Source organism: Sulfurimonas gotlandica GD1, assembly GCF_000242915.1.
GTDB classification, from domain to species: Bacteria; Campylobacterota; Campylobacteria; order Campylobacterales; family Sulfurimonadaceae; genus Sulfurimonas; species Sulfurimonas gotlandica.
In genome coordinates, this window is sequence record NZ_AFRZ01000001.1 from 1,496,565 (window position 1) to 1,611,907 (window position 115,343).

The window sequence follows — 115,343 nt, forward strand, 5'->3', positions numbered from 1 at the left end:
AAACAATCATCTATCAGAACCTGATGCAATTAGAGAGTTAGCAAAACATACGCATGCTATCATTCAAAAATTTTCAGAGTTTGCTATATCTTACAACATTAATATCATCTCAGGTAGTATGCCTGAGATAAAAGATGGGCATTTATATAATGTCGGATATTTGTGCAGAAGAGACGGCACAATAGACCGTTATGAGAAAATACATGTAACGCCTGATGAGGCAAAAGTATGGGGAATGCAAGGTGGACATGGAATAAAAACATTTGATACGGACTGCGGAAAAATAGGAATTCTTATCTGTTATGATTCTGAATTCCCAGAACTCAGTAGACTGCTTGCAGAAGATGGAATGGATATTTTATTTGTTCCATTTTTAACAGACACTCAAAACGGATATTCAAGAGTAAGACATTGCTCTCAAGCAAGAGCGATTGAGAACGAATGTTATGTTGCCATTGCAGGAAGTGTAGGCAATCTTCCAAATGTTCACAACATGGATATGCAGTTTGCACAGTCTATGGTATTTACACCTTGTGATTTTGCTTTCCCGACAAATGGAATAAAAGCAGAAGCAACACCAAATACAGAAATGGTTTTAATAGCTGATGTTGACATAGACCTCTTAACTGAACTACATGAATTTGGTAGTGTTAAAAACTTAAAAGACAGAAGAAAAGATATATTTGAAGTAAAGAGAACAACTAAATAACTTTAGTTTCTAAGCTATTCTTCTGTTCTCAATTTTTTAGAGGAAGACAAATTAATAGGGAAGATTGTTGATTACTTCTTGAAGTTGCTTATAGGGTATATCCCTGAGCATAAACTTCTTTTGTTATCTAACAAATTAAATATCTTGAATAGCTTATGCATATCTGCATCATCAAATGTTTTTCTGTTTGAAAGGGTATTGTTTGTATGTGAATTTATGATGTAATGAAAATTTCCGTAAGTATAGTGAGTAAGGGGATTGTGTAAAAAAGGTGGTGGACCCTCAGAGATTCGAATTCAATCCTTGTAGTTTTATTAAATTCTGCACAAAGCACCTAATATAGAGGTTTAGTCCATGAAATATGGACTTTCAAGAGATAATATTTGTTCAATTTATGCTCCTTGGTCTGCATAATAAATACTTAATACATAGCTATTGCATAGTAATGAACGTACAAATAACGTACAAGATTTAAACTTAAGTGATGTTGTTTTATTCTATATAAGTAGCTTAAATAGCATGATAGAAGAAAGTAAAAGATATCGCAAATATAACCGCCATCTTATGTCTAGTAATTAAATTATTAATATCTATGACTCCCTATATTACGTGTATTGTTACTAGTATATTAACGCCAATCAACTCGCCATTTATTTATGATATAATGATAGTTAAATAAAACAAGGAGGATCATATGAACTTTACACCAACAGCACCAACTGATATAAAAGGTAATATAGATTCGTCTCTTTTGCAAAAAGCAGATAAGTTATTATTAGAAGCTGCTAAACTTGAAGGTTCCCATACTCCTCAGATACTCCAAGCCGTTAAAAATCTTTTATATACAGTTAATAGCTACTACTCAAATAAGATAGAGTCTGAAGGTACTCATATTATTGATATAGAAAGAGCAATGCAACAGGAATATTCCCAAGATACTAAAAAAAGAAACTTACAGATACTATCACTTACTCATATAGCAGTTCAAAAAGAGTGTGAAGAATATTTTAAAACAAATCCATCTGCATCAGCATATGACAAAGAATTTATACTAGGTACCCATAAGAGTTTTTATTCTAAAGAGGGTATGGAGCCTTTTTTAGATGTTACTCATGATGGTATGCAAGATAGGATAGCCCCTGGTGCTATTAGAAAAAGAGATGTTAAAGTAGGAAATTATATAGCACCAAGTGCAGATAAACTTGATAGCATGATGAATGAGTTTGAACACCTTTATAATAAATCTTTAGTCTCCAATGATGCAGTGAAACTTATTCATATATTAGCATCTCACCATAGGTTGATGTGGATACACCCTTTTTTAGATGGAAATGGAAGAACGGCTAGGTTGGCATTAGATGGAGCGTTTGCTAGTATTAAAATGAGTGGATATGGTTTATGGAATATTTCTCGTGGACTTGCAAGAAATTCTACTGAATATAAAGATAACCTTTCCTATGCTGATATGCCACGACAAGGTGAGAGAGATGGAAGAGGTGCTTTATCTTCCAATGCGTTGGCACAATATGTAAACTTTATGTTAGATATCTCGTTAGATCAAGTAGCGTATATGAATAAGCACCTAAAATTAAATGCTCTTACATCAAAAATAGAGCTATATGTACAAAGGGTAAATGACGGTTTGCTTGATATTGAACCTTTACCCAAGCACAGTGAAAAGATATTTAAATATTTACTACTTAGTGGTGAGTGTGCAAGAGGAAAAATTCCTGAGATTATAGGAATGAAAGAAAGAACAGCTTCAAGGTTGATATCAGAACTCTTAAAAAGAAACTTTATAGAGTCTGATACTAAAGCAGGAGCAATAAGACTTAAAATAGGTGCGTCTATGGCATCGTATCTATTTCCGATGCTTGTACCTGAGAAGGATTGAATTTTAACTCTGGAATGTCCCTCTCTTCGGTGACTCTTTTTATCCAATTTCGGAGTGAATCTGGATGGATACCAATCTTTCTGCTGTATGATTGATGCTGTAACCATTGTTCAACCCTATTAAATCTCATAATGTATTGACATTATTTTATCTAAATTACTGAATTAAAGTTTGTCTAGTTTATAGGGGACATTCCACTTCCACTTTATATTCGATGACATAAAAAGTACAAAAAAAAGAATGGAAATTCTTTGCACTATTTAGCCCCAATATTAAAATCAACACCATACATAGAACTTTGAGGCATTTGTCTGTATCCCCACTTTTTATCTGTTCTGTCTGGTAAAGTCTCTTCTACATAATCATTAAGTTCATTAATAGTTATTTTTTTATCATCTTTATAACCCTTACCTTTAAGTGCTTCAATCAATGTATATGTAAATACTCCATGACCTTCATAACCCTCAAGTGCAACTTGACTTTTACTACTTGCACTTATAGTTGCTCTTCCTGTTGCACGAGCAAGTCTATTGGTTGTAGTCTTTTGCATATTAGCTTCTACGAATGAGCCTGAGTTACATGTATCTAAGAGAACAAGTGACTTTAGAGCGGTTATATTTGATAGTCCAAGCATTAAATCTTTTTGACCTACGCCTTGAACCTGTACTGCTGATGTATTATCTTTATCTTCAAAGTCATAAGGAATATAGTAATAGTTACCATTATATTCATCTGTTATACCATGCCCTGCAATATAAAGCAAGAATACATCTTCACGAGTTGACTTGATATCTTTAAAGGCTTGTTTAATATTTTCTTTAGTCACTTCTTTATCTAAGAGTTTATATGTATGCACTTTGTTAAAAAGAGGTTTAGCTACATCTTGAATAGTCTTTAACATCTCTGTAGCATCATTAATCGAGTACTTTAGTGCTAAGTCTTTATCTTTGTATTCATTGACAGCTATGGCTAGTATATGTAAATCATTTACATTCTGAGAACCTGAGATTTGTTCAAGTTTGCTTCTTACTTTCTTTTTTAGGTTTGTGTCATCAAATGTTACTTCTAAATAGTCAGGTTTAGATTCTATATTTCCAGCTTTATTAGTAGCACGAAAGCCAATTGTGTTTTTACCACCTGCTAAAGAGATAGTCTGATCATAGATAAAACAATCATCTCGTTGAGATTTCTTTTTTAGTTTTAACGCACGAGATGTATCTATTACTGATACTGGCATATCGTTTATGAGCAGAGTAAGATTATCGTAACCACCTTTTGCTTTTGGACATACTTGAACTTTTAAATCCATATCTTGTTTATCAGTCTTTGTAGCACTTGAGAGAATATGTACTTCTGGTGCTAGACCATCTTCTAAAAGTTTTTGGATGTTGATATTTTTAGCATACTTTTCTAGACTTTCACCTGCTAAGGCTTTTTGGATAAGGTCTGGTCTGTAGAATGTTGAGTAAAGTGCATCCACTGTTACATATTCTGCTTCTTTATTTGGTCCATGATTAATATGATAACCTATGTATTGTCCACCATTTTTTGAAGCGGTGAAGAAACCTTCGTTTGTGTAGGCTATGTATTCGTTGTCTTTTGAGATAAAAAGGGTTAGTGTTGGGTAAATTTTTTGTATTTTTGGTTTTAAGTAAATATTGGTATCATTTAACTTTTTAGCCTGTACTAAAACATTCTCTTTTGATATTTTATACTTATTCATAATAATAGATATATATTCTTCATTAATTTTTAATTCTCTACTACTATCTTTTATTTCAGACAAATCCCAAATTTTTATTGTTTGGTCTGTTCCTGCACTTATAAGCCTATCTCTATCTAAGGCTAAAGATAATATATCACCAGTGTGACCATGGAGAGAAGCTATTCTATAACCATTTATATTGTAAATATTTAAGGCTCCTCCCCCTCCACCACTAATAACATAATTTTTATACCATCCATAACTTTTATGTACAAAACCATCTACTTCTGTTTTTAAAATATACCCAACTTCTTTATTGTCTTTTTTAATTATCAGTTTTGCACCTATTACATCTTTTACCTTGCCTACATCACCGCTTGTTAATTGTAAAGAATAAATACCATTGTCAACTTTAATGGTATTAAAATCATCACTCTTTAATAAACTTCTTTTAATTTTATATTTTTCAATATCTATACTTTTTTCAAGTTTTTTACAATTTACAATTTTACAATCACTATTTCCCCATGCAATTTTATTTGATTTAATTCCTAGACTGAAAATTGGTTGCCCATCTCCGATTATCTTATTAATTATCTTACCTGTATTTATATTCCATATATAAATTTCATTTTTTTCAGCCCCGACAGTAATTGCAGTTTCATCATCAAGGAATCCTACATTCACAACTGCATTATAGTGATGATTATAAGATTTTTTCTTTATGTAGCGTGCTTTTGCTTTATAAATATTTACTTCTATTGGAAAATTAAAACATCCAGATATTAAATATTTTCCATTTTTTGAATAGGCAAGTTTGGTAGGTTGAGTTTTAGTGACTATATTTTTTACAAGATTTAACTTGTAGTCATATATCATTATTCCATTTTTACCATTTGTTGCTGCTATATGTTCATCAGAAGCTGCTAGTCCAAATATCCAAGCCTCCGTTTTAACACTATTTATGACTTTTCTTTGATTTAAACTATACATGGCTATTTGCTCATCATCACTGCCTGATACAACTAAATAATCACCATTGTTTTTTACTATTTTAACTGCTCTAACTGGATTTAGATGAAATGCGATAGTATCTTCTAATATGAAATTGTCTTTTATGTTCCATATTTTAGTTGTTTTATCACCAGAAGCAGAAACTAAATATTTCCCATCAGGGCTAAAGTCCAATGATAAAACAACATCTTTATGTGATTTAAGTAATGTTAAGAGTTTACCTGTTTGATAATCATAGATTCGTATATTACCAACTCCAGCAGTCCCTTTTTCTGACATATATCCACCAACCGCTAGATATCTTTCATCATAACTTAACGCTATCGTATATACTCTACCTTCTATTACGGTATCAATTTGTCCCAATATTTTTTTTTTTAACTTTCCATTTGAATCCCAAACCCTAATTGTTGTGTCTTTTGAAGCAGTAATAATGTCTTTATCTTTAGTAATGATGATATCTTTAAGTTCACTTGTATGCGCTTTTGTATCTAATTCAAATATAACATCGCTATAAGCAAATAGATCTCCAAAAAAGAAAAATAAAAGTAAAAGTAATTTCATTTTATAGTTTGCATGTTTTCCAAAGTTTATCTATGATTTCTTGACTAAATAAACCACTATCTTTAGTTTGTTCTGCCCAGAAAAGAGCTTCTTTTAAATTTTTATCTGTACCTAAACCAAAACAATATGACATTGTTAACTTATATTGAGCTTTTGCACTACCTTGATCTGCTGCTTTTTTTAATAACTTAAATCCTTCATTAAAATAGTATCCATCGTTATACATAATTGCAAGTTCAACCTGTGCTTCAATAACATCCTGTTTCGCAGCTTTATAAAATAATCTAAAAGCTTCTGATAAATCTTTATTAGTTCCTTCTCCTGACTTGTATAATAAACCTAATGCATATTGTGATTCAGCTAGACCAGCTTCAGCAGCCATGCTGTACCATTTAAAAGCTTCATAATCATTAGCAGTTATACCTTGTCCTTTTAAAGACATAGTTCCTATATTGTGCATTGCTCTGATTTCTCTTTTCTCAGCATATGGCAACCATAGTTCATAGGCCTTCTTATAATTACCATTGTCATATGCAAGATTTGCTTCTTGCATATTATCCGCATGTAAAGTTAAACTAAAAAAAATCCCAAGTATTAATAAATATATTTTCATTATAAGCCCCTTATTCATATTTCGAGAGTTGATATTCATTCCAAATATTATCAACGTTAAATCCATTCTTACGGCTAATTTTTGCCCAATAAGCACACTTTTTTAAATCTTGTTTTCTTCCAATGGGATAGCAATAACTAAGCATTGTATTGTTTACAGATTCTTCTTGACCTGCTTCGGCTGCTTTTTCCCACCATATTGCTGCCATACTATCATTTTGAGCTACACCAAGACCATTGTAATAAACAGTTCCAAGATCTGTCATAGCTTGTACATTTCCCTCATCAGCAGCAATAGTGTACCAATCAATTGCTTTATGAATATTCTTCTCAACACCAGTGCCAACTTGATACATATATCCTAACTCTCTATGAGCTGATGAATTACCAAGCGAAGCTGATTTTTTCATCCATTCAACAGCTTTTAGATTATCCTTTTGTACATATTGACCTTCCTGATACATATAAGACACATTCTTTTGTGCTGTACTATCACCCTCATCTGCAAGCTTTTTCCAAATATCAAAGGCTGATTTGAAATCACCTTTATTATAGTAATCTAAACCCTTGTTTAGGTCATTTGCCAACAAAAATCCTGATAAGATGACTGTTAATAAAATTAACTTTTTCATATATGGTTCCTTTTATAATTTATTTCAGTGTTTAATAATAACTATACTTTAGAACAACTTACCATTCTCTTAACAAAATAAAATATACTCATTATGTTGTTCTTTTTGGAATATGTTCCAAAATTCAACTCTATTTTGAACAATTTTTCTATTTTACTTTCACCAAAGGAAACCCCTGACCTAACGGAGACACAAACGGATATTGAGCACGTTTAAACTCTTTCTCTGCAATCTCTGGAACTGTGTCTTCTACGAAGTTTGCGATTTCAAGTGTTTTTATATAGCCATCTCTGTCACTGTCTGCATTACCTTTTAGTCCCTCTGCAAGAACATATGTAAGTAATCCATGACCTTTATAACCTTCTAGTGCTTCTTGAGAAGAAGATGAAGCTGAGATGATTGTACTTCCAACTGCACGGCTTAGTACTTTCATAGCTGTTGTCTCATTCAGTCCACGAGTTAAAAGTGCAACTTCTATAGCTTGACCTAAAGCACCTGAGTTACAAGTATCAAGAACAATAAACTTTTTAGTAGTTGGGATATTAGCAATCATATCTCTTAGAGCATTTTGAGAGATAGCTTCTTTTTCTATACCTCTACTTGAGAGGGCTCCTACATTTGAAGTTATCATATGGTATTTTGCATCTTCAACCATTCCGTGACTTGCTACAAAGAATATAAACAAATCATTTGGAGATATGTTCTCTAATGCTTTTAGAGTTTTAGTTATGTTCTCTTTTGAAGTCTGATCTTTGGAAGTAAGCAGTTCTACTTTGACATTACTATAAAGACCTTTAGTTTTATCTTTTATAGTTTGTGCGAAAAGCTCCGCATCTGCCACTGCATATTTTAAAGATATGCTTGGGTTTTTGTACTCATTTATTCCAACAACTACTGCATAGATATTTGGTTTAGTTATCGGGTTAAAAGTTGAAACTACAGCTAAAATATCTTCACGTGAAGCCATAGTATTTTCTTCGTTATAGACTATAGCTTTTACAGTGTGTTCACCTTTTGGAAGTTTAAGCGTGTATGTTTTTAAAACTACATTTTTATCTTGTTTCTTTTGAAGTCCACGGTCTCCATCTGTTTTTACAAGAACACCATCAAGATAAAGTCTTATTTGACCGATTCCTCCTGAGCTTGGAGTTATTTTCAGAGTTACTTGTAGTTCTTCTGAATCAATAGATTTTTTAGTGTCGATTATGGCTACTTCTGGAGCTGGTTTGACCTCGCTTAATTTTAGCGTTGGTTTAGCTGTTGCATATTGAATGTTTTTATCTTCACTCATAACTGATGCTACTATATCTGGTCTGAAGAATGTTTCATAGTATTGGTCTATTGAGCTTACTTTCATTGGTCCTATTAGGATGTTTAGGTGTTTGGCTGCGTTTGGTGAAGCGTTGAAATAGCCTTCTGGAGTCATTGAAATCCATTCGCCATCGTCAAATGATGTCAATGACAAGAGTTCTTTTTCTGATGCAATATCAAAAACTTTAACAGCTCCGCGCTTCAGTGCTATGATTTTTTTATCATCATCACTGAAGCTAACATGACTAATTTGTGTATCTGACACATTTATTTTATGAATAAAATTATTATTTTTCACATCATAAATTTCAACATTTCCATCACTTGTTAATGCAATAATAGTGTTGTCATGATTTAAAAATACATGGGTAGCCCTTTTTATTCCAAAAGTTTTACCATCATATAAGCTAGGTGAAAAACTCAATTTTTGTGTCTGATTAGATTCCAAATCAATTAATATTGAATTATCTCCATAGATAAGAAGCTTCTTTGAATCTTGACTTACGGATTTAAGGAACTCTTGATTATTTATATGAATGATTTTTTCTTTAAAATTATTACTGGTATTGTAAATTTTAATATCTGTCCCTTCAGGTTGCCGTTGTGTTTCCATAGCAATACTATCTGAATAAAGACGTACATAATTTAATATTTTTTTTTGTAGTACTTTGGATTTTTTGATATCCCATGATGTTAGTATATATTTATGATTTTTACGCGTACGCGAGACAAGTGTTAGAACATTACTTTTACCTTTAGTGTAACTTATCTCTTTAATTTCCCCTTCTACATTCAATGGTAATATTTTATTCTTACCTTCTAAATCCCAAAGGATTATATCGTTCTTAGAATGAGTCATTAATTGTTTTTTATCAGGGCTTAACTCTAAGCCATCAGACTTGTTTTTTACATAACTTATTCTCTTTCCTTCATCAAGATTCCAAAGCTCAAAACTTTCCTGATTTTGTTTAACTACTAGTTTTTTATTAATAAAAAATGAGTACCTAGGTACTGTTTCAATTGTTCTTTGTAATTTTTCCTCTTTAAATGTTTTTAGAGCATATTTTTTAATGATACTTGCCTCATCAATAAGAAAAAAATCTTTATCGGGGATAAGTTTTATTGTAGATGTATATTTCGATACCTTAAGTGTTTTTATTAATTTTTCTGTACGTATATCCCAAAATAGAATTTTTCCATAGCCAAGTACAGCAAAAATATTATTTGTCAAGTCACAACTCAAATCTCTAAAAGCAACTATAGAACCTTTAAATTTAAAAGTTTTAAAAAATTTATTATTTTCCAAATCATACATACTTATAGTGTTACTTTCATCAAAAAAAGCATATTGGAGATTTTCGCTTAATCCCAAAAAGCTTCCTACCCCTATTTTTTTTTCTTTTATTTCTTTTTTTCCGTCACTGACTGTAATTTCTGTAAAAATTCCTGCATCTTGACCAAATTGAAGTAAATGATCATTATCTTTAAAAATCATATTCCTTTGAAAGTCTGAAGGGCATTTTGCATCTAAAACGTTAATTACCTTTTCTTGTTTTATATCAAATATTTCAATTGCATCTTGTCTATCATTTCCATAATTCCAAAGGCATGTAGCTATTAGTTCATTATTTTTACTCATAGCTATTGAGCGTATGTCACCAATTTGCTTTGTCTTATGATTTATTATTTTTCCCGTACTTAAATTAATAAGATTTATTCCTTTATATCCATTTGAAGTAATTAACCAATCTCCATCACTTGAGATGATATGGTCGCCATTAGAGTTTATTGGTAATGTCTTGATAAGCCTTAATGTATTGGCATCCCATAACTTCATTGATCTATCTTGTGCTCCAGTTATATATATATTGTGCAGTTTACTGAATGAGCTATAAATTATGCTATTAGCATGCTGTGATTGCACAAAGGGTTTTCCAATTTGATTTTCATCAGCAATTACATCACCAACCATAAAACTCAAAACAAAAACTAAACTAACGAGAAATTTAAACATCTTGTATTCCTTATTTATTCATAGTAGCAAAACTCATAACATCTTCACTGAGCAAAACCTACTCCGCTTATGTCCGCACTTATGGCATGTGGAAATATCAATCCACATGCCAAGAAAATAATTTTTAATTTTAATTTTCTCATCAATACACCTCAAAGAGTTATTATTATTATTATTATGCGATATAGTAGCTGAATTGATTTTTAGAATGTCCCTTTATAAACTAGGCAGTTCCAAAACCTGTAGGTTTTGGAGTTTTTAGCTCATTTTAAAGAAAGCTTAAAAAGTTGTTCCAAATATAAGAGTTATTAACGCGATTTATTAAGTGTTTTGAAAATAATAACATTATTATTTATAATTAATATTATGATATCATATGTCCAAATAATAATGAGGGTAGTGTATGTTTTTTTCCAATAACAAGCAATTAGAAGCAGAGTTACAAACACAAACTGAAGAGATTAAAGCTTTAAAGCAAGAGATACAAGACTTAACTCATAAAAATTCTGAATTAGAAAAACAAGCAAGATATGCTGATTCTAATAAAATAATGAATGAGTTAATAAAATCACTAACACATGGTTTAACAGATGGTTGTGATAGAGATTTGAAAATAATTCAAACTGATTTAGAATCTAACCTAGAGGCACTTGAAGATGTTGATTCTAAAAACACAGAAAATAATGAACATACAAATGATTGTTCGAATGAAATAAATATACTCTCGACTACGATGGGTACACTACTCGAACATATTACTAGTACATATGAGCAAGTTGAAACACTTAATGATAATGTATCTAGTATTGCTGATGTAATTACACTCATTAAAGATATTTCAGACCAAACAAATTTACTTGCACTAAATGCTGCAATTGAAGCAGCAAGAGCTGGGGAACATGGTAGAGGTTTTGCAGTTGTTGCTGATGAAGTAAGAAAACTAGCAGAAAGAACTCAAAAAGCCACAAGTGAAGTTGAAATATCCGTATCATCTTTAAAACAAAATACACAAGAAGTACATGAACATTCACAAGCTATGGAAAAATTATCTCAAAGCTCAAATGAGCAAATGGATATTTTCCAAGATAAAATGCAAGTCTTAACAAGTAACTCACTTATAATTTCAGAAGAAAATAAAGATGTTACATATGCAATCTTTATGGTTCTAAGCAAGTTAGACCATCTGTTATTTAAAGCAAATGGATATAAAACAGTATTTACTGGTGAAGCTACTGGGCATTTCGCTTCTGATAATGAGTGTAGACTTGGTAAATGGTACTTTGAGGGAACTGGTAAAGAGAAGTTTGGTAAATGTACAAGTTACTCTAAAATGTCCACTCCACATAAACTAGTACATGATAGCATCAAAAAAGCTGTTGATTGTGTTCAAAAAGGGACTTGTACAGAGGAGTCTCAAAATGTTATGACTTATTTTAATGATGCAGAAAAAGCTTCTATACAAGTAATTGAGAGTCTCAATGCTATGCTTAATGAAGAAAAACAGCTTAGACACAAATAGCTTAATTAGGGGATATAGAAAAGATAGAGTTTAAAACGATAGTGTTCAAGAACCAGTACCTTTTGGAGTATGTTCAAATATTCAACTCTATTTGGAACAATCTTTCAGTTACTAAAAACTGTTCCAAATGTAAGAGGTTATGAGGTTTAAGTTTAGTGTGGCTTCGGATACACTGCAGCTAACTTAACATACTAAATAATACCATATTTTAGAAGTTTTCAAAGTCAATAGCAAGAAAAATAATCTTCTTTAATAGTAATAAATAGCACCGAAAATATAATTCATATCTAATAAGTTAATTGATTTTTACCATTTGTTTTTGATTTATATAAAAGCCTATCTACTCTTGTGAAAATTTCATTCTCTGTATCATTTTGCATAACTTCAGAGACACCTATACTTACAGTAATGGTTTTACTTTTTATAGTTTTTAACTCTGCTTCAACACTTTGCCTAATTTTTTCACTAACTATTATAGCTTCATGTATTGATGTTTGTGCAAATAGTATTACAAACTCTTCGCCACCAATTCTATATAAAAAGTCATTTTGTCTAATCTCTGATTTTATGAGTAGCACTATGTTGATTAATACATTATCGCCTACCCTATGTCCATACTCATCATTTATTTTTTTAAAATCATCTATATCTAACATAGCTATTGAAAAAACTGTATTGTATCTGGAATATAAAGACAATAATTCTTCAATTTTTATGTTGTATGCTCTTCTGTTCATGGAATTCGTAAGTGAATCAATATATGTCATATCTTCTATTTGATGAGTTTTATTATCTATTTCTATCTCTAATGATTTTCTCGTATGTAGCCATTTTGTTTTTACACTCAAATAAAAAATTATACTAAGTAGCCCAGCTAATGCTAGAATTCCTATGACTATATACAAGTATATATCATTATGATAAAGCGCAACTAAGATTTCTTCATGATGATTATGTTTATAAATAAATTTATCTAAATCAATATCCTTATCAATTAAACCCATTACTTTATAAACATTGATTATATTTTGCAGTCTATTTTTATCTAAACAACCTATATTAGTGCTTCCTTCATGATATGCTAAATTTCGTAAAATTTCACCTTCTGCTACTAAATGGACAAGTGATTTATTTTGCGAGTTATATTTATTGTGTATTATTTCTGCACTTCTACCTATATTATTAAAGGCATACTCCCAACCTTTTATTGTAGCATCATAAAATGCTTCACTAAGTTTTTCATTGTCTGCAATAAAAGATGAAGAAGTAAAGAGTATGTCACTATAAAAATCAAATCCATTATCTTTTGGATGTAATATTTTATAATCAATATTTTTGCTTTGTAATCTTATAGGTTCATTTGATGTATAAGAAGCCATAGCATCAGTTTTTTTATTAATGAGATCATCTAAATTAAAACTATGCTCTTGTATTTTGATATCTTCTAACTTTAAATCATTAGCATTTAGCATTGCTACTATCGATGCAGTATCTTTCGCATCATCAGTAATCATAACTCTTTTATTTTTAAGATCTTTTACTTTAGATATACCGCTATCACTACGAACTAATAACATTAATGGAGAGTGTTGAAACATCGCTCCAAGAGCTACTATATCTTTGCCTTGTGCTCTATCAATTAGTATTGATGACCTTCCTATTGCAAAGTCTGCTTCTTTATTTTTTATAGTGCTATATAAATCAGTACCATATTCAAACTCTTTGATGTTTAAATCTATACCAGCTTCTTTATAATACCCTAACTCTTTGGCCATATAATATCCAGCAAAAGCGAATTGGTGTTTCCAGCTTAGTTGTAAATTAATTGTTTGTTCAGATTGTGCAAATAAATTAGAGCACATTAAAGACAGTATTAAAATTATATGTTTCATTGTGCACCTACATATTTAATATTATCGTAAAACAAACATCACACCCAAAAGTTTGATGCATTAAATTCATACGGATTTTCTTTTGGTCGTGTTCTTTAGCAACTTGCAACCTTAATTTTATCGGTATGCGCATGCATTACCAGAGAAGCAGAAACATCAGCAATAGTTGCAATTGAATCCACTATACCCTGCCAATTCTCATATATACTTGGAGATACATCTGGTTTATCGGTTCCTATGTTATAAGTATAATCCAAAGTTTTCTCCATAATTTTTTGTTACGCTAGTTTATAGAACCTATGCATAAATTAGAATTAAGAAATATAACTAATTATTATATAAATTTAATATATTTTGGATACAATCTCAGAACAAATAAGATTTAAAACTATATAAGACCATAAACAATGACTTTCTAGCTATTGGAATGTCCCCTATAAACTAGACAATTACTAAACCTGTACTTTGTGGAGCAAGTATAATTGTTCAAAAATACATATAACGACAGATACAATTGTAAATAATAGAGAAATGTTATAATTCATCTGAATTTTTTTATAGGAATTTACATGACATATGGCGAGTATCACTATCAAGTTAAGTATGACATGAAATTAAAAGATGGTGTATGGAAGGCTAATAAGCCAAATATAAAGATACCAATTAGAATGTCTAGAGAAGAGGCCGATAAATATTACACACTTAAATTTAGAGAGTATTGGAAGAAGTTTGACATATAAATACAATATTTATATTCTTCTAGCCTGTACCTTGTGGAGCAAACCTACCCTTTACAATTCTTCATAATATATGCGATAAATAGTAAGTTCAATAAAAAGGATTTATTATGTATGTAGGTTATGCAAGAGTTTCAACTTCCAGCCAAAATCTTGAGAATCAAATTGATCAACTTAAAGATGCTGGCTGTGTAAAGATTTTCTCTGAAAAAAAATCTGGTAAAAATAAAGCTGATCGTCAACAGTTTAATGTCATGATGGATTTCGTTCGAGAGGGAGATATCCTATTTATTACAAAGCTTGATAGATTAGCAAGGTCTGTAATAGACCTTCAGAATATTGCTAAGTTTTTAGAAGATAAAAATGTTAATCTCAAAGTCATTCAACAGAACATTGATACTACAACACCAGCAGGAAGATTATTATTTACCATGTTAGGTGCTATTGCAGAGTTTGAACGTGATTTAATAAATGAACGTGTTAAAGAAGGTATTGAGGCTGCAAAAAGAAAAGGTGTTCAGTTTGGAAGAAGAGCTATTTTATCTTTCAAGGATAAAAAGGTCATATGCAAACAGCACGAAAAAGGAAAGTCTGTTGCATGGCTTTCAAAGTTTTTTCATGTTGCTCGTAATACGATTTATAGAGCTATTAAAGATGTAGCTAAAAAGAAGTAGCCCATAAAATATTGTTCCAAAATTCAACTCTATTTGGAACAATATTTCCGTTACTAAAATTTGCTCCAAAACTTAGAGGTTTTTATTGATTTTTCAGTAATGCAATAAACTCATCTTCTGTAACAGCCTTAGAAAAATAATATCCTTGATAATATTGACAGTTCTTGCTTTGTAAGTATCTTAACTGATAACCTTCTTCTATACCTTCTGCAATTACGTCTAACCCTAATGTCTGCCCCATTGCTATTATTGTATTTAAAAGTATTCTTTCATTATTTGAATTATCCTTTATATCATCGACAAAGCTTTTATCTATTTTCAATGAATCAATAGGAAAAAGTTTAAGGTATGACAAAGAGGAATAACCTGTTCCGAAATCATCCATACAAATTTTAACATTTAGCTTTTTAATCTTATGGAGTTTTTCAATAGTATCTTCAACATTATCCACCAAAAGACTTTCAGTGATTTCAAGAGCAAGTTGTTTTCCTTTAACCATATGCACTTTTAAAGCTGAATTAACTTGATTATAAATATCTGAATGTTGAAACTGTCTGTTAGAGATATTAATAGATACGTGAATATTATCATATCCATGCAGGTTAAGTTTTGAGATATACTTTATCCCTTCATTAATAACAAATTCACCAATTTTTAATATGAAACCTGTGTTTTCTGCAAAAGGAATAAATTCATTTGGTGGAATAATTCCTTTTGATGGGTGTTCCCATCTAATTAATCCCTCTGCTCCAATAATCTTGCCACTTATAGCATCAACTTTTGGTTGGTAATATAATTTAAACTCATTATTATCGAGAGCTTTTTGTAAATCATTTATAATTTCAACTTCATAGTGTATATCTACGTCTAATTTTGGTTTGAAAAAATTAAAGTTATCTCTACCTTGTTCTTTTGCCTTATACATAGCAATATCCGAAAATTTCATTAACTCAATAAAGTTTATGGAATCATCAGGATAAATTGAAATACCTAGACTAGCTGATAATCTTAGAGTATTTCCAGAAACAATAATATCTTCTCTAAAAATATTTAGAATATTTTTAACTATTTCAAGAATATCATTTTCACTCATAATATCAACAGCGATTATTATAAATTCATCGCCACCAATACGGCTTACAATATCATTCTCCCTTACTGATGATGTTAATTTTTTCGCAACTGCTTTAAGTAGTTCATCCCCAACATCATGACCAAGTGTATCATTGATATTTTTAAAGTAGTCTAAGTCTAAAAATATTACAGCAAATTTTGTTTTGTGCCTATTAGCATTAGATGTAATATATTCTATTTTTGTATTTAAACTATGTCTGTTTGGAAGATTTGTTAAGGTGTCGTGCATTGAGATGTATTCTAAGTCTTTTTTTGTAGTTATTAAATCAACTGTATGCTTAACCTGCTTCTTAACAATATAACCTAAAACAATCAATTCAAAAATTACAAAAACACCATGTAGAATTACAATATCATAACTACACCCATAGTTAAAAATCATAATAGGAGTGTCAAATATACTTACATTATTTGTTTGCAAATAGTTATAAAAGAAGTGATGTATTATTGTAGTTATAGCTCCTATTGTAATTGGAATAATATCTTTATAGATAGTTAATATAGCTAAACCAATAAATACATGAAAATGCATCTCGATACGACCAAGGTGCTGTTGAATAAAAATTAGTGAAAACAGCATCATGGCGATACTAGAGAGTATCATCATTGTGTGTCTGCCTTTATAGTATTTATAAGTAATAAACATCATTAGTGTAACTAATCCACCGCTTATAAAACCATATAGATATGTGTCATATAATATCGATGTAATAAATGTTGCTATAAACCATTGAAAAACAAATACTCGAAGCATTAATTTGTCAGCTTCAATGTTATAATCCATAAATTCAGCAATAGCAGTATCTGGTATTTTTGGAAAATTCAAAAAACGCTTGAAAGTTTTAAGCAACTTAACCCCTCGTTTGGTGCAATATGACTTCAGTATAATTGATATTTAAATATTTTTTAAAAAAAACTATTCTCTTCTTTATTATTGTATCTAATAATGAATTTAAATGATACATGTGTGAATTAATTAAGTATTTGGATGTAAAGTTCAACAAGTTGTAGGTTTTGCAACAGTCATTCGCCAAGAGTTGATCTAAAAAGTCCAAGTCAAAAGTGCGACCAATTTCACCATAAAACTACAATACACTGATAACGTAGACCGGCGAGTCAAGCTTATTCAGTATCCACCCATAAAAAGCCCTTATCATCGAATTATCAGCAAAAATAGCAAGTCAAATCTGCGACTAAAATTGTTATAAAAGCAAAAAAATATTGAAAAAGTTGATTAATGGTATAAAGTGAATAATATAAGAATTAATTATGAAAAATCTCTGTTAGTATCGTAAATAAGGAGATTGTATAAATAGGTGGTGGACCCTCAGAGATTCGAACTCTGGGAGGTATAACCCTCGCCGGTTTTCAAGACCGGTGCATTCGACCAACTCTGCCAAAGATCCACGTTTGTATTTGTAAGTATTATAAATTGGAGGTGCCACCCAGATTTGAACTGGGGATAGCAGCTTTGCAGGCTGCGGCCTTACCACTTGGCGATGGCACCAGTCAATCAATTTTCCATGGTGCCCGGGGCCGGACTTGAACCGGCACAGTATTGCTACCGGGGGATTTTAAGTCCCCTGTGTCTACCGATTTCACCACCCGGGCAACGGGTGTTTTTCAACAATTTATAAATGGAGCGGGAAACGAGGTTCGAACTCGCGACCCCAACCTTGGCAAGGTTGTGCTCTACCACTGAGCTATTCCCGCATTAAAGAACACACTTATTTTTTTAAGTGAGCGGAATTATAGCCATTTAATTTTTGTTTGTAAAGAGTTTTCAGAAAAAATTTCAAATAAAATGGTATAATCGCATTTATATTAAAGTAGTATCATTAAACTAACAACTAGACAGAAGGATTATTATGAGAAGTGACATTATAAAAAAGGGTTTTGACAAAGCACCTCACAGATCACTACTAAGAGCAACTGGTCTTAAAGATGAAGATTTCGACAAACCGTTCATTGGAATAGCAAACAGTTATATAGACATTATTCCAGGACACTTTTTCCTACATGAATATGGAGAAATTGTAAAAGAGGCTATACGTGAAGCTGGTGGTGTACCATTTGTTTTCAATACTATTGGTGTTGATGACGGCATCGCAATGGGTCACGAAGGTATGCTTTATTCTCTTCCCTCACGTGAGATTATTGCAGACTCTATAGAAACTGTTATGAATGCTCATCAGCTAGATGCAATGATTTGTATTCCTAACTGTGACAAAATCGTTCCGGGTATGATTATAGGAGCACTTCGTGTTAATGTTCCTACCATTTTTGTTTCAGGTGGGCCGATGGCAGCTGGACATAAAAAAGATGGTACTCCTATTGACCTTGCAACTGCGTTTGAAGCTGTTGGGCAACATGCTGAAGGTAAAATGAGTGATGAAGAGCTTTATGACATTGAGTGCAATGCTTGTCCAAGTGGTGGAAGTTGTTCAGGAATGTTTACAGCTAACTCTATGAATACTCTTTGTGAAGCTATGGGTATTGCACTTCCAGGAAACGGAACTGTTTTAGCTATGACTCCTGAGAGAATTGCTATGGTTAAAAAAGCTGCAAAACGTATAGTTGAGTTGGCAATAGAAGATAATCCAGCAAAAAATAATCTTCGTAATATTTTAAATGAAAAAGCTGTTCATAATGCATTTGTTGTAGATATGGCAATGGGTGGAAGTTCAAATACAGTTCTTCACATGTTAGCTATCGCTAAAGAAGCTGAAGTTGATTTCCCAATAGAGAAAATCAATGAAATCGCTGACAACGTAGCACACATTGCTAAAATCTCCCCATCATTAACAACTGTTCATATGGATGATATTGATAAGGCTGGTGGCGTTAACGCAGTAATGAAAGAGGTAAGCCGTAGAGGTGGACTTCTTTATCTTGATAATCCTACAGTGACCGGTGAAACCCTTGGTGAGAGAATAGCAGATGCTAAGATTTTAAATGAAGATGTAATTCATACAAATGAAAATGCTTACTCTCAAGTTGGTGGACTTTCAATTCTTTTTGGAAACCTTGCTTTAGAAGGTGCTGTTGTAAAAACTGCAGGAATCGATCCGACAATGAGACAGTTCAAAGGAACTGCGATTTGTTTTGACTCTCAACCAAAAGCTATTGCTGGGATAATGAGTCACAAAGTTAAAGCCGGTGATGTTGTAGTTATTCGTTACGAGGGTCCAAAAGGTGGTCCTGGTATGCAAGAGATGCTAGCTCCGACTGCTCTTATCCAAGGAATGGGTCTTGGTTCAAGTGTTGCACTTATAACCGATGGTCGCTTTAGTGGTGCAACAAAGGGTGCATCAATAGGTCACGTTTCTCCAGAAGCTGCAGAAGGTGGTATGATCGCTTTAATCGAAGACGGAGATGAGATAGAACTAGATACAGACAAGCATTTACTACAATTAAATGTAAGTGAAGAGATTTTGGCTGAGAGAAAAGCTGCATGGAAACCTCATAAAAATGAAGTTAAATCGAAATGGCTTAAAAGATATCAGTTACTAGTTTCAAACGCTTCAAGCGGTGCTGTTTTAAAAACTGAATTATAAAAAAGGAAAATTATAAGTGAATGCAATTGCAATAAAACATAATGGCGAGATTATTGATTTACAAACTGCTAAAGAGCTTGGGTTTGAAGGTGAACAGATTCATCTAGATAACTCTAGCGACTCTTTAGAAGTTCTTCGTCACTCAACAGCTCACTTAATGGCGCAGGCTGTAAAGTCACTTTACCCAGATGCAAAGTTTTATGTAGGACCAACAGTTAAAGAAGGTTTTTACTACGATTTTAAAACTGAATCAGAAGTGGGTGAAGGTGATTTAAAAAATATTGAGAAGCAGATGCTTTCCTTTGCTAAGAAAAAATATGAGATTGAAAAATACGAGATCTCTATGGATGAAGCAAAAGAAAAGTTTAAAGATGATCATCTGAAACTTTCAGTAATGGAAAGAATACCAGGAGATAGAGTAACCATCTATAAGCAAGGTGAGTTTGAAGATCTTTGTCGTGGACCTCACTTACCAAATATTGGTCTTATCAGATACTTTAAACTGCTAAAGATTGCCGGTGCATATCTTGGTGGAGATTCTAAAAATGAAGTGCTAACTCGTATATATGGTATAGCCTTCGCAGATAAAGAGTCTTTAAGTGCACATATGACGATGCTTGCAGAAGCTGAAAAACGTGACCATAGAAAAATCGGTAATGAGATGAACCTTTTCACTTTCCGTGAAGAAGTTGGTGCGGGTTTTCCTATCTGGCTTCCAGCCGGTGGTAGACTTCGCGCAAGACTTGAAAGCTTACTTTATAAAGCTCACCGTAAACGTGGTTATGAGCCTGTTCGTGGTCCAGAGATGCTACGTTCAGATCTTTGGAAGACGTCTGGTCACTACCAAAACTATGGTGAAAACATGTATTTCACTAAGATTGATGACATAGAGTTCGGTGTAAAACCAATGAACTGTGTTGGTCATATTAAAGTATATGAAGATGAATTACGTTCTTACCGTGATCTTCCTATTAAATATTTTGAGTATGGAGTAGTTCACCGTCACGAATTTACTGGTGCACTTCATGGACTTTTCCGTGTTCGTGAGTTTACACAAGATGATGCCCACATATTCTGTACATCAGAACAAATAGAAGAGCAAATTATTGAAGTTGTTGATTTTGTAGATAAGATCATGTCAACATTTGAGTTTGATTATAAGATGATGGTTTCTACTAAACCTGAAAAAGCTGTTGGAAGTGATGAGGTATGGGAAGTTTCTACACAGGCACTTAAAAATGCAATGGACAAAAATAATTTGCCATATGAAATCGATGAAGGTGGTGGTGCATTTTACGGACCGAAGATTGATATTAAGATAACCGATGCCATTGGTCGTGAGTGGCAATGTGGAACAATTCAACTTGATTTTAATCTTCCAGAGCGTTTTGAGCTTGAATATAATGGTGAAAATAACGAGAAAATACAACCAGTTATGATTCATAGAGCAATTTTAGGTTCGTTTGAGCGTTTTATTGGTATATTAACGGAGCATTATGCTGGAGAGTTTCCAATGTTTATCGCTCCAACGCAAGTTGCCATCGTTCCAATCGCTGATACACATCACGGTTATGCGAAGGAATTAGCTGATAAACTTATCGACATAAATGCCGATAGTGAAATATACTCTAAGAATGATTCTTTAAATAAAAGAATCAGAACAGCAGAAAAGACAAGAGTTCCTATGCTTGTTATCATAGGTGATGAAGAGGTTGAAGGTAGGACTGTTGCAATTCGTGACAGAAGAACTAGAGAACAATATAATTTAAGCGAAGATGAATTCTTGAAGCTTATACAAACTAAAATAAATGAGGTAAATTTTTGAGTAAAAAAGACCGTGTCATAATGAATGACGATATCCGTGTAGCAGAGTTAAGATGTAGTATAGACGGAGGGGAGTCACTAGGAATTATTTCTACTGATGAAGCTATGAGTAAAGCAAATGAGTTAGGAATGGACTTAGTTCTAATTGCTCCAACTGCAAAACCACCAGTTGCTAAAATCATGGACTACGGTAAATACAGATACCAAGAAGAGAAAAAACTCAAAGAGCAAAGAAAAAATCAGGTAAAAATCGTTGTAAAAGAGATTAAGCTATCTGTAAAAATTGCTGAAAATGACATTGCTTATAAAGTTAAGCATGCTCGCGAGTTCTTGGAAAAAGGATTTCATGTAAAATTTCGTGTATTCTTAAGAGGTCGTGAAATGGCACATCCAGAAGCAGGTAAAGAAGTTCTACTAAGAGTCTGGCCAATGGTTGAAGATCTTGGTATAATGGAAAAACCACCTAAGTTCGAAGGACGCTACTTTAATATGTACGTTACTCCTCAGAAATAGTATTATACTTTTCTGTAGTCAATTCCCTCTTCACATGTAAAGATGAGATTTTGTATAATCTCGTCTTCGCCTGTTTTGCCTTCCCCAAATTTATCTAAAAAGCCTATTTCAATCTTTTTCTCTTTTTGAGTACCGATCTCCTCATAACTTAATAGATATTCAATATATAAGTCATTCATATTCTCCATCCTTGTGTAGAAAAATATAAAAATAAAGTGTAAAAATAATGTAAATATATTTAAAAAAAAGAGGAAGAAGGGAAAGCTAAAATCTTATAAAGAGATTTTAGCTTTTAAGTCGTTTTCATTTATTGCATCTGCTACATATTTTACTACAACTAAGTTTTCTGTTTCGTTTACATACCACTCAGCAATATGTTCATGCTCAAGTTCGCTTAGTTTGGCCGTGTCTACAAGATCTTGTGAAAGAAATAAATGTGAGTGCTTAGTAGGATTTTGTAATTTAAGCGTCCATAATAGCCAGATAGTCGCAAGGACTGCGACAGAGATGCCGATAGTTCCTCTGTCACTAATATCAAGCATAAGACCAGCAAGTGTACCACCAATAAATGTAGCAAAATATGCTACAGAGTTAGAAATACCAAGTGCAGCACCTTTCTGGTGAACTTTAGCAAACTTTGTTATCATGGACTGTACAAGTGGCTCCATCATATTAAATGCGATAAAGAACATCGACACACCAACAATAAAGAGAGTGCTAGACACAGTAAGCCCCATAAGCAGAAATGAGCCAATAAAAAGAACGATAGATATTAAAAATATCTGTTTAGGTTTGTTATGCTTTTCTCCAAATACTGCAGCAGGCCCCATAGCAATAAGTCCAAGTATCATAGCTGGAAGATAAGCCATATAAAGATCACTCTTCTCCCAAGCAAATGCATCACTTGTCAAGATAATCGGGATTAGAACAAAAGCAACGGTCATAAGACCTTTTTGCATTGCATTGATAATTATCATGTTTAAAAGATTTGAATCTTTTAAAATATCAGAAGTTTTTGCATTTTCGTGATAAGTGTGTTTGATTCTTGGGGGAGTAGGGACTTTTGTAAACAGCAGTATCATTGCAAGTATCGCAAGAACTCCTGTTATAATGAAAAGAGTGTCAACACCATAAGAAGCACCTATTACTGGCCCAAGACCCATTGCAATAGCAAAACTTATGGCAATAGTCGCACCCATGATTGCCATCGCTTTACCTCTAACTTCTTCTTCTACTAGATCAGAAATCATAGCAGTAACAACTGAACCAATTGCTCCAGCACCCTGAAGGAAACGTCCTATCATTAGTGTATAGATATCAGTTGCAAATGCCGCAATTAAAGAACCTATTAAGAAAATAATAAGACCGATAAGAATAGTTGGTTTTCTTCCTATTCTGTCACTCATTATTCCAAATGGTACTTGGAAAATAGCTTGTGTAAGTGCATAACCACCAACAATAATACCAACTAAAAGAAGGTTGTCTGTCATAGAAGCCGCATAGATAGAGATAACAGGTAAAACTAAAAATAGACCTAAGAATCTAAGTGAAAGGATAGCTGAGAGAGGGAAAACTTTTTTAAACATGAATTGCCTTAATAATTTGAGTATAATTTCGAGATTATATATAAATTATTATTACATACACTATAAGGAATAAAATTTGAAATTAGTTTTAGCTACATCTAATAAAGGCAAAGTTCGAGAGATACAAGCACTATGTGAAGATTATGAAGTTATTCCATATAGTGAACTAATTCAAGAGTTTGAAATAGTAGAAGATGGTAGCAGTTTTAAAGAAAACGCTCTTATAAAAGCAAGAGCTGTTTATAAAGCTTTAAATAATGAAGATGTAATTGTTTTAGCAGATGATAGTGGTATAAGTGTTGATGTACTTGATGGTAAGCCTGGTATCTATAGTGCACGACATGCAGGTTCAGATGCTAATGATAAAGACAATTTATATAAGTTAATAGAAGATATAAAAGCTGAAAATGTAGAATCTTCGCCTGCTCACTATACTGCAGCAATAGCAATAGTTACAAAGAACGGTGAATATAGTGTTCATGGATGGATGCATGGAACTGCCTTAGCTAAAGCAATTGGTGATGGTGGATTTGGGTATGACCCTATGTTTATTCCACTTGGATATGATAAAACATTGGGAGAGTTAAATGATGAGATTAAGAAGAAGTTGTCTCATAGAGCGAAAGCACTGAGCTTAGCGAAGAAAATTCTTCAAAGTATTTAAAATCCATCCTTGGATATTTCTAAGGTCATAAATCGATGATTCATCCGTTGATCATTTATTAATTTAGACTCGTCTGTAACGTTGTTTATAATATTTTTTGACTTAGAATATAAAAAGAAATTTCCAGTCTTTCCATAAAACTATGTAAGTGGTCGTTGTATCTGCTTATTGTTTGCATAATACCTCCTTTAACAATGTCAAAGGAGACAAAGCAAATACTATTCCTTTTTAATTAAATAGAATTAGAAGTAATACACCAAAGATTATTCTATAGATGCCAAAAGCAACAAAAGTGAATTTTTCCAAAAATACCAAAAAGAGTTTTATAGTCAAATATGCAACAAAAAATGAGACTACAAAACCAACTGCTAAAGTCATCAAGTTTGCATCGCTAAATTCATGATAATGTTTTAATAAATCATAAGCAGTAACAGCGCTCATAACAGGAAAAGCGAGTAGGAAGCTAAACTCTGCACTGGCTTTTCTGCTCAGTCCAACTAGTAATGCACCAATGATTGTCGAACCTGCTCTACTTGTTCCAGGAATAAGTGCAAATATTTGAGCAAAACCAATAATGAGAGATTGTTTTAAAGTTACTTCTTCGACATCATTAATCAACTTTGTCTCATTTGGTATAAAAAATTTCTCAACAATTAAAAATATCACACCGCCAATGATAAACATGATAGCTACAATCTCAATTGAAAAGAGTGCTTTTATTTGTGAAGAAAATATAAAACCAACTACACCAATAGGAAGAAAAGCTAGAAAAACTTTACTCCATAAATCTATTTTTTTGATAGTGAATTTATCTTTGTAGTTGAAAATAACAGCTAGAATTGCAGCGAATTGAATGATGACTTCGTAAGCTTTTGTTACACTTGTCTGGTTTATCCCTAAGAACTCACTGGCAACAATCAGATGCCCTGTAGATGAGATTGGTAAGAACTCCGTAAAGCCCTCTATTACACCTAGAATTATCGAATCAAATATTGTCACAAAACACCTTTATAAAGAAAAATTTTATTTTACTATGATAGACTTATTCGAACGAAATTTTAGCATATTAAAGAGAAGATATGAATGTATTGATTGTAGATGACAGTAAAATAGTAAGGCGTGTTTTATCAAATACAGTACGTCGCTATTTTAAAGCACCAGAATGGAATGAACTGAATCTGTTTGAAGCAGAAGATGGATTAGAAGCTATGGCGCAGATGAAAAAAGAGAAAGTAGATATCATGCTACTAGATTGGAATATGCCAAATATGACTGGAGAAGAAGTTGTAGAAGCAGTTCGAGCGAATAAAGATTGGAATAAAACTCGTATAGTAATGGCTACAACAGAGGGTGCAAAAGCAAATGTTTTAAAGATGATAAAAAAAGGTGCTAATGGCTATATGGTTAAGCCATTTCAAGAAGAAAATATTTTTAAAACACTAGCTAATATTACTGCGCGGATGCCTAAATAATCCAAAATTTAAGTTATTTCGATACAATACGAGGTTTTAAATTATAAATATAATCTCGTAGGAATTTTTACATGCTACTTTTTACGCCTGGACCAACACCAGTACCTCAGAATGTTCGAAATGCAATGAGTGATGAGACAATGCATCACCGTACCCCAGAATTTGAAGCAATTTTTGAAAAAACAAGAAAGCATCTTTTTAATCTTTTCAATACTGATGAAGTGATTATGCTTGCATCTAGTGGAACTGGTGCAATGGAAGCAGCGGTAATCAACCTCTGCCATAACACACTTTTAAATGTAAACTCTGGAAAATTCGGAGAGAGATTTGGAAAAATAGCAGTTGCTAATGGACTAAAAAACGTAGAAATAAAAAATGAGTGGGATATACCAGTAAGTATTGAAGCAATTGTAGAGGCTGTAAAAGAAAATAGTAACATTGATGCTATTGCAGTTCAGATAAGTGAATCAGCCGGTGGACTTCGTCATCCAGTTGAAGAATTAGCTAAAGCAGTGAAAGAGATAAACCCTGATATTATGATTATTGCCGATGGTATTACTGCTGTTGGTGTTGAGAAGATTGACGTTACTAACATCGATTGTCTTATTGCAGGGAGTCAAAAAGCGCTTATGCTTCCTCCTGGTCTTTCAATTCTTGGACTAAGTACTGCTGCAATTACTAAGATTGGAGCTGGGAAAGGTTACTATTTTAACCTTGCATCTGAGATAAAAAATCAGAAAAAAAACACAACTGCTTATACGGCGGCAACTACACTCATAATCGGTCTTTTAGAAGTTCTAGAGACTATAGAAAATGATGGTGGAGTAGAGAAACTTTACAGTGACACTGAACTTAGAGCTACAGCTGTACAAGCTTCACTTGAAGCGATTGGATTACATGTTTATCCGAGTACTCCTGCTAAATCAATGACAACAATTGATGATGAGAATGCGTCCGAGATTAGAAAACTTTTAAAAGTTGAATTTTCAGTTAATGTAGCTGGTGGACAAGATCACTTAAATGGAAAAATTTTCCGTATAAATCAGATGGGACTTATCCCAGTTTATGAGATGGCTTGGGTTGTAAATGCAGTTGAGCTAACTCTTTCTAAGCTTGGCCGTAGAGAATATGATGGAACGGCTAACAAAGTATTTAATGAAATACTATTTCAAAAATAAAGAGACTATAGATGATACTTGAGCACGAAATTCCAAATGGTTCTAAACTTTACTTCGGTAAAAGTGCCAAAGCTAAGCGAGATATAGAGAATATTGCAAGTGATATATTAGATGCTAATGGGTTTGAAGAAATAGTTACTCCACTATTTTCTTATCATCAGCATCTAAGTATTGCAGATGAAAAAAAGTTGATAAAAGTAAATGATGCAAAAAATAACTCTATTTCTATTCGTGCAGACTCAACAATAGATGTTGTTCGTATCATCGAGAAAAGACTTGGCAGAAATACACAACACAGAAAGTGGTTTTACATACAACCGGTTTTTACTTACCCTACAACAGAGCAGAACCAAATAGGTGCTGAGTTTATGGGTGAGAAAAAACTATCGTCTGTTATGAATATTGCAAATGAAATTTTGAGTAAATTGGATGTAAAACCTTTAGTTCAAATATCAAACATAAAAATTCCTAAGATTCTAGTAGGGATGTTTGATGAGTTGACTCTTGATGATTTTAGACATATAAATATTGAGAAATTTTTAAATCTAAAAGTTGAGTGGTTTGAAAAGCTTATATATCTTCAGTATGTTGAACAGATTGATGAATTATTAGAGATTGTCCCAGAATCTATAAAGATTGAATTACTTAAAATGAAAGAATTGAGTGTTGAGACAGCATACGACAATACGGTCTTAGCACCTATGTACTATGCAAAAATGCTTTACTATGATGAGTTGTATTTCAGAGTAATAGATAAAAATGAAGTGTACGCTAGAGGTGGAAGATATAAAAATGAAGATCTGACTTCAGTTGGATTTGCAATTTATACAGATGCACTTTGTGAAACATTAACTAAATAAATATTAGAAAGAAAGAGGAAGATTTATGAAAGCAGATTTAATTGTCGGTATTCAGTGGGGTGACGAAGGAAAAGGTAAAATAGTTGACAGACTAGCTAAAGAGTATGACATGGTTTGTAGAAGCCAAGGTGGTCATAATGCCGGTCATACTATCTGGGTTGATGGTGTTAAATTTGCACTTCACCTAATTCCTTCAGGTGTACTAAACCCTCAAGCTATAAATGTTGTTGGCAATGGTGTTGTTTTATCGCCAGAGTCAATCATCAAAGAAATGGTTCAGTTCGAAGGGCTAGAAGGTCGTCTTTATATCTCAGATAAAGCACACTTAAATCTACCTTACCACGCTCTGATAGATCAAGCAAAAGAGAGATTAAAGGGCGATAAAGCTATCGGTACAACAGGTAAAGGAATCGGGCCTGCTTATTCTGATAAAATAAATCGTACAGGTTTTAGAGTTGGTGAACTTTTAAATCCTGCAAAACTTTGTGCATCTATCATAGAGTACTTTGAGCAAAATAGAGCTATTTTTGATATATATGAAATTCCGACTCCAACTGAGTCTGAACTTCTTGCAGAATTAGAAAGTTACAAAGCTAAACTTGCTCCATTTATCACTGATACTACTCAGATGGTATGGAATGCTTTAGACGCAGATAAAAGAATCCTATTAGAGGGTGCTCAGGGAACTATGCTAGATATAGATCATGGGACATATCCATATGTTACTTCATCTGCAACTGTTAGTGCTGGTGCTTGTACAGGTCTTGGAATTAACCCTAAAGATATTGGTAAAGTTATAGGAATTGTTAAAGCTTACTGTACTCGTGTTGGTAACGGGCCATTCCCAAGTGAAGACTTAGGTGAAGCTGGTAAAAGACTAGGTAAGCAAGGTCATGAGTTTGGAACAACAACTGGTCGTGCTAGAAGATGTGGCTGGTTTGATGCGGTAGCAACTAGATATGCAAGTCGTTTAAACGGTTGTGATGAACTAGCTCTAATGAAGCTAGATGTACTTGACGGTTTTGATGAAGTTAAAGTTTGTATCGCATATGAGCTTGACGGAAAAGAAATAGATTACCTTCCATCAAACTTAGAAGATGTTACACCAATTTATAAAACTTTCAAAGGTTGGGATAACTCTGTAGGAGCTAGAACTTTTGATGAGCTTCCTGCATCTGCACAAGATTATGTTAAAATTATTGAAGAAATTTCAAAAACAAAAGTAGGAATTATTTCTACTTCTCCTGAGAGAGATGACACAATAATTTTATAAGGAAACAGCTGTGAAAACTCGCTTTAGTTCATTGGTTAAACTTAAAAAAAGTACAATGGATAAGAGTGAGCGAATCGTTCAAAAAGCCAATGCAGACCTTAATAGTGCCGCCATGGCACTAGAAATAGCATACCAATCAATCCAAGATATAACACCTCCACAAAGCGGCAATATGAAAGAGTTTATAGCAAACAGAACTCTTCTCTCATCTGGACGCGGTATGATAGATCACAACAAAGAATGGGTGGGATTTGCTAAAAATCAGGTAAATCAAGCAAAAGAAAAACTAAAACTTGATATGATTGAGCATGAAAAGTTTAAGCATTTAGAACTTCAAGAGATTGAAAAAGAGATAAAAAAGATAAAACTAAAAGAGATGAAAGACTTAGACGAAGTTGCTCTAATGACTCACGCTTACAAGGGAAATATTTGAGACTATTTATATTAGTTATTTTTACTTTTACATCTCTTATGGCACTTCAAACTAGTGATAAGCTTTTTGAATGTACTGAGATATTTAAAGAGAGAAAGAGCGAGCTTTTAGTTGAACTAGAACGAATAGATGAACAAAAACAAGCTCTAAGTGCTTTAAAAACTGCCACAGAAGAATTGTTAAAAAAGAAAGAAACTAGGCTAAGTCAAAAAGAAGAAGTAGTAGACAAAAAGCTAAATGAGATTACTACAAAAGAAGACTCAATCAAAAAAATGCTTAACAGAAATGAAGAAGTCTTAAAAGAAACAAAAAGCATAAAGATGGATAAAATTGCTCAAACATTTGCTAAAATGAAAGATGCATCTGCTGCCAATATTCTCTCTGATATGGATCCTAAAGAAGCCGCGTCTATATTGAGTTCTCTTAAACCAAAAACAGTTGGAAAAATATTGACAAAAATGGATCCAAAAAAAGCATCTGAGCTGACACTACTTTTAGCTAATTGATACAAGGCATAATCAAACTCTAATCATAATTACTGTAAAATGCATAAATTATTTTAACAACTAGGGTCTATCGATGAAAATATCACTAAAAGCTGTACCTCATATATCTAATAAAATCGCAATTGATTTAAATAAGAGTGGTGTTGTTACGATGACAAAAGGGCTAGAAGCTGTCGCACATGAGGCTGAAAAAATACTTATTCACAATGTGAAACAAGAGATGGCACTAGAAGATAAAGCTGGTGAAATCTGTGATGATAATGAAGAAGAGATAGAGTTTATGCTTGCTGATGAGAGACAGCTTTTCTTTATGATAAAGAAAAAACTTGCTCCTGAATTTGGTGTAATACTAAACTATGAAGAGAGATACTCAGATATTTCTCATAAAATTTTAGATGAACTTTATGAAGAAGATCTGATTCATTTTGAAGTTACAGAAAATAGAATTAAAAATATTATCTACGGTGCAATAACATCTTTTATAGCAGATGCTTCTGAGCTAGACGAAGCAGTTATGAATAAGATAAGATCATATAAAAAGAGATATATTCCGGGAACTGACGAGTTTGAAATTTTATATGAAAAAATTTATAGAGAAGAGTTAATAAAAAGAGGTATGGAGTAAATGCAAATGAGTGAAGTGTCAAAAAAAGTATATGTTTATCTTGAAAATGGAACCTTTTTAGAAGCAAATAGTTTTGGTGCTGATGATACAGTAGTCGGTGAAATAGTTTTTAATACATCTATGAGTGGTTACCAAGAGATTATGTCTGATCCATCTTATGCAGGTCAGTTCGTTACGTTTACAATGCCAGAGATTGGTAACGTTGGTGTAAATGATCAAGATATGGAGAGCTCAAAAGCACACGCTAAAGGCATGATAGTTAGAAAATATCAAGCAAGGTATTCTAACTTTAGAGCAGAGGAATCATTAAACGCTTTTTTAATTAAGCATAACATTATGGGTATATGCGACATTGATACGAGATTCTTAACAAAGATGATTAGAAACGAAGGTGCTATGATGATGGTAGCTTCTACAAGTATCAGCGATAAAGATGAACTAAAGAAAATTTTAGAAAACTCTCCTCGTATTGAAGATGTCAACTACATAGAGCAGGTAAGTACAAAAAAAGCCTATAAACATGAAACTTCAACTTACTCTTATCGTGAATTTGAATATGAAGCAGCTCCAACTGCAAAAGCAAATATAGCAGTAATAGATTTTGGTGTTAAGCGTAATATTTTAAATGAAATAGTTAGTGCAGGCATTGGTGTTGAAGTTATACCAAATGACTTTAGTGCAGATGACTTAATTGCTAAATATAACGATAAATCAATTGATGGTGTCTTCTTATCAAATGGTCCAGGTGATCCTCTTGTTTTAAAAAAAGAGCAAGAACAAATCAAAAAACTAATAGTTGCTAAAATTCCTATGTTTGGTATCTGTTTAGGTCATCAACTGCTTTCAATCTCTCACGGTTATGACACGTTTAAGCTTAAGTTCGGTCATCACGGTGGAAATCACCCTGTAAAGAATATAAAAACAGGTTTAGTTGAAATTACAGCTCAGAATCATAATTATAATGTACCTGATAATATTGTAGAAATCGCAGAAGTTACACACACTAATCTTTTCGATAATACTATAGAAGGTTTAAGATATAATGATTCACCAATCTTCTCAGTTCAACACCATCCAGAGGCTAGTCCTGGGCCAAAAGAGAGTAAATATATTTTCTCAGAGTTTCTATCTCTAATCAAAAGATAATATAGATGCCTCTTGGCATCTATTAGTACACAAAACAATACATCTTTCTAAAACACTTTCTTAAAGTTATATAAAATTACAAAAGTAAACAAAAAACTAATAAAAAAACGAATTTGTCACGAAATAGTCACTTTTTAAGATACTTTAAACTTTTCTATGGCTATAGTAGCACTGTTAATTAGTCTAATTATTTAATTTTATTTAATTAGTCTTAATTGCTTTGAATCTTTAAGGAGGCTATATATGGAGAATCGTCCATTAGAGTACGACTATACGGTTGCAAAGATGTTCATGTTCACAACAATTATTTTAGGAATTGTTGGTATGCTCATCGGTGTAATTCTAGCTTTTCAACTTGCTTATCCAGGACTAAATACAGTTCTAGGTGAAGGTTTAGCTGAATACACTAACTTTAGTCGTCTTCGTCCATTGCATACAGATGCAATAATATTTGGTTTTACACTAAGTGGTATTTTTTCTACTTGGTATTATGTTGGTCAGCGTGTTCTAAAAGTATCAATGGCAGAGTCAAAACTGTTGATGGTTTTAGGTAAATTACACTTTTGGTTATATTTAGTAGGTGTTGCAGCTGTTGTTGTTTCACTGTTTGCTGGTGTAACAACTTCAAAAGAGTATGCTGAATTTGAGTGGCCAATCGATATCGCTATCGTTATCGTATGGGTAATATGGGGTATGGGTGTATTCGGTCTTATTGGTATTCGCCGTGAAAAATCACTTTATATTTCAATTTGGTACTATATTGCTACTTTCTTAGGTATAGCAATGCTTTATCTTTTCAACAACATGGAGATACCTACAATTTTAGGTGCTGCTGCTGATGGAACAAGTGGACATGGTGCATGGTATCATTCAGTATCTATGTATGCTGGTACAAATGATGCACTAGTTGAGTGGTGGTATGGTCACAATGCAGTTGCATTTGGTTTTACTGTTCCTATTGTTGCTATGATTTATTACTTTTTACCAAAAGAGTCTGGTCAAGCAATCTATTCATATAAGTTATCATTACTTTCTTTTTGGGGATTAATGTTCGTATATCTATGGGCTGGTGGTCACCACTTATTATACTCAACTGTTCCAGATTGGATGCAGACTATGGGTTCAATATTCTCAGTAATTCTGATTCTTCCTTCATGGGGTTCAGCGATTAATATGCTTCTTACAATGAAGGGTGAGTGGCAGCAAGTTGCAGCTTCTCCATTGATTAAGTTTATGGTTCTTGGTTCAACATTCTATATGTTCTCAACATTAGAAGGTCCTATTCAAGCAATTAAATCTGTTAATGCTATTGCACACTTTACTGACTGGATTGTTGGTCACGTTCATGATGGTACACTTGGTTGGGTTGGCTTTATGATTATGGCTGCACTTTTCCATATGGCTCCTCGTGTATTCAAGCGTGAGATATATTCTAAGTCTTTAATGGCTACACAATTCTGGATTCAAACTTTAGGTATCGTTTTATACTTTACTTCTATGTGGATCGGTGGAATTACTCAAGGTATGATGTGGCGTGCTCACGATGAATTTGGTAACTTAGCTTACTCATTCATTGATACAGTTACTGTTTTACATCCTTACTACACTATTCGTGGTGTCGGTGGATTATTATACTTAGTTGGTTTCTTGATGTTTGCTTATAACATTTATAAAACTATGTCTGCTCGCCCTGTTGAAGAGTCTGAGCTACAAAATGCTACGCCTATGGGCGCATAATAGAAAGGATTTAATATGTTTCATTGGTTAGAAAAACATCCGTTCTTTTTTGCGGTAGGTGTGTTTTTAGTGATTTCGTTTGCGGGTTTAGTTGAAATTCTTCCAAACTTTGCTCAAGCATCTCGTCCAGTAATCGGTACTACTCCATACTCTACTTTAGAGTTAGCAGGTCGTCACGTTTACATTAAGAACAGCTGTAATGCATGTCATTCACAACTTGTTCGTCCATTTAAATCAGAAACTGACCGTTACGGTCACTACTCTTTAAGTGGTGAGTATGCATATGATCGTCCATTCCTATGGGGTTCAAAAAGAACTGGTCCAGATTTAATGCGTGTAGGTAACTACCGTACTACTGACTGGCACGAGAATCATATGAAAGATCCAGCTGGTGTTGTTCCAGGTTCTATTATGCCTGCATACCGTTGGATGTTTACTAATGCTGCTGATATTGACACTGCTTTTGCAGAACAATTAACAATAGCACAGTTCTTTTCAGTTCCTTATAACAAACCAGTTCCTATGAAAGATGGGTCTACTGCGGTTGTTAAAATGGGTTCTAGTGTTGCAGAAGCAAATGCTTTAGCTTTAGCTGAAGCAAAAGTAATTGCAGCAGACATGAAAGATCAAGATGTTAAAGATGCAGTAGCTAATGGTAAAATACCTGAAATAGTTGCTTTAATTGCATATTTAAACTGTCTTAAATAGTAAAGGATTATAGTGGATATTGCACAATTACAGGCTTATGGTTATTTTACGCTAGTACTTTTACTGGTAGTTGGACTCTATGGTTATATTTACCATCTGTACACTAAAAGAAAAGATGCTGATGGTATTGACTATGAGAAGTATAGCAATATGGCACTACACGATGATATAGATGATACTCCGGTACTGTCTAAATCAGATGATAAAGAGAAATAGGAGAGATATATGAATAAGCTTTATCTTGGGGGAATTATCTTTGCTGCTTTAATGCTACTATTGACTTACTTGTCTATAGCTGGTTCTGAGGGTGGTTTAAATGGTGATATCGTCAATATGCTTGCAGTTACAGGGGCGGTTGCACTTGTAATAATTACAGTTTTTGTAGTTATCAAGTATGTTCGTCAAATGCAAACTGATACTGCTGATGGTCAGCTTGCTGATGAGCAGTGGGATGGCATTGGTGAGTATTTAAATGAGTTGCCTATGGGTTGGGCAATTATGTTCTTTTTACTTATTGTTTGGGGTATGTGGTATATGATAGCTGGTTATCCTGTAAATTCATATTCACAAATCGGTGAGTATAATGAAGATACGGCAGCACATAATGCTAAATTTGAAACACAGTATGGTTCTATTACTGGTGACAGATTAGTTGAAATGGGTGAGTCAGTATTTATTGCAGAGTGTAAAATCTGTCACGGTCTTAAGGCTGATGGTATTGATGGTAAAGCTGCAAATCTTAATAAAAGAATTGAAGCTAAGGTAGTTAAATTTGCTGTAGAAAATGGTTCGAATAATCATTTACTAGGTTCTGAAATGCCAATGCCTGATCGTAATGGTCTTTTCAATGGTAACACAGGCGCTTTAATTACTGATGCTGAGATCGATGCAGTTTCTGCTTATGTTGCAAATGGTATGACTGGCGCTGGCGCTGACATATTTGTTGGAACTTGTGCAGCTTGTCACGGTGAAGATGGTAAGGGTATGGAATACGTAGCACCAAGTATCGCTACATTTACTCCAGCACTTGTTACTAACGTTCTTAACCATGGTAAAAAAGGTGTTATCGGTAAAATGCCAGCATTTGATAGATTAAATGCTAAGCAAAAAGAAGCTGTTGGTGCATACATCACTAGCTTAAGTAAATAAGGAGTCAGGTATGAATGAAAATAGAAGCGTATTTGCTCTTGACGGTATAACTGGTATGTTAATTGCAACAGTATTATTGCTAACTATCCTTGTTACTCTAACAGTGCTTGGTCTTGGTGTGCAGAATGCTAATGCTGCTAATTATTACGAAGTTAAAAATGAAAATACAATAAAAATGTTCGGTTCTTCAAGAGCCGATCATATTGTTGATGTAAAGTAAGGGAGTAAATTATGGATAAATTAATTACAATTGGCCTAATTATTTCGGCTATTTATACTGCGTTTGCTGTACTTACACCAAATCATCTATACATAGGTTAGGAATTTTTTTGAAATTTCTAAGTAGAGGGCTTTATGCCCTCGTCCTCACAATATTTTTTCAAACGTCACTAACTGCAGAATATTTATATAAAGACGAAGTAATATTTAATCCGGCATTTAATGCTGAAGTAAATAAACTTGGATCAGAGCTTTATGAAAAAACAGGAATCGCTGTAAGACTTGTTATGCTTAAAGAATTACCGCATGGCACTAATATAGTTCAGTATGAACAAGAGTTATTGAAGAACTTTTCTACACCGACTATACTTCTTACTTTTTCTGAAATGGATTCAAAAGTAGATATACTTGCTTATCCAACTTCTTTATATGAGTATTTTGACAAGAAACAGATACTTAGCCCAATATCTTCACCTGTTCAAGCATTTGTTATAGCTCTTCTAAATTTTGATTTTAGTGACATGACAAGTGGTGGAACTATCTTACCTCTTCTTGCAGGTAAAGCAAAGAAAGGTGAAGTCTTAGGTAAGTACTCAGCATCTATGTTTAACGGTTATGCAGATATAGCAGAACAGATAGCGAATTCTAAAGGCGTCGTTTTAGAAAACGCTGTAGGAAGTGCTAATCAAAACAGTATCTTGGCTGTGAAAGTGTTATTTTACGGTTTCATTGTTTATGGTATATTCCTTTATACAAAAAGAAGATTATATGCAAGAAGGCAGAGACTTGAAGAAAAATAAAGGCTTGATTTGGCCATACGCAATTGGTACATCGATAGTATTAGTTTTTGGTGCTTGTGTGGCTACCGTTATAATTACATCTACGCTTCCGGTTGAGAAGAGTGATACATATATGATGGGTTATCATGAAGCAGATGCAAAAGCTAATGAACTCATTGAAGCTCGTATAGCATTTGATAAAAAATATAAAATTGAATATGTAACAGATGGTCTAAGTTTAGATAGTAGTGTTGTAAAATATAAGGTTAGTGATTTAAACTCACAAGCTGTTGCGAATGCTAAGATAGAAGTTGTAGTTACAAGACCAAATAACCACAAGCATGATCAGACTTTAAAATCTTCAAATTATGAAAATGGCGTATATACATTTCCTGCAATTAAGTTACCAGTTGAAGGCAGATGGGATATTATGGCTAAAGTTAATGTTGGAGATGTTCAAAGATTCTACAATGTAAAAGCTGATACAAGAGCAAAAGGCGCTTACGAATACTAATCCAAATTATGCAATAATACACGCATGAATGAAACTACAATAATACTTCCATCAGCGCGTGCTATTAGGCATGAGCAACTCAAAATAGAGCACTCGACTCTATTCTTGCCAAATCATATAACTATGAGTGAGTTTATTTCTAAACTCTGCATAGTTGAAGATTTTAAAATGATAGATGAAGACAGTAGAGTTTTACTTCTTCTTGAGGCTTCTGATTTTAACTCATTTTCTTCTTTGCAAATCCAGAGAAACTTTTTTACTTTTACTAAAAATTCATCATATATATTTAAATTTTTTGAAGAGTTAGCGCACGAGTTATATGATATTAATGATTTAGATACTTCAGATATATATGCTGAGTACGAAGAGCATATAACAATACTTCAGGAGTTGTATAGAAGATATGAGACACTTTGTAGTGAAAGAAAAATCCTCGATAAGATATTTTTGCCAAAGCTTTATACATTTAATAAGGAGTATGCATCTTCGCATAAAGATATTGACCTTTATGCAGTTGGGCATCTGACAAACTTTGAGTTTGAACTTTTAGAAAAGTGTAGTGAGTTTTGCAGTGTTAATATCATCTTTGAGACTTCCAAATTCAACACCAAGATGCAGAGTAAGTTTGCAGAGCTATTGGGCTTTGAGCTTGAATCAGGTTACAGGTATAAAATCTCTTTAAACACTAAAGAAGTATTAGTAAAAGAGAGCAGGGATAAAAACACAAACATTAGTTGTGAGTCATTTAGTGAGACAATGCTTCAAGTGGCGTTTGTGAAGAAAAAAGTCTATGATTACATAGAGAGTGGATATAAGCCTGAGAGAATAGCTGTAATACTTCCCGATGAAAAGTTTGCTACACTCCTTAAGACCTTTGATAACAAGTCAAACTTCAACTTTGCTATGGGTGAGCCATACTCAAAAACTAATATATATGAGAAATTAAACTCTTCGTGTAAAGCAATAGAACAACTTTCACAAGAAAACAGTGCAAGACTGGAGAGAGTCGGTGATGAGATATATAAAGAGCTTTATAGCATCTACTACAAAAAAGTAGAAGAAGTTGACATTATAAAATATTTGTATAGTTTTTTAGAAAAAAGTGAAGTTACAAAAGTAGAAAAAAAAATATTTAATGAACAAGTATATACTCTAAAAAACATACTGCTAAGTATGAAAGAGATGAGTGTGAAATCTCTTATATCTCTTTTCCTACAACGTCTTGCATCTGCGACTATTGATGATGTCAGAGGTGGTAAGGTTACAGTTATGGGAGTGCTTGAGACTCGTGCTATTGATTTTGATGCTGTAGTTATAGTTGATTTTAATGATGGCAATGTTCCAAGACGAAGTGACAAAGATATGTTTTTAAATACAAACATAAGAGAAATGGCAAATCTACCGACTATGAGCGATAGAGAAAACCTACAAAAGCACTACTATGAGATGCTGATAAACTCTTCTAAAGAAGTGGCAATCTCTTTTGTAGAATCCCAGCAGAGCAGTGCTTCGAGGTTTTTAAAGCATCTAGGTATCAAGGCTAAAAATGAGCATGAAGAGTTAGATTATGCTGGGGTACTTTTTGATAAGTCTGCGCCTGCTTTAAAAGAAGAAAAAAAGATAGCAATGGAGTATAGTTTCAAAGATGTAAAACTATCAGCCACAAAACTAAAAACATTTTTGACATGTAAGAGAAAGTATTATCATAAATATATAGAACATATAAACTCTCATGAGATTCCAAAAGATATGCCTGCAGAGTACGAAGTTGGAACAGCTGTTCATGAAGCACTAAAAGAGCTATACACTAAGAGAAACTCTTACTTATCTGTAGATGACTTAAAAAGAGATCTCAACAATGAACTCGATGATGTTTGTGGTGCTAGTGAGCTAGACAAATATCTTATAGAGATGCAAAAGAGAAGACTAGATACATTTTGTGAAAAAGAGGTAGAACGTTTTGCAGATGGTTGGCAAGTAAAAGAGTGTGAAAAAAGTCTGAGTTGTGACTTTGCTGGTATGCAACTAAGTGGTGTTATAGATAGAGTCGATGTCAAAGATGGAGATATGTTTGTACTTGACTATAAAACAGGTTCATACCCTCTCTACACTGCAAAGACATTCCCGGACGCTACAGACTTCCAGTTGGAGTTTTATTATCTGTTAGCATCTACGTTAGGAAAAGTAAGTGCATGTGGGTACTACGACTTGAAAGATTCTAAAATAGTTCCTGAATCTTTTTTAGAAGAGAAACTCGAAATACTACAGTCAAATATAAAAGACTTGTTGATGATAGAAGATGTAAACTTTGAAAAGACGGAAGATGCTAAGAACTGCCTCTTTTGTGAGTATAAGATTATGTGTGGGAGAGGGTAATGTTTAAAAACAATCTAGCCTACGAAGCGAGTGCGGGAAGTGGTAAGACATTTATGCTTGTTGTGCGTTATCTATCTCTTTTGTTTAAGGGTGCAACTCCTAATAAAATCTTGGCCCTTACCTTTACAAACAAAGCAGCTTTTGAGATGCAAGAGAGAATTGTTCTTACACTAGAAGAGTTGGAGCATCGTGGTGAGCTTGATGAGATAGTTAAAGTTACAGGCTTTTCTCGTGAGTTTTTGCTACATGAGAGAAAAAGAATCTTAGATGAGTTTTTAAATTCAAACTCTAAAATAATGACTATTGATAAGTTCTTTGCTCAGATACTTCGTAAGTTTTCACTTTACGCATCTCTGATGCCAGACTTTACTACTATGAGTTCTCAGCACGAGTTGAAACTGCTTTCACGCTTTTTAAAAGAAGTAAGTGTAGCTGGTAAAAAAAATACTCTTATCACTCTTTCACTTCAGTCAAAAAAGAGACTTGGTGATATCTTTACTCTACTTGATGAGTTTTACATAAAGCATCAGGAGCTCTCGCATCTAAAGTTTGAAAAACAAGAGTTTCTACATTTTGAGCAAGAAGCTATGGAGAATCTAGGTTACCTACGTGATATCATAAATAGATGCGAGGGTGCATCTGCAACGGTTAAAAAAGCTGTAGAAGCTGATGACTTTGAAGAACTTGCTCTCAAGAGTTGGATAGGAAGAGAGAGTTTAGACTATAGAACTTTTTCAAAGTGTTTTACTCCAGATATGAACTCTCTACTTACTCGAATCCAAGATGCGGTTAAAAACCAAAACAGAGCAAAAGAACAAAACTTTTTTTATGCTTTGAGTGAATTAACCGGCATCTACCAAAAAGCAAAAAAAGCACTATACACAGAAGATAGTGAACTTAGTTTTAACGATGTAACAGTTTTGGTATACCACATCTTAAAAGAGCGAATAGACAGTGAGTTTTTATACTTTAGACTTGACTCGGCTATAGAGCATATACTCCTTGATGAGTTTCAAGATACGAGCATCTTACAGTATGAGATTTTAAAACCGCTAATAGATGAAATACTATCAGGTAGCGGTGTTAGTGAAGATGGAAGTTTTTTCTTCGTTGGAGATGTTAAGCAGTCTATTTATAGGTTTAGAGGTGGGGTCAGTGCTCTTTTTGGAGCTGTAAAAGAGGAATGCAATACTGAGGTCGAAGCACTTCTCACAAACTATCGCTCTCAAAGAGAGGTCATAGAGTTTGTAAACAGAACTTTTATAGACAAGATAAACAACTACGCACCACAACACGTAAGAGAAGAAGCAGATGCAGGATATGTTGAAGTCATCAGTAGTGAAGAGATACTAGAAGAGAGTATCAGCCAAGTAAAAAGACTGCTACAGCTTGGTGCAGATATCAATGAAGTAGCAATCCTTTGTGCGACAAACGGTGATGGTGAAGTTATCAAGCAGATGCTACAAGAGGAAAATATTGAAGTTGTTACAGAGACGACTACAAAACTTATAAACCAAAAGAGTGTTAAGGCTGTTTTGGAATACTTGAAGTATCTATATTTTGGCCAAGAGATATATAAACACAATTTTTTCGCTCTTATCAATCAAGAAGTAAGAGATATATCAAGAGTTAATTTGACTAAGACAAAGCTACTAAGAGTTATTAAAAATTCCATAGCTGAGTATAGACTATTTAGTGATGACTTTCATCTTATACGTTTTTTAGATGTTGTAGGAAAGTATGAAGATATAGAAGCACTTTTGTTTGAGTATGAAAGGCTAGATGCAAGTGGTGCTGCATCTGATCTTAACGGTGTTAGGGTTTTAACTATCCACAAGTCAAAAGGTCTGGAATATGAGCATGTCATAGTTATGGACAGACTTAAAAAAGCTCCTCCTGCAAGAGATGCCATCATTTATGAATATGACGGAATTAAGCTAGAGGATGTATATCTTCGTATAAAAGGTCGAGATGCTATAGATGCTGAGTATGAAGAGGCGCTTGCAAAAGAGAAATATTTAGCAAAAGAAGATTCATTAAATGCACTTTATGTAGCCTTTACAAGAGCAAGAGAAAACTTGTTCGTAATTCTAAAACCTAAAGATTCAACTTTTGATATGTTAAACCTTGAGCCAAAGAGTAGTGGAGAGCTTATCTGTAAAAATACAAATGCACAGATAAAGGCAGTAGCTCCTTCTAAAGAATTAAACTACAAAGATTTATACTATGGAACGCAAAGTGATATTTTAAAACTTGAAGATAGCAGTGACGAAGATTTAAAAGCCATAAACTTTGGTTTGGCTCTTCACTATATGCTTGAGATGCTTGGTGATTTTTCTATTAAAAGTGTTCAAAACGCAAAATATATGATGATAAATAAATATGGCTACTCTTTACAAAATTCTGAGATAGAAGACATAGAACGAAGAGTTGTAAGAGTCCTAGAAAATACGGAGTTTATATCTCTAGCATCTGGAGAGCGTTACAAAGAAAAAGCACTACGATATAAAGATAATCTACGTTATATTGATTTACTTGTAAAACAAGATGACGGCTCATGGGTTGTGATTGATTATAAGAGTTCTATGAGTTATTCTGATAAGCATGTACAACAAGTAAACTACTACGTAAAAGCTATCAAAGAGATAACAGGAGCAGAGGTAAAAGGCTATATAGCCTATATGCTTGAAGACTCTGTAAAGATTACTAAAGTTTAGATACCATATAGGAATTACAAACAAAGGAAATATCATGGCCAAGAAATATATATGTGAAGTATGTGACTGGATTTATGATCCTGTAGTTGGTGACCCAGATGGTGATATAGCACCTGGAACTGCATTTGAAGACATTCCTGATGATTGGGTTTGTCCTGATTGTGGAACGACTAAAGATGATTTTATAGAATATGAAGAGGATTAAATAAATATAAGATGTTAGAGATGTTAGTAGATTGATTTTATCATTTACAGAAGGCTTTTTATTAGGTCTTGGCGCGGCTGTGCCGTTGGGACCTATAAATATTCTTATTATGAATGAGGCTGTTAAAAAATACAAAAATGGTGTTATGATAGGACTTGGAGCGATGAGCTCTGACATTATGTATCTGTTTTTAATCATATTTGGACTGATAGCTTTTTTTAATCAGCCATATATTTTAAACTCACTTTCACTTTTTGGTGGAGCTTTTTTAATATATCTTGCATACGCTATTTTTAAAAATAGAGATACAAAGATTGGTGCACCAAAAGAAGAAGTAAAAGAGAGTAGTTGTGTAAAACTCTATGCAAAAGGTTTTATATTAACAGCTATAAATCCATACACTATAGGTTTTTGGCTAAGTGTGTCAGGTTATATAGCAGGCAAAGAGTTAAACCCTTATATAGCACTACTTGGAATGCTTAGTGCAATTTTACTATGGATAACATTAATGCCTTATCTGGTACATAGGACTAAGCATAAAATATCTCGCAGGGTATCACACTGGATCAGCATAGCATCTGCTGTGATTTTGTTTGGTTTTGGTTCAGTGATGATCATAAAACTTATTTCGTAAATTTAAAAAGAGAGGTAAAGATGAAAAAAATAGTAGCAGTTCTTTTACTAAGTTTAGTATGGGCAAATGCAAATGAGATAAAAGAAATCTCAAGTACACAAAAGAGTAAAAAAATAGAACTTAAAAAAGAAATAAAAGCAGAAAAAAAATCTGAATCTAGAGAAGCTCGTAAAGCTAGAGAAGCAAGAAAAGATAAAAAGAGAGAAGTAAGAGAAACTAGAAAAGAAGATAAAACAGAAAACAGATACGAAAGATGGACTCAGAGCCAAGAAAAAAAGAAAGAGAGAAAACTTAAACAAGAAGAAAACAAACAAGAGAAATGGAGTGAGAGTAAAAAGAGTAGAGAAGCAAGAAAAAAAGCTAAAATATAAACCTTAAAAGAACCATAAATTAAGCTATTTATAAGTTTATGCGGTTATACTTCCGTCACTAAATTAAAACGAAAGGTTCTTGATATGAAATTTACAAAAATTGCAACTTCAGAACAAATCGATCAAAAATGGATTTTGATTGATGCAGAAGGTAAGACATTTGGTCGTATGATTACAGAAGTAGCTACTATACTTCGTGGTAAGAATAAGACTTGTTGGACACCGAACATTGACTGTGGTGACTACGTAGTTATCATCAACGCTTCTAAGGCTAAATTTAACGGTCTTGGTAAAATAGCTAACAAAGAATATTTTTCTTACTCAGGATACTTTGGTAGTACAAAGAGTACTAAAATGACTGAGCTTTTAGCGAAAAATCCAGAGAAACTATACAAATTAGCTACTCGTGGTATGCTTCCTAAAACTAAGCTTGGTGCTAAAATGATTAAAAAATTAAAAATTTATGCAGGTGCTGAGCATCCTCACACTGCACAACTTGCTAAGTAAGGATTGACATATGGCAAAAATATACGCAACAGGTCGTCGTAAAGCTTCAATAGCAAAAGTGTGGTTAACACCAGGTACAGGTAACATTACAATCAATGGTCTTTCTTTAGACGCATGGTTAGGTGGACTTGAAGCTAAAAAACTTCGTGTTAAGCAACCACTTGCTTTAACTAAACAAGATACTTCAGTTGATATCGTTGCTAACACTTTAGGTGGTGGTTTCGGTGGTCAAGCTGATGCTCTTCGTCATGGTATTTCTCGTGCACTAGTTGCTTTTAACCCAGAGTTAAAAGCTATACTAAAGCCAGAAGGTATGATGACTCGTGATTCACGTGTTGTTGAACGTAAGAAGCCAGGTAAGCGTAAAGCTCGTCGTTCTCGTCAGTTCTCTAAACGTTAATCAATTTATACATTTTTATCAATGCTTCGGCATTGGTAAAATCCTCCCTCTATTTTCACAAAAAACAATCTATTAAACTTATTTTATATATAATGCCCTTAATTAATAACAAGGCACATTTATGAAAAAAATTCTCATTGCTCTCATAGTAATCGTTGGAGTAATAGCACTTCTTCCAATAGTAGGTAATAAAGTTGCAGATGAGGTTTTAAATGAGAGAGTATCACTTTTAACTTCTAATGGACTGGAGTTAAAAAACGACGTTACAGAGTCTTCATATCTTAGTACTAAAAAACACTATGAGTTTTTACTCTCAGATGCTCCTAAATTTATAGAGTATCTAAATCAATACTCAGATGCTCAAATACCTCCATACATAGAAGCAATGATATCTGGTGTAGTTGTTGGTGTAGATATCGAGCACAGTAACTTCCCTCTTAGCTCTAAACTGTTAGTAGATATATATCCTTTAACACTTCCTACAACTATTACAGATGAACTAAAACAAGAAAATCTTGATTTCTATAACTACATAGATAAGCTACTCCAAGGAAAAGGAGTTTTATACCATATGAACTACTATATAGCTGATGGACTTTTTGACGGTTATATTAAAAACATAGATGCAGAGTATACTTTTGATAATGGCAGTAAGATGATTTTTCAACTATTAGATGCTACTTATTATGGAGATGGCACTTTAATCGCTCCAAAAAATTTACAGACTAGCATCTCAAAAATTCTTATTAGAGCTGATGAGTCTGGGAAAGGTATAACTTTTGAGATTAATGATCTGACATCTGCTTCCACTTTTGAATCACAAAGTACTTATGCGTCTAGTGCTGCAATGAAGAGTATGTCAATTGTTGTTCAAGACGCTAAGAGTTCTAAAGTGGAAGCTGCTATTGAAGATATAAAAGTAAATATATCTTCAAATACTCAGGGTAAAAAAGCAGAGTTTTATGTAAAAAGCTCACTAGCAAAGATGAAAATAAATTCAAAAGATGCAAACATAGTAGCATCTGGCTTTAATTATGATCTGTCTTTAAATGGTGTAGATAAAGATTCATATGAAGAGTTTAGAATATTAACTTCTCATGTAAATGCAAATTACTCTCCTGATTTTGAGCAGAAGATTCAAGCTTCAGTCACTAAGTTATTATCAAAAGGTTTATCACTTAGTGTCGCTGATTTGTCAATGAAGAAGATATTGATAGAGAACAAAAAAACAATTGATGGGTTTAGTATTATGGCAAGAATAGTTTTAAAAGAAGATTCTGATTTAGCTAAAAAGTTAAAATCTTCTCCGATGAGTATAGCTAACAATCTTAACATAGCATCTACTATCAAGTTCTCAAAAGATTTTTACGCTCTTGTAAACAAGGAAGCACCAATCACTAGTTTGGCTGGTGGATTAGCACGAGAAGATGGCAATAACCTTGTTTTTGAGATTAAACTCAATAACGGGAAATTGACTGTTAATGAAAAAGCTATAAATTAAGAGTTTGATAGTGAAGTATATATTACTGCTCTTTTTATCTATAAACCTGTTTGCCTCAACATTGCATCTTGCAACGTCGGCAAACCCATCTAGGCTAAACCCACTTTTAGCAACTGATTCTAGTTCATCTGAGATAGCAGGATTTTTATTTAACGGACTTGTTAAGTTTGATAAAGACTCTTCGACGATTATTGGTGATTTGGCAAAAGAGTTTTACTATGAAAATGATACGACACTAATTTTTAAACTTCATGAAAATGTTACTTGGCACGATGGAGCTAAGTTCAGTGCTAAAGATGTTCTTTTCACATATCAGACTTTAATATCACCACAAGTAGTTTCGCCATACAGTTCAGAGTTTAGATTTGTTAAAAGTGTTGAAGTGATAGATTTATATACTCTAAGGGTAACATATAAGCATCCCTACTTTAAAGCTTTAGAAACATGGATGATGGGAATCTTGCCTGAACATATTTTAAAAGATGAAAAAAACTTGATGAATGCAAAGTTTAATATAGACCCAATAGGTACAGGGCCATATAAACTTCATCAACTAGAACACTCAAAAAATATAGTGCTTGTTGCCTTTGATGACTACTTTAAAGGAAGAACGAAGATAGATAGAATCTCTTTTCATGTGATAGCCGACCCTATGACTCGCTTTTTGATGTTAAAGTCATCAGCCTTAGATGTCGGCGGTATTGAACCGATGCAGTATGAGAGACAATTGGACCCAGACTTTTTTGATAAGTTCAATATTTATGAAGAAATTAGCCATTCATATACGTATCTAGGCTTTAATCTTAGACGTGAAAAATTTCAAAATCCAAAGGTTAGAGAAGCACTTTCACTTGCAATAGATAGACAAGAGATAGTAAATATTCTATTTTTTAAACATGCAAAGGTTTGTACCGGGCCATTTCTTCCTAGAACTAAAGCGTTCAATCCGGACGTAAAAGCACCTATTCAAAATATACAAATGGCTAAAAAGCTTTTAAGTGAAGCTGGCTACGGCGAGAAAAATCCATTTACATTTGAGATAGTTACATCAAACTCTAGTGCAGTTAGGCCATATGCTGCACAAATACTTCAACATCAGCTCAAACAAGCAGGAGTCATTGTAACATTAAGAGTAATGGAGTGGCAGGCATTTTTAAACATGGTAGTATTTCCAAATAAGTTTGACAGTGTCCTTTTGGGCTGGGGACTCTCATCAACGCCTGATCCATATCTATTTTGGCATAGTGATAATGACAAGCAAGGTGGCTTTAATCTCATAGGATATAAAAATCCAAAAATAGACAAGATGATAGAAGAATCACAGAGTATAATAGACAGAGAAAAGTTATCACAACTTTGGCAGGATATGTTTAAGATGATTGTTGAAGATAACCCATATCTGTTCTTGTACATTCCTAACTCAATAACAACTGTAAATAAAAATATAAAAAATGTAGAGCCGAGCCTGAGTGGCATCTGGCATAACTATATAAAATGGGAGAAAGAGTAGCATGATTTTAAAATATATTAACATATTTATTATCTCTATATTTGTCAGTTTGATTTTTACAGGGTGTGTATCTAAGTTTAAGACATTAGCTAAAGATGGAAATATTGATACTATCCATAATGAGTTAAAAAGTATAGAAGATAAACAGGAACTTCTTGCTTGGTCCGCATATTATGGAAAATTTGATAAAGTGAAGTATCTGCTTGAAAACGGGGCAGATATTAACTATAACAAAGGGGGTACTTATGATTTACCTCCAGCAATTATTATGGCGACTGCAGGTAACAATCTAGATATGGTTAAATATTTAGTAAAAAATGGTGCGGATGTTAATAAACAAACTGGGTATGGTAGGAATGCAGTTCTTGCGGCAGCTTTACAAGGGCGTTTAAATATTGTGCAATATTTAGCAGAACAAGGTGCAGAATTATATGTTGCTGACAATTTATTCGGTAAAAACACTATTACGCAATTACAAGAGAGTGGATATGGGTATTTTATACCTGTAATTTTAAATATACAAAAAGAGAGAAAAGCAAAACTTGAAAAACAGCAACTTCCTCTCAAGACACAAATAGCATCTTCAGAAGATAAAAACAGTGGATTAGATGATATATCATCACTGTTGAAAAAATCAGAAATTCAAAAAATTGATAATACAAAATGGCTCTTTATAATTGCTATAGAAAACTATGAATATACAAGCCCGGTAGTATACTCAGCAAATAGTGCTTCACAGTTTAAAACTGTAATGCAAAAGAGACTTGGAATATCAGAGAAAAATACAAGAACACTAATCAATCAAGGTGCAACAAGTGCTAAGATAGATTATAATTTAAAAGATATGCTTCGTCGTGTTAAAGAAGGAGATACAATTTATTTTTACTATAGTGGTCACGGTATTCCAGTTGCATCTCAAAACAATGCTCCTTATATGCTTGCACAAGATATGAATCCGGCTTACATAACAGATGAAAGGTTTAAACTTCAAAATATTTATAAATCACTTAGCGATTCAAAAGCTGCAAAAGTTGTAGCCTTTATGGATAGTTGCTTCAGTGGTGGTACAGATAACGAACACCTTATTAAAGGTGTAGCTGCTGCAAGGATGGTACCTAAAAAAGTAACATTTGATAAAAGTAAAATGATAGTAATTAGTGCTGGAAGTGGAACTCAATATTCAAATAAATATGATGACAAAGCTAACAGACTATTTTCTTATTATCTGATGAGAGGACTCATTAAAAATAATAATGATGTTCAAAGACTTTATGATTATATAAAATCAAATGTACAAGATAAGTCTTATGAGATGGGAGCTTCTTATGAGCAGGTTCCTGTTTATGATGGAAATATTGGATTAGAGTTTTGATAATACTTTTTGATTTAGACGGAACTTTAATTGATTCTACAGAGGCAATACTAGAGACTTTTCACCATTCTTTTAAAGCACATGACTATCCACATCCAAAAGATGAAGATATAACTGCCCTAATAGGTTACCCTCTGGATGTTATGTATAGAGAGTTGGGGGTTGATGAAGAGTATGTTTGGGACTATGTAGCTACCTATAAAGAGTATTATCGTGTAATATCTACACAAAGAACTACTCTATTACTTAATGCTAAGGAAGCAGTGATTAAAGCTAAGGAATTTGCAATATTAGGGATAGTCACAACAAAAACAGGAAAGTATTCTAAGGTTTTAATGGAGCATTTTGATTTGATGAAATATTTTGAAGTATTAATCGGTCGAGAAGATGTTGAAAAACCAAAGCCAGATGCAGAGCCTATAAATAAAGCATTAAGGGCATTGGACGCTACTAATAGAGAAATATGGATGATAGGTGATACAAAATTAGACCTGATTTCAGCAAAAAATGCAGGGGTAAATTCCATAGGTGTTTTGAGTGGATATGATAATTATGATATTTTAAAACAACACACAGATGTGATATTTAGTGATGTGCTTGAAGCTGTAAAATATCTCCAAAAGAGGAAAAAAACACACATTTCCTTTACTTCGTAATAAAGTGTATTATTTCAAGCTATATTTAAGAGCAACTTCCCTAAAATACATCTAATTAGAACTGAAGATTCTTATGTATTAAAAGAAGGAGAATTTATGCTAGAAATTAGATGGCATAGTCGTGCTGGACAGGGTGCTGTTACAGGAGCAAAAGGTTTAGCAGATGTTATTTCTACAACAGGTAAGCATGTACAAGCATTCGCATTTTATGGATCTGCTAAGCGTGGAGCTGCAATGACAGCATATAATCGTGTTGATGATGCGATGATTATGAATCATGAAAAGTATATGGAACCAGACTTCGTTTTCGTAATTGACCCTGCGTTAATTTATACAAGTGATGTTACTGTAAATCATAAAGAGAGTACAAAATATATTATTACTACTCACCTAAGTAAAGAAGAGCTTGTTAAATCTCAACCAAAACTAGAAGGTAAAGAAGTTTATACTGTTGATTGTATCACAATTGCAAATGAAACTATTGGTCGCCCAATTCCAAACACACCGATGCTTGGTGCATTTATGAAAGTCTCCGAGATGTATGATATAGAATTTTTTAAAGATAGTATGAAAAGAATTCTCGGAAAATTACCACAAAAGATAATTGACTCAAATATGATCGCAATTCAGCGCGCTTACGATGAAGTGAAATAAGGGATTTATGATGATTAAAAAAGGATGGGATGAATTCGAAATCGGAGCTATGCTTCGTACTTTCGATGGAAGTATTAACGATATAGCTGGAACAAGTCAAGATGATCGTTCTTACTCAGAAAATAGTTCTTATACTGCAAGTGTAGCTGATTGGAGACTAATCAAACCGGTATTTAATAAAGATTACTGTATTGATTGTCAATTTTGTTGGATATATTGTCCAGATGTTTCAATCATTTCTAGAGACAAGAAAATGATTGGTGTTGACATGGATCACTGTAAAGGCTGTGGAATTTGTGTAGAAGTTTGTCCGACAAACCCTAAATCACTTTTAATGTTCCCAGAACAAGCAGAAGAAGAGGCAGAGATAGCATCATGGCCTGCAAAAGATGAGGAGAAATAGTAATGGCATTTGATAAAATGGAATTAAAAGATATTGAAGTATGGGATGGTAACTTTGCAGCAGCTCAAGCTTTGAGACAGTGTCAAATAGACGTTGTTGCTGCTTACCCAATTACTCCATCAACTCCAATTGTTGAAGGTTATGCAAAATTCTTAGCAGATAACTATGTTGAGGGTGAATTCGTAATGGTTGAGTCTGAGCATGCTGCAATGTCAGGATGTATCGGTGCTGCTGCTGCTGGTGGTCGTGTTGCAACTGCAACATCATCTCAAGGTTTTGCTTTAATGGTAGAGACTCTATACCAAGCATCTGGTATGCGTTTACCAATCGTTTTAAACGTTGTAAACCGTGCACTTGCTGCTCCTCTAAATGTTAATGGTGACCACTCAGATATGTATCTTGGTCGTGATAGCGGTTGGATTCAATTTGACGCTTACTGCCCTCAAAATGCTTATGATTTAAATTTTATAGCGTTTAGAGTTTCTGAAGATCATGGAATTAGACTTCCAGCTATGGTACATCAAGATGGCTTTATGACTTCTCATACAGCTCAAGGTGTACATACTATAAGTGATGATGACGCTTATAACTTTGTTGGTGATTTTAAACCTATGAATGATATGCTTGACTTCGAACATCCAGTAACTCACGGTGTACAAACAGAAGAAGATTGGCATTTTGAGCATAAAGCTCGTCAACATAATGATCTTATGACAAAAGTTTTCCCTAAGATCGAAGAAGTATTTACTGATTTTGAAAAACTTACAGGTCGTAAATATAACATCGTTGAAAAGTATGATACAGAAGATGCAGATGTAGCTGTAGTTTGTATGGGTACTTCAGTTGAGACTGCTCGTGAAGTTGCGACTGAGATGAGAGCAAAAGGTATTAAAGCTGGTGTAGTTGGAATTCGTGTTATTCGTCCATTCCCATTCATGCAAATAGCAGAAGCACTTAAAGATATAAAAGCTATTGCAACTCTTGACCGTTCAGCTCCTGGTGGAACAGTTGGTATGTTATTTAATGAGATGGCAGGTTGTATGTTTAACTTAGAAAAACGTCCTATGCTTTGTGGAAAAATCTATGGTCTAGGTGGTCGTGATTTAACTAAAGCACATTTAGTAGAATTGTTTACTGAGCTTCAGGCAAATGTTGACGCTGGTAAAATAACAACTCCATTACAACAATTTATCGGTGTTCGCGGACCGAAACTATCATATTTATAGGAGAATACTGTGAGTGAAATGAAAAAAATTAAAAACTTAAAAGAGTTCTCAACATCAGCTGACCGTTTTGAAGGTGCAAACCTTTTATGTCCTGGTTGTGCGCACTCTATCATTGTTCGTGAAGTATTAAATGCTACGAATGATGACTTAGTACTTTCAGCATCTACTGGATGTCTTGAAGTATGTACTGCTGTTTATCCATATACATCATGGGATGCTTCTTGGATTCACATCGGTTTTGAGAATGGCTCTACTGCTGTTGCAGGTGCTGAAGCAATGTATAAAGCACTTAAAAACAAAGGTCGTCTAAAGCAACCTGATCGTAACCCTAAATTTGTATCTTTTGCAGGTGACGGTGCTTCTTACGATATTGGTTTCCAATGGATTTCTGGTTGTATGGAACGTGGTCATAACATGATGCACGTTGTTCTTGACAATGAAGTATATGCAAACACTGGTGGTCAAAGATCATCTTCAACTCCAATTGGTTCAAGTACTACTACTGCTCCTGCTGGTCGTGTTAGCTATGGTGAAAAGAAAAACAAAAAAGATATGGTTTCAATTATGGCATCTCACCATATTCCATATTCAGCTCAAGTTTCTCCAAATAAATGGAAAGACATGGTTAAGAAAATCCAACACGGTTTTTCAGTAGATGGTCCAGTATTTATAAATGCTGTATCTCCATGTACAACTGAGTGGAAATTTGATCCTAAAGACACAATGCTATTAGCTGATTTATCAACTGATTCATTAGTATTCCCTTTATATGAAATTATTGATGGCAGAGAATTAAATATTACTTACCGTCCTAAAAATGTTGTTCCAGTTGAAGAGTATTTAGCTGCACAAGGTCGTTTCAAACACCTATTCAAAGATGAGTACAAACACTTAATCAAAGAGTGGCAAGATCGTGTTGATGACAATTGGTCATACCTACAAAGACGTGAAGAAGCAAGAGTTTAATAAAACTTCTAGCTTCGGCGCACCCTTTCGTCCAACTTAGACACGGCAGGCTATTAGCCTAGCCTTAGTCTAAGTTAAACACAATCTACACCAAATCTAAAACTTTTCCTATTAATATTCAAACTTCAAAAAACATAACAAAAAATTTGCTACAATACATTTAATTAAATTAAGGAATATAAAAGATGCCATTATTAGACTCATTTACAGTTGACCACACTATTATGCCAGCACCGGCAGTTCGTAAAGCTAAGGGAATGAAAACTCCAAGCGGAGATGATATTACAGTTTTTGATTTACGTTTTGTAAAACCAAACGAAGAAATTTTATCTTCAGAAGGAATTCATACATTAGAACACCTTTTTGCTGGATTTATGAGAGATCATCTAAACTCTACAACGACTGAGATTATCGATATATCGCCAATGGGCTGTAGAACAGGTTTTTATATGAGCGTACTTGGAAAACCTGAAGAAGAAGTAGTAGCTCAAGCATGGGAAGCTTCAATGAGAGATATTTTAGAAGTTAAAGAGCAAAAAGATATTCCAGAGCTTAATATATACCAGTGTGGAACATATAAAATGCATTCGCTCTCTGATGCAAAAGATATAGCATCTGCTGTACTTCGTAAAGATATTGACATCATGGATAATGACGCTTTAGCATTGGATTTATCAAAAGTAGAAGAGTAGATGTATATTTTACTACCTATGGATAGTGATGAAGTTCAAGAAGCTTCATTAACTAAGTTAGATGATGTAAAAATTTGGGCTCAGATACTTGTAGAAAATGGTCAACTTGTAGAAGTTAACCATTCTGCAGACAAAGATGCTTTTGAGAATTTTAGTCAGTGTGCAGTTGTTGTAAATGACAATGAATATGTATGGCCATTTATGGAAAAAAATATGATGGTATTAGTTGCACACACTCAGAGAAGTATAGATGATATAGTTGAAGCTTATATATTTAAAGAGCTACACGATTTAGCTTACTAGAAATATGAGCTTAGATAAATTTCTGCAGCTATTTAATCCTTTGCCAGGTAATCATTACTTACAAGTATGTTTGGAAAAAGATGATATAACCACAGCACTAGCATCTATGATTGAAAGCGTTGATGGTGTTTTAAATGTAGCCTTATACAATGATGACAATCTAAACTTTTCACAACCTTTTCGAGCTATGCCAAGAGATCATGACATGGTAATACTAAAAGATATTTTTCACAAACACGAAAACCCAAAAATGATTTTAAAATTAGCATATTTAACTCTTGCAAATACTGCCCATGTAATAATCATGGAAAAAAAGGGAATTATGGACATAGAAGCTATTAAAGCTCTTTTAGAAGAGTTTGAATTCCGTGCACCTAATGAGATAGATATCGTGGATGGGTATGATTTAGTAATGGCAAAAAAGATGCATATGTGGGGTAACGGTCTTTAGTGAATAATTTTAATGATGAGCTACATGAAATAGTTCTGAGTGAAGACGGTTCGTTTACAGCTTACTCTAAAGAATATGATGAACATTATCACTCTACAAAAGATGGAGCGATGAAAGAGTCACTGCAAAAGCATGTTTTTCCAGCTTTTAAAATAATGCAAAAAAAAGACGAGATAAATATCTTAGATATCTGTTACGGCTTAGGTTTTAACACACTTGCAACGCTTTATTATTATAAAAAAAATTCCCTTACTTCAAAACTAAATATCTATTCTCCAGAGTTAGATGCTACTCTTGTTTCTTCACTAAAAAACTTTACTTATCCAAAAGAATTCGATGAGTTCAAGTATATTGTATTAGAATTATCTGAGAATGGTGTTTACTCCGATGACTTTTTTTATATAGAAATTTTCGTAGGAGATGCAAGAGAATATGTAAGATTATTTAAAAATAAGTTTGATATTGTTTATCAAGATGCATTTTCACCAAGTTCAAATCCTGCTCTTTGGACTTTGGAATATTTTAGTGATATAAGAGAAGCAATGAAAAAAGATGGAGTTTTAACAACTTACTCAATTGCCTTGAGTGTTAGGCTGGGACTCTTTAGCAATGGTTTTATTGTTTATATAAATAATATAGAAGGAATAAGAGATTCGACTCTAGCATCTCAGGTAGAGATACAAGAGTGTGTTAAAGTAGACATGAATCACAAAATATCTTGTAACCCTAATGCCAAGCCACTAATGGACTAAGTTTTAAACTTATCTAACTGAGTTTTCAGTGTTTTACTTATGCTGTGAAGTTCGTCTGAGCTCGTAGAAATATTTATAGCATTTTCTCTGTTTTGCTCAACAATTGTATTTATTTTTTCAATATTATTAAGAACAATTTGAGCTTTTACTTGAACAGCTTGAGTGCTTGATAGAGATGAAGAAGCTAAGTCGGCAGTGCTTGTAATAATATCTTTAGTGTACTGTAGCTTATCCCTCATTATTTCTGAGTCACTACTTAAAGCTCTTGTCTTTTGGACATTTGAGTTCATCTGATTATTAGCGTCCATGATTGATTGTGTGATTACACTGATTGTAGAGTTGATTTCCCCAACAGCTTTTTGTGTACTTTCTGCAAGCTTTCTAACTTCATCCGCTACAACAGCAAAGCCGCGGCCATGTTCACCTGCACGAGCGGCTTCAATAGCTGCATTAAGTGCTAAGAGATTTGTCTTATCCGCAATATCTTCTATGATTCCTAGAACATCTTTTACAGATTGTGCATCGTTGGTTAGTTGATTTAAGTGGCTAGCAATATCCTCTTCAACTTGTGCATTTTCCTGAATCTTGTCTACAATATCTAATACATTGGCCTGTAACTCTTGAAGATTGTCTTCTGCTTGTGTAGTAACCTCCTGAGTCTTTTGAACATTATTTGTAGTTGTGAGAAGTTTTTCTTCCATCTCATCACTCATATTTTTTGTCTCATGTACTAATTCGAACTCATGTTCAGCCCCATCACTAATAGAAGAAGCACTTCTTCTCATATCTTCTGTATGTGATGTGTTTCTATCTGATGAAGCTTTTGCTTCATTTAAAACTTCTTTAACTTCTTGAAGAAGTTTAGTAAATGCTTCAGATACTTCTCCTAATTCATCTTGGTTTTTGTATTTAATACTTTCATTTGAAAGGTCAAGCGACTGTAACGTTGAGACAATGTTGTCTCTAATTGTATTAATAGATTTTTTTATAAAGCCGTAGAGTCGAAGATTTAGTATAGTTGAAACAAGTACAAAAAATATAATTAAAATTAAAATATCGTAAAATGTTTTTAAAAGATTAGAAGAAGTGTCATTGTAGATATCTCTAATTTTCAGATTTACTTTTTGCTCTATTATATTGAACTGTTTATTTATAATTGCACTGGACAAAGCCCATTCATTAGATGCTAGCTTTTTTAAAGTTATTGGATCTTCTTTTGTATAAGCAATTTTCAATTGATCAAGCAGAGCATCCGAATTTTTGTACTCATTGATAATAACTTGAAAGTTTTTTTTGATATCTTCATCTTTATAAAATGAGCTGTTTTCAACATTTATTATTACTCTTTGCATATTACTTCTTGTCTGTTCTAGCGCAATTCTAGCTCCCTCAAAAGCTATAAGACCTGTCAGTGAATTTGATAGATTATTTGAAATTGAATTAAAGTCAGAAATAGCATGAAGCAGTTCATTATGTGGTTTGAAATTTTCCTCATAAATAACATTGATTGCTTTTTTTCCATCATTAGATGCATTGAGAGAAAAGTAGCCGATAACTAGCATACTGATAGATACAACAAAGATATTACTAAGTAGTTTTTTAGAAATTAGTAAATCTTGTTTATTGATTAGAATTTTAAATATGAAAAACAGAGCAATAAAAAGAAGAACTGCTAAAATAACTCTAGCCGTAATATGAGCTGAAATACTGTCATCAGTTTCCTGAATCTTTAATACAGGCATAATATTGATTCCATCAAGTTTAAAGCCATCTTTTTTCCATTGACCAATCCCATCTTGAAGCCAGTATATATTTGTGTATCCATCTTTAGCTGACATTACTGCAGCTTTATATGACTTCCAGCACTTTGCACCGTTGCAGTAAAAAATTAGTTCTGCTTGTTTATTATTTGGGAGCCTAGAATTGTGATAAATATCATTGGAGTTGTCAAAGTCAACAATTTTATTCTCATTACCGCCTTTTTCATCATAGTAGGCAGAAATTGCACCCTCTATATGCTCAATCGCATACTCAGGAACTTTTCTTGTATCAATAAAAATAGCACCACTCTTCTGTCTCTCTTGGGCTTGTTTAGTATTTAATAGTTTGACGTTATACTTTAAAGCAGTGTCAGCATCTGGAGTAATTGGTTTTGCAAGAACAGAAATTGATAGTAGAGTGAGTAGAAGTATTATTTTATTGATGTTCATTTAATATACCCATATGATTAAATTTCATTAAGTATATCAAAAATAAAATAAAATTTATATTTTTAATATCTCGCTGTAATGGAGTCTACATCATCCCATGTTATATTAGAATTATTCTTTGATTGATGAGATATTATATGTGAAACGTATCTTGCAAACATGTCTGTTTCAACATTCACTCTGTAGCCTTTACGATAGTTTTTAAATAGAGTTTCTTTCATGGTAATAGGAATGATTGTAAGTCTAAAGCTATCAGCATCTACATCATTTACAGTAAGGCTAACTCCATCTATTGTTATAGATCCTTTTGGCACAATGTATGGGATGAATTTTTTCTCAACATTTATAAAAACATCAAAAGAGTTTCCACTGTTTCTTATCTCTTTGATTGTTCCAATTGCATCTATGTGACCTTGTACTATATGACCTTCAAATCTATCACCCATCATCATCGCAGGTTCTATGTGAACTTCATTTTTATAGTTCTCTAAAGCAAGGTGTTTTTTAGATTCAGGAGATAACTCTACACTGAAGCCATCGTTTAAAACTTTTACAACACTTAAACATGCGCCATTTATTGCAATAGAATCACCAAGTTTTGCCTTGTGTTTTGATTTTATACTCAACTCACTTCCTGAGAAGCTTTTAACTGTTGCGATTTCTCTGATTAATCCTGTAAACAAGTGCTATCCTTTAATTTAGAATACAATTTTACCTTCTTCTTGTAGGCCTTTGATTATCTCTTTTGCTTTAACATGACCTTTATAAGCGGCTTTTCTACATAGGTCTAGTGCTTTATCATGGTCTTGAACACAGCCAAAACCTTGATCATATAGTTGCCCAAGATTGTAAAGGCCCTCAGCTAAACCACCATCTGCAGCTTTACTAAAACATATAAAGCATCTAGCTTCATCAAGAGGAACACCATGACCTTCTTTATAAAGAACACCAAGATTGTTGAAGCTCTCAAGATGGCCTCTCTTAGCTCCCTCCTCATACCAAAAAGCAGCCTCAGAATAGTTTTGAAGACAGCCAAGACCACGTTCCAGCATCAATGCAACTTCATACATAGCAGGAGGAACTTCTCTTGTAGCAGCTTCCATATGAAGTTCGTGTGCTTTAAACTGATCGTGTTGTACACCACCTAAGCCATTCATATATAAAATGGCTAAATTAAAAAGTGCATAGGGATGTTTTAGCTCTGCAGCCTTTTCATAATACTCTAATGCTTTTTTTTCATCCTTTTCACAGCCTTGAGCATTTTGATACATATAACCTAAAGATGTCAAAGCATCTGCATTTGCATCAGATGCTAGCTGTGTATATAACTCTAATGCTTTCTCGAAATCACCGCTGTTATAAGCGTCGTGTGCTTTTTTTATCATTATTTCTCATTCTCAGTTCTAATAGGTTGTCTATAACTTCTTTTATTAGAGTTTTTATCCATAAGTTTTTTTAGAAGATCTTCTTTTGTACTTAGATGTTCTTCTCTAATTTTATGTTCATCGCTTCCATCAATCTCTTCATCAAATTCTAAAACTTCTGGAACGTAATCTTTAAATAAATCTTTTTTATCTTCACTCATTTTGAAAAACCTCAAGTAATTCTATATATATTATGGTAATGATACTCAAATATGATAAAATTCCGCTAAATAAATATGGATAAGTATATGAATTATGATGTAATAATTATTGGTGGAGGACATGCTGGCGTTGAAGCAGCTCTAGCCTCTGCTAGAATGGGTAATAAAACTCTTATGATTTCGATGCTGGCTGAAAATGTAGGTGCTACAAGTTGTAACCCTGCAATTGGTGGTTTAGCAAAGGGGCATTTAGTTCGTGAGCTAGACGCTCTTGGTGGCGAGATGGGTCTTATTACAGATGAGGCTGGAATACAGTTTCGTATACTTAACCAAACAAAAGGCCCGGCTGTTCGTGGCAGTCGTGCTCAGATAGATATGGATAAATATAGAATTATTGCCAGAAATGTAGTGCTTAACACTCCAAACTTACATTTAGCACAAGAAACAGTAGAGTCTTTAATCATTGAAGATTCAACAGTTAAAGGTGTAAAAACTGATTTACTCAATGAATATAAAGCTAAAAAAGTAATTGTAACTTCAGGAACATTTTTAAATGGAATTATTCATGTAGGTGAAGTTCAAAAAAAAGGTGGACGCTATGGAGAAGAGAGAAGTGAGGGCTTAAGTGATTCACTTAAAAATGATTGTGGTTTAAATTTATCACGTCTTAAAACAGGAACTTGTGCGAGAATTGACAGCTCAACTATTGACTTTTCTGTTATGGAAGAACAAGGCGGTGATGAACTTCCTAGTCCTTTTAGTTTCCGTACCGATAGAGAAGAATTTAGAGCTAGCAAAAAACAGCTTCCATGTTTTATAGCTTATACAAATGAGTTAACACATGAAATAATCTCTTCAAATTTTTATAGAGCACCACTTTTTACGGGTCAGATAGCAGGTAAAAGTCCGAGATATTGCCCAAGTATAGAAGATAAAGTAAGTAAATTTGCAGATAAAGACAGGCATCACCTTTTTATAGAACCGCAAACTATGGATAATACAGAGTGCTATATAAATGGTTTGTCAACTTCTCTTCCTCCAGAAGTGCAACGTGATATGATAAAGTCGGTAAAAGGACTTGAAAATGCAAAAATAGTTCGTTATGGATACGCTATAGAATATGACTTTGTAGATCCACGTGAACTTAAGCATTCTTTAGAAACTAAAAAAATATTAGGTCTTTATTTAGCAGGGCAAATCAATGGAACAACAGGTTATGAAGAAGCTGCAGCCCAAGGTCTTATGGCTGGTATAAACGCTTCACTTTCTCTACAAGAAAAAGAGCCTCTTGTTTTAAGACGTGATGAGGCTTACATTGGTGTTTTGATTGATGATCTTGTAACGAAGGGAACAAATGAGCCTTATAGAATGTTTACATCTCGCGCAGAGTATAGACTTCTTCTTCGTGAAGAATCAGCAGATACAAGACTTTCCCGTTATGGCCACGAGCTTGGACTGTTAAGTGATGAGATGTATGAGAAAGTTCAAATAAAAGATAAACAGATAAAAGATGGTGCGCTATTGTTAGAAGAGACAAAGTTTACTCCAAACAAAGAGTTTATAGCATTCTTGGAATCAATGGGTGAGGTACCAATCAAAGATATTTCTACAGCTCAACAGCTAGTGGCTAGAAAAAGTTTTGATGTCCATAAGATGATTAAAATAGTCCCAGAATTAGATAAGTATGATGATTACATAAAAGAAGAGATACTTGTAGAAGGTAAATATGCCCGTTATATAGATAAGCAGAGTGAAGAGATCCAGAGAATGAAAAAATATCTTAAAATTGCTATACCTGAAGGTTTTGATTTTAAAGGAGTAAGTGGTTTATCTAAAGAAATAGTAGAGAAACTTGAGATGTTTAACCCACCTACACTTCAATCAGCGATGCAAATAAGTGGGATAACACCAGCTGCTATAGAGATACTGCATATATATATAAGAATGGCTAGTAAGAAAAATAAACAATGAATACATACTACTATGTGCATACAGGTCACCGTATAGGATTGGATAGATTCAGAAGAGCTTGTACAATTATGCGTCTTTTAAAAGATGAAGATATTACTCTGCTTTGTTCAGATTTTAGAATAGCACAAGTTGCATCTGAGTTTGGAGTTGAAAAAAGTGTTGGAATCGATGTAGTTAGAAATATTCCACAAATATCACATAATGGTGATAAGATTATATTTGATTCAGATGAAGCAAATCCAATAATGTTAGATGAAATGAGAAAATATTTTTCTAAGTTTATAAGGGTTACAGATAATAAGGATGATAAAAAAGAGAATGGAGAGTTTCTTGTCTCTCCATACTTAAATGAAGCTGATGTATGTAATGTAGTTGTAATAGATGATAAATATTTTGAAAAAGAAGAAAAAACTATAGAACTCTCCTTCTTTTTCGGAGATGATGACTATGACAAGCAGTTTGAAAAAAATTTCTCTCTTTTAGATGGATTAAATCCTGACTTACTTTTAGGCTTTTATTACTTTTTTGATTATGAAGATATGCTAAAAGAGAAATTTAAAAATAATCATGAATTTGAAGATTATGACAATGTGATAAAAAAATCTAAGATTTTAATTACAGCATCTCCACAAGCCGCTTTAGAAAATTTAGCTTCAGGTGGCAAACCAATATATATTCAAAGGAAAGATTATTCAAGAGATTCCCAAGAATTATTTAAGAAACTAAATATTCCAACCGTAGAAAACTATGAAAATAGGCAATTACTGACAATATTAGAAGGCCTCTATAATCATGAGTATTACAAAGTGGAACATAATAGTAACTATTTAAAAGAATTTATAAAAGAGAACTTAAATTTATAAATAATTAAAAGTAATTTGGGGTATAATCAGGCTTTAAAATTCACACTAAAGTGAGCAAATATGGAAAGTAATAGCCGTAGAGGTTTTATGGGGAAAGCGTTTGGTGCCGTCGCGGCAGTAGGTGCAGTAGGTTCATTGGTTGCAATGAAAAGTAGTTGGGATCCGCTTCCAAGTGTAAAAGCTGCAGGTTTTACTACTCTTGATATGTCAACATATGAAGAAAATGAGTTAATAACAGAGAAGTGGAGAGGGAAGCCAATCTTTGTTCTTAAGAAAACTGCTGCAATGGTTGCTAGTCAAACAGACGCACAAAAAGAGCGCGATGTTGTAGTTGATGGTATGCATTTTATGCTAGCGATAGGTTTATGTACACACCTAGGCTGTATTCCGGCGTACAAGGGCGAAAAAGATGGTTTCTTATGTGCATGTCATGGTGGCCAGTTTGACTGGGCAGGTGCTGTAACAAAAGTACCACCACCACGTGGTTTTGATATACCTCCATTTAAAATTGACGGAAACAAGTTGGTTTTAGGTGAAGCTGGTCCAGAATACACTAAGATGAAAGAAACTGGCATTACGCTATAGAAAGGGGAAAGTAAATGGCACATTTTACAAAGGCGACAAGTGTTAAAGATTGGTTAAACCAACGATTGGCAATTGAAAAAGTTGAAAAAGTTATGGCATCTGAATATTGGATTCCAAAAAATATTAACTTCTTGTGGGCAATGGGTATGGTTCTTGTAATCACATTTGTACTACTTTTAGTTTCAGGTATATTTTTATTGATGTATTATCAACCAAGTGTTGGTATGGCATTTGATAGTGTAAACTACACTATCATGAGAGAAGTTGGTTTTGGCTGGTTATGGAGACATGTACATGGTGTTGCGGCATCTGTTGTTTTCTTAATTATCTATATTCACATGTTTACGGGTATATATTACGGTTCTTATAAAAAAGGTCGTGAGATGATTTGGATTTCAGGAATGCTTTTATTCATTGCATTTTCAACTGAAGCATTTTCAGGTTATATGTTACCATGGGGACAAATGAGTTACTGGGCTGGTATGGTTATTACTAATCTATTCTCTGGTGGTTCACTACATGCAGACGGTTTAGTTGAGTGGATTCGTGGGGATTATGTTCCTGCTCAAGCATTCTTAACTCGTTTCTTTATGTTACACGTTCTTCTTGTACCGATCGCAATCATGGGTTTAATAGGGCTTCACTTCGCAGCTCTTCGTATACCACACGTTAATAACCAAGATGGTGATGAGATTGACTTTGAAGCTGAATCTAAAAAATATTTAGATGGCGACAAAGCTGGTTCAAAAGTTATGAGATTTGCTAATGACTTTATGTCAAAAGATATGATGGTTGTTGGAGTTTACTTAGTATTCTTCTTTTATCTAGTATTTTATAATTATGGTTTCGCAATGGATCCAGTAAACTTTGACCCTGCAGATGGTCTTAAGACACCTGCGCATATTTACCCTGAGTGGTATTTCCTATGGTCTTATGAGATTTTACGTCCTTTCAATATTGATCTTGGTTTAGCATTATTTGGATTTGCACAAGTTATTTTTGTTTTCTTACCTTTCTTAGATAGAAGTCCTAATTCAGTTCCTGCGTCTCGTCGTGGAGCATTTAAGTACTGGTTCTGGGGAATGCTTATTGTAATGATCGTTCTTACGGCTATGGGTAAACTACCACCAGAAGGTATGTTTAGTACTATTGGTCTTGTTGCAGCTATTATATTTATAGCTATGTGGATTGCATTACCAATTATTACATCATTAGAAAAAAAGTTATAAGGAGATAAAGATGAAAAATAAAGAACCATTAATATTAGCAGTTGTAGTATTCTTTTCACTTGTAACTTATTATTTGGTTGAGCCTTACGCTCACCATGTAATGCACAAGCACGTAGAGAGTGAAAATTTTGCATATGCAGATTTACCGGCAATAACAAAAACTGGAAATGCAGCAAATGGTAAAGAGTTAGTGATGAATGCTGGTTGTGCTGGCTGTCACTCAATAGAAAAAGCTGGAATGCCTGCTCCAATGGACGCAGTTATGGCAGCACAAAGCTATGGTGTTAACCCACCTGATTTGAGTGATGCCGGTGCAATTTATGATGCTAAATTTTTAGCAGATTTAATTAAAAACCCTGCACACGCTCTAAAAGTTGAGCACAAGTATGATGCTGCTCAAGGTAAAATGCACCCTATGGTTCCTTTTTATGGAATGGGTGGAGATATGGACCAAGAAGTTGCTGATATGGTAGCTTACTTACAGTCTATTGCTATTAGCCCTGCTGATGTAACTCCAAAAATTGCATTCGAAAATGCTTGTGGTAGATGCCACTCTGTTAGTTATGAAAAATGGACACAGGTTGGTTCAAAACCAGCATTCAAACATAAAAAAGATGAGTTAGCATTTGATATTAAAGTATTAGAATATCAAGATTCACTTAAAGCATATATGGGTAAATTACCACCAGATTTAAGTATGTATATTCGTTCTCGTAATGAGCAGTTTATCAGTACTTTAATTGAAAATCCTCAAAATCACTTAGCTGGAACTGCTATGCCACGTGTTGGTGTAACTGCAGATACTGCAGATAAAGTTATTGAGTATATGAAAGATGCTGGTGATACTAAGCGTCACGAAAGAGAATCAGTTGGTATGAATGTAATGATTTACATCGTTATTTTCGCTATCTTTGCACTTCTTTGGAAAAAACAAGTATGGAGAGACTTACACTAGTAAGTCCCGCAAAAGAGAGTAATCTCTTTTGCTCCGCTTTGACCGCTGAGGTCACTAAAGGGTGAAGCGAATGCTTCACTTTAATTTAAGGGCTGAGACTTTTTGTCTTAGCCCTTTTTTTTTGCAAAATTTTCTTAATCTTCTATATATTAATGTAAGCAATATGCCTTGCTTGTTTTAAACTTCTAGTTAGTGATGTATTAGTGGAAGATAATTATCTCTGGTTTCATCTCTTCTGAGATGAAACACATACCGAAGTAAATAAACATAATGCGTCACACCTCGGGAGAGGTGTGACGAGATTAGATAGACTTTTTGTTCACCCTCTCTTGAGGTGGAATCTATATAATCTTATTTCTTCTCAACTACAACAATAGTGCCGCATATCAAATCATGAAGAGCTTTTTTATCTTTTCTGTAAAATGGAAGAAGCAATCCTAAAAGAGTAGTAGCTGTAAATAAAAATGCTATAAATCTAAAAGATGCCTTGAAGAAACCTATATATTCTCCACTCTTATCATCTACAACTTTCATCTCATAAGCTTTTTTACCAGGAGTATGGCCAAATTTACTTAGTAGTAAAGCATATATTACACCATATAGTGCAACACCTAGAAGTGGTGCTATCTCAGATGATTGAAAATCATCCTTACCATCCATTATCATGTAAGCCGTAACGTATAGTATTGGAGCATAAATCATAAACATATCTGTAATGAATGCTTTTACTCTATCTACATACCTTGCATATACATATTTTGGCTTGGATGCGTCAACAGCCTGTTTTTGGCGTTTTTTTATATTTCTGAATCTCATGAGCTGATTATATCAAATTAATTCTTTGGCTTAAGTTTATAAGCTTTTATATAAGTTTTTCTACTAATTGTCTTCAAAATGCAAATAAACTGCTCTATAAGACCCCAAAAGTAAACAATTAGCTAATAAAAGCTATGGTTTAAACTTAATTTAAAAATTACCTCTGTACAATATGTAGTCTCAAAATGTATCACACAATGAGAAGTGATAGTGGAATAACAGATGCTGTTACTCTGCTATCACTTCAATAAGGTGATAACATTTAAAAAAAACAGGAGAATTAGAATGAAAAAAACAATGGTTTCTTTAGCGGCAGCGTCGTTAATCGTTACATCTGCAATGGCAGCTGACAAAGGTATTGATATCGTAACAACTGGTCAAGCAGTGGTTTACTATGAAACTCACCAATCAAATGGTACAAATGATAATATTCCAGCAACTGGTGATACTAAATTATTTGATCAACAAAGTTCAAATGCAAATGTTGGTGTTCAGTTAAACTTAGATGCTGATCTTAAAAACAACTTTACTTTTGGTTCTCAACTTACATACTTAGGTACTATGGGTTTAGAAAAAAATCTTGTTGGTGCTGTTAAGCAGGGTGGTGGTGTTACAACTACTTCAGATGCACGTGACCAAATAGCATTAACAAAAATCTTTGTTGCTAAAAAAATTGGAAATACAACAGTTAAATTAGGTCGTCAAGAGCTTCCTAAATCACTTTCTCCATTTGCTTTCTCGGAAGGTTGGAATGTATTTAAAAATACTTTTGATGCAGCATTATTAGTAAACACTGATATTCCAGATACTACTGTAGTTGGTGCATACGTTGGTGGTGGTAATTCAAGTACTAACATTCAAAATCTTACTGACCTTGAGGGTGGAGCGGTTGATGGTACTGCTTATATGCTAACTGTAGCTAATAAGTCGATTCCTATGACTGCTATAACTCTTACATACTATAACTTAGCAAATGTAACTGCATTTACTGCTGGTGAAAATGGTTTAGCTGCTTATTGGGCTGATGCGAAAGTAGCTGGTAAAGATTTACCAATGGGACTTAAAATAGGTCTTCAAGGTGGTATGATGAGTCCAGAAGATAGCGCTTGGGCTTCAACTACAGCACTTGGTGCAGAAGTTTCTTTAGCTCCAATTGACGCATTAACTGTTGCTTTAGCATATACATCAGTTGATGGTGATGATAATAAAGCTGAAATGGCTATCAAAAATACTGGTGGTATCAAAACTCCTTTATATACTCAAATGGTATATAATCAAGATGCTATTAAAGTAGATGCAAATACTTTTATGGTTAAAGGTGTTTACAACACTGGTGATTATGGTAAAATTATTGCTCAGTATGCTGGCACAACTGCTGGTAAATCTAATGCTATGAACACTGGTCGTGATACTACTGGTACTGATTACGGTGAATTTGATTTAATCTATAAAATCAAAGCTAGTGGCGTTCAATACTTCGCAGCTTACGTTAACCGTTCTTGGTCAACAGCAAATGCTGCAACAATGGATAACGATAATATAGTTCGTCTTTGGGCTCGTTTAAATTTCTAATAAGTATTTAGCTTATAAGAAAGACGACACGTCGTAGAACAAAACCTCATTCCCACGCCTATGCGTGGGAATACTTCTGATATTAATTTTAATCCAAAAACTTTATGATATAATCTCTATAATTTAAAAGAGAGAGAACTCCATGAAAATAATCCAAATACTTCTTTTATCAGCAACTTTACTTCTTGTAACAGCATGCGGAAATAGAACACCATTTAAAAAACAAGAACCACTTGAGAATGCAGCTTTAGTCTATATCTATGCACTTGACAATGTTAGTTCAAGTGAATCTAGTACAGCAAGTGATTACAACATACGTATAAATAATAAACCTTACATGGAACGCATTAAACAAGGTGAATATATTGTGTTAAATTTAAAGCCACAAGCTATGACAATTTCGGCTACAAAAAAACAAGTAGAAGAGAAAGTACTAACGCTGGACTTTAAAACTGGGCATATATACTATCTTAAAATTAAAGATGACCTTGATAATGGTGCATTTGAATTTCAACAAGTAAATAATTCTATTGGTTCAAAAGAGATAATAAAAACTGGGCTTGCAGGTTCATCTGAAGAATCACAAGAAAATATAATCACAGAGTTTGTAAATCCTAAAGAGACGGAATCTGTTGAAGTAAAGGCAGTAGTAGCTCCAGTTGTAGCTCCTATTGCTATTCCACAAGCTTCTACACCAGCTCAGAGCCTGAGTGCGCCTATGTCAAAAACTGATGAGATTATGAAAGCTTATGGTTTAAAAGAGAAAGGTATCATTAGTGATGAAGAGTTCAAGGCTCTGAAAACTAATATACTAAACAAGTAAACAGTATGCTAATTGACAGTTATGACAGAGTAGTTGACTATCTAAGAGTTTCAGTGACAGAACGCTGTAATTTTAGATGTCAATACTGTATGCCTGAGAAGCCTTTTTCTTGGGTTCCAAAAGAAAATCTACTCAGCTTTGAAGAACTTTTTGAGTTTATGAAAATTGCCATGGATGAGGGTGTAAATAAAATCCGTATTACCGGCGGTGAACCACTTCTCAGAGAAGATCTAGATAAATTTATAAAAATGATCTATGACTATAAAAATGATGTAGATCTTGCAATGACTACAAATGCATTTCTTTTAAAAGGTACTGCACGGAGGTTAAAAGATGCTGGACTAAAGCGTATCAATGTAAGTATTGATACTCTCAAACCTGAAGTAGCGCAGCAAATTGCACAAAAAGATGTTTTAAAGAATGTACTTGAAGGTGTTGATGAAGCCTTAAGAGTTGGACTTAAAGTTAAAGTTAACATGGTTCCAATGAAGAGCGTAAATGCGGATGAAATTATAGACGTTTTAGAGTATTGTAAAGAACGTAATATGAGCATTCGTTTTATTGAATATATGGAAAACTCTTTTGCATCTAAAGATATAAAGGGCCTTAAATCAAATGAGCTTTTAGAAATCATAAGTGCAAAGTATGAGTTTAGCGATGATGGTTTTGATGGCTCTTCACCTTCTCATTACTACACTATGAAAGATGGCTACAGATTTGGAATAATTGAACCGTATGAAGATGATTTCTGTAAGAAATGTAATCGCATAAGGCTTACTGCAGAGGGTAATCTTATCCCATGTCTTTATTTTGATGAAGCTATGAGTATATCTAAAGCCATTAAAGCTGGTGATATTAAAGCTGCTGCAGAGGTGCTTAGGGAAGTTGTTAGAACTAAGCCTGAGAAGAACAGATGGGGTGGAGAAGATGGTGAAGTCTCATCTCGAGCCTTTTATGAAACTGGTGGATGATAGTTGCTATATCTTGTAGAACATTTCTATAGTATTCAAGGTGAAGGTCGTTATACAGGTGTACCTTCTCTTTTCTTTCGTTTTGGTGGCTGTAACATGAAGTGCGAAGGTTTTGGATGTGAAGAAGAAGCATCTGATGGAACCAAAGTACTTGGATGCGACACTGTTTATGCAGTAAACAAAGAGCATTTCTCTTTTAACTGGAGCCCTATACAAAAGACTCAAGAGCTTCTTAACGTCTTGGATCTTTACGAACTGCCGCAAAGACCTGTAGACATAGTCTTAACTGGTGGTGAACCACTAATATATGCGAATGAAGGTATATTTGTAGAGTTCCTTGAAAAACTTCATGAAGAGGGTCATAAAATTACTTTTGAGACAAATGGCTCAATAGCAGTAGATTTTGAAAAATATCCAATTTATAAAGAGTGTATATTTGCTCTTTCTGTTAAGCTTTCAAACTCAAAAGAGCCTTTTAGAAAAAGAGTTAACGGTGATGTTATTTATTCTATTGCTTCAAATGCGAAAGAGGCTTTTTTTAAATTCTCAATAGATGCTGACTCGATTAATCTAGGTCTTGATGAGGAAATATTTAACATAACTCTACACTCTCCAAGAACGCAAGTTTATTGCATGCCACTTGGCGGGAACAAAGCTGAAGTAGAGGCTAATACAGAACCATTAATAGAATTTTGTAAAGCTAAAGGTTATAATTTTTCTGATAGACTTCACATAAGAATTTGGGATCAGAACAAGGGAGTTTAAATCATGATAATAAGAAAACTTTTTAAATTTGAAAATGCTCATATTGTTCGTGGATGTTCTACTGTAAAATGTAGAAGTTCTCTGCATGGACATTCATACAAAGTTGAGCTGCTTTTTGAATCTAACTTCTTGGATAATGGTCAAATGGTTTATGACTTTGGACTAATGAAACAAAATATGAAAGCCTTAGTTGAGAGTTTTGATCATGGAGTTACTGTTTGGAGTGGAGATAGCTGGGAATACTTAGACAGTATGAAAAAACATTCCGATAGATGGGTAGAACTTCCAGTTTCTCCATCGTGTGAGCAGTTTTCACGTGTTATATTTGTTATGATAGACAGACTCTTACAACTTACAAACAGTGTTAACGGCGAAAGAGAAGTAAAACTAAACAGTGTTATAGTTCATGAAACTGATACAGGTTATGCGCAAGCCTTTAGTTATGATGCTTATTCAAAAGATATGGGTTATATAGAGCTAGATTCTATAATCTTTTCTGATGAAGTTAAAAATAGTTGGCCTGATTGTGAGTTATGGGAGAGAGCTAAAAGAGGAGATAGTTTTATAAATCCTACAAGTGTTTAGCAGCTGCTTTAACAGCTTACTAAATTCATCTCTTTTTCGTTAGTAAAGCAAAATCTAATAGGCATAACTTTTACGATATCTCCAGATGCTATAAACTCAACACCTTCATTTACCATGATATAAGAGTTTGAAGATGCAAGTGGAGAAACCATCCCCGGTGCGAACTTCTTACACGGTTCAAAACAACTTCCATCAAAACTTCCAGGAACTAAAGTAATACGACCTTTTTTTAGTCTGTAATCGTTCTTCATCTTTGTTTCAATGGGATTGATAAATTTTTCATTGATACCACTTAGTGCTAATATTATATTTTGTCCAAATAGTTCAAAGTTTAGCGCTGCTGCCATAGGATTGCCAGGAAGATTCAGAACCAGTGTATTATTGATTCTTCCAAAAGTTGTTGGTTTACCTGGTTTTATCTCAACCTTATCAAAATAAGTCTCCATACCAAATGCGCCAAATGCTTCTTTTGTAAAGTCAGCATCTCCAACACTTACCCCGCCGGATGTAATAATAAGGTCACTATTCAATGCACTTTTTACGTGCGCTTTTAAATCTTCTAAAGTGTCTTGTGCAGTACCGATGAAATCAACCTCGCATCCAAGCTCTTGAGCACGCGAGAGCAGGGTAGGAGTGTTTGTGTTGTATAGCTGATAAGCTTCTACATTTTCAAAGTGCATTTTAAGTTCACTTCCAGATGCAAAGAGTGCAACGTGAGGCCTTTTATAAACTTTTATATGACTAATACCCTGAGATGCAAGAAGAGTTATTTGGTGAGCTTGCAGTTTTTGTCCACTCTTTAAAAGAGGCTCACCTTTTTTGATATCTTCACCACATAGACGAATATGTCTTCCATCTGACAAATTATTAGGTAGGGTTACTCCATTGTAACATTCAGTTGTATCTTCAACCGGAACAATGCATTCACAACCATCAGGGATTTTAGCTCCTGTCATTATTTTGATACCATTTCCTGAAGTAAGAACTTCATCAGAATTATCTCCGGCAAAGATAGTATGAGTTACTTTTACACAATTATCAGCATCTGCAACTTTTACAGCATAACCATCCATAGCAGAGTTGTCATATGGTGGTAGATTGTGTGTAGCAATTATATCTTCGGCTAGTATTGAGCTTAAAGCTTGCTCGATTGGTAAAATTTTTAATGATTTTTTTCTAGTGTGTTTGTGTATTAATTCTAGTGCTTCAAGTATTGTAACTGCCATGTCTCTTCTTTTATTTAATTTATTGTAATATTTCAGCATGAATGAAATGTATGATATGAGTATTGTAACACATAACTATGGTGTTATTGGAATTTTAGGAACGATTTTTGTCAATATATTAATGCTTGTCAGAGCAAAAGATATTACAAAATATACAAGATCTATGAGCCTTTTTATGCCTATAGTTATGACAGTAATTGGCACAGTTATATTTACTGGAATCGTAATGATGGCAGCTAAGCATCTAGAGTTTACAATAGAAAATATTCTAATGATAATGTTTGCTACAGCATTAATAATTTTAGAAAATATAAGATCAAAAAAATTACAACAATTAGATAAAAGCCAAGAAAATGTCTTTAGCAACTACAAGTCTGAAGCATATAAAATATTTAAGATAGAAGTTTTAATGGTTCTTGCTATATCTACATGGATGTGGATTTGATATATATACTTCATGATGAGGCTTCAAAGAAAAGTCTTAGCATCAAGGGTGAACTGCATAAATATCTTGTTAAAATTCGTCGTCATAGTGTAGGAGATGAGTTAAACTTCAGAAACAGAGATGATATAAAAACTCTTCATAAATATAGAGTAGTGCAGGTTGAATCAAGAGCTGTAGAGCTAGAACTGATATCTTCCAAAGAAGAGATAACTCAGAGTGACAAGCAGCTGCATATTGCTTGGTGTGTAATAGACGCCAAATCAATAGAAAAAGTTTTACCATCACTAAATGAGATAGGTGTTGAGAAGATTTCTTTTATCTATTGTGACAGAAGTCAAAATAATATAAAGTTAGACTTTAAAAGGTTTGAGAGAATCTTAGAAGCTTCGATGCAACAGTGTGGGCGAAGTTCCTATATGGAGTTTGATACATATAAAAGCATCAAAGAATTTATAACAGAGTTTGAAGATGTAAAAGTTTTTGATTTTTGCGACAATATTTTAGACTCAGATGCTGATTTTGAGAGAGTATTAGTCGGCTGTGAAGGCGGCTTTTCACAAGTTGAGAGAGAACTTTTATCAAAGAAAGAAAACTTTAGACTTGATACTCCTATGGTTCTTCGTTCTGAAAGTGCTGCGGTAGCGATAGCAAGTAAGATTTTACTTTAAAATTAAGAAATATTTTGATATAATTCGGGTTCCAAAAATCCGCACCCATACGGATTAAAAAAATATATAGATATTCGCACATTAACGAGTATCAAAAGGCAATAAAATGAAAAAAGATCTTCACCCTAACTTAGTAACTTGCGCAGTGTCTTGTGCATGTGGAAACAGCTTTGAAACAAAAAGCCAAACTGACGCAATGCGTATTGATATCTGTAATGAGTGTCACCCATTCTTCACAGGTTCTGAGAGAATGGTAGATACTGCTGGTAGAATTGAGAAATTCAACGCACGTTACGCTAAGAAATAGTAATTGCTACAATTTGTTCCAACTCCGATTGGAAACATTGGCGATATATCGCTTAGAGCTATCGAAGCTCTAAGTAACGCTGATACTCTACTTTGCGAAGATACTCGCGTTACAAAAAAACTTATACATATTCTAAAAGAGAGATACAACACTGTTTTTAAACAAGATCAGCAGTTTATATCTTTGCACTCACACAATGAAAAATCTTTTGTTGAAAAATTAGAACCATCTTTTTTTGAGCAAAATATTGTTTACGCTTCAGACGCAGGTATGCCAGGTATAAGCGATCCTGGACAACTCTTAATTAAATATGCATTGGAAAATGATGTAAAATATGATGTACTTCCTGGGGCAAATGCACTTCTGACAGCTTTTGTTGCTAGTGGCTTTGTAGAGACACAGATGCTGTTTTGGGGCTTTTTACCACACAAGGGGAAAGATAGAGCTACTTCACTTCAAGGTGCACTTCATAGTGGATATACAACTGTGCTATATGAATCACCACATAGATTGGAGAAGCTGCTTCTTGAGATAAAAGAAGAAGAGCCTTCTAGAAAGATATTTTTAGCAAAAGAGCTAACTAAAAAGTATCAAAACTATTTTAGTGGCACAGCAGAAGAAATCTTAAGTGCGTTAAATGACAATATTCGTGGTGAGTGGGTTGTTGTAATTGAAGCCGGCGAGATACATAACAGCAGTGCTGTTTCACAAACTGACATTTTGGAACTTGACTTGCCAAAAAAAATACAAGCAAAACTTATTTCTAAAATAACAGGTGAAAATACAAAGTCTTGTTACCAAAGACTGCTAAAACTACAATAAAAATAATAAACTAACTCTATTATCACTTTTTTTTGCTAAAATGTCTTCATGTTAATTTATGCTAAACAACCAGTCCAATATATAATAAAAAATTATCCAAATAAGATAAGAACTCTCTATCTTGCAAAAGACGTTGATAAAAAAGAGTATTCTGAATTAATGAAGATGAATTTTGAAGTAAAACGTATACCTGCAGATGCTGCAGGTAAGATGTGTAAGAATGCTAATCATCAAGGCATCCTAGCTGAAGTGGATGATTATGAACTACACCCATTTAACTCTTTTTTGGACAAAGATTTCGTTCTAGTTCTCTCCGGCTTAACAGATGTTGGAAATATTGGTGCAATCGTTAGAACTGCTTATGCGCTTGGTGTAGAAGCAATCGTAGCGTGTGGAATTAAAAAATTAAACTTTGAACCTGTCATGAGAACTAGCACCGGCGCTCTGTTTGATATGCCTTTTGCCTTGCAGCATAATATACATGATGTTATGAATGATTTAAAAACATCCGGCTTTTGCATCTATGGTGCAGATATGGGTGGAACAGACATAAGAGATGTGAAGATAAAACAAAAGAGAGCTTTAGTTTTAGGAAATGAAGGAGAAGGTTTAACTTCTCGTATAGTCTCAAAACTAGATGAAGTTGTTAGTATACAAATGTCACATGATTTTGATTCTTTAAATGTTAGTGTGGCAGGAGCTATTTTGATGGATAGGATGAGAATATGAGTGATGGACTTAGTAAGTTAAAAAGTATTGGTGCTCAAAAGATACATGAGCAAACCCATATAGCAAGACAGCATGTTCAAGCTGTGCTTCATGAAACTTTTGATGATCTTACTAAGATTCATCTTTTAGGTTTTATCTCAATTTTAGAGAGAGAATATAGCGTAGATTTGAGTGATCTAAAAGAAAAAGCTAAAATTTTTTATGCTGGAGAGAACTTATCTGATGAGCAGGATACAAAAGTTTTCGTATCACCTAAAAAGAAAAAAAATTATACACTTGTTTATATAGTAGTTGTTGCAGTAATATTTGCAGTAGCTGTCTCATTTACTCTAGACCTAACATCAACTGCATCAGACAAGTCTAAAAATCATGTAATTGATAATAGAGCAATAAACCATGCCAAAGACAGTATGTCTCAAAATGCTACAGTAGAAGAGATAAATGCTACTATACCTGTGGTTGTTGAGACAGAACCTGAACCAATAGAGATTGTAAAATCTTTTAAAATTATTACTTCATCACAGCTTTGGATAGGTTATATAGATTTATCAACATATAAAAAAAATCAAAAACTTTTTACGGGTGAGTTAGATCTTGATCCTAATAAAGACTGGATATTAACACTTGGACACGGTTATGTTAAAGTTGAGCTAAACGGAGAGGTCACAGAGTTCAAAGAAAAATTAAACATTAGACTTCTGTACAAAGATTCGAAATTATCAAAGATAAGTTTTAAAGAGTTTAAAGAATTAAACAAAGGTAGTAAATGGTAAAAGTCTTTTTTGCCATCCTACTCGCTTTTTCTATATCGTTAGGTGATGAAGTAAAAGAAGTAGATCTTTTAACACAAAAAATACAAACTCTTATAGAACCACAAGTTTATAAGCAAAACAGTGCATATATAGATATTATATTTTCTCCTAAATCAGACTACTATTCAGGAGATAGAGTAGATGCTGTAAAAATTATACAGACACTAAAAGATAATGGACTTTTAAATCTATTTTTTGAAAAACCAAGTGAGGTGACACTGCATTTTAAAACGAGTGGCTCACCTCTGTTTTTTGTAAAAATTATGGGTGATACTCTAAATAACATAGGTTATTACAGATATGTAACAGAGGAATCAAACCTTAATAGCTCAGAGTTTACTTGGACTATCAATTTAACTTCAGAGTATGCCACTGACCCTCTTATACTTCAACAAGAACTTTCTAAAAGTGGTTGTAATATTGTAAATATATATAGAAATTCTCCAACAGACTGGACATACGTGGTTGACATGAGAGATGGTGAGTTAAATGTTGAAACTCTTATGGATGGTATGGAAGTAAAATTAAAAAGATCTCTATATGCTAAATGGATAAATGTTTCACAAGTTAAAAAGCTATTAATTACATCTTCACCAAGAAATAGTTGGTATCCGTACATTGCTCTTTATGACAGCTCTTTGCATCTATTAAAGGTGATAAAAAGAGATAGTAAGAGAAGTAATATATCACTAAAATTTAAAGATAATGTACACTACGTAAAAATTTCAGATATTTACACTCTCAAAAATATACGTGATGACCTCGTTTTAACTCCCATAGGTGCAAGATAGATAAATTATATTAGTAAAGTATAAACATTTTTCGCTAAAATACCATCAATAATTTAACCAGGAATATTTGATGTTTGATGAAATACAGTTTGACAGAATAAAAAAGTTACCGGAGTATGTTTTTGCTGAGGTAAATGGGCTTAAAATGGCTGCACGTAGAGCAGGTGCAGATGTTATTGATTTTTCAATGGGAAATCCTGACGGAGATACCCCAGAACACATTAGAGAAAAGCTTATTGAGTCTGCCCAAAAAACAAAAACTCATGGTTACTCTACTTCAATAGGTATTCCTAAACTTCTTATAGCAATCTCAGATTGGTATAAAAGAAGATATGACTGCGATTTAGATCCAATGAAAGAGTGTGTCGCTACGATTGGTTCTAAAGAGGGTTATGCACATTTAACTTATGCTATTACAAACCCAGGTGATGTTGCTGTTATGCCAGATCCTACTTACCCTATTCATGAATTTTCTTTTATCTTAGCAGGTGGTAATGTTGTTAAGTTTGCAATTGAGTTTGATGAAGATTATAAAGTTAAAGAAGATAAATTTTTTGAAGATTTAACAAGAGTTTTTAGAGAATGCTCACCAAAACCAAAATATGTCTTAGTTAACTTTCCTCATAATCCGACAACAGCAACAGTGACACAAGAATTTTATGTTCGTTTAGTTGCTATGGCAAAAGAGAAAAGATTTTATATTATAAGTGATATAGCATATGGAGATATCAGTTTTGACGGTTATGTAACACCTTCAATTATGAGTGTTCCAGGAGCAAAAGATGTTGCTGTTGAGAGTTTCACTCTTTCAAAAAGTTATAACATGGCGGGTTGGCGTGTTGGCTTCTTTGTTGGAAATAAAAAGCTAATTGGTGCTCTTCAAAAAATCAAATCTTGGTTGGACTATGGAATGTTTACTCCTATTCAAGTTGCAGCTACAGTTGCATTAAATGGAGACCAGCAATGTGTGAAAGATATTACCGATAAGTATAACCATCGTCAGGAAATACTCTTAGAAGCATTCAATAGAGCAGGTTGGCATATGCGAAAAAATCAGGCGAGTATGTTCGTTTGGGCAAAATTGCCTGAATGTTGTGCGCATTTAGGTTCGTTAGAGTTTTCAAAAAGACTTCTAACTGAGGCTGGTGTTGCAGTAGCTCCTGGAATAGGTTTCGGTGAGGCTGGTGAAGGATATGTTCGTATTGCTCTAATTGAAAACGACAACCGTATTCGTCAAGCAGCAAGAAATATCAAAGAGTTTTTAAAACAGTTTCAAGAAGAAGAGAAGTAGAATGATTAAAGTAGGAATAATAGGCGTTGGAACTGTTGGAACAAGTGTAGTAAATATTTTAAAAGACAATGCTGATGTTATTTCTGCTCGTGCCGGTCAAGACATAGTTGTTAAGAGTGGAGTTGTTAAAAATCTTTCTAAAGATAGAGGTATAGATATAACACTTACAGACAACGTTGATGATATTTTAAATGACCCTGAAATAGATATAGTAGTAGAGCTTATGGGTGGAGTTGAAGAGCCGTTTGAAATTGTTAAACGTGCACTAAAAAGTGGTAAAGCGGTAGTTACTGCAAACAAAGCACTTTTAGCATATCACCGTTATGAGCTTCAAAGTCTGGCAAATGATATTGCATTTGAGTATGAAGCTAGTGTTGCTGGCGGTATCCCTATTATCAATGCTCTTCGTGATGGATTATCTGCAAATCATATAGAGTCCATTATGGGAATTATGAATGGTACTTGTAACTATATGTTGACAAAGATGGCAAATGAAGGTGTTTCATATGACGCTATCTTAAAAGAAGCACAAGAGCTAGGTTATGCAGAATCTGATCCTACATTTGATGTTGGTGGATTTGATGCGGCGCATAAACTTCTCATTCTTGCTTCTATTGCTTATGGCATAGATGCAAAACCTGAAGATATCTTAATCGAAGGTATTGAGAATGTAACTTCAGATGATATAGCATTTGCAAAAGAGTTCGGTTATGCGATTAAGCTTTTAGGAATCGCAAAGAAAGATGGTAATGAAGTTGAGCTTAGAGTTCATGCTTGTCTAATTTCTAAAGATAAAATGATTGCTAAGATTGATGGTGTTATGAACGGAATCTCTGTTGTTGGAGATAAGGTTGGTGAAACACTATACTATGGTCCTGGTGCTGGTGGGGATGCTACTGCAAGTGCTGTTGTCGCTAATATTATTGATATTGCCAGAAGTGGCAAATCTAGACCAATGCTTGGATTTGATAAACCTTTAGAAGGCAAATTAACTCTAAAAGCAACCCAAGATATAAACTCAAAATACTATATTCGTATAAATGTTTCTGACCGTACAGGTGTGCTTGCAAAAATTACTAAAGTATTTGAAGAAAATAATATTTCTGTTGAGACTATGCTTCAGCGTCCAGCTACAGCAGCCTCAGCAAATCTTCTTTTTTCTACGCATATTGCACTAGAAAAAGATATTCAAAATATGATAAAAAGTATTGAAGCATTAGAATTTGTAAACATGACTCCGGTGATGATTAGGATAGTATAAAGGACTATTATGGAAAATATTGAGACAATAGACAGCGTATGTACTTACTGTGGGGTTGGTTGTGACATAGCAGCCAACGTTGATACCAAAGAGAATAAAATTAAGAGTATATTTGCACATCCAGATGGTGTAGTTTCTCAAGGTAAACTTTGTATAAAGGGTAAGTATGGCTTTGACTTTGTCGATGCTCCAGATAGACTTCGTATTCCTCGTATCCGTAAAAGTTTCTTAGAAAAAAATCCGACAATTAAAGATGCTATAGGTTCATCTCTTGTTGAGTTAGATGATATTTGGTATGAGACAAACTTGGATGATGCTACTACAGCGGCATCTATGAAATTAAAAGAGATTCAAGCCAACTATGGTCGTAAATCAATAGCGTCTATTGGTGGAGCTAGAACATCTTGTGAGTCTGTTTATCTTTTTCAAAAATTTACACGACATACGCTAAATAGCCCTCATGTGGACAATTGTGCTAGAGTTTGTCACTCTCCATCACTTAGTGGGATGAAACGTACTATAGGTGAGGGAGCTGCAACTAACCCTTACAACGATATTTATAATGCTGAGTTTATGATAGTTATAGGTTCAAACACTACAGAAGCTCATCCTATCATTGCAAACCGTATAATAGACGTTGCACGTGATCATGATAATTTAGCAGTTTTTGATATTCGTGAGATAAAGCTACATAGATTTTCTAAGTACAAAGGTATCATGCCACATGAAGCTAACCTACTTACTCTAAATATGCTTGCATATGTAATCATAGATGAAGAGTTATATGATGAATCTTTCTTAGAAAACCGTACTAAAGGATTTGATGATTTTAAAGAAAAAATCATGAATGACCCTTATGCTAACCCTAATTATTACAACGAAATAGAAGGCTATGAGTATCTTTCTAAAATGATAAGAAAAGTGGCTAGGGAGTATGCACTTAAAAAGTCCATGATTTTCTGGGGACTTGGTATCACTGAGCATATTGATGGTTCATACGCTGTTATGGCGATGGTGCACCTTGCACTTATGACTGGAAATATTGGAAAAAGTGGAGCAGGTCTTATGCCTCTTCGCGGTCAAAATAATGTTCAAGGTGCTTGTGATATGGGGATGCTTCCATATTTTGATCCAGATTATCAAGAACCAAAAGAGGTTGGTCTTATGACTCCTCAGTTAGTTGATGAAATGCTTGAAGATAAAGTAAAAGCAGTTTTAAATATTAGTGAAGATTTAACACATATACATCCAAATCTCAACAAAGTTAATAAGGCTTTTGAAAAGTTAGAACTTTTAATGGTTCAAGATTTGTTTATGACAGATGTAGCACAGAGAGCTGATATAGTTATTGGTGTAAAATCAGCGTATGAGAAAACAGGTGTATACATAAATGCTATGCGCCGTCTGCATCTTTCTCAACCACTTGTAAAATCAGACCTTCCAGATGACTGGGAAGTAATACAGTTAATGGATAACAAGATGGGCGGAGATGCCTCATATGTTAGTTCTGAGGAGATATGGAGAGAAGTTCAAAAGGTAGCTTATAGACGTTTTTCTGGAGCAGACTATCATAGACTTGAGAAACATCGTAAACGTGGACTTCAGTGGCCAGTACATACCGAAGACACACCTATACTTCATCAACTAGACTTCCGTACAGATGATGGATTAGGTCATTTTCACTATAACCAGTATAAACTTCGTGGAATGATAAAAGAGATAAAAGAGAAAAAACTTACAGGTTATCATTTAAGTACAGGTAGAACAATCGCTCACTATAATAATGCAGCACAAACTTCAAGAAGTGAAAGCTTAATGAAACGTTATGATGAAGATGTTTTACTGGTTTGTGAAGAAGATGCTGCGGACTTTACAAGTGACAGAGTTATTTTAAGAAGTGAATTTGGAGAAACAACGCCACTGACTATTAAAATAACAGATAAAGTTCAACCAAAAACATTGTTTTCGACATTCCATCATGCAAAAAGTAAAATCAATGCACTCTTTGGAGATGCACGAGACGAAGTTATTATGACTGCCGCATTTAAAACTATAAAAGTAGAAGTAATTAACTGCTAATATGAGTAGAGCCAAGGGAGATTTAGCCGAAGACAGAGCGTGCAAATTTCTCTATGAAAACGGCTTTATGCTTGTAGATAGAAACTTTTACTCTCGTTTTGGCGAGATAGACATCATTGCTACCAAAGATGAAGTTCTACACTTCGTTGAAGTAAAAAGCGGACTTGACTTTGAGTCCGCTATACAAAACATAACTCCAAAAAAATTATCAAGACTTATAAGAACAGGCAACGTTTATATGAAGAAAAATAAGCTTGATGTAAACTTTGTTTATGATGCCATTGTTGTGACACCAAAAACTGTAGAGATTGTCGAAAACATCACTATTTAGCTTTATTTTACTCTTCTGACTCGTGCATTTCCAAAAAATAATATGCCATCGATTCTACTCTCTTGGAGAATGTTGTCTGCATCTAAAATAAATGTAGCATCGTTTGAGCCGCCACTAAGATAATCTTTTTCTACACTTACCGTATAGATATACTTGTCTTCTTCGTGCTTGATGTGTTTTACAATTACACCCTCCTGAGTGTCCTTGCTTCCAAGAGCAGTCATACGTTTTAGTTCATTTTTTTTCATTGATAAGAGATTGTTTTTTTTGTTGAAAAACATACTTATCATATCATCACCAAAGATAGTATCCAAAACTTCTTTTTTGTTAGTTTCAACATCTTCATAACTGGTATCATAGCACACACGAATAAGATTGAATGTAGATGTTTCCACTCTCTCTTTCTTATACTCACTCACATAGGTTTTATTTTTAGCATAGTCAAACGTATATGTTTTTATCTTTTTAAAATCCTGAGCATACTCAGAGTTAATATATTTTTGAGGAATAAGCACGCCATCCTTTACTTGACCGATACTCTGCATAACATACTTCTTATGATTTGTGAGTGCACCGACTATACCTGAACCAGTACCAATAATGGTAATATTATATTCCTGCCCATTATTTGCATAAGTAATTTCAGCATCTGCAATCTTGCCAAACAGGGACAACTCACCCACATAGTCCATCTTTATGCTACTAGCCGACAGAGTTAAAGAAATCAGTATCAATAATATTGTTTTTTTCATACATACCTCCTCTTTATTATTAAAATATCAAAATATTATGTAGATTAAATGTGATGATTCTTTAAGGCTCTTTTTTTAGTTCAACTTCATCAAGCATATCATAAAAGCCAGCGGGTTCTCTGCTGCCTCTGTCATCATGAATTATTTTACCTTGTGGAGTAAGAAAGTAATGTCTTGGAACACCTTTAATAGCAAACTGTTTAGGGATTTTATGTTGATCTCTTGAGAGGTATAAAAGTATATACTCTTTTTTTAGCCTACTGATGACTTCATTTTTTGAGAGAGTTAGTTGTTTAAACCTATCGCAAAATCTGCACTCATCTGCACCAACAAATAAGTAAATATCTTTGTGCTCCTTTTTTGCCTGAGATAGTGCTTTATCATAGTCGTGTAACCAGTTAAGTTCGTAGCTGTAAAGAGACGATATAAAAAATATAGTAAATATTAGAATTTTCATAGATGTATTCTACAAGATAATATTTAAAATGATATAATTTTTAAAAATAAATTACAGATAGTATGAAGTAATTAAAGATAATTTAACTTTTTTTGGTAAGGAAACTAAATGGATGCAAATATATTTTTTGGCTCAACAGAGCTTACAAGTAGCAGTTATAGTGAAAGAAAAAGTCCTTACAGTGGACAAGTTGTTTCTCGTGCTTGTGTATGTTCTCAAGAAGATGCAATAAAAGCACTGAATATAGCTGATAAAGCTGCAAAAGAAGCGAAAAAATCAACTCTTTCTCAGAGATGTAACTGGCTTTTAGATGTTGCAAGTAAGTTAAAAGAAAATAGAGAAGATATGGCTCAAACTATTACAGATGAAGTAGGGAAGCCTATAGCTTTTGCTCGCATCGAGGTTGACAGATGTATAGAGACTGTAACACTTTCTGCAGAAACTATGCGTACTATGCATGGTGAGACTATAAACACGGATGCTATGGTTAGCGGTAAAAAGACGACAGCATTTTTTACTCGTGAACCGGCCGGTGTTGTTGTCGCGATAACTCCTTTTAACTTTCCGCTAAACCTTGTCGCTCATAAACTTGCACCAGCTCTTGTTGCAGGTAATGCGGTAGTTTTGAAACCTACTCCAGAAGCACCTTTAACTGCATATAAATTTGCAAAACTATTCATAGATAGTGAGTATGCAATAAAAGATGCTCTAAGTGTTGTTTACGGAGATGCTGAGGTAGGAAGTGCTTTAATATCCAGTGATATACCTAGGGTAATCAGTTTTACAGGTTCTGTTCCTGTTGGGAACATCATTACGAAAATTGCTGGAATAAAAAAAGTATCGCTAGAGCTTGGCGGAAATGCAGCAACCTATATAGATGCAAGTGCTGATTTAAACCTTGCAGCCGCTCGTTGTGCCTTTGGTGCTTTTGTAAATTCCGGTCAGGTTTGTATATCTCTTCAGCGCATATATGTAAATACTGATATCTATGATGAGTTTGCTCTTAGAATGGCAGAAGAAACAAAAAAACTCGTTGTCGGTTCACCTTATGATGATGATACATTTTTAGGCCCACTTATAGATGATGAATCTGCTTCTCGTGCAATGCGCTGGGTTGAAAGTGCCATGACAGAAGGTGCAAAACCTCTTCTTCCTTTGCAGCGTGATGGAAGAATGTTTAATCCTTGTGTAATGGCTGATGTAAGAGATGATATGTCTATAGTTTGTGAAGAGGTTTTTGCCCCTATTGTTTCTTTGATAAAAGTTGATAATTTTGATGATGCTCTTCCTCGTATGAACAACTCACCTTATGGTCTTCAGTTCTCTGTCTTTACAAATGATTTACGCATAACTCAGCGTGCAATTTCTGAGTTGGAAGCTGGTGGGATAGTTATAAATGACATACCTACACTTAGATTTGATATTCAGCCTTATGGCGGTATAAAACTTAGTGGAGTAGGGCGTGAAGGACCTAAGTTTGCAATAGAAGAGATGACAGAAGTAAAAAGCGTTATCATCTGCTAATGCGTAAAAAAGTCATAATATCTGCATGTTTGCTTGGGCATCTATGCCGTTATGATGGTAAGACCAAAAAAACAAATGAAATCGTAGAAGCATTTAAGGCTTATGAAATCATTCCTTTTTGTCCTGAAGCACCTATCTTTGGTACTCCAAGACAAAGAATATCAGTAGTCCAAATTGATGGAAAAAATCTAATAATCACTGATGAAACAAACGAAGATGTAACTCAAAAATTAGAGGATGAAATCAACTCGTTTATAAAAAAATATCCAGATGCACATAATATAATTTTAAAGTCAAAAAGTCCAAGCTGCGGATTTGGAACTACACCTATTTTAAATGAACAAAGAGAGATATTAAATTACTCAAATGGAATTGCTGCTCAAATATTCCAAAATAACTACATAAACACCAAAATAGAAGATGAAAACTCTTACCTTTAACTAATTTTATCCCCATTTTTAGATATAATCGCGTAATTTTATAAAAGAGAATAATAGATGGATATTAGAGAAGAGTACTTAAAATTTTTTGAGTCAAAAAACCATGACAGAATAGCATCGGCACCGTTGGTTCCAGATGATGCTTCGCTTCTTTTCAACAACGCTGGTATGGTGCCTTTTAAGTCAATATTTACAGGTGAAATCCCGAGACCTGCCAACCCAAGAGCTACTTCATGTCAGACATGTTTAAGAGCCGGCGGAAAGCATAACGATTTAGAGAATGTTGGGCACACTGCAAGACACCATACATTTTTTGAGATGCTGGGTAACTTTAGTTTTGGTAATTACTTTAAAGAAGAAGCTATAGATTATGCATGGGAATTTATTACTGAGGTAATTAAACTTCCTGTTGACAAGCTTTGGGTTACAGTCCATGAGAGTGATGATGAAGCTGAACTTCTTTGGCAAAAACATGTAAGTAAGGACAGAATCCTTCGTCTTGGAGATGATGATAACTTCTGGCAGATGGGTGATACTGGGCCATGTGGACCGTGTAGTGAAATCTTTTATGATCAAGGTGCTGAGAATTTCTCAGGCGAAGAAGATTATCTTGGTGGCGATGGTGACAGATTTTTAGAGATTTGGAATCTCGTTTTCATGCAGTATGAAAAAAGTGCTGATGGAACAATGACAGAACTTCCAAAACCTTCTATTGACACAGGTATGGGGCTTGAACGTGTTGTAGCTATTAAAGAAGGTGCTCTTAGTAACTATGGTTCATCTCTTTTTATGCCAATCATTGTTGATGTACAAAAACTAATTGGCAAAGAATATGAGTATGTATCTGGTGCTTCATACCGTGTAATTGCTGATCATATCAGAACTACAGTTTTTCTTTTAGCTCAAGGTATCAACTTCTCAAATGAGGGTCGTGGTTATGTACTTCGTCGTATTCTTCGCCGTGCAGTAAGACATGGTTACCTTCTTGGATTTAGAGAAGCATTTATGTACAAGCTTGTTGACACAGTTGTAGAAATTATGGGTGGTGAATATGACTACTTAACGGTTAAAGCTACTGCTGTTAAAGAGCAAATAGAACTTGAAGAGGCTAGATTTTTTAAGACTATTGAGTCTGGAATCGCTCTATTTGAAGAAGAAGTTTTAAGCACTAAAGAGACTTTTTCAGGAGAAGTAGCCTTTAAACTTTATGATACTTTTGGTTTCCCACTTGATCTTACAGAAGATATGTTAAAAGGTAAAAACCTTAAACTTGACTCTGCTAAATTTGAAGAGTTGATGTTAGAGCAAAGAACTCGTGCAAAAGCTGCTTGGAAGGGTAGTGGAGATGCAGATACTCATGGTGACTTTAAAGAACTTTTAGAGAAGTTTGGTGAAAACACTTTTGTTGGTTATGAGTTTATGGCTCACTCATGTAAAGTACAAGCACTTCTTGATGAAAATTTTAAAAGTGTGAGCTCACTATCACCTGACACAAAAGGCTGGGTTCTTTTAGATATCACTCCTTTTTATGCTGAGAGCGGTGGGCAGACAGGAGATTGTGGAGAGCTAGAAGGTTTTGCAAAAGTAGAAGATACAAGAAAATTCTTTGGTCTTAACCTTTCTCAAATCTCTGTGATTGACGAGTTGAAAATTGGTACAGTTGTAGATGCTAAGGTAGATATTTCAAGAAATGAAATTACTAAACATCACTCAGCCACTCACCTTTTACACGCAATTTTATATGATGTTTTAGGAGATCATATCTCTCAGGCAGGATCACTTGTTGAATCTGATAGACTTAGATTTGACTTCTCTCATCCAAAAGCCTTGACTCAGACTGAGTTAGTAGAAATTGAGACAAGAGTCAACAATGATGTTCTAAGAGCAATACCTGCAAATACTCAAGTTATGGGTATTGAAGATGCTAAAAATAGTGGTGCTAAAGCTCAGTTTGGTGAGAAGTACGGTGATGAAGTTCGTGTTGTTAGTTTTGACAGAGCATCTGTAGAGTTTTGTGGTGGAGTCCATGTTGACAATACTGCAAATATTGGCTCATTCATCATCACAAAAGAGAGTGGTGTAAGTGCCGGTGTTAGAAGAATCGAAGCAGTTTGTGGTCAAGCTGCATACAAATACTTTTGTGAGCAAAGAAGCTTAGTAAAAGAAGTAGAAGCTGAAGTTAAAAACCTTGATGTTTTAGCAGGTATATCAAGACTAAAATCAAATATAGCAGAGTTAAAAACAGAGCTTAAAGAGGCTCAAGAGAGTTCAAAAGTAGAAATAACTGCTAATGAGATAAATGGTGTAGCCGTTGTAGTTGAAGAGCTTGCATCTGGCGATATAAAAGAAAAAATTGATGAACTTAAAAACCAAAATGAGAAACTTTGTGCAATGCTTTTTCAAGTAAAAGGCGATAAGGTTCTTATAGCTGCAGGTATTAAAAATGCAGATGCTAAAGCTGGTGATTGGATTAAAGAAATTGCTCCTATTTTAGGCGGCGGTGGCGGCGGTCGTCCAGATTTTGCACAAGCTGGCGGAAAAGATAAGACTAAATTACCTGAAGCGAAAGTTGAAGCTCTAAAATTTATTACAGAGGTTCTTTCTTAGTGCAAGATTTTTTCTTAAATTATAAAACTATAATAGTTTTTTTACACGTTATTTCAGCTGTAGTGTGGGTTGGTGGCATGATAGCTATGCGTTACGCTGCTCATCCATCATTTATGGAGATAGAGTCTCCAGCTAAAAGATTAGAACGTATAGCGCATGCACTGAAGAGATTATTTACTATAGTTCTTCCTTTTGTAATTATTCTGATTCTAACTGCTGTCGTTATGATAAAAGGCTATGGTCTCTCACAAAGTGAATATAGTGTTTTTTCACATGCTAAAGAGGGAATCTGGTCTATTATGTTTATCAATCTTGTTGTAATGATGAAGAGAAGAAATAGAGCTGATAAGATGTTAAATGATGGTAACTTTGCTGGCGCTAAGGGACAATTAGAACTTATTGGAAAATATATGGTTCCGACAAATATCATTTTAGGTGTAATTGCTATTTTTATTGGAACGTATTTTTCTTCTACTCTTTAACATTTTTTGGTTAGAATAATAGATAATTAGAGCAAAGGAATTTCAATGGAAACAAAATTTGATATGTTTTATGAGACAGAAGTACCAGAAGATGAACTTATAGTATCTCGTGCAGATTTTTCGGGAATAATAACTTACGTGAATGAGACTTTTGCGGATATTTCAGGATATGAGCCTGATGAGCTTATTGGTCATCCACACAACATCATACGACATCCAGATATGCCAAAGTCCATTTTTGCTGATTTGTGGGATACTCTTCAAAGAGGAGATATTTGGCATGGTTATGTGAAAAATCGTCGTAAAGATGGTGGCTATTACTGGGTATATGCTAGGGTTTCAACTGTTATGAAAGATGGAGAACCTGTAGAATATAAATCTGTTAGAGAACCTGTTTCAAGAGAAAAAGAGATAGAAGTGCAAAATCAATATGATAAGCTTCGCTCCCAAGAAGAAGGAATAACTAGAGTTGTTTTGTATGTTAAAAATGACAAACTTGATTTAGCTAAGAAACTTGAAGAATAGTTATTTTCTAAAGCACTTATTATCATGATAAGATTGGCATCAGGTTCTGTAACTCGTGCTCAACTTCTACGCGCGGCCGGAATAGAGTTTATTCAAGAAGCAATAGACTTCGATGAAGACTCTATCATAGCAACTTCTCCAAAAAACTTTGTATATCAAGCTACACTCGGAAAGTATGAGGTAAATCTAAAAGAGTTCGGATATGAAGATTATCCACTTTTAGTTGCCGATACTGTGGTAACTGCAAAAGGTCAAATCCTTAGAAAAGCAAAATGCGCTGATGATGCCAGAAATATTTTGATGACCCAAAGTGGAAATATAACTTCTATTGTTACATGTATGATCTACCATTCAAAAGAGAAAAAAATTATAGATATATCTCAAACTGACTATATATTTGATGAGTTCAATTTTGATGATTTAGATGCTTATTTGGCAAGTGGTGAGTGGAGAGGAAAAGCCGGAGCTTGCATGGTTGAGGGTTTTTGCAAAGCCTACATAAAAGAAGTTAGAGGCTTTGAGAGTACTGCAATGGGATTAAATACAGAAGTTTTAAAAGCTTTTATTTAGTCGTTTACGCAAACTCTGTTTCTACCACCATCTTTAGCCTTGTAGAGTAAGTCATCTGCTTCTCTGTAAAGCTCTTCTTCGTTCGTTATAGCTGAATCTTTTACTACTAAACCAAATGAAGATGTTACATACTGGCTAGCAGTGTTGTTTGCATGTTCAATTTTTAGATTCTCTATGTTTTGTCTAACCTGTTCTATTAGCTCTAAAGATTGTTCTTTATCCAAGCCTTTAAACAAAATACCAAACTCTTCTCCCCCAAGTCTAAAGCAGTAATCGTCTGCTCTGCTTAGAGATGATTGCATAGACTCAGCTATCTTTTGAAGGGCTTCATCACCACTGATATGGCCATATGTATCGTTATAAAGTTTGAAATAATCTATATCCAAAATAGCAAAAGATACATGCTTTTTTTCACGTTTGGCACTGTTGATGAGCTGTGGAAATTTTTTGTTGAAATATCTTCTATTGTAAAGATGTGTTAACTCATCAGTTATAGAAATCTCTTGGAGTTTTCTCTCAGTCTCTTTACGTGTTCTTATTTCTAGTTTTAGTTTTTTATTTATTCTCAAAATTATAAACAGGATAGAGCTAAAGATAAGCATAATCACAGCTAGCCATTGTAAAATAGGTTTATAGTTTACATTTCTGTCATAGTTTACAGAAATCCATTTATTTAAAATCTCTTGTTTTTTATCGGGTGAGATTTGAGCTATGGCTTTGTCAAATATATCTTTTAATATTGGCTCATCATTTCTGACTCCAATCCCTAATTCCCATTTTTCATCAAACTTACCTGCAATTTTCAACTGACCTATATAATCTTTTTGAATGTGGTAACCGGTAGTAGCCAGTGTGCCTATAAGGCCAAAAATATTTCCTTCTTTTACCTGCTCAAGTCCATCCTTTACATTTTGTACTTCGACAAAATTCATGGTAGGATATTTTTCTCTTAAAATCTCTCCATAAGCATAACCTTTTACAATTCCTATATTTTTATCAATAACTTTGCTAATATCACTTATAAAAAACTCATCTAAATTTGTTACGATTACCAATGGAATACTCAAATATGGTTTAGTGAATTCCAGCCATTCTCTTCTCTCTTTAGTTGGCATAACCAGAGAAAAAATATCGCACTTTCTTGCTTTAGCGACCTCAAGAGATTCTCCCCATGTTTTTGTGTTAATCATTCTTATAGGTATGTTAATTTCATCTTTTAACACATCAATATAATCAGCACTCATCCCGATATGTTTTCCATTTTCATTTTTTTCAAATGGCATCCAGTCAGGGTCAATACACATAGTGATTACTTTTTTATTTTTCAAATAATCGCTTTCTTCATCTGTGAAAAGCTTGTTCTTCTGTGTATCATTTAGAACAGAATTTTCATTGAACGGTTCAAAGATATAATCATTTGTAGGAATATCATTTTTAATCAATCCATGTCTTTTATATATTTGAAGAGTATATTTTATTCTTCCCTTATCCAGAGTACCGATAGGAATAGATTTATGTTGTATAACTTCTTCTATAGCATTTGCCTCATATCTAAGGTGCTCTATAGATTTGTTTTTTGCATATTTTTCTTTAATGATTTTTATAATCTCTTCTTTATGCTCTAGTGCGTAATACCAGCCTTTTATAGTTGCTTGTTTAAATTTTTCTACTCTTTGTGGATGATTTTTTGCCTCTTGTAAATTTGTAAAAAGCATGTCGCCATATAAGTCAAGACCATAGTTCGCAGGATTTATAATGTTTATATCTACCCCTTTTTCTCTAAAGTAAAAAGGTTCATTTGTAAGATAGCCAGCATAGGCATCTGTTGTTTTACTTATCAGTGAAGTATAGTCTTCTTTGTCCTTGACTCTATCAAGAATAGGAGTCACACTGATGTTTTCAAGCATAGACAAAATTCCAAAACCATCTGTGTCTTTTTTGTAGAACATTAATTTTTTATTCTTAAGCTTATATGGAGAATCTATGCCACTGCTTTTGAGTGTAAGTATTACACCTGGAGAGTGTTGAAAAATAGGTGTTACAATAGTCACAGGTTCTTTTTTTGCCTTATAAAGAAGCAGTACAGAATCAGATATGCCATATTCTGCTTCACCGCTTATAACCTGTTGTATATTATTTTTTACTCTATTTCTCTCTCGTATCTCTACATCAAGCCCAAGCTCGCTGTAAAAACCTTTTTCCTTTGCAGCATAGTAACCTGCAAATTGAAATTGGTGTAACCATTTTAGTTGTAAGGCTACTTTTTCATTGGCAAAAAGAGAGACAGAAGCGGTAAAAAATAAAATAAAAAATAGTCTCATGTAGCACCTGATATGTAATTAGTTCAATTGTAGTACAAATGTCCTGATAAGTCATTAAACTTTGCACTTTGTAATATATCTCACAGAATAAAATAAGATTTTATTTAGGATAAAACTATTTAGTGATAAAATAGTAACAAAAAAGGCTAGCTATTTTAAAACACTATAAATTATATCTACTAATATCGGCAGTGTTCTTGTTACTCTTATATACTAGTTGGCAGTATATAGATTTTTTAAAATCTAAAAGAGATGCTCTGGCTGCATCAAAGCACAAAATCCAAGCACTCTCTATGCATGAAAAAGTAAGTAGTATGATTTTACAAAAGCAAAAGTCTACTGTTGCTATGGCTTTGAGTATAGCAAGTGATCGGTATTTAGCAGAGAATATTAAAAATAGGCATATTAAAAGAGATTATTACAAAGAGCTTATTGAGAAATTTAGAGAAAATACACTATATAAAAATATATGGATACAACTTCTAGATAAAGATATCAACTCACTCTACAGAAGTTGGAGCCCAAAAAGAGGTGACAGTCTTAAAAATATTAGACAAGATTTAGTAAATGTTGCCTTAACTAAAAAGGTGGCTTACTCTGTAAGTGTCGGCAAGTTCAATTTAACCATCAAAGCTATAGTTCCACTTTTTATAGGTGAAGAATTTATAGGTATTATTGAGGTAATTTCACACTTTAACTCTATCTCAAAGCAGTTAAAAAAATCAAATATAGACTCTGTAGTAGTACTCAAAAAAGAGTTTAAAAAACAGCTTGAGTATCCATTTACAAAACTATTTATTGATGACTACTACGTAGCAAACTTTGACGCACCACATGAAGCTCGTGATTACTTAAAAGAAAATGGAATTGAGAAGTATTTCAATAATTCATATAAGATAGAAAACGGCCAAATAATAGCTTCTTATGAGCTGAAAAACAAAGATGAAAACCCTGTTGGTTACTACATTATGTTTAAGAAAATAGATACTATCTCAAATATGGATTTAGACTTTTTTATGTTTAAGTGGCTTACACTTGGCATTATCGTTATAATGAGTATAGCTATAATCGTAAGTACAATGCTCTTTTTTGCAAACAGAAGACAGAAAAAATACTTTCACAATATTATAAACTCTGCTACAAATATTGTACTTATAAATAATAGAAAAACACTCTTAGATGTAAATATGATATTTTTTAAATATTTTGACAGATATAAGACTCTTGAAGAGTTCAAGAAAGATAATGAGTGCATCTGTGACTTTTTTGTAGAAGAAGAAGGATGTATCAAGGCAGATATGGATGGCGTTAAATGGGTTGATTATCTTGTAGAAAACCACTCTAAAGTTCACAAAATAAAAATAGATATTTTTGGTAAGGTCTATTATTTTTCTGTAAGTGCTTCTAAGGTTTTAAAAGAGAAAAATTACTATAGCATCGTACTAACCGATATCACTGAACAAGAAAATTATAAAAAAGAGCTCGAGCATCTGAGTGTTACAGATGCCCTCACTGGCATCGGAAATCGCAGATATTTTCATCAAAAGATAGAAGAAGAGATACATCGCGCCAAGAGATATCAGCATCCACTCTCTTTAATCATGTTTGACATTGACTTTTTTAAGCATGTTAATGACAAGCACGGACACAGTGTTGGTGATGAAGTTCTTATAGAGTACACTAAACTAATAAATTCCCTTCTTCGTGAAGGAGATGTGTTTTGTAGAATTGGTGGTGAAGAGTTTATAATCATACTTCCACACGCTTTAAGAGATGAGGCACAAAAAATTGCTGAAAAATTAAGAGCTAAGATAGAGTTTTGTCAAAAAGTTATTCCGATTACTATGAGTTTTGGCGTTGTTGAATACATAGTTGGTGAGGAAATAGAGTTTATCTTTAAAAGAGTAGATGACGCACTTTATAAAGCTAAAGAGAGCGGAAGAAATATAGTTGTTGTTGGGTAGATATGTATTATGAAAATGAATTAAAAGCTTTAAAACGCTCGGCTAGATATAGAACTAGAGAAGTAGTGGACAACAATGTTTTAGACTTTGCATCTAATGACTACTTAGGTCTTTCACACAACAAAAAACTGCATAACCGAACTTGCCAAACACTATCAGAACTCCCCATTCACAGTTCAAAAGCTTCTCTTTTGGTAAATGGTTACCATCAGATACATAAAGATTTTGAAGACTCTTTAAAAGAGGCAAATGGATTTGAAGATGCAGTAGTGTTAGGGAGTGGTTTTAATGCTAATATAGCTCTTATAGAAGCACTTGTCAGACGTGGCGATGATCTTTTTATGGATGAGCTTTATCATGCCTCAGGAGTGCTAGCATCTCAGATAAACGGTATAAATGTAAAGTATTTTAAACATAATGATATGAAAGAACTATCTGAGATGTTAAAATCTTCAGATGCTAAGAGAAAGGTAGTCGCAGTTGAAGGCATCTACTCTATGGATGGTGACTTAGTAGACTCTGAGGTTTTTAGCATCTGCGACAATGAAGATGCTATTCTTATCGTGGATGAAGCGCACAGTAGCGGTGTTGTTGGAGATAAACTTATGGGTGTTTTTGATCTTTACAACATAGATGCAAAACCAAACCACATAAAGATGGGAACTCTTGGTAAAGCATACGGAAGTTTCGGTGCATACATTTTAGCATCTGAGCATATAGTTGACTACCTTATAAACCGTGCAAAACCGATCATCTACGCTACGTCACTATCTCTTTATGATACTTTACTGGCTCATAATTCTCTGAAGTACATACTCTCAAACATAAACTCTTTAAAGGGCGAAATAGCAGTTCGTCAAAGAGTTGTTAGTGAGGAGCTTGGCATCAGTGTTGAGGGTCTAATAGTCCCAATACTAATCGGTGATAATGCAAAGGTAGTAGAGATTAAAAACAGACTTTTTGCAAACGGTTATGCAGTCGGTGGCATCAGACAGCCAACTGTCAAGAGTGCTATTATCAGACTTATTGCCAGACTTGGACAGAGTGAAGAGGAACTAAGAGCTTTGTGTAAATCAATAAAAAGTATGACAGTTTGAAATATTTAACAAGAGAGGCGCATTTTTTTTGTACAATTGTACCAATAAAAAGTTGGAGATAACTCTTGTATAAAATATCGCAAAGAAGATACCTAGGCAATAAAAACAGAATTTTGGATTTTATAGCCGAGATCATAAAAGAAGAAGTCGGAAATTTTAACTCTCTATGCGATATCTTCTCTGGAACAGGTGTCGTCGGAGAGTATTTTAATACAAAAAACAAGAAGATAATCTCTAACGATCTTCTTTACAATAACTACGTTTCACTAAACGCTTTTTTAAATCCAGAGCCTTTCAATGAAGTAAAACTCCTAAAAATTATAGATGATTTTAACAAGCTTGATGTTGATGAGAGCAACTACTTTTCAGATAACTTTGGAGATAGATATTTCTCAATGAAAGTAGCTAAAAAGATAGGCTACATCAGAGAAAATATCAGAGACCAGTTTGTAAATAATTTTATTAGCCAAAAAGAAAAAAATATACTTTTAACATCTTTGATGTACTCAGTTGATAGAATTGCCAATACTGTCGGACACTATGATGCATACATAAAAAAAGATATAAAAAAGCAAGAACTTGTTATGAAGATGCTTGAAATTTATAATGATAAAAACAGTAAAAATGAAGTACATAACAAAGACGCAAATCTTCTTGTAAGAGATATAGAATGTGATGTTTTATACCTTGACCCACCGTACAACTCTAGACAATACTGTGATGCCTATCACCTTCTTGAAAACCTCTCTTTATGGAATAAACCTGAGGTCTTTGGAGTGGCGAAAAAGTTTGACAGAACTAAGATAAAAAGCGACTACTCAAAGATTAGCGCAGCAGAGAGTTTTGATGACCTTATCCAAAACGCAAAGTGCAAATATATCTTACTTTCATACAACAACATGGGAGAAAAAGGCAACTCCAGAAGTAACGCTAAAATAAGTGATGAAGATATCATAAAAAGTATGTCTAAGCGTGGTGAAGTCAAGATTTTCGAGAAAGATTATAAGGCTTTTACAACAGGAAAAAGTAAGCATAGCGACAATAAAGAGAGAGTGTTTTTTGTTAAGGTCAAAGTTTGAGAAAAGCCTGGTCTATCTCAACGACTGTACGGAATCCAGAAAGACTGCGTAATTTTCTAATAACTCTAAAAGAGATTGAAAATGAAGAGTGGAATCATAAAACACAAATAGAGTTTCAAGCTAGACTTGTTAAAAATAGATATTATGGATTTGGGAGTACTCAATTTTATAATAATTTACCATCACATCTTGTTGAGCATATTCAAGATATTAATCATATTATTACTTTGGATGAAGCTGTACATATTTTAGAGGAAAGAAATTATCCAGAGGGAATAGCTATAAGAGGCAGAACATCATATAAGCCTCTTGAAAAAATAGGATTAGCTTCTATTGTAGATAGAAAAATAAAATTAACCTCACTTGGCAAATATTTATTAGAAGATGATTATGATTTAGGTGAAATGTTTTTCAAAAGCTTTTTAAAATGGCAGTATCCAAACCCAGTGGACAGAGATTTCAGAGATGCCAAGATTTATAATCTAAAGCCGTTCATCTTGACTCTGCATCTTATAAATGAAGTAAACAAAATTTGCAGATTCAAAGATATGAAAGAGGTTGGCATCTCTAAAACAGAGTTTGAGATTTTTGGACAGACACTTCTGAACTACAAAGATTTAGAGACTCAAGCTAAGACTTTAGTTGAGTTTAGATTGGCACTAAAAGCGATTAAACCTCACAAAGAAAAAAAAGAGTTCATTCAAAAAAATATAGAAGAATTTTTAGCAGATTTTACAAATATAGATAACAATAATCTAAGTGATTATGCAGATAACACTATAAGATACTTTAGACTTACAAGACTCATTCACATTCGTGGTAATGGTTTTTACATAGACCTTGAACCAAGAAGAATGGTAGAGATAAATGCACTCTTAGAGACTTATGATGGAAGCAGTGATGAGTTTAGTAAGAAAGATTATATAGATTATATATCAGATATTAATCTACCTGTTTTACCGTGGCAGAGTGAGCAAGAGCAGAAGAAGATATCAGATGCGATAAAAGTGGAGGTAGAAGCTTTAGAGTTTGAGTTAGAGATGCAAGAATTTCTAGATGCAAAGAGTGTAGAAGAACTTAGAGAATACCGAAAAAAACTCCAAAATATAAAGATAAAAAAAGAGCTTCAAAATCTCTCTAAAATAGATGAGACCATAGATGCACTAAACAACATAAGAAACTTAGATTTAAAGCCTAGTATAGCTCTTGAGAAGTACATAACGATGGCTCTAAACATCATCAACGATGCGAAAGAGATAAGAGCAAATTCTTTGGTTGGTGATGATAATGAGTTTATATTTACAGCTCCCGCAAACAAGCCTGATATAGAGTGTTACTATGAGAGTTTCAATAGTATCTGTGAAGTTACGATGTTAAATGGAAGAGATCAGTGGCATAATGAAGGTCAACCTGTTATGAGACACTTTAGAGATTTTGAGAACTCTTCATCTAATAAATCTAACTACTGTCTGTTTGTAGCTCCAAAACTTCATAGGGATACTATAAATACTTTCTGGTTTTCGCTAAAATACGAATACGAAGGAACCAAGCAAAAAATAGTTCCATTTACGATAAATCAAATAATAGAAATTTTAGAAGTTATTAAAAAGTTAAAAGAAAAAGGTAAGCTCTTTTCGCATTTGCAGTTTCAAAATATACTAGATGAAATCGTCGCCTTAAAAGATGAAGATAGTGTAAATAATTCTGATGATTGGCTAAGAGCCATACCAGAGTCAATAAATAAATTTAGGAGAGAAGTTTTATGAAGTTAGACCAAGTTTATAACGCCGACTGCATCAAAACTTTAAACGATACAAAAAAGATTGCAAAAGAGAGTGTTCAGCTTATTTTTGCAGACCCTCCTTACAATCTCTCTGGAAATGCTTTGAAGTCTACAGGTAGTAAAACCGGTGGTGATTTTACTATGGTAAATGAAGATTGGGACAAAATGGAAGAACAAGAGTTTATCACTTTTACTAACGAATGGGTGAAATCTTGTAAGGATATCTTAAAACCAAACGGTTCTATCTTTATTGCCTGTTCTTATCACAACATGGGCGAGTCTATTATGAGTCTGAAGTTGAATGGTTTTGATATAAAAAATATCATAACTTGGAACAAATCAAATGCGATGCCAAACCTAACACGAAGAGTTCTGACGCATACTACAGAGTTCGTTATCTGGGCTGTTAAAGGCAAGGGTTGGATTTTTAACTACGATATTTTAAAAGAGTTAAATCCTGAGAAACGTCAAGATGGAACAGATAAGCAGATGCGAGATATCTGGACATTGCCACTTTGTCAGGGTAAAGAGAGATTGCGTGATGCGGATGGGAAAAAAGCTTTGCATCCAACGCAGAAACCAGAAGAACTTTTAAAAAGAATAATTTTAGGATTTTCAAATGAGGGCGACCTAGTACTAGACCCTTTTGGCGGTAGCGGTACAACACCTTTTATAGCTAAAAAATACAAGAGAAATTATATAGCAATAGAGCGTGAGAAAAAGTACGCAGATGCGATAAGGCAAAGAGTAAGTTAAGTATTACTAGAAATTGGATAGAATAAAAAATGAATATTTCCAAGCTGCATATTACTTTCAAAGATAAAACTTTAGTAGACATAGCCTTTGACATATCTTCATCTTTAGCTCTTGTAGGGCAGAGTGGAAGTGGAAAAAGTTTGACATTAAAAGCACTTTTGGGAATGTTGCCAAGCAGTATGGCGTGTGAGTTAGAAGTAGAAGCAGGCTTTGAGGTAAAAGCTGGAGAGAACATCTCCTTTGTTCCACAAAACCCTTTCACTGCTCTTTCTCCATTGACGAGAATCAGAAAACAGTTTTTTGTAGATGAAAAAAGAATAGAAGAACTTTTCGCTCAGGTTGATTTAGACATGGAGTTAGCTGATAGATTTGCTCCTGAACTCTCAGGCGGACAGCTTCAAAGAGTTGTTATTGCCATGGCGCTTGAACAAGATCCAAAACTCATCCTTTTAGATGAGCCGACTACAGCACTAGATCCTGAGACTAGAGTTTTAATCTTAGATTTGTTAAGAGAGTTGCAAAAGAAGCATGGATTTAAAATGCTTTTTGTCACACACGATATGTACTCGGCAAAACTTATCTGCGATGAGATATGTGTGATTAAAGACGGAAAAATAGTAGAGAGCGGAAACATGGAAACTATCTTAAATGCTCCACAAGAAGAATATACAAAAACTTTAATTGATGCAAATTTTGCAAACAGGGAATTTAGAAAATGATGAGAACTAAACTAAAAAATATTTTTTTTAGTATTTTACTGCTGGGGTTTTTAACTCCATTTCTGGTACTGGGATATTTTTTAACTGCACACAGTTATGATATCTCTCCGCTTACAAACTATAATCCAGATGTAACAACTAGAATTTATGATAAAAACGGCGATAAAATAGCAAACATATTTGACGAAAAACATAGATATTATGCATCTTTTTCAGAGATTCCTCCAAGAGTTATTGAAGCTCTTGTAGCCATAGAAGACACAACATTTTTTGAACATCCAGGTATAAATATAGATGCTATCTTTCGTGCGGGTATTAAAGTGATTAAGGCCGGAAAAGCGGTAGAGGGAGCAAGTACAATTACTCAACAGCTTGTAAAAAACGTACTGCTAACAAGAGAGAAAAAACTATCACGTAAGATAAAAGAAGCTATATTTGCTCTAAAAATAGAACGGGCTCTTACAAAAGAGCAGATCTTAGAGTGTTACTTAAATGAGATTTATTATGGACATGGATACTACGGCATCAAAACGGCTGCTGATGGTTATTTTCATAAAAAACTAGATGACTTGACTCTGAAAGAGATGGCCATTTTAGTTGGTCTGCCAAAAGCACCAAGTACTTATGCACCTACAAAAAATTATGAAATATCTATGGGAAGAGCAAACCGTGTAATATCCAGAATGCACATACTTGGCTGGATAGATGAAGATACATACACAGAAGCTTTGCTTGAAAGTCCTAAAGTTTTCGATGACACACTTACTCAAAACAAAGCTCCTTTTATAGTTGATGAAGTTGCCAGACGTGCATCTGGACTTGGCATCCAGGATATGAAAACAGGTGGATATGAGATATATACAACTATTGATATCAGACTTCAAGAAGCAGCAAGAGATGCGCTGAAGAATGCTTATGATAATTCACTAGAGCGCATAGAGGGTTACAAGGTAAGAGAAGCAAAGATACTAGAAACAAATCCAGAATACGAAATATCTCAGGATGTAAACACAACTCTTTTAAATGGTTCACTGGTTTCACTTGATTCAAAAACAGGAGATATTTTGGCTCTTGTTGGAAGTGTTGATTATAAGACTTCATCTTACAATCGTGCAACTCAAGGAAAAAGACTTCCAGGTTCTGCATTTAAACCGTTTATTTATCAAGTCGCTGTTGATCTTGGTTACTCAGGAGCCACTGAACTTGTAGATATTGCCAGAACTTATACTTATGAAAAAGATGGTGAAGAGATGAAATGGCAGCCTAATAATTATGAAAAAAACTATAAGGGTCTAATTAGTTTAAGAGAGGCTCTCATCCATTCTAGAAATCTGGCAACAATCAATCTTGTAAATGATATAGGACTGGAGCAACTACTACGAGAGTTGAAAAAATTCGGCATAGAAAATCTTCCTCATAACCTTTCAATTTCTCTTGGAACGATTACACTTTCACCTTTAGAGCTTGCTAAATATTACACATCTTTTGCAAATCATGGTTTGCAGGTAGAACCGCATCTCATTATCTCGATAGACAAAAATGCTAAGACTATATATGAAAAAACACAAAGTACTAACTATATAACAGCACCAACTCAAGCCTATATAATGACGACAATCTTAAGAGATGTTGTTAACAGAGGAACTGGAAGAAATGCTAGAGCCAAAGGCATTGAGCTAGCAGGGAAAACAGGAACTACAAATAATAATATAGATGGTTGGTTCGCCGGTTACTCTCCTACAATAGAGACTATAGTATGGTTCGGAAACGATGATAATACCCCAATGCACAGATGGGAAACCGGCGGTAAAATAGCAGGTCCTGCATTTTCACAGTTTTACGAAAATGTACTAAGATTATATCCTCAAATACAAAGAGAGTTTGTAGCTCCTGAGGGAATTGTCGAAGTTGATATTGGCGGTAGAAAAGAATATTTTAGTGATATTTCTAAGCCACCAAGAGCAGAAAAAGAAGCAAATGCAGAAGAGGAGTTGTTGTTTTGATGAAAAATATATTACTAGCTTTGTTACTACTTAGCAGTATGGCAAGCGCAGAACTGTTTAAAAAGTCAAATGTAGGAGTAGGTGTAGCTATCGGTGGTGGTACTGTAACTACGGTTAGAGACGGACAGCAAAACTACACAATACTTGGTGTTAATGCTGATTATTTCGTAATAGATAACTTGTCTGTAGGTATTGGTTTTATGAGTTGGTTAGGTGCTACTCCTACACTAAACCAAATTACAGTTCCGGTTACTTACTACATACCTCTAAATGAAAAATTGCGTCCATATGTTGGAGCATTTGTAAGAAAGACTTATGTAAGTGATGGTTATGAAGATTTTGAGTCGTATGGTGGAAAACTTGGTGTGGCTATGATTTTATCTCCGAACTCTTATATCGGTGCGGGGATGATAAGCGAACACCAATCATCTTGCTCTAAATGGCAAGATAGTTGCTCAAGAACATACCCTGAGTTTGTGTTCGCTTTCTCTTTTTAGAAGTAGTAGCCAACTCTTAGCGATGCGTAGTTGTCACTCGCTGTATCGCTAAGTCCATAAGCGTAGTTTAGAGTTGTAAACCAGTGAGCATCTATGTTGTAAAAAGCATTAATCGAGACGGTGTTGATAGTCTCTACATTTTTGTAGATGCTGTCACTGCTGTTGTAAGCTCCACTTATATATATTTTTGAAGTTGGGTAAAACCCCAAACCAAAATTATATGATGAAGTATTTTGATACGCTACATTCTCTGCAACTATATCATCATCATTTACAACCGTATAACTGTACCCTCCAAAAATATTTGCATTTTTCATCATATAACTAAGACTCGCAGATGCAGTTAAGTCTGTGTTGTTATTGTTTAGGTCAGATTTATATGTCGGGATGATTGCACCAGCACCTAGACGAAGAGTCAGATTATCTGCAGGATTTAGTTTATAGTAAGCTCCTAGAAATGAATCATTTGTCCCACTGTTGTTATATGTTGCGCTTTGAGAGTTGTAGTATGAAGTACTTGCTTGAAGTGAAAAGTTTTTATAGTAGTAGTCTATCTGCAGGCTTTGAGAGATAGTATCTGAATTTTCAAGAGTCTCATAGCTAGTCTGTGAGTAGTTGATGCCAAATATAATATCAAAGTGATGCGGTGATTCTAAACTTTTGACGGTACATCCGCTTGTATTAACAAGATCACTAAAGGGTGTGTTTGGACATTTGTCAGTTTTATCGTCCACTCCATCCATATCATAATCACTATAGGCAATAAGAGATATTGATATGGCTAGAAGGACAAGCAGTATCTTAGTCATTATATATCCTTTGCTGCCGCTGCTTTAGCAGCGATAGCTTTCATTTATTTATTACCCATAAATCTGTTTTGACCTTGTCCGCCTGCACCAGTTTTGTTCTGTTGCATAGCTTGAGAGCCTGCCTGTTTTTGTTGCATCTGTTGCACTCTTTGCATCTCCTCTGTTTGTTCCATCTGGTTTACACGGCTTCTTTCTCTTGTTCTCTCTCTTGTTTGAGTTTGAAGTTGTTCACCGTCTTTACTCATAGTTGCACGAAGTTCTGCTATAGCAGCAGCTCTCTCATCTGCACTTAGAGCAGAGATAGTTTCCTTAAACTCATTTACCAGTGCTACTCTTTCATCTGGAGTTGCAGCAGCTCCAATCGCAGCTATTTGCTCATCTATAGTAGCTGCACCTAATGTCAATGCTCCTAGCAACATCAAAGTCGCTGTAAGTTTTAAAGTTCTCATCTTAAATCCTTTTCATTTGTTTTTTTGATACTGTTATTGTCGCATAAGAGTGTTAGTCATATGTAAGTCAATTGTTAGCGAAGTGTTAGTTTAGATAGATCAAGAGAGAATGTTGTACCACTCTCCAGTTTACTCTCGACACCTACCTTGATTCCAAGTTCATCGCATAGTTTTTTAACTATATGAAGACCTATTCCGATGCCTCTATCTTGCTCTTTATAAAATCTATCAAAGATTTTTTTTGGATTTTGTATACCTTTTCCTGAGTCGATGATATTTAGAATCATAGAACTTTTCTCATAGACTACTTTCACAAAACCATTTTTCTTGTTGTATTTAGCTGCATTGGTGATTATATTGCTTATTATTCTTGTGAAAGCTTCTTTGTTTGTTAAGAGTTTTATGCCTTTGGCGTCTGCGCTAAAGTCTATGTCAGTATAGTTTTTCTCTACTAAAGAGATTTGCTCTCTTAGTATAGTCCCTAGTTCAAACTCCTCTTTTTGCATATCGTGGTTTTTCAAGTATGAGCGTAGATGCTTTTGAAGTGAGAGTATATTTTCTACGCTTTGCTCGATTCTGTCTACTTTTTCGTTTTTACCTATCTCTCTTTTTAACATGGAACTATTTAGGCGTAAAGTTGAAAGCGGAGTGTTAAAATCATGCAGTATATCTTTGATAAACTCTTGCGTTAGTAGCAGGGCATTTCTAAGAGGATAAAGAGCGTAGAAGGAAAAAAGGATAGATAGTATAAGAACTACTCCAAGAACTGCTATAAAGTACCCTATATCACTCTTTTTTAGCTCATATACTTCTGCGCTGTATTTTTGGCTGTCAAGTTGTAAAAGCATGATGTTTTTTGTAGAACCTGGTATAGGGTAGTAGCTAGTCAATCCTCTCTCATCTTTATATAAAGAGTATAGTTTCTCATCTTTGTGCTCTACAAAGTCTATGTGAAACTGCTCACACTTCAGATCAAAACTACATACCCGCATTTCAGACAAAAGTCTCTCATCAAGTGTCTGTACTTCTTTTGTGAAGTTTATATAAAAAAGAGTTGCAATGAGCAGACCAAGTGAAATAAAAAAAAGTAAAAAGCTTTTTAAAAATGATTCTCTCTCAACTTTATTCAAGAATATATCCTACGCCTCTAAGATTTTTGATATTCAGACCTGTTGTTTGTTTTAGTTTTGTTATGGCTACTCTTAGTCCTGTTGGAGATGGTTTTTCTAAACACTCCATGAGGATGTCTTTATCTAAAACTTGACCAATGTTTTGTATGAAGATACTAAAGAGTTTTTCCTGTGTCTCACCAAGTGCAAGAGCATGACCATCTTTTTTTAGCAGTTTTTTTTGCGGGTTATACTCTATAGTTTTGTATTTGATATTTGAGCTTTTAATTGCTAGTTTAGCGTTTACTCTTATGAGTAACTCTTCTGGAAAAAAAGGTTTTTTTATGTAGTCTTGGGCCCCAATCTCAAAGGCTTTTGCAATTGAGTTCAAATCAACTAAGGCACTGATAAAAATAGCTTGTGTGTTATCATCAGCATCTCTGAGGCTTTTGAGAAGTTCAAGGCCATTTATATCAGGTACGTTGATGTCAAATATATATAAATCAAAACTATGCTCATAACTCTCATCTATTGCTGAGTTTCCAGATGTCACAAGCGTGACATCGTAACCCTCAGATTCTAAGAGTTCATGCAGAGTTTGTGCTAATAATAAGTCATCTTCAAGTAGTAGTATTTTTTTGCTCATACCTTATTATAAGATATGAGTATTAGCGGAGTGTTAACGAAGGATTATTAGTCTTTTTTATCTTCTGGTTTTTTAAGAGATTTGATATTGATTTTTCTTCCAACTTTTTTTGGAGGAAAACTTGCATCTCTTTGTGTTCCGTCATGACGGTGATTTCTTTCTCCAGATTTCCCTGAGAAGATAGCTTTACCGTTTTCATCTTTTCCTAGATATTTGTTAGGCTCTTTTTTAGTTTTTGCCCATTTGTCATCTTTCTTAAAATCTTTTTTGTCACCAGGCTTGAAATCTTTTTTTGGTTTGTCAAAAGATTTTTTGTCATCACTCTTGTAATCTCTCTTTGGTTTGTCAAAAGATTTTGGTTTTGGTTCACCTGTTTGTTCGTCATAACGTTTTTTAGCTTCATCTTTGATGTCTTTTTTTGACATTGATTTCATAGCTGGTCTTGAATCTGTCTTTGGCTTTTCTTTAACTTCATATTCAAAACCCTCTATAATGTCTTGTTTTATAACACGACCTAAAAGAGTTTCTATTGGATAAAGTAGTTTTTGCTCACTCTCATTAATAAGTAAAACAGCTTTAGTAGTGTGAGCCAGTCTAGCCATATAGATAATAGCCTTAGAAGGTACATCAAGACTTATTAGAAAGTCACAAGTTAAACTTTCATCTTTGATAAGAGTTTTGTCATCTAAAACTTGTACATTCTCTAGAGCTTGAGAGTTTTCATTTTGTAAAAATTCCTCAACAACTTTAGCATCTGTAGATGTGACTACGATGATTTTATCGTTTCTATTCTCAGATATTAGCTTGTTAACTAGAGATAATTTCTTATCATTAGGACATGGAAGAACGCGGTGGTTGTTTGGTTTGATGGCAGTTTGGTTTGATGACATAAGAGGTCCTAATGAGGCAATTTGTAATTATAGTTTGGATTATATCTCATATTAGCATAAATTATGCTATTATGGAACAATATTAAGACTAGGAAATTTATGTCATTCAACACACTCGGATTATCAGCTCCGCTTCTTAAAGCTATAAAAGAGCAAGGTTATACTGAACCTACACCAATTCAAAAACAGGCTATACCTGTAATATTAAATAGAAAAGACATCCTCGCGGGTGCACAAACGGGAACAGGTAAAACAGCAGGTTTTACTCTTCCGATGTTAGAGTTATTAAGTCGTGCAAAACATACATCGGGTAAGCACCATGTAAAAGCACTTATCCTAACTCCGACAAGAGAGTTAGCTGCACAAGTTGCAGAGAGCGTTGAGGTATACGGAAAACATCTTCCATTTAAGTCTTGTGTGATTTTTGGAGGGGTGAAAATAAACCCTCAGATAGTACAACTCCGTAAAGGAATAGATATTGTAATTGCAACTCCGGGGCGACTTTTAGACCATATTTCTCAAAAAACTATTGACTTATCTAAAGTTGACTTCCTTATCTTGGATGAAGCGGACAGAATGTTAGATATGGGTTTCATAAATGATATCAGAAAGATTTTAGAGATTCTTCCTAAGCAGAGACAAAACCTGCTTTTCTCAGCAACATATTCAGATGAGATAAAAAAATTATCAGACCGCCTTTTGAATTCTCCGACGCTTATAGAAGTAGCTCGCAGAAATACTGCATCTGAGACTGTAAAACAAGCTGTTTATCCTGTTGACAAAGAGAGAAAACGTGAACTTCTTACTCATCTTATTAATGATGGAAAATGGAAACAGGTTTTAGTCTTTACTAGAACAAAGCATGGAGCAAATCGTTTAAGTGATCAGCTTGAAAAAGATGGTATCACATCTGCGGCAATTCACGGAAACAAAAGCCAAAATGCAAGAACAAAAGCACTAGCAGACTTTAAAAAAAGTGAAGTTAGAGTTCTTGTCGCAACAGATATCGCTGCTCGTGGAATAGATATAGATCAGCTCCCTCATGTTGTAAACTATGAGCTTCCAAATGTTAGTGAGGATTATGTTCACCGTATCGGTAGAACAGGCCGTGCCGGAAATGAGGGTGAAGCAATCTCTCTAGTTTGTGTTGATGAGCTTGAATATCTTGCAAATATTGAAAAACTAATCAACAAAGATATACCGAAAATACATTTAAAAGGCTTCAAACCAGACCCTTCTATAAAAGCAGAGCCTATCAACCAAGGCGGTGGCTCAAGAGGTAAGGGTGGTGGAAACTCGAGAAACAGACCCCGAAATAAGCCTACACAAGGTGGTAGCACTTCAAGAGGCAACTCAAACGGAAGAAGATAAATCCGGCAAAGAGTATTTAGTAGACTTAGCTACAGCTTCTTGGTATATCATACCTTGATGTGGCTGGTCTAACTCCAACTCACTATATAAAAAATAAAAAATATCATCCGCCTCACTTGCATCTACTAAAACAGTCAAAATCTCCTCAGCTTTCATCATATACTCTGACTTAGAGCTTGTTCCTCTGGCATGTGTAGTGTTTGCAGTTATGATTCCTTTTTCTTCTTTTAGTCTCGTTATCATCTCAATAGCTACAGGCTTTGTCAAGATGCAGGTTATAAGTTTATATCTACTCATGATACTCTCGACTCTAGTTTTTCTAGAACTTCTTGAGGGATGTACGTTCCTGCTTTTTCAAGTCTTGTCACATACATAAAACCCATACCAGGAGTGTCTAACTCAGCCGCCAAGTAGATAGCATCGAAGATGCGGTCGACTTGCTCGGTAGAGACGATTATCTGAAGTACTTCTTTCTCAGCTTCAACTGCAACGCCAAGTACTCCAAGTCTTTCACGAACACCGCTTCCCTGAGCATAGTGGATAGTCGCACCTTGTGCTCCAGCTTCCACGGCTACTTTTGTTATCTTGTCTGCGAGACCTTTTTGTAAGATACATGTTATAAGTTCTACATCCGTTAAGATGGTTATATTTCTGTTCATGCATTTTCCTTAATAGCTTTTTTGCGTTTTTGTCCTACCCAGAGACCAGTTATGAGAACTGAGATAATTGGCCCGATAGATGCCATAGAGAGTATCCCAAACCCTTCAATCGACCCGACTGCATCTCCAAAGCCAAGCCCCATAGCCAGAACAAGCGGAACGGTAATAGGTCCGGTTGTAACACCTGCACTGTCCCATGCTATATTTACATAGGCTTCATCAGACATATAGGTAAGTAGTACAGCTACAGAGTAGAGCGGGATGATGATATATCCAAGTGGAAGATTAAAGATAATCTTGACAATCCCAAGTGCTATACCTGTTCCCACTCCAAGAGATACCGCATACATCAAAGTACGCTTTTTAAATACACCCTGAGTAAGATTTTCCACAGTCATTCCAAGAGCGTTTAGAGCAGGCTCTGCCAGAGTCGCACCAAAGCCGAGTATCCAAGCAAATAAAATGGCTACACTAAGACCTATAGCATAAGGATAGAGAGCATCTATGATACTCCCATCCGCTGTGGTGATGGTGTTAAATGCCGCGGGGATTAGGCTTCCTGATTGTGAACCTAGTTTTGCTAAGCCGTAAGTCAGACCTACGTTAAAGATTATCATTCCTAAAACTGCTAGTATGATTCCATAAAAAATAGTACCAGCATTTGGAACATTTGCTTTTAGGACGATTTTAAGCACAAAGAGTAAAAATAATACTAATGGGACAATGGCTCGGATGCCAAGGACTACTTCTTCACCTGGAGTCGTCTCATACCAAGCTAGAGTCTCTACAACTCCACCACTACTTTGTGCCAAAGCAATAATCTCAGAAGGAGTGATTATAAAAGAGAGGTAGATGCCAAGACTCATAACTCCGATGATAGGAAATATAGATGCCAAAGTCACGATGCCAAAGCCTGAGAGAGAACTGTCACCTTTTCCAGATGCTGCTGCTATCCCTATACCAAGAGCAAGAACAAGAGGGACTGTCACAGGTCCAGTAGTAACTGCTCCGCTGTCCCAAGCAAGCCCGAGAATGGAAACTAAGTCGGAGTTAAACATCACATAGATAGTAAGTAAGATAGTCGGTATAAGTGAGATGTAGATATATGGCTTTAGGCTCCAGCCGTAGATAAAACGCATAGTTCCAAGAACTGCGGCAAGTCCTACTCCGATGCCGACAATGAGAACAAGAGCGTTTGAGTAGTCGTTAAGCATTGCATATAGATATGGAGCTTTTTGCACTTCTACAAGTGAACCTGCAGCTTTAAGTGCTCCGATGGCAGGTTCGGCAAAAGTTACTCCGATGCCAAGTAAAAAAGCTATGAGAAGAACAACACTAAGTGAGACTTTTTTTGGAAGAGTATTTCCTATGATCTCGCCAAATGGCATCAGCCCTTGTTTGATGCCTTCCATAAAAAACATCAGACCTAGTATGACGGCAAAAAGACCCGCTGAGATAGTGGAAGCATCTGTGACTGATTGTCTGAGCATAAAAATCTGAAAGAGAACCAAGTAGATGGCTAGAGGCATCAGCCCGTAGACTTGCTCCATAAAACGAACACTCACGTATGGCTTTACCAGACGATAGACATCAAGTGAGCGGAGTTGGATTTTTTCTTCTCTTTGTCTGCTTGTTTGGTTGGTTATGTCGTTATAACTTATCTGAGTATAGTTAGCCTGAACATCACGTGTATAGTCACCGAAACGAATCTGTTTTGGCGGGAGGTTTTGCATCTAAACTCCTTCTTTTATCTTTTTTAATTATAACTATTTTTACATACTGTTTATCTTTAATGCCGATATATTCTTTATAAGAACACGGAGGTTGTATTATGAAAATAGAGCAATCAGAAGTCTCCTTTTTATCTTCTCACAGAAAAAGTCATGAACTTTATGAGAGTGAGAGTTTAGAGATGTGGAACAGGGAAGAAGATGCACCACAGCGACTTCGTCGCGGTGACAGACTGGAACTTACAGAAGATTTTAAAAAGTTTCACAAGCCTATGAGTGAGGTAGCAAAACTTGAAGATGAGATGTTTGATGAGTCACTTGATCCAAAACTTATGGCGATAGTCAGAGCACTTGAAGCGTTGACAGGCAGAAAAATAAATATATCATTTATGCACAATCTAAAAGCTAGTGAGTCAGTAGAAGCTACGGACGATGGTAAAAAAGTGCAGGAAAATGAAGTAGAACGTTTAGGCTGGGGAATAAACTATCATTACGAACGTACAGAGATTAAAAAAGAGTCCTTGCACTTTTCAGTATCTGGCAGTGTAAAAACAGCCGACGGCAGAGAAACTGAGTTTGCACTTGCATTTAGTATAAAACAAGAGTTTCAATCACACGAGAGTATTAGCATAAAAGCCGGAGATGCACTAATAGACCCATTGGTACTTAACTTCGGCTCAAATATTGTGACTATCAGCGATGTAAAACATAACTTTGATTTGGACTTGGATGGCAAGAGTGATGAGTTCTCTTTTGTTGGAAGCGGAAGCGGTTTTTTAGCACTGGATAAAAATAAAGACGGCATCATAAATGACGGTAGTGAGCTTTTTGGTCCAAAAAGCGGTAATGGATTTAACGATTTAAAAGCTTATGACAGTGACAACAATGGCTGGATAGATGAAAATGATGCGGTCTTTGAGCAGCTAATTATCTGGACAAAAGATGCAGACTCTACAGAACATCTCTTCTCACTAAAAGATAAAGATGTAGGAGCACTCTATCTTGGTAGAGAAAAAACCCCTTTTGAGTTGAAAAGTTCAAACGGAACTATGCAAGCACTTATAAGAGAAAGTTCTATTTACTTAAAAGAAGAAGGTGGAGTAGGAACACTACAAGAGTTAGATTTAGTGGTATAATAAAAGAAAAGATTTAGGTTATCACATGGATTTCAAAAAATATATCTATCCACTTTTTTTACTTGCTTTGGCATATCTCCTATTTTCGAGCGATGATGCTAAGTTGATTGTCGCTGGAATTACAATCTTTTTAATCGGTATGGTTTTTATGGAAGATGGTTTCAAACTCTTTAGCGGCGGAGTCATGGAGAAAGTTCTAAAAAAAACTACTTCTTCTGTACCTAAGGCAATTGGTGCAGGGTTTTTAGCTACTGCAATTCTTCAAAGTTCTTCTCTACTCACAATTATTGTTATCTCATTTTTAAGTGCAGAGCTTATCACCCTTAGTGGTGCAATCGCTCTTATTTTTGGATCAAATATTGGAAGCACAACTACAGCCTGGATAGTAGCAGCTTTTGGTGTAAAAATAAAAATTGCACAATTTGCTCTGCCTATGATAATCTTTGGTGTAGTTTTTAGATTCAATAACAATAAGTCATATCAGGGATTAGGAACTATTTTAGTTGGACTTGGGTTTGTGTTTTTAGGTATCGCATACATGAAAGATGGATTTGATGCCTTAAGCAATGGCATCAACTTGGCCTCATATGCAATGGATGGTTACTTAGGTGTTTTAGTTTATGTCCTTGTAGGTGCCGTTGCAACCGTAGTTATTCAATCTAGTGCTGCGACTATGGCTCTGATTATAACAGCACTTGCTACAGGGCAGATTGAGTATTTTAATGCCTTAGAACTTGCAATAGGTGCAAATATTGGAACAACAGTTACCGCCGTACTTGGATCACTCAACTCCAATGCAAATGGAAAAAGACTAGCAGTTGCACACTTGATTTTTAACCTTGTTACAGCTTTTGTGGCCATAGTCTTCTTGTATCAACTAGCATCTATGGTTACTCTTCTTTCTGGTTTTATAGGCATAGATGCCAAAGACTACGCAATGCAGTTGGCACTGTTTCATACTATTTTTAATGTTTTGGGCATACTTCTTGTTGCTCCATTTACCTCCTATCTGGTTAAGTTTTTAGAGTCTATCTTTGTTACAGTGGAAAATATTGACAAGGCAAAATATCTTGATGATGTAGTAATAAATGTTCCAGAAGCTGCCCTAGAAGCAATAAAAAAAGAGGTCGAACATCTTTATGATAATGCCGTAGAAGTACTTTCTCATGCTCTCTTCCTTCATAGACATCAGTATTTGGGATGTAAAGACATGTCTAGTGTTATTAAACACTCAGATAAGGATATAAATACAGATATAAACATTTTTTATGACACAAACATTAAAGAGGTATATGGTCAGATAATCTACTATGCAACTCTTGCTCAAGAAAATATGAGCGAGGAACAAAAGCATAAAGTATATGATTTAAAAGTATCATGTAAGGATATTGTTGAATCCATAAAATACGTTAGAGAGTTACAAAAAAATATTAGAATTTATCTGAATTCAAGCAATGAAGTAATGAAAGATGAATATAACTTTCTAAGAACAGAAATAGCCGAGACAATAGACTCTATAAACAAGATTAGAAATTTTGAAGATGATTTAGACATTCTATCTAGAATTGAACTCTTAAAGAAAGAAGTTGATAAATTGAACTTGATAGAGAGCGGTAAAATAGATTCACTTATTAGAACTAATCAGATAAATAAAAAAATGGCGACATCGCTTATAAATGACAGTTCGTTTGCCTATGATATATCTAAAAACCTGATTCATACAGCATCAGTACTTTGGATAAAAGATAGTGATATACAAGACTTAAGGGAGAGTTCATGAATATAGAAAAGTTGTTTAATAAAGTAGAGAAGTTTTTTGCACTAGAAGAGAGTGAGCAAGAGAAAAAAGAAAACAAAAGAGATAAACTGAGTAACTCATTGGAAAAGAAGATCACATCTCTGAAAAAGAAGATTAAAAAAGCAAAAGATGCTGATGAGAAAGAAGATTTTAAAAAACAGCTTGGAGTACTCAACGAGTTCCTTGAAAAACTAGAATAGTCCTTGTTCTAGTTTCATCATTTTTAAATAATTATGGTGTTACAATAGTAGTATATAGGTACTATAAAGAGGAGTGCATATGATGAAATTTCCCACAGTAAGTGATATCTCTACAAAAGATGTTCTTTGTATAAGGGACTCTAAAACGATTCAAGAAGCTATTGAGCTTATGTACGAAAACAATCATAGGGATATCGTCATAAAAATCGAGGACAAGCGAGAGTTTGGACTTTTGAAAGTTAATGATGTAATCCGCCTTAAGCTCCAAGATATTGATTTTTCTCAGCAAATAAAAACTATAAAGTATGACATAGTGCCATCAGTTAATGATAATGAATCAGTGCTTGATTGTCTGAAGGAGATAGACAGTGTCAACAACTGTCTGTGTGCAGTGGATGATAATTATAACCTTACCGGATTTGTATCATACTATGACATAGTCTCAAGCATAGACCCTCAGCTGATGCTGGAAAAACGTCCCGTGAGTGAGATACTGCTGACTTCACACATCAAACAGGCTTATGTAGTTACTCCTGCATCTGAGGTTGTGAGAATGATGGACAGCATACTTTATGACTGCGTAATAGTCCATGAAGAAGAGACTCCTGTAGGAATCGTAACTACGAAAGATGTTATGCAGATGTTAGGGAACAAGGAAGACTTAACTAAACCAATCTCACAATATATGTCATCTCCACTTCAAACCGTACGTTATGACACTTCTATAAAAGAAGCTCTGGATTTTATACAGCAAAAACATTTTAAAAGACTTATAGTAGAAAACTATGACAGTAAGATAATAGGTCAAGTAACCCAAGAAGAGATAGTAGCAAAGGTTTACTCGCGATGGGCCGAAAACATGAGAGATAATGACGCGCAACTAAGAGAGATAAACAAACTCTTGGCTGCTCGCGCAATGAAATATGAAGAGCTTTCAACTATAGATAATCTTACAGGTATTTTTAACAGATCAAAATTTGAGATGGAACTTAGAAATGAGATAAAGAGGATAGAGAGATATACAACAGATACCTTCTCTCTTGTCTTTTTAGACATAGACCACTTTAAAAATATAAATGATAAATACGGTCATCTAGAGGGTGATAACACACTCAGAGACATGGCAAGACTAATCGAGAAAAACCTTAGAAGTACGGACACCTTGGCTAGATGGGGTGGTGAAGAGTTCGTCATTGTTATGCCTTTGACTCCTTTAGCCTTAGCAAAAGAAGTTACAGAAAAGTTTCGCAAGATTATTGAGCAAGAGCAGTTTTACGTAGTAGGCAATGTAACTTGTAGTTTTGGCATCAGTGAGTTTAAAAAAGGGGATAATGCCCAGTCTATTATCCTGCGAGCAGATCAGGCGATGTATAAAGCTAAAGCTAATGGCAGAAACAGAGTAGAAGTAGTATAGTAAAAGGATTTGTATGAGTAAGATTTTTGTAGTGTTTTTTATGATTTACAGTATTTTATTTGCTAATGAAGCAGATGAGATTATTAAAAAGTTAGACCAAAACATGCGCGGTGAAAACGTCTCTATGAAGCTTACTATGAAGATAATATCCATGGGGCATGAGAGAACTATGAAGATGCAGAGCTGGTCTGATGGGACAAAGAAAAGTTTTACAAAAATTCTCTATCCGCCAAAAGATAAAGGAATCACTTTCCTCTCTCTTGACAACCAGATGTGGCAGTATGTACCAAAGATAGAAAGAACCATAAAAATCCCAGCATCTATGATGCTTCAAAATTGGATGGGAAGTGACATCACAAACGATGATGTAGTAAAGCAGAGTTCAGTAGTCCAAGACTACGATGCAAAAGTGCTAAAAAAAGATGGCAAGCTTGTCACCATAGAACTCATTCCAAAAGAAGATGCAGCTGTTGTCTGGGGAAAGATAGTCTCTCTTATAGACACAGAGACTTACACATCCCAAAAAGATATATTTTACGATGAAGATATGAAAGAGGTAAGAATCTTTCTCTACAAAGATGTAAAAAAATACGGAAAATATTTTATTCCTACATACTGGAAAATCCAACCTTTAGAGAAGAAAGACAACTACACTGAGATGCTACTTGAAGATGTAAAGTACGACACGGAAATATCTGCACAGTATTTTCAAAAGAGTGCTTTGAAACGGTTTTCGAGGTAGTAGCTAGATGTTTAACCTAGCCCTAAAAAACATCTTTTTTTACAAGGGTCGTTCTATTACGACTTTCATCCTTACTCTTGTATCTACAATGCTATTTGTAGTATTTGTATCATGGCAGGACGGCTCCCACAATGCTATGCTTGAAAACTCACTTAAAATTTATACAGGGGCTATTGAGATTTATCATAAAGATTATCGTGATGTTGGAGGGAATGAGTATCTTATTCGTGACGTTAAAACAATTACAGATAAACTCTCAAACATTAATGGCATTGAGGCTTTTAGCACAAGATATGAGACTTATGGGTTGTTGTCTAGCAAAGAATACTCTGCAGCTTCTATGGTAGCTGGCATAGAGCCTCAAAAAGAGAAGCTTCTAAGTTCCATCGCTATAGCACTTAAAGAGGGTGAGTTTTTGGATGTTAACTCAGGTAATTGCCTCTACGCGGGTAGTGAATTAGTTAATAAACTCAAGTTAAGTATTGGTGATGAGGTGACTTTTATAGGCGGTGCCAGTGATAATTCCTTTGCGGCTGATATTTTCAAGTTATGCGGAACATTTAAAACCGGTTCATTTGAGTTTGATTCCAGTGCTTCGTTTGTCAGCAGGGCATACTTTGACGAGCTGATGTATGCAAAAAACATGGCTTCATATATAACAATCAAGGTAGAGAATTTAGATAATGTTGAGATAGTAAACAGTGAAATTTTAAAAGTTCTGGATGATGAAAACTTGGAGTCTCTTACATGGAAGACATTGATGAAAACCATGGTTGAAGCGATGGAGGTTGATAACATATTTGGATATATTTCTCTCTCTTTGTTCTTGGTAGTAATCTTTTTTGTTATTATGATTTATGGCTTTATAAATGTGAGTTCGCGTATAAAAGAGTTTGGAGTTCTTAAATGTGTTGGATTATCAAAGTCTAAGATATTTGCACTTTTGTTTTATGAGATATTTATACTCACAAGCGCAGCCTTCATCATAGCTGTACCAATAGCAACATATATCTGTTACTACTACAGTATAAATCCTATCGTAATAGAAGGAATAGCTGAGATGTACAAAGATTACGGGATTGTCTCGGATGAGATGCCGTTTAATTTTAACATGTATACAATTGCTTGGAATATTGCTCTTATATATATACTGAATTTTTTAAGTATTGTATATCCATATCTGTTTATAAACTCTTTTGAACCGATTGAAGCGAGTAGACATGTTTAAACTAATACTTAAAATGGCTTGGAAAAACTCATTTTTACGGATTTCACGTACACTCTTGGTAATAATAATGATAGCTGTGAGTATGAGTATGATGCTTAGTATTCAGGGTCTTTATGACGGTATGGCTTTTAATATGTTAGACAAAAACAAAAGAAGCGGTAGCGGAGATATCAGCATCTATGCAAAAGAGTATAGAATAGACAAAGATATAAAGCATAGTGTTAAAAATGCACAAAAGATAAAAGAAGAGATAGAGCAGATGCCTGGAGTAAAGGCTGTTGTTTTGAGATTAAAAACAGAAGGTCTTGCCGCTACGGCTAGAAAGTCATCTTTTGCATCTATAGTCGGGATGGACTTAAAAGATGAAGAAGCATTTGGAAAATTTAGTGAGTTTTTAAAAGAGGGCAAAATAGACCTTAAAAAAAGAGGCGCACTTATAGGAATAGAACTTGCAAAAACACTTAAAGTAGGTGTAGGCTCAAAACTCATCTTCTCAACTCAAGACAGTACAGGTGAAATAAACTCTATCTCGGTAAGAATAAGAGCGATAGTTCAGACAACAAACATCTCACTAGATACGAATGCTATCTTTGTAGATATCAAATACCTGCACAAGTTCTTAGCAACTGCTTCCGGTGAAGCTACTCAGATAGCCATAATGGGCGATGATGAAAAACTATATGAAGCTCTTAAAATAAAATATTCTGACTATGATGTGAAGAGTTTTTTAGAACTGCAACCTATGATGAAGCAGATGCAAGATCTGATGGTGATATTTAACTCCATAACTTTTTTCATAGTTATGAGTGTTGTTTTCATCGGTATCTTTGGCGTTATGTATGTCTCAATCTTAGATAGAATCCGTGAGTTTGGTATTGTTCTTAGCATCGGGATGCACTACAAGTACATACGACTTCAGATAATTATGGAGTCAGTTATAGTTGGACTTCTTGGTTATCTGAGCGGTGCAGTTTTGGGAGCAGTGTTGCTACTTTACATCCAAAGTAACGGTCTTGATCTAAGTTCTTTTTCTGATGCCTTAGA

112 protein-coding genes, 4 tRNA genes and 1 pseudogene (2 of these 117 cut by a window edge) are annotated in these 115,343 nt (G+C 34.2%); 87 read left to right on the plus strand and 30 right to left on the minus strand.

Annotated elements, in window-relative coordinates; all coding sequences use genetic code 11:
* Together SMGD1_RS07415 and SMGD1_RS07420 are read left to right on the plus strand one after the other, a co-directional pair.
* Positions 1-709 carry the 3' portion of a carbon-nitrogen hydrolase family protein gene (locus tag SMGD1_RS07415; RefSeq protein ID WP_008341051.1) on the plus strand. Its footprint begins 824 nt before the window's first position, so 709 of the gene's 1,533 nt are visible here — the last part of the coding sequence; the start codon falls outside the window, past its left edge; the stop codon is at positions 707-709.
* Positions 710-1,403: 694 nt separating this feature from the next.
* Positions 1,404-2,603: a Fic family protein gene (locus SMGD1_RS07420; protein ID WP_008336153.1), complete on the plus strand. Its 1,200-nt coding sequence runs from the start codon at positions 1,404-1,406 to the stop codon at positions 2,601-2,603.
* A gap of 256 nt (positions 2,604-2,859) precedes the next feature.
* Here the strand turns inward: SMGD1_RS07420 and SMGD1_RS07425 are convergent, their stop codons facing one another.
* The 4 genes from SMGD1_RS07425 to SMGD1_RS07440 all read right to left on the minus strand — a co-directional run bounded on the left by SMGD1_RS07425 (position 2,860) and on the right by SMGD1_RS07440 (position 10,455).
* A complete protein-coding gene (locus SMGD1_RS07425) occupies positions 2,860-5,886 on the minus strand; it encodes a caspase family protein (protein ID WP_008335667.1) in 3,027 nt (1,008 codons plus the stop codon).
* A gap of 1 nt (position 5,887) precedes the next feature.
* On the minus strand, positions 5,888-6,499 hold the full coding sequence (locus tag SMGD1_RS07430; protein ID WP_008335026.1) for a tetratricopeptide repeat protein: 612 nt from the start codon (positions 6,497-6,499) through the stop codon (positions 5,888-5,890).
* A 10-nt stretch (positions 6,500-6,509) separates the two neighbouring features.
* Complete coding sequence (locus tag SMGD1_RS07435) at positions 6,510-7,130, minus strand: tetratricopeptide repeat protein (RefSeq protein ID WP_008335145.1); 621 nt, start codon at positions 7,128-7,130, stop codon at positions 6,510-6,512.
* Between the two features lie 148 nt (positions 7,131-7,278).
* Positions 7,279-10,455: a caspase family protein gene (locus SMGD1_RS07440; RefSeq protein WP_008336940.1), complete on the minus strand. Its 3,177-nt coding sequence runs from the start codon at positions 10,453-10,455 to the stop codon at positions 7,279-7,281.
* A gap of 733 nt (positions 10,456-11,188) precedes the next feature.
* On the opposite strand from SMGD1_RS07440, the pseudogene SMGD1_RS14895 reads away from it, so the two are divergent.
* Together SMGD1_RS14895 and SMGD1_RS14900 are read left to right on the plus strand one after the other, a co-directional pair.
* Positions 11,189-11,527, plus strand: a pseudogene (locus SMGD1_RS14895) (methyl-accepting chemotaxis protein); the annotation flags it as partial.
* Positions 11,528-11,614: 87 nt separating this feature from the next.
* Entirely contained in the window at positions 11,615-11,974 is a 360-nt protein-coding gene (locus SMGD1_RS14900) for a CZB domain-containing protein (RefSeq protein WP_241761515.1), read from the plus strand.
* Positions 11,975-12,261: 287 nt separating this feature from the next.
* On the opposite strand, the gene SMGD1_RS07450 is transcribed toward SMGD1_RS14900, so the two are convergent.
* Positions 12,262-13,866 carry a GGDEF domain-containing protein gene (locus SMGD1_RS07450; RefSeq protein WP_081444038.1) on the minus strand — a complete coding sequence of 535 codons (1,605 nt, stop codon included), beginning with the start codon at positions 13,864-13,866 and terminating at the stop codon, positions 12,262-12,264.
* Positions 13,867-14,435: 569 nt separating this feature from the next.
* Between SMGD1_RS07450 and SMGD1_RS14735 the strand changes: the two genes are divergently transcribed.
* Together SMGD1_RS14735 and SMGD1_RS07455 are read left to right on the plus strand one after the other, a co-directional pair.
* A complete protein-coding gene (locus tag SMGD1_RS14735; RefSeq protein ID WP_008335947.1) occupies positions 14,436-14,606 on the plus strand; it encodes a hypothetical protein in 171 nt (56 codons plus the stop codon).
* A 107-nt stretch (positions 14,607-14,713) separates the two neighbouring features.
* A complete protein-coding gene (locus tag SMGD1_RS07455; RefSeq protein ID WP_008335272.1) occupies positions 14,714-15,277 on the plus strand; it encodes a recombinase family protein in 564 nt (187 codons plus the stop codon).
* Between the two features lie 82 nt (positions 15,278-15,359).
* On the opposite strand, the gene SMGD1_RS07460 is transcribed toward SMGD1_RS07455, so the two are convergent.
* The 5 genes from SMGD1_RS07460 to SMGD1_RS07480 all read right to left on the minus strand — a co-directional run bounded on the left by SMGD1_RS07460 (position 15,360) and on the right by SMGD1_RS07480 (position 18,124).
* The gene (locus SMGD1_RS07460; RefSeq protein ID WP_008335416.1) at positions 15,360-17,261 is read right to left on the minus strand and encodes a putative bifunctional diguanylate cyclase/phosphodiesterase; all 1,902 of its coding nucleotides are present in this window, start codon (positions 17,259-17,261) and stop codon (positions 15,360-15,362) included.
* Between the two features lie 467 nt (positions 17,262-17,728).
* A tRNA-Ser gene (locus tag SMGD1_RS07465) sits at positions 17,729-17,817 on the minus strand.
* Between the two features lie 27 nt (positions 17,818-17,844).
* Positions 17,845-17,918, minus strand: a tRNA-Cys gene (locus tag SMGD1_RS07470).
* A 17-nt stretch (positions 17,919-17,935) separates the two neighbouring features.
* Positions 17,936-18,022: transfer RNA gene (locus SMGD1_RS07475), tRNA-Leu, on the minus strand.
* 27 nt (positions 18,023-18,049) lie between these two features.
* A tRNA-Gly gene (locus SMGD1_RS07480) sits at positions 18,050-18,124 on the minus strand.
* Positions 18,125-18,279: 155 nt separating this feature from the next.
* Between SMGD1_RS07480 and ilvD the strand changes: the two genes are divergently transcribed.
* Genes ilvD through infC form a run of 3 tightly spaced genes read left to right on the plus strand, consistent with a single transcriptional unit; the run spans position 18,280 to position 22,305 of the window.
* Positions 18,280-19,968 (plus strand): dihydroxy-acid dehydratase, encoded by a 1,689-nt coding sequence (gene ilvD / locus SMGD1_RS07485; RefSeq protein WP_008336520.1) that lies wholly within the window; start codon positions 18,280-18,282, stop codon positions 19,966-19,968.
* Between the two features lie 16 nt (positions 19,969-19,984).
* Positions 19,985-21,793, plus strand: a complete 1,809-nt coding sequence (gene thrS / locus SMGD1_RS07490) for a threonine--tRNA ligase (RefSeq protein ID WP_008335509.1) — start codon at positions 19,985-19,987, stop codon at positions 21,791-21,793.
* A 20-nt stretch (positions 21,794-21,813) separates the two neighbouring features.
* The gene (gene infC / locus SMGD1_RS07495; RefSeq protein WP_008336558.1) at positions 21,814-22,305 is read left to right on the plus strand and encodes a translation initiation factor IF-3; all 492 of its coding nucleotides are present in this window, start codon (positions 21,814-21,816) and stop codon (positions 22,303-22,305) included.
* Positions 22,306-22,307: 2 nt separating this feature from the next.
* On the opposite strand, the gene SMGD1_RS14740 is transcribed toward infC, so the two are convergent.
* On the minus strand, positions 22,308-22,484 hold the full coding sequence (locus tag SMGD1_RS14740) for a hypothetical protein (RefSeq protein ID WP_008335484.1): 177 nt from the start codon (positions 22,482-22,484) through the stop codon (positions 22,308-22,310).
* A 93-nt stretch (positions 22,485-22,577) separates the two neighbouring features.
* Positions 22,578-23,891, minus strand: a complete 1,314-nt coding sequence (locus SMGD1_RS07500) for an MFS transporter (protein ID WP_008336317.1) — start codon at positions 23,889-23,891, stop codon at positions 22,578-22,580.
* Between the two features lie 76 nt (positions 23,892-23,967).
* Between SMGD1_RS07500 and rdgB the strand changes: the two genes are divergently transcribed.
* A complete protein-coding gene (gene rdgB / locus SMGD1_RS07505; protein WP_008335108.1) occupies positions 23,968-24,555 on the plus strand; it encodes an RdgB/HAM1 family non-canonical purine NTP pyrophosphatase in 588 nt (195 codons plus the stop codon).
* Between the two features lie 228 nt (positions 24,556-24,783).
* Here the strand turns inward: rdgB and SMGD1_RS07510 are convergent, their stop codons facing one another.
* Positions 24,784-25,554: an undecaprenyl-diphosphate phosphatase gene (locus tag SMGD1_RS07510; protein WP_008336363.1), complete on the minus strand. Its 771-nt coding sequence runs from the start codon at positions 25,552-25,554 to the stop codon at positions 24,784-24,786.
* A gap of 80 nt (positions 25,555-25,634) precedes the next feature.
* On the opposite strand from SMGD1_RS07510, the gene SMGD1_RS07515 reads away from it, so the two are divergent.
* The 34 genes from SMGD1_RS07515 to SMGD1_RS07680 all read left to right on the plus strand — a co-directional run bounded on the left by SMGD1_RS07515 (position 25,635) and on the right by SMGD1_RS07680 (position 54,850).
* Positions 25,635-26,027 carry a response regulator gene (locus SMGD1_RS07515; protein ID WP_008334972.1) on the plus strand — a complete coding sequence of 131 codons (393 nt, stop codon included), beginning with the start codon at positions 25,635-25,637 and terminating at the stop codon, positions 26,025-26,027.
* A gap of 71 nt (positions 26,028-26,098) precedes the next feature.
* On the plus strand, positions 26,099-27,205 hold the full coding sequence (locus SMGD1_RS07520; protein ID WP_008336258.1) for a pyridoxal-phosphate-dependent aminotransferase family protein: 1,107 nt from the start codon (positions 26,099-26,101) through the stop codon (positions 27,203-27,205).
* Between the two features lie 11 nt (positions 27,206-27,216).
* Positions 27,217-28,065 (plus strand): ATP phosphoribosyltransferase regulatory subunit, encoded by an 849-nt coding sequence (locus SMGD1_RS07525; protein WP_008336173.1) that lies wholly within the window; start codon positions 27,217-27,219, stop codon positions 28,063-28,065.
* A 25-nt stretch (positions 28,066-28,090) separates the two neighbouring features.
* Complete coding sequence (locus SMGD1_RS07530; RefSeq protein WP_008336339.1) at positions 28,091-29,338, plus strand: adenylosuccinate synthase; 1,248 nt, start codon at positions 28,091-28,093, stop codon at positions 29,336-29,338.
* Positions 29,339-29,348: 10 nt separating this feature from the next.
* A complete protein-coding gene (locus SMGD1_RS07535) occupies positions 29,349-29,771 on the plus strand; it encodes a flagellar export protein FliJ (RefSeq protein WP_008341059.1) in 423 nt (140 codons plus the stop codon).
* Complete coding sequence (locus SMGD1_RS07540; RefSeq protein WP_008336516.1) at positions 29,768-30,277, plus strand: MotE family protein; 510 nt, start codon at positions 29,768-29,770, stop codon at positions 30,275-30,277. Before SMGD1_RS07535 ends, SMGD1_RS07540 begins: the two co-directional genes overlap by 4 nt.
* A gap of 73 nt (positions 30,278-30,350) precedes the next feature.
* A complete protein-coding gene (locus SMGD1_RS07545; protein ID WP_008341060.1) occupies positions 30,351-30,902 on the plus strand; it encodes a DUF507 family protein in 552 nt (183 codons plus the stop codon).
* Positions 30,903-30,908: 6 nt separating this feature from the next.
* Positions 30,909-32,048: a glutamine-hydrolyzing carbamoyl-phosphate synthase small subunit gene (carA, locus tag SMGD1_RS07550; protein WP_008341061.1), complete on the plus strand. Its 1,140-nt coding sequence runs from the start codon at positions 30,909-30,911 to the stop codon at positions 32,046-32,048.
* A gap of 243 nt (positions 32,049-32,291) precedes the next feature.
* A complete protein-coding gene (ccoN, locus tag SMGD1_RS07555) occupies positions 32,292-33,785 on the plus strand; it encodes a cytochrome-c oxidase, cbb3-type subunit I (RefSeq protein ID WP_008335693.1) in 1,494 nt (497 codons plus the stop codon).
* A 15-nt stretch (positions 33,786-33,800) separates the two neighbouring features.
* Positions 33,801-34,493 (plus strand): cytochrome-c oxidase, cbb3-type subunit II, encoded by a 693-nt coding sequence (gene ccoO, locus SMGD1_RS07560; RefSeq protein WP_008336455.1) that lies wholly within the window; start codon positions 33,801-33,803, stop codon positions 34,491-34,493.
* Between the two features lie 12 nt (positions 34,494-34,505).
* Entirely contained in the window at positions 34,506-34,709 is a 204-nt protein-coding gene (locus SMGD1_RS07565; protein ID WP_008335127.1) for a cytochrome c oxidase, cbb3-type, CcoQ subunit, read from the plus strand.
* Between the two features lie 9 nt (positions 34,710-34,718).
* On the plus strand, positions 34,719-35,642 hold the full coding sequence (locus SMGD1_RS07570) for a c-type cytochrome (RefSeq protein WP_008336241.1): 924 nt from the start codon (positions 34,719-34,721) through the stop codon (positions 35,640-35,642).
* A gap of 10 nt (positions 35,643-35,652) precedes the next feature.
* Positions 35,653-35,862, plus strand: coding sequence for a DUF4006 family protein (locus SMGD1_RS07575; protein ID WP_008336097.1), 210 nt, complete (start codon positions 35,653-35,655; stop codon positions 35,860-35,862).
* Between the two features lie 109 nt (positions 35,863-35,971).
* Positions 35,972-36,661 carry a hypothetical protein gene (locus SMGD1_RS07580; RefSeq protein ID WP_008336002.1) on the plus strand — a complete coding sequence of 230 codons (690 nt, stop codon included), beginning with the start codon at positions 35,972-35,974 and terminating at the stop codon, positions 36,659-36,661.
* Positions 36,630-37,154 carry a FixH family protein gene (locus SMGD1_RS07585; protein ID WP_008336319.1) on the plus strand — a complete coding sequence of 175 codons (525 nt, stop codon included), beginning with the start codon at positions 36,630-36,632 and terminating at the stop codon, positions 37,152-37,154. Before SMGD1_RS07580 ends, SMGD1_RS07585 begins: the two co-directional genes overlap by 32 nt.
* Before the next feature lie 24 nt (positions 37,155-37,178).
* A complete protein-coding gene (locus SMGD1_RS07590; RefSeq protein ID WP_008336011.1) occupies positions 37,179-39,530 on the plus strand; it encodes a PD-(D/E)XK nuclease family protein in 2,352 nt (783 codons plus the stop codon).
* The gene (locus SMGD1_RS07595) at positions 39,530-42,247 is read left to right on the plus strand and encodes a RecB-like helicase (RefSeq protein WP_008335648.1); all 2,718 of its coding nucleotides are present in this window, start codon (positions 39,530-39,532) and stop codon (positions 42,245-42,247) included. The genes SMGD1_RS07590 and SMGD1_RS07595 overlap by 1 nt, the downstream gene beginning before the upstream one ends.
* A gap of 34 nt (positions 42,248-42,281) precedes the next feature.
* The gene (rd, locus tag SMGD1_RS07600; protein WP_008335617.1) at positions 42,282-42,452 is read left to right on the plus strand and encodes a rubredoxin; all 171 of its coding nucleotides are present in this window, start codon (positions 42,282-42,284) and stop codon (positions 42,450-42,452) included.
* Positions 42,453-42,483: 31 nt separating this feature from the next.
* The gene (locus tag SMGD1_RS07605) at positions 42,484-43,086 is read left to right on the plus strand and encodes a LysE family transporter (RefSeq protein ID WP_008335392.1); all 603 of its coding nucleotides are present in this window, start codon (positions 42,484-42,486) and stop codon (positions 43,084-43,086) included.
* A gap of 20 nt (positions 43,087-43,106) precedes the next feature.
* Positions 43,107-43,457 (plus strand): hypothetical protein, encoded by a 351-nt coding sequence (locus SMGD1_RS07610; protein ID WP_008335701.1) that lies wholly within the window; start codon positions 43,107-43,109, stop codon positions 43,455-43,457.
* 84 nt (positions 43,458-43,541) lie between these two features.
* Positions 43,542-43,964 carry a 50S ribosomal protein L13 gene (gene rplM / locus SMGD1_RS07615; protein WP_008335412.1) on the plus strand — a complete coding sequence of 141 codons (423 nt, stop codon included), beginning with the start codon at positions 43,542-43,544 and terminating at the stop codon, positions 43,962-43,964.
* Between the two features lie 10 nt (positions 43,965-43,974).
* Positions 43,975-44,364: a 30S ribosomal protein S9 gene (gene rpsI / locus SMGD1_RS07620; protein WP_008335493.1), complete on the plus strand. Its 390-nt coding sequence runs from the start codon at positions 43,975-43,977 to the stop codon at positions 44,362-44,364.
* 121 nt (positions 44,365-44,485) lie between these two features.
* Complete coding sequence (locus SMGD1_RS07625; RefSeq protein ID WP_008336266.1) at positions 44,486-45,865, plus strand: DUF945 family protein; 1,380 nt, start codon at positions 44,486-44,488, stop codon at positions 45,863-45,865.
* A gap of 10 nt (positions 45,866-45,875) precedes the next feature.
* Positions 45,876-47,375, plus strand: a complete 1,500-nt coding sequence (locus tag SMGD1_RS07630) for a peptide-binding protein (RefSeq protein WP_008336659.1) — start codon at positions 45,876-45,878, stop codon at positions 47,373-47,375.
* Position 47,376: 1 nt separating this feature from the next.
* On the plus strand, positions 47,377-48,747 hold the full coding sequence (locus SMGD1_RS07635) for an ankyrin repeat domain-containing protein (RefSeq protein ID WP_008336735.1): 1,371 nt from the start codon (positions 47,377-47,379) through the stop codon (positions 48,745-48,747).
* Positions 48,744-49,403: an HAD family hydrolase gene (locus SMGD1_RS07640; RefSeq protein WP_008335119.1), complete on the plus strand. Its 660-nt coding sequence runs from the start codon at positions 48,744-48,746 to the stop codon at positions 49,401-49,403. Before SMGD1_RS07635 ends, SMGD1_RS07640 begins: the two co-directional genes overlap by 4 nt.
* 96 nt (positions 49,404-49,499) lie before the next feature.
* Positions 49,500-50,057, plus strand: coding sequence for a pyruvate flavodoxin oxidoreductase subunit gamma (locus SMGD1_RS07645; protein ID WP_008335031.1), 558 nt, complete (start codon positions 49,500-49,502; stop codon positions 50,055-50,057).
* A 10-nt stretch (positions 50,058-50,067) separates the two neighbouring features.
* A complete protein-coding gene (locus SMGD1_RS07650; protein WP_008335946.1) occupies positions 50,068-50,460 on the plus strand; it encodes a 4Fe-4S dicluster-binding protein in 393 nt (130 codons plus the stop codon).
* 2 nt (positions 50,461-50,462) lie between these two features.
* Positions 50,463-51,686, plus strand: coding sequence for a 2-oxoacid:ferredoxin oxidoreductase subunit alpha (locus SMGD1_RS07655; protein WP_008336099.1), 1,224 nt, complete (start codon positions 50,463-50,465; stop codon positions 51,684-51,686).
* Positions 51,687-51,695: 9 nt separating this feature from the next.
* The gene (locus SMGD1_RS07660) at positions 51,696-52,652 is read left to right on the plus strand and encodes a thiamine pyrophosphate-dependent enzyme (protein ID WP_008336699.1); all 957 of its coding nucleotides are present in this window, start codon (positions 51,696-51,698) and stop codon (positions 52,650-52,652) included.
* A 185-nt stretch (positions 52,653-52,837) separates the two neighbouring features.
* A complete protein-coding gene (luxS, locus tag SMGD1_RS07665) occupies positions 52,838-53,344 on the plus strand; it encodes an S-ribosylhomocysteine lyase (RefSeq protein WP_008335823.1) in 507 nt (168 codons plus the stop codon).
* Entirely contained in the window at positions 53,345-53,647 is a 303-nt protein-coding gene (locus SMGD1_RS07670) for a hypothetical protein (protein ID WP_008341066.1), read from the plus strand.
* Between the two features lie 70 nt (positions 53,648-53,717).
* On the plus strand, positions 53,718-54,098 hold the full coding sequence (locus tag SMGD1_RS07675) for a hypothetical protein (RefSeq protein WP_008335883.1): 381 nt from the start codon (positions 53,718-53,720) through the stop codon (positions 54,096-54,098).
* Positions 54,098-54,850 (plus strand): tRNA (5-methylaminomethyl-2-thiouridine)(34)-methyltransferase MnmD, encoded by a 753-nt coding sequence (locus SMGD1_RS07680; RefSeq protein WP_008336307.1) that lies wholly within the window; start codon positions 54,098-54,100, stop codon positions 54,848-54,850. The genes SMGD1_RS07675 and SMGD1_RS07680 overlap by 1 nt, the downstream gene beginning before the upstream one ends.
* Here SMGD1_RS07680 and SMGD1_RS07685 read toward each other — a convergent pair.
* From SMGD1_RS07685 to SMGD1_RS07700, 4 genes are all read right to left on the minus strand, one after another.
* Positions 54,847-57,060 (minus strand): methyl-accepting chemotaxis protein, encoded by a 2,214-nt coding sequence (locus tag SMGD1_RS07685; protein WP_008335804.1) that lies wholly within the window; start codon positions 57,058-57,060, stop codon positions 54,847-54,849. The two genes, SMGD1_RS07680 and SMGD1_RS07685, sit on opposite strands and share 4 nt — an antisense overlap.
* 62 nt (positions 57,061-57,122) lie before the next feature.
* Entirely contained in the window at positions 57,123-57,743 is a 621-nt protein-coding gene (gene ribE, locus SMGD1_RS07690; RefSeq protein ID WP_008335604.1) for a riboflavin synthase, read from the minus strand.
* Positions 57,744-57,758: 15 nt separating this feature from the next.
* The gene (locus SMGD1_RS07695) at positions 57,759-58,445 is read right to left on the minus strand and encodes a tetratricopeptide repeat protein (RefSeq protein WP_008336663.1); all 687 of its coding nucleotides are present in this window, start codon (positions 58,443-58,445) and stop codon (positions 57,759-57,761) included.
* Positions 58,445-58,645, minus strand: coding sequence for a hypothetical protein (locus SMGD1_RS07700; RefSeq protein WP_008341067.1), 201 nt, complete (start codon positions 58,643-58,645; stop codon positions 58,445-58,447). The genes SMGD1_RS07695 and SMGD1_RS07700 overlap by 1 nt, the downstream gene beginning before the upstream one ends.
* Before the next feature lie 87 nt (positions 58,646-58,732).
* Between SMGD1_RS07700 and mnmG the strand changes: the two genes are divergently transcribed.
* The 5 genes from mnmG to SMGD1_RS07725 are packed head-to-tail and all read left to right on the plus strand — an operon-like array spanning position 58,733 to position 64,248.
* On the plus strand, positions 58,733-60,616 hold the full coding sequence (gene mnmG, locus SMGD1_RS07705) for a tRNA uridine-5-carboxymethylaminomethyl(34) synthesis enzyme MnmG (RefSeq protein ID WP_008341068.1): 1,884 nt from the start codon (positions 58,733-58,735) through the stop codon (positions 60,614-60,616).
* Complete coding sequence (locus SMGD1_RS07710) at positions 60,613-61,479, plus strand: hypothetical protein (protein WP_008341069.1); 867 nt, start codon at positions 60,613-60,615, stop codon at positions 61,477-61,479. The genes mnmG and SMGD1_RS07710 overlap by 4 nt, the downstream gene beginning before the upstream one ends.
* Positions 61,480-61,539: 60 nt before the next feature.
* A complete protein-coding gene (gene petA / locus SMGD1_RS07715; protein WP_008341070.1) occupies positions 61,540-62,064 on the plus strand; it encodes a ubiquinol-cytochrome c reductase iron-sulfur subunit in 525 nt (174 codons plus the stop codon).
* 14 nt (positions 62,065-62,078) lie between these two features.
* Complete coding sequence (locus SMGD1_RS07720; protein WP_008336384.1) at positions 62,079-63,293, plus strand: cytochrome b; 1,215 nt, start codon at positions 62,079-62,081, stop codon at positions 63,291-63,293.
* Between the two features lie 10 nt (positions 63,294-63,303).
* Complete coding sequence (locus tag SMGD1_RS07725; RefSeq protein WP_008336185.1) at positions 63,304-64,248, plus strand: c-type cytochrome; 945 nt, start codon at positions 63,304-63,306, stop codon at positions 64,246-64,248.
* A gap of 351 nt (positions 64,249-64,599) precedes the next feature.
* Here the strand turns inward: SMGD1_RS07725 and SMGD1_RS07730 are convergent, their stop codons facing one another.
* A complete protein-coding gene (locus SMGD1_RS07730; RefSeq protein WP_008336563.1) occupies positions 64,600-65,064 on the minus strand; it encodes an RDD family protein in 465 nt (154 codons plus the stop codon).
* Between the two features lie 285 nt (positions 65,065-65,349).
* On the opposite strand from SMGD1_RS07730, the gene SMGD1_RS07735 reads away from it, so the two are divergent.
* The 5 genes from SMGD1_RS07735 to SMGD1_RS07755 all read left to right on the plus strand — a co-directional run bounded on the left by SMGD1_RS07735 (position 65,350) and on the right by SMGD1_RS07755 (position 69,780).
* Positions 65,350-66,636, plus strand: a complete 1,287-nt coding sequence (locus SMGD1_RS07735; RefSeq protein WP_008336419.1) for a hypothetical protein — start codon at positions 65,350-65,352, stop codon at positions 66,634-66,636.
* Between the two features lie 142 nt (positions 66,637-66,778).
* On the plus strand, positions 66,779-67,459 hold the full coding sequence (locus tag SMGD1_RS07740) for a DUF2846 domain-containing protein (RefSeq protein ID WP_008336753.1): 681 nt from the start codon (positions 66,779-66,781) through the stop codon (positions 67,457-67,459).
* A 5-nt stretch (positions 67,460-67,464) separates the two neighbouring features.
* Positions 67,465-68,430, plus strand: coding sequence for a GTP 3',8-cyclase MoaA (gene moaA / locus SMGD1_RS07745; protein ID WP_039919898.1), 966 nt, complete (start codon positions 67,465-67,467; stop codon positions 68,428-68,430).
* 3 nt (positions 68,431-68,433) lie between these two features.
* Positions 68,434-69,195, plus strand: a complete 762-nt coding sequence (locus tag SMGD1_RS07750) for a 7-carboxy-7-deazaguanine synthase QueE (RefSeq protein WP_008336668.1) — start codon at positions 68,434-68,436, stop codon at positions 69,193-69,195.
* 3 nt (positions 69,196-69,198) lie between these two features.
* Positions 69,199-69,780: a 6-pyruvoyl trahydropterin synthase family protein gene (locus tag SMGD1_RS07755; protein WP_008336408.1), complete on the plus strand. Its 582-nt coding sequence runs from the start codon at positions 69,199-69,201 to the stop codon at positions 69,778-69,780.
* Positions 69,781-69,788: 8 nt separating this feature from the next.
* On the opposite strand, the gene SMGD1_RS07760 is transcribed toward SMGD1_RS07755, so the two are convergent.
* Positions 69,789-71,006: a molybdopterin molybdotransferase MoeA gene (locus SMGD1_RS07760; RefSeq protein WP_008336717.1), complete on the minus strand. Its 1,218-nt coding sequence runs from the start codon at positions 71,004-71,006 to the stop codon at positions 69,789-69,791.
* 37 nt (positions 71,007-71,043) lie between these two features.
* On the opposite strand from SMGD1_RS07760, the gene SMGD1_RS07765 reads away from it, so the two are divergent.
* The 11 genes from SMGD1_RS07765 to SMGD1_RS07815 all read left to right on the plus strand — a co-directional run bounded on the left by SMGD1_RS07765 (position 71,044) and on the right by SMGD1_RS07815 (position 80,542).
* Positions 71,044-71,451, plus strand: coding sequence for a hypothetical protein (locus SMGD1_RS07765; protein WP_008335815.1), 408 nt, complete (start codon positions 71,044-71,046; stop codon positions 71,449-71,451).
* Entirely contained in the window at positions 71,442-72,119 is a 678-nt protein-coding gene (locus tag SMGD1_RS07770; protein ID WP_241761457.1) for a 16S rRNA (uracil(1498)-N(3))-methyltransferase, read from the plus strand. The genes SMGD1_RS07765 and SMGD1_RS07770 overlap by 10 nt, the downstream gene beginning before the upstream one ends.
* A gap of 106 nt (positions 72,120-72,225) precedes the next feature.
* Positions 72,226-72,426, plus strand: a complete 201-nt coding sequence (rpmE, locus tag SMGD1_RS07775) for a 50S ribosomal protein L31 (protein ID WP_008336607.1) — start codon at positions 72,226-72,228, stop codon at positions 72,424-72,426.
* 3 nt (positions 72,427-72,429) lie between these two features.
* Positions 72,430-73,248, plus strand: coding sequence for a 16S rRNA (cytidine(1402)-2'-O)-methyltransferase (gene rsmI / locus SMGD1_RS07780; RefSeq protein WP_008336844.1), 819 nt, complete (start codon positions 72,430-72,432; stop codon positions 73,246-73,248).
* Between the two features lie 48 nt (positions 73,249-73,296).
* Entirely contained in the window at positions 73,297-73,977 is a 681-nt protein-coding gene (gene rlmB / locus SMGD1_RS07785; RefSeq protein WP_008336098.1) for a 23S rRNA (guanosine(2251)-2'-O)-methyltransferase RlmB, read from the plus strand.
* Positions 73,974-74,750: a hypothetical protein gene (locus SMGD1_RS07790; protein ID WP_008336986.1), complete on the plus strand. Its 777-nt coding sequence runs from the start codon at positions 73,974-73,976 to the stop codon at positions 74,748-74,750. Before rlmB ends, SMGD1_RS07790 begins: the two co-directional genes overlap by 4 nt.
* On the plus strand, positions 74,744-75,580 hold the full coding sequence (locus SMGD1_RS07795) for a hypothetical protein (protein ID WP_008335482.1): 837 nt from the start codon (positions 74,744-74,746) through the stop codon (positions 75,578-75,580). The genes SMGD1_RS07790 and SMGD1_RS07795 overlap by 7 nt, the downstream gene beginning before the upstream one ends.
* 70 nt (positions 75,581-75,650) lie before the next feature.
* Positions 75,651-76,871, plus strand: coding sequence for an LL-diaminopimelate aminotransferase (locus SMGD1_RS07800; protein WP_008335049.1), 1,221 nt, complete (start codon positions 75,651-75,653; stop codon positions 76,869-76,871).
* A 1-nt stretch (position 76,872) separates the two neighbouring features.
* Complete coding sequence (locus SMGD1_RS07805) at positions 76,873-78,132, plus strand: homoserine dehydrogenase (RefSeq protein ID WP_008336687.1); 1,260 nt, start codon at positions 76,873-76,875, stop codon at positions 78,130-78,132.
* Between the two features lie 9 nt (positions 78,133-78,141).
* On the plus strand, positions 78,142-80,211 hold the full coding sequence (locus SMGD1_RS07810) for a molybdopterin oxidoreductase family protein (protein WP_008336839.1): 2,070 nt from the start codon (positions 78,142-78,144) through the stop codon (positions 80,209-80,211).
* 1 nt (position 80,212) lies between these two features.
* Positions 80,213-80,542, plus strand: a complete 330-nt coding sequence (locus SMGD1_RS07815; RefSeq protein WP_008335639.1) for a YraN family protein — start codon at positions 80,213-80,215, stop codon at positions 80,540-80,542.
* 2 nt (positions 80,543-80,544) lie between these two features.
* On the opposite strand, the gene SMGD1_RS07820 is transcribed toward SMGD1_RS07815, so the two are convergent.
* Together SMGD1_RS07820 and SMGD1_RS07825 are read right to left on the minus strand one after the other, a co-directional pair.
* Positions 80,545-81,294: a DUF3108 domain-containing protein gene (locus SMGD1_RS07820; RefSeq protein WP_008336335.1), complete on the minus strand. Its 750-nt coding sequence runs from the start codon at positions 81,292-81,294 to the stop codon at positions 80,545-80,547.
* A 61-nt stretch (positions 81,295-81,355) separates the two neighbouring features.
* A complete protein-coding gene (locus tag SMGD1_RS07825; RefSeq protein ID WP_008336176.1) occupies positions 81,356-81,751 on the minus strand; it encodes a thioredoxin fold domain-containing protein in 396 nt (131 codons plus the stop codon).
* Between the two features lie 108 nt (positions 81,752-81,859).
* On the opposite strand from SMGD1_RS07825, the gene SMGD1_RS07830 reads away from it, so the two are divergent.
* From SMGD1_RS07830 to maf, 6 genes are read left to right on the plus strand one after another with little or no spacing between them, the layout of a single operon-like run.
* Entirely contained in the window at positions 81,860-83,275 is a 1,416-nt protein-coding gene (locus SMGD1_RS07830; protein WP_008335656.1) for an aldehyde dehydrogenase family protein, read from the plus strand.
* Positions 83,275-83,715, plus strand: a complete 441-nt coding sequence (locus SMGD1_RS07835) for a 2-thiouracil desulfurase family protein (RefSeq protein WP_008336897.1) — start codon at positions 83,275-83,277, stop codon at positions 83,713-83,715. The genes SMGD1_RS07830 and SMGD1_RS07835 overlap by 1 nt, the downstream gene beginning before the upstream one ends.
* Before the next feature lie 57 nt (positions 83,716-83,772).
* A complete protein-coding gene (gene alaS, locus SMGD1_RS07840; RefSeq protein WP_008335681.1) occupies positions 83,773-86,322 on the plus strand; it encodes an alanine--tRNA ligase in 2,550 nt (849 codons plus the stop codon).
* Positions 86,322-86,804 carry a hypothetical protein gene (locus SMGD1_RS07845; RefSeq protein WP_008335422.1) on the plus strand — a complete coding sequence of 161 codons (483 nt, stop codon included), beginning with the start codon at positions 86,322-86,324 and terminating at the stop codon, positions 86,802-86,804. Before alaS ends, SMGD1_RS07845 begins: the two co-directional genes overlap by 1 nt.
* Positions 86,805-86,849: 45 nt before the next feature.
* A complete protein-coding gene (locus tag SMGD1_RS07850; protein WP_008335206.1) occupies positions 86,850-87,329 on the plus strand; it encodes a PAS domain-containing protein in 480 nt (159 codons plus the stop codon).
* A gap of 24 nt (positions 87,330-87,353) precedes the next feature.
* Positions 87,354-87,899: a septum formation inhibitor Maf gene (gene maf, locus SMGD1_RS07855; RefSeq protein ID WP_008336142.1), complete on the plus strand. Its 546-nt coding sequence runs from the start codon at positions 87,354-87,356 to the stop codon at positions 87,897-87,899.
* On the opposite strand, the gene SMGD1_RS07860 is transcribed toward maf, so the two are convergent.
* A complete protein-coding gene (locus tag SMGD1_RS07860; protein WP_008335092.1) occupies positions 87,896-90,220 on the minus strand; it encodes a diguanylate cyclase in 2,325 nt (774 codons plus the stop codon). The genes maf and SMGD1_RS07860 overlap by 4 nt on opposite strands.
* A gap of 191 nt (positions 90,221-90,411) precedes the next feature.
* Here SMGD1_RS07860 and SMGD1_RS07865 point away from each other — a divergent pair, with 191 nt between their 5' ends.
* The 8 genes from SMGD1_RS07865 (at position 90,412) to SMGD1_RS07900 (ending at position 100,118) form a co-directional block, all read left to right on the plus strand.
* Positions 90,412-92,184 (plus strand): sensor domain-containing diguanylate cyclase, encoded by a 1,773-nt coding sequence (locus tag SMGD1_RS07865; protein WP_241761458.1) that lies wholly within the window; start codon positions 90,412-90,414, stop codon positions 92,182-92,184.
* 2 nt (positions 92,185-92,186) lie between these two features.
* Positions 92,187-93,281: an aminotransferase class I/II-fold pyridoxal phosphate-dependent enzyme gene (locus SMGD1_RS07870; RefSeq protein ID WP_008336757.1), complete on the plus strand. Its 1,095-nt coding sequence runs from the start codon at positions 92,187-92,189 to the stop codon at positions 93,279-93,281.
* Between the two features lie 65 nt (positions 93,282-93,346).
* Positions 93,347-94,360 (plus strand): DNA adenine methylase, encoded by a 1,014-nt coding sequence (locus SMGD1_RS07875; RefSeq protein ID WP_008335730.1) that lies wholly within the window; start codon positions 93,347-93,349, stop codon positions 94,358-94,360.
* Complete coding sequence (locus tag SMGD1_RS07880; protein ID WP_008335428.1) at positions 94,357-96,126, plus strand: AlwI family type II restriction endonuclease; 1,770 nt, start codon at positions 94,357-94,359, stop codon at positions 96,124-96,126. The genes SMGD1_RS07875 and SMGD1_RS07880 overlap by 4 nt, the downstream gene beginning before the upstream one ends.
* The gene (locus tag SMGD1_RS07885; protein ID WP_008336449.1) at positions 96,123-96,899 is read left to right on the plus strand and encodes a DNA-methyltransferase; all 777 of its coding nucleotides are present in this window, start codon (positions 96,123-96,125) and stop codon (positions 96,897-96,899) included. The genes SMGD1_RS07880 and SMGD1_RS07885 overlap by 4 nt, the downstream gene beginning before the upstream one ends.
* Positions 96,900-96,928: 29 nt before the next feature.
* Positions 96,929-97,618 (plus strand): ATP-binding cassette domain-containing protein, encoded by a 690-nt coding sequence (locus tag SMGD1_RS07890; protein WP_008336973.1) that lies wholly within the window; start codon positions 96,929-96,931, stop codon positions 97,616-97,618.
* Positions 97,615-99,621 (plus strand): penicillin-binding protein 1A, encoded by a 2,007-nt coding sequence (locus SMGD1_RS07895; RefSeq protein WP_008336025.1) that lies wholly within the window; start codon positions 97,615-97,617, stop codon positions 99,619-99,621. Before SMGD1_RS07890 ends, SMGD1_RS07895 begins: the two co-directional genes overlap by 4 nt.
* Positions 99,621-100,118: a porin family protein gene (locus SMGD1_RS07900; RefSeq protein WP_008336701.1), complete on the plus strand. Its 498-nt coding sequence runs from the start codon at positions 99,621-99,623 to the stop codon at positions 100,116-100,118. The genes SMGD1_RS07895 and SMGD1_RS07900 overlap by 1 nt, the downstream gene beginning before the upstream one ends.
* Here SMGD1_RS07900 and SMGD1_RS07905 read toward each other — a convergent pair.
* The 5 genes from SMGD1_RS07905 to SMGD1_RS07925 form a co-directional block, all read right to left on the minus strand.
* Positions 100,115-100,927 (minus strand): DUF3187 family protein, encoded by an 813-nt coding sequence (locus SMGD1_RS07905; RefSeq protein ID WP_008336882.1) that lies wholly within the window; start codon positions 100,925-100,927, stop codon positions 100,115-100,117. The genes SMGD1_RS07900 and SMGD1_RS07905 overlap by 4 nt on opposite strands.
* A 44-nt stretch (positions 100,928-100,971) precedes the next feature.
* Positions 100,972-101,376 (minus strand): hypothetical protein, encoded by a 405-nt coding sequence (locus SMGD1_RS07910; RefSeq protein ID WP_008336824.1) that lies wholly within the window; start codon positions 101,374-101,376, stop codon positions 100,972-100,974.
* Positions 101,377-101,450: 74 nt separating this feature from the next.
* The gene (locus SMGD1_RS07915; RefSeq protein WP_008336388.1) at positions 101,451-102,506 is read right to left on the minus strand and encodes a sensor histidine kinase; all 1,056 of its coding nucleotides are present in this window, start codon (positions 102,504-102,506) and stop codon (positions 101,451-101,453) included.
* A complete protein-coding gene (locus SMGD1_RS07920) occupies positions 102,499-103,131 on the minus strand; it encodes a response regulator transcription factor (RefSeq protein WP_008335745.1) in 633 nt (210 codons plus the stop codon). Before SMGD1_RS07920 ends, SMGD1_RS07915 begins: the two co-directional genes overlap by 8 nt.
* 47 nt (positions 103,132-103,178) lie before the next feature.
* Entirely contained in the window at positions 103,179-104,021 is an 843-nt protein-coding gene (locus tag SMGD1_RS07925; RefSeq protein WP_008336501.1) for a hypothetical protein, read from the minus strand.
* A gap of 99 nt (positions 104,022-104,120) precedes the next feature.
* Between SMGD1_RS07925 and SMGD1_RS07930 the strand changes: the two genes are divergently transcribed.
* On the plus strand, positions 104,121-105,392 hold the full coding sequence (locus SMGD1_RS07930) for a DEAD/DEAH box helicase (protein WP_008336793.1): 1,272 nt from the start codon (positions 104,121-104,123) through the stop codon (positions 105,390-105,392).
* Here SMGD1_RS07930 and SMGD1_RS07935 read toward each other — a convergent pair.
* Genes SMGD1_RS07935 through SMGD1_RS07945 form a run of 3 tightly spaced genes read right to left on the minus strand, consistent with a single transcriptional unit; the run spans position 105,375 to position 107,784 of the window.
* Entirely contained in the window at positions 105,375-105,689 is a 315-nt protein-coding gene (locus SMGD1_RS07935) for a hypothetical protein (RefSeq protein WP_008341078.1), read from the minus strand. The genes SMGD1_RS07930 and SMGD1_RS07935 overlap by 18 nt on opposite strands.
* Positions 105,686-106,051 (minus strand): P-II family nitrogen regulator, encoded by a 366-nt coding sequence (locus tag SMGD1_RS07940; protein WP_008336605.1) that lies wholly within the window; start codon positions 106,049-106,051, stop codon positions 105,686-105,688. The genes SMGD1_RS07935 and SMGD1_RS07940 overlap by 4 nt, the downstream gene beginning before the upstream one ends.
* Complete coding sequence (locus tag SMGD1_RS07945) at positions 106,048-107,784, minus strand: DUF1538 domain-containing protein (RefSeq protein ID WP_008336378.1); 1,737 nt, start codon at positions 107,782-107,784, stop codon at positions 106,048-106,050. The genes SMGD1_RS07940 and SMGD1_RS07945 overlap by 4 nt, the downstream gene beginning before the upstream one ends.
* Positions 107,785-107,882: 98 nt before the next feature.
* On the opposite strand from SMGD1_RS07945, the gene SMGD1_RS07950 reads away from it, so the two are divergent.
* The 7 genes from SMGD1_RS07950 to SMGD1_RS07980 all read left to right on the plus strand — a co-directional run.
* Positions 107,883-108,917 carry a hypothetical protein gene (locus SMGD1_RS07950; protein ID WP_008336031.1) on the plus strand — a complete coding sequence of 345 codons (1,035 nt, stop codon included), beginning with the start codon at positions 107,883-107,885 and terminating at the stop codon, positions 108,915-108,917.
* 25 nt (positions 108,918-108,942) lie between these two features.
* Entirely contained in the window at positions 108,943-110,697 is a 1,755-nt protein-coding gene (locus tag SMGD1_RS07955; RefSeq protein ID WP_008335418.1) for a Na/Pi cotransporter family protein, read from the plus strand.
* Positions 110,694-110,915 carry a hypothetical protein gene (locus tag SMGD1_RS07960; RefSeq protein ID WP_008341083.1) on the plus strand — a complete coding sequence of 74 codons (222 nt, stop codon included), beginning with the start codon at positions 110,694-110,696 and terminating at the stop codon, positions 110,913-110,915. The genes SMGD1_RS07955 and SMGD1_RS07960 overlap by 4 nt, the downstream gene beginning before the upstream one ends.
* Positions 110,916-110,994: 79 nt before the next feature.
* On the plus strand, positions 110,995-112,329 hold the full coding sequence (locus SMGD1_RS07965; RefSeq protein WP_008336029.1) for a diguanylate cyclase: 1,335 nt from the start codon (positions 110,995-110,997) through the stop codon (positions 112,327-112,329).
* Positions 112,330-112,342: 13 nt separating this feature from the next.
* Positions 112,343-113,071, plus strand: a complete 729-nt coding sequence (locus SMGD1_RS07970; RefSeq protein WP_008336454.1) for an outer membrane lipoprotein-sorting protein — start codon at positions 112,343-112,345, stop codon at positions 113,069-113,071.
* A 7-nt stretch (positions 113,072-113,078) separates the two neighbouring features.
* Positions 113,079-114,299 carry an ABC transporter permease gene (locus SMGD1_RS07975; RefSeq protein WP_008335091.1) on the plus strand — a complete coding sequence of 407 codons (1,221 nt, stop codon included), beginning with the start codon at positions 113,079-113,081 and terminating at the stop codon, positions 114,297-114,299.
* On the plus strand, positions 114,292-115,343 hold the 5' portion of the coding sequence (locus SMGD1_RS07980) for an FtsX-like permease family protein (RefSeq protein ID WP_008336529.1). It continues 160 nt past the right edge of the window; the window shows 1,052 of its 1,212 coding nt (coding positions 1-1,052); its start codon is at positions 114,292-114,294; its stop codon lies beyond the right edge, outside the window. The genes SMGD1_RS07975 and SMGD1_RS07980 overlap by 8 nt, the downstream gene beginning before the upstream one ends.

Excerpts from the sequence above, each read along its gene's own strand:
- SMGD1_RS07420 (WP_008336153.1), top strand. The coding sequence starts at position 1,404 with ATGAACTTTACACCAACAGCACCAACTGATATAAAAGGTAATATAGAT.
- SMGD1_RS07425 (WP_008335667.1), bottom strand. The coding sequence starts at position 5,886 with ATGAAATTACTTTTACTTTTATTTTTCTTTTTTGGAGATCTATTTGCT.
- SMGD1_RS07430 (WP_008335026.1), bottom strand. The coding sequence starts at position 6,499 with ATGAAAATATATTTATTAATACTTGGGATTTTTTTTAGTTTAACTTTA.
- SMGD1_RS07435 (WP_008335145.1), bottom strand. The coding sequence starts at position 7,130 with ATGAAAAAGTTAATTTTATTAACAGTCATCTTATCAGGATTTTTGTTG.
- SMGD1_RS07440 (WP_008336940.1), bottom strand. The coding sequence starts at position 10,455 with ATGTTTAAATTTCTCGTTAGTTTAGTTTTTGTTTTGAGTTTTATGGTT.
- SMGD1_RS14900 (WP_241761515.1), top strand. The coding sequence starts at position 11,615 with ATGGTTCTAAGCAAGTTAGACCATCTGTTATTTAAAGCAAATGGATAT.
- SMGD1_RS07450 (WP_081444038.1), bottom strand. The coding sequence starts at position 13,866 with ATGAAACATATAATTTTAATACTGTCTTTAATGTGCTCTAATTTATTT.
- SMGD1_RS14735 (WP_008335947.1), top strand. The coding sequence starts at position 14,436 with ATGACATATGGCGAGTATCACTATCAAGTTAAGTATGACATGAAATTA.
- SMGD1_RS07455 (WP_008335272.1), top strand. The coding sequence starts at position 14,714 with ATGTATGTAGGTTATGCAAGAGTTTCAACTTCCAGCCAAAATCTTGAG.
- ilvD (WP_008336520.1), top strand. The coding sequence starts at position 18,280 with ATGAGAAGTGACATTATAAAAAAGGGTTTTGACAAAGCACCTCACAGA.
- infC (WP_008336558.1), top strand. The coding sequence starts at position 21,814 with ATGAATGACGATATCCGTGTAGCAGAGTTAAGATGTAGTATAGACGGA.
- SMGD1_RS14740 (WP_008335484.1), bottom strand. The coding sequence starts at position 22,484 with ATGAATGACTTATATATTGAATATCTATTAAGTTATGAGGAGATCGGT.
- SMGD1_RS07500 (WP_008336317.1), bottom strand. The coding sequence starts at position 23,891 with ATGTTTAAAAAAGTTTTCCCTCTCTCAGCTATCCTTTCACTTAGATTC.
- SMGD1_RS07515 (WP_008334972.1), top strand. The coding sequence starts at position 25,635 with ATGAATGTATTGATTGTAGATGACAGTAAAATAGTAAGGCGTGTTTTA.
- SMGD1_RS07520 (WP_008336258.1), top strand. The coding sequence starts at position 26,099 with ATGCTACTTTTTACGCCTGGACCAACACCAGTACCTCAGAATGTTCGA.
- SMGD1_RS07525 (WP_008336173.1), top strand. The coding sequence starts at position 27,217 with ATGATACTTGAGCACGAAATTCCAAATGGTTCTAAACTTTACTTCGGT.
- SMGD1_RS07530 (WP_008336339.1), top strand. The coding sequence starts at position 28,091 with ATGAAAGCAGATTTAATTGTCGGTATTCAGTGGGGTGACGAAGGAAAA.
- SMGD1_RS07545 (WP_008341060.1), top strand. The coding sequence starts at position 30,351 with ATGAAAATATCACTAAAAGCTGTACCTCATATATCTAATAAAATCGCA.
- carA (WP_008341061.1), top strand. The coding sequence starts at position 30,909 with ATGAGTGAAGTGTCAAAAAAAGTATATGTTTATCTTGAAAATGGAACC.
- ccoN (WP_008335693.1), top strand. The coding sequence starts at position 32,292 with ATGGAGAATCGTCCATTAGAGTACGACTATACGGTTGCAAAGATGTTC.
- ccoO (WP_008336455.1), top strand. The coding sequence starts at position 33,801 with ATGTTTCATTGGTTAGAAAAACATCCGTTCTTTTTTGCGGTAGGTGTG.
- SMGD1_RS07570 (WP_008336241.1), top strand. The coding sequence starts at position 34,719 with ATGAATAAGCTTTATCTTGGGGGAATTATCTTTGCTGCTTTAATGCTA.
- SMGD1_RS07575 (WP_008336097.1), top strand. The coding sequence starts at position 35,653 with ATGAATGAAAATAGAAGCGTATTTGCTCTTGACGGTATAACTGGTATG.
- SMGD1_RS07585 (WP_008336319.1), top strand. The coding sequence starts at position 36,630 with ATGCAAGAAGGCAGAGACTTGAAGAAAAATAAAGGCTTGATTTGGCCA.
- SMGD1_RS07590 (WP_008336011.1), top strand. The coding sequence starts at position 37,179 with ATGAATGAAACTACAATAATACTTCCATCAGCGCGTGCTATTAGGCAT.
- SMGD1_RS07595 (WP_008335648.1), top strand. The coding sequence starts at position 39,530 with ATGTTTAAAAACAATCTAGCCTACGAAGCGAGTGCGGGAAGTGGTAAG.
- rd (WP_008335617.1), top strand. The coding sequence starts at position 42,282 with ATGGCCAAGAAATATATATGTGAAGTATGTGACTGGATTTATGATCCT.
- SMGD1_RS07610 (WP_008335701.1), top strand. The coding sequence starts at position 43,107 with ATGAAAAAAATAGTAGCAGTTCTTTTACTAAGTTTAGTATGGGCAAAT.
- rplM (WP_008335412.1), top strand. The coding sequence starts at position 43,542 with ATGAAATTTACAAAAATTGCAACTTCAGAACAAATCGATCAAAAATGG.
- rpsI (WP_008335493.1), top strand. The coding sequence starts at position 43,975 with ATGGCAAAAATATACGCAACAGGTCGTCGTAAAGCTTCAATAGCAAAA.
- SMGD1_RS07625 (WP_008336266.1), top strand. The coding sequence starts at position 44,486 with ATGAAAAAAATTCTCATTGCTCTCATAGTAATCGTTGGAGTAATAGCA.
- SMGD1_RS07635 (WP_008336735.1), top strand. The coding sequence starts at position 47,377 with ATGATTTTAAAATATATTAACATATTTATTATCTCTATATTTGTCAGT.
- SMGD1_RS07645 (WP_008335031.1), top strand. The coding sequence starts at position 49,500 with ATGCTAGAAATTAGATGGCATAGTCGTGCTGGACAGGGTGCTGTTACA.
- SMGD1_RS07650 (WP_008335946.1), top strand. The coding sequence starts at position 50,068 with ATGATTAAAAAAGGATGGGATGAATTCGAAATCGGAGCTATGCTTCGT.
- SMGD1_RS07655 (WP_008336099.1), top strand. The coding sequence starts at position 50,463 with ATGGCATTTGATAAAATGGAATTAAAAGATATTGAAGTATGGGATGGT.
- luxS (WP_008335823.1), top strand. The coding sequence starts at position 52,838 with ATGCCATTATTAGACTCATTTACAGTTGACCACACTATTATGCCAGCA.
- SMGD1_RS07670 (WP_008341066.1), top strand. The coding sequence starts at position 53,345 with ATGTATATTTTACTACCTATGGATAGTGATGAAGTTCAAGAAGCTTCA.
- SMGD1_RS07685 (WP_008335804.1), bottom strand. The coding sequence starts at position 57,060 with ATGAACATCAATAAAATAATACTTCTACTCACTCTACTATCAATTTCT.
- SMGD1_RS07695 (WP_008336663.1), bottom strand. The coding sequence starts at position 58,445 with ATGATAAAAAAAGCACACGACGCTTATAACAGCGGTGATTTCGAGAAA.
- SMGD1_RS07700 (WP_008341067.1), bottom strand. The coding sequence starts at position 58,645 with ATGAGTGAAGATAAAAAAGATTTATTTAAAGATTACGTTCCAGAAGTT.
- mnmG (WP_008341068.1), top strand. The coding sequence starts at position 58,733 with ATGAATTATGATGTAATAATTATTGGTGGAGGACATGCTGGCGTTGAA.
- SMGD1_RS07710 (WP_008341069.1), top strand. The coding sequence starts at position 60,613 with ATGAATACATACTACTATGTGCATACAGGTCACCGTATAGGATTGGAT.
- petA (WP_008341070.1), top strand. The coding sequence starts at position 61,540 with ATGGAAAGTAATAGCCGTAGAGGTTTTATGGGGAAAGCGTTTGGTGCC.
- SMGD1_RS07720 (WP_008336384.1), top strand. The coding sequence starts at position 62,079 with ATGGCACATTTTACAAAGGCGACAAGTGTTAAAGATTGGTTAAACCAA.
- SMGD1_RS07725 (WP_008336185.1), top strand. The coding sequence starts at position 63,304 with ATGAAAAATAAAGAACCATTAATATTAGCAGTTGTAGTATTCTTTTCA.
- SMGD1_RS07730 (WP_008336563.1), bottom strand. The coding sequence starts at position 65,064 with ATGAGATTCAGAAATATAAAAAAACGCCAAAAACAGGCTGTTGACGCA.
- SMGD1_RS07735 (WP_008336419.1), top strand. The coding sequence starts at position 65,350 with ATGAAAAAAACAATGGTTTCTTTAGCGGCAGCGTCGTTAATCGTTACA.
- SMGD1_RS07740 (WP_008336753.1), top strand. The coding sequence starts at position 66,779 with ATGAAAATAATCCAAATACTTCTTTTATCAGCAACTTTACTTCTTGTA.
- moaA (WP_039919898.1), top strand. The coding sequence starts at position 67,465 with ATGCTAATTGACAGTTATGACAGAGTAGTTGACTATCTAAGAGTTTCA.
- SMGD1_RS07755 (WP_008336408.1), top strand. The coding sequence starts at position 69,199 with ATGATAATAAGAAAACTTTTTAAATTTGAAAATGCTCATATTGTTCGT.
- SMGD1_RS07760 (WP_008336717.1), bottom strand. The coding sequence starts at position 71,006 with ATGGCAGTTACAATACTTGAAGCACTAGAATTAATACACAAACACACT.
- SMGD1_RS07765 (WP_008335815.1), top strand. The coding sequence starts at position 71,044 with ATGAATGAAATGTATGATATGAGTATTGTAACACATAACTATGGTGTT.
- rpmE (WP_008336607.1), top strand. The coding sequence starts at position 72,226 with ATGAAAAAAGATCTTCACCCTAACTTAGTAACTTGCGCAGTGTCTTGT.
- rlmB (WP_008336098.1), top strand. The coding sequence starts at position 73,297 with ATGTTAATTTATGCTAAACAACCAGTCCAATATATAATAAAAAATTAT.
- SMGD1_RS07790 (WP_008336986.1), top strand. The coding sequence starts at position 73,974 with ATGAGTGATGGACTTAGTAAGTTAAAAAGTATTGGTGCTCAAAAGATA.
- SMGD1_RS07795 (WP_008335482.1), top strand. The coding sequence starts at position 74,744 with ATGGTAAAAGTCTTTTTTGCCATCCTACTCGCTTTTTCTATATCGTTA.
- SMGD1_RS07800 (WP_008335049.1), top strand. The coding sequence starts at position 75,651 with ATGTTTGATGAAATACAGTTTGACAGAATAAAAAAGTTACCGGAGTAT.
- SMGD1_RS07805 (WP_008336687.1), top strand. The coding sequence starts at position 76,873 with ATGATTAAAGTAGGAATAATAGGCGTTGGAACTGTTGGAACAAGTGTA.
- SMGD1_RS07810 (WP_008336839.1), top strand. The coding sequence starts at position 78,142 with ATGGAAAATATTGAGACAATAGACAGCGTATGTACTTACTGTGGGGTT.
- SMGD1_RS07815 (WP_008335639.1), top strand. The coding sequence starts at position 80,213 with ATGAGTAGAGCCAAGGGAGATTTAGCCGAAGACAGAGCGTGCAAATTT.
- SMGD1_RS07820 (WP_008336335.1), bottom strand. The coding sequence starts at position 81,294 with ATGAAAAAAACAATATTATTGATACTGATTTCTTTAACTCTGTCGGCT.
- SMGD1_RS07825 (WP_008336176.1), bottom strand. The coding sequence starts at position 81,751 with ATGAAAATTCTAATATTTACTATATTTTTTATATCGTCTCTTTACAGC.
- SMGD1_RS07830 (WP_008335656.1), top strand. The coding sequence starts at position 81,860 with ATGGATGCAAATATATTTTTTGGCTCAACAGAGCTTACAAGTAGCAGT.
- SMGD1_RS07835 (WP_008336897.1), top strand. The coding sequence starts at position 83,275 with ATGCGTAAAAAAGTCATAATATCTGCATGTTTGCTTGGGCATCTATGC.
- alaS (WP_008335681.1), top strand. The coding sequence starts at position 83,773 with ATGGATATTAGAGAAGAGTACTTAAAATTTTTTGAGTCAAAAAACCAT.
- SMGD1_RS07850 (WP_008335206.1), top strand. The coding sequence starts at position 86,850 with ATGGAAACAAAATTTGATATGTTTTATGAGACAGAAGTACCAGAAGAT.
- maf (WP_008336142.1), top strand. The coding sequence starts at position 87,354 with ATGATAAGATTGGCATCAGGTTCTGTAACTCGTGCTCAACTTCTACGC.
- SMGD1_RS07860 (WP_008335092.1), bottom strand. The coding sequence starts at position 90,220 with ATGAGACTATTTTTTATTTTATTTTTTACCGCTTCTGTCTCTCTTTTT.
- SMGD1_RS07870 (WP_008336757.1), top strand. The coding sequence starts at position 92,187 with ATGTATTATGAAAATGAATTAAAAGCTTTAAAACGCTCGGCTAGATAT.
- SMGD1_RS07885 (WP_008336449.1), top strand. The coding sequence starts at position 96,123 with ATGAAGTTAGACCAAGTTTATAACGCCGACTGCATCAAAACTTTAAAC.
- SMGD1_RS07890 (WP_008336973.1), top strand. The coding sequence starts at position 96,929 with ATGAATATTTCCAAGCTGCATATTACTTTCAAAGATAAAACTTTAGTA.
- SMGD1_RS07895 (WP_008336025.1), top strand. The coding sequence starts at position 97,615 with ATGATGAGAACTAAACTAAAAAATATTTTTTTTAGTATTTTACTGCTG.
- SMGD1_RS07900 (WP_008336701.1), top strand. The coding sequence starts at position 99,621 with ATGAAAAATATATTACTAGCTTTGTTACTACTTAGCAGTATGGCAAGC.
- SMGD1_RS07905 (WP_008336882.1), bottom strand. The coding sequence starts at position 100,927 with ATGACTAAGATACTGCTTGTCCTTCTAGCCATATCAATATCTCTTATT.
- SMGD1_RS07910 (WP_008336824.1), bottom strand. The coding sequence starts at position 101,376 with ATGAGAACTTTAAAACTTACAGCGACTTTGATGTTGCTAGGAGCATTG.
- SMGD1_RS07920 (WP_008335745.1), bottom strand. The coding sequence starts at position 103,131 with ATGAGCAAAAAAATACTACTACTTGAAGATGACTTATTATTAGCACAA.
- SMGD1_RS07925 (WP_008336501.1), bottom strand. The coding sequence starts at position 104,021 with ATGTCATCAAACCAAACTGCCATCAAACCAAACAACCACCGCGTTCTT.
- SMGD1_RS07930 (WP_008336793.1), top strand. The coding sequence starts at position 104,121 with ATGTCATTCAACACACTCGGATTATCAGCTCCGCTTCTTAAAGCTATA.
- SMGD1_RS07935 (WP_008341078.1), bottom strand. The coding sequence starts at position 105,689 with ATGAGTAGATATAAACTTATAACCTGCATCTTGACAAAGCCTGTAGCT.
- SMGD1_RS07940 (WP_008336605.1), bottom strand. The coding sequence starts at position 106,051 with ATGAACAGAAATATAACCATCTTAACGGATGTAGAACTTATAACATGT.
- SMGD1_RS07945 (WP_008336378.1), bottom strand. The coding sequence starts at position 107,784 with ATGCAAAACCTCCCGCCAAAACAGATTCGTTTCGGTGACTATACACGT.
- SMGD1_RS07950 (WP_008336031.1), top strand. The coding sequence starts at position 107,883 with ATGAAAATAGAGCAATCAGAAGTCTCCTTTTTATCTTCTCACAGAAAA.
- SMGD1_RS07955 (WP_008335418.1), top strand. The coding sequence starts at position 108,943 with ATGGATTTCAAAAAATATATCTATCCACTTTTTTTACTTGCTTTGGCA.
- SMGD1_RS07960 (WP_008341083.1), top strand. The coding sequence starts at position 110,694 with ATGAATATAGAAAAGTTGTTTAATAAAGTAGAGAAGTTTTTTGCACTA.
- SMGD1_RS07965 (WP_008336029.1), top strand. The coding sequence starts at position 110,995 with ATGATGAAATTTCCCACAGTAAGTGATATCTCTACAAAAGATGTTCTT.
- SMGD1_RS07970 (WP_008336454.1), top strand. The coding sequence starts at position 112,343 with ATGAGTAAGATTTTTGTAGTGTTTTTTATGATTTACAGTATTTTATTT.
- SMGD1_RS07975 (WP_008335091.1), top strand. The coding sequence starts at position 113,079 with ATGTTTAACCTAGCCCTAAAAAACATCTTTTTTTACAAGGGTCGTTCT.